Below are 101,062 nucleotides of genomic sequence, written 5' to 3' on the forward strand. Positions count from 1 at the left end.
CCCAGGCGTAGTTGTGCCGGTACACCTCGCGCCTGCTGCCGCCGCCGGTCTCGGTGATGTCGAGCCACCGGCTGATCACATCGGTGTTGTAGGCGTGCCCGGTGTTGCGCTCGGCGTTGGCGTAGTGCACCGACAGCACGTACTCCCCCTGGCCGAAGTGGGCCGGCCGGTTGAGGGTGAGGGTGTTGCCCGCGCCCGCGCCGAGCCCGCTGACGTAGCCGCCGCCGGTGGCGTTGGAGCCGCTGCCCGCCGGCAGGCCGGTCACCTTGGCGGTCCCGCCCAGCTTCGCCTGCTCGGCTTCCACCACGTGCACCTGGCTGTCCGCGCTCGCCGCGCGCGTGGTGCTGAGCTCGCGCAGGTTCAGCCCGGCGGCCGCGGTGACCTCGCCCCGGGAGATGCCTGCCGGGAGATACACCAAGCCGGACTTCGGCGTCCAGTCGGCTTCCAGCACCTCCGGCACCTCGATGCCCGCGCTCTCCAGGGCCGCCCGCCAGCCCGCGGTCCGCCCGGTCCAGCGCTCCGCGCGCGGCACGGCCACGTGGTGCACCACCTCGTGGCCCAGGTCCAGCAGGTACCGGGTGGCGCGCTCGGCGGCGACCCGGTCGTCCATCACCACGCGCGGCAGGTCGCCGTGCCGGGACAGCGCGGGCGCCGCGGCGACCACCGGCAGCGAGGCCGGCATGGCGGCCAGCGCGGCCGCGCCCGCCGCGTCGTACTCCAGCACGATCGCCCCGGCCACCGGCTGGTTGAGGCTGAGCGCGAGCGCGCCGCCGACCACCGCGCTGCCTGGCGACTCCACCACCGTGATGACGACCAGGTACCCGGCCTGCCGGGCGGCCTCCTCGATGCCCTGGATGGTGCTGGCGTAGCCGTACCTGGTGGTGTTCCCGGCGACCACGGCGATCATCGACTGGCGGCCCCGCACCAGCGCCCTGGCCGCGCCGTTGGGGATGTAGCCGAGCGTGCGGACCGCGGCGAGCACCCGGTCCCGCTTGTCCGCGGCCACCGGCACCTCGCCGTTGAGCACCCGCGACACCGTGGACACCGACACCCCGGCGGCACGGGCCACATCGGCGATGACCGGCGGCCGGGCCCGCTCGTTGGACTTCACGCCGCCCAGCGTAGGCCAGCGGGCCCGTCTTCGATCATGACTGCCACGCCCGCACGGCAAAGCCGCCGGTGACCAGGGCCACCGGCGGCTGCGTTCTCGTCCCGATCACACGAAGGCGCTCTGCCCGGTGATCGACTTGCCCACGATCAGGGTGTTCATCTCGCGGGTGCCCTCGAAGGAGTAGATGGCCTCGGCGTCGGTGAAGAACCGGGCGATGTCGTGCTCCAGCAGGATCCCGTTGCCGCCGAAGATCTCCCGGCTCCAGGCCACCACCTCCCGCATCCGCGCGGTGACGAAGGCCTTGGCCAGCGCGGAGTGCTCGTCGCGGAAGATCCCGGCGTCCTGCAGCCTGGCCAGCTGCACCAGCATGCCCCAGCTGGCGGTGATGTTGCCCAGGCTCTTCACCAGCAGGTCCTGCACCAGCTGGAAGCGGGCGATCGGGCGGCCGAACTGCTTGCGCTCCTTGGCGTAGTCCAGGGCCAGCTCGTAGGCCCCGATCATCACGCCCAGCGCCTGCCAGGCCACCCCGCCGCGGGTGGCGCGCAGGATCTCGGCCACATCGCGGAAGGAGTTGATCCGCTGCAGGCGGTTGGCCTCCGGCACCCGGACCTCGGTCAGGGTGATCTCGGCGTTCTCCACGATCCGGAAGGCGATCTTGCCCTCGATCTTCGCCGGGCTGAACCCGGGCGTGCCCTTCTCCACCACGAATCCCTTGACGTGGTTGTCGTCCACGTCGCGCGCCCAGACCACCACGTAGTCGGCGAAGGTGGCGTTGCCGATCCACTTCTTGGCGCCGTTGAGGATCCAGGTGTCGCCATCCCGCTTGGCCGTGGTGCGCATGCCGCCGGCGACGTCGGAACCGCCGAGCGGCTCGGTCATCGCGAACGCGCCGATCTTGTCCATGGCCGCCATCGCGGGCAGCCAGCGGTCGCGCTGCTCCTGGTCGCCGCCGGCGTGGATGGAGTACATGGCCAGTCCATTGTGGACACCGAAGAAGGTGGCCACCGAGGCGTCCACGCGGGTCATCTCCATGGCCAGCATGCCGTTGAGCAGGTTGCTGCCGGCGGCCGGGTGCTCGCCGTAGCCCTCATAGGGCAGTCCGGCCAGCCCGCTGCCGCGGAAGATTTCGATGAGCTCGCGGGGGAACTCGCCCTTGGCCCAGTTCTCGTTCACCAGCGGCTTGACCTGCTCGCGCATCAGGTCGCGGGCCTGCAGGAGGATCTTGCGCTCCTCGTCGGGCAGCAGCGTCTCGTAGTTGTAGAAGTCGGCGGTCAGCTGGTCTTCCAGTGCTTCCATGCTCATCTCAGTTCTCCTCCTTGCTGGCACTGTCCAAAGCGGACAGCACGGCGAGCTGCTTGCGGTCGCGCGCCTCGGCGAGTGCCGAGTACGTGGAGGAGCCGTAAGCCTTCTCAACGGCTTCGATGAGCCGTTCCTGCTCTGCTTCGTCCTGCGAGGGCTGGCCGAGGCCCGCCCACATCTTCTTCATCGACTTGCCGATGTGCTCGGCCATGTGCCGGTAGCCACCGGGCCCGCCGCCCAGGTGTGCGCCGAGGAACGGCCCGACCGTGGCCCAGCGGATGCCGAGCGAGTTCGTCATCACCTTGTCGAGATCCTCCGGGGTCACCACGCCCTGCTCCACGAGGTAGATCGCCTCGCGGCTGAGCGCGTTCTGCAGCCGGTTGCCGACGAACCCCGGGATCTCCTTGCGCTCCACCACCGGGGTGCGGCCGAGGAAGGTGTAGAAGTCCACCGCGGCGCGCACCGACTCCGCGCTGGTGCGCTCGCCGGGCACGACCTCGACCAGCGGGATGAGGTGCGGCGGGTTGAAAGGGTGGCCGATCAGGATCCGGTCCGCCGCCGCCAGCTCGCCGGTGAAGGCCGAGGACGGGATGGCCGAGGAGGAGCTCAGCAGCAGCGCGTACTTCGGTGCTTCCCGGACCAGGGTAGCGAACAGGTCCTTTTTGAACTCGACGTTCTCGGGTCCGTTCTCCTGCACCACATCCGCGTCCCGGACCGCCTCGGTGACATCGGCGGCCAGCTGGACGCGCTCGGCCAGGCCGGTGACATCCAGGCCTTGGGCGGCCAGGTGCGGGGTGAACTCGGTGAGCGCGCCGGCGACGGCCTCGGCGAGGTCCGGCCGGGGGTCGCTGACCCGGACGGTCAAGCCGTGCCCGGCGAACAGGGCCGTCCAGGACAGGCCGATGGTGCCCGCGCCGATCACCGCGGCGGTGCGGAACTGCTGGCTCATGACCGTGCTCCCTTCAGGTAGTCGAAGACCGGCTTGACCGGGGCGAGCGTCAGGTCGGTGAGGATGTGGCTGGCGGCGACGACCTCCAGCACCGGCAGGTCGGCCAGCGGGGCGAGCACGTGCTGGAACAGCTGCAGGCGCGCGGGCCCGGTGTAGGCCGCCTTGACCACCAGGTCGGTGATCTGTGTGCGCACCAGCTCCTGCACCCGGGGCGTGCCGTCGTAGCCGGGGATGGTCTTGAGCATGAAGGTGGGCACGGTGATCTGTTCCTCGGCCGTGCGCGGGTCCAGCTCGTGGTGCTTGTAGCCCATGGTCGCGGTGGCCACCCGCAGCGTGCCGTAGTCCAGGGTGCCGACCAGTACGCCGCTGTCGACGTAGAGTCGTGGCGCGCCAATGGTTTTCGGGTAGGCGCTGACCTCGCGCCCGGAGGCGGTGGCCGGGAAGTTGTCCAGGTGCATCGCGTGCAGGTACTCGCCGCGCTCACCGTCGAAGGTCACCGGGATCGCCTGGCCCGCCTCGGTGTAGGGGCCGTACCCGCTGACATCGCCCATCTTCATCACCTCGAACCGGACCAGCGGCTCGTCGATCTCCAGGGGCTCCGGCACGACGGCCCGCAGTGCCTCGGGGTCGGTGCGGTAGACGATGTTGAGGTACTCGCGGTCGGTGAACCTCGGCACGACCGGCGGGAAGGCCGGGCTGGTCAGCGGGGTGGTCACCCGCTGCCGGACATCGTTGATCTTCATCTCACTCCCCCGTCCACTGCGGCGCGCGGCGCTCGGCGAAGGCGGTCATGCCCTCGCGGACGTCGGCCGAGGCCATCAGCTGGGTCAGGTGCGCACGTTGCGCGGCGAAGGCCGCCGCCTCGGGCACGCCCTGCGCGGCGCGCACGATGGTCTTCACCGCGGCCAGCGCGAGCGGGGCGTTGAGCGCGAGCTGCTCGGCCAGCTGCAGGGCGACCGCGGTGGCCTCGCCGGGGGCGGTGACCCGGTTGGCCAGACCCAGCTCGCCCGCGCGGCGGCCGGTGACCGGCTCGCCGGTCAGCAGCAGCTCCATGGCCAAGTGGTGCGGGATGCGCTGGGGCAGCCGGATCACTCCGCCGCCCGCGGCGACCAGGCCGCGCTTGACCTCGGGCAGGCCGAACCGCGCGTCCTCGGCGGCCACGATGAGGTCGCAGGCCAGCGCCAGCTCGAACCCGCCGCCCATGGCGAAGCCCTCCACCGCGGCGATCAGCGGCTTGGTCAGCTCGGCCTCGGTCAGGCCGCCGAACCCGCGGCCGGGGATCTCCGGCGACTCGCCGCGCAGGGCGGCCTTGAGGTCCATGCCCGCGCTGAAGGTGCCCTCCGCGCCGGTGAGGACGCCGGCCCGGAGCCCGGGATCGGATTCCAGCTCGTCCAGTGCGGCGGCCAGTCCGGTGGCGACCGCGGCGTTGACGGCGTTGCGAGCCTGCGGGCGGTCCAGGGTGATCAGCAGTGTGCTGCCGATCCGTTCGACGCGTACTTCGGTGGTGCTCATGACGTTCTTCCTTCTGCTGCCCGGGATGGCCGGGGTCAGCGGGTGGCTAGCTCGGCGAGGACCTCCGCGGTGTCCTGGCCGGGCACCGGGGCCAAGCGGCGGATCGAACCGGGCGTGGCGGCGAAGCGGACCGGGATGCCGATGGCGCGGATGGGGCCCTCGGTGGGGTGTTCGACGGTGTCGAGCAGGTGGCCGTCGCGGACGTAGGGGTCCTCGTGCGCGCGGTCCAGCTCCAGCACCGGCGCCATCGGGATGCTGTGCTTGGCGCAGACCTCGGCCCACTCGGCGGTGGTCAGCGCGGGTGCGCACTCCTCGATCAGCGCGGCGAGGGCCTCGTGGTCGGCGCTGTCCACGGCCTGCCCGTTCACCCGGGGGTCGGCGGCCAGCTCGGGACGGCCGGCGGCGGCGAAGAAGTCGCGGAAGTTCTGCGGGTTGTACGGGATCACGCAGGCGAAGCCGTCCTGGGTGCGCACCGCCTGATGGCCCTTGGTCATCGACAGCGCGAACCCGGTCTCGCCCTGCGGGGGCTCGAAGACGTGCCCGGCCAGGTGCTCGACCAGGTTGAAGGCCAGCAGCGTGTCGGTCATCGGGACCTCGATCCGCTGGCCCTGCCGGGTGCGGTCGCGGTGCACCAGCGCGGCGAGCACGCTGTAGACGATGGTCAGCGAGGAGACCTTGTCGGCCAGGATGGTCGGCAGGTAGACCGGCTTGCCCAGCGCGCGGTTGGCGATGTCGACCAGGCCGGAGGCGGCCTGCACGGTCTCGTCGTAGGCGGCGTGGCCGGCCAGGTCGGAGTCGCCGCGGAAGCCCTGGGCGTGTGCGTAGATCAGGCCGGGGTTGGCCTCGGCGAGGGCCTCGTAGTTCATGCCGAGCCTGCTCAGCGCGCCGGGCCGCATATTGGTGATCACCACGTCCGCGGTGCCGATCAGCGCCAGGGCGGTGGCCCGCTCGGTCTCGTCCTTGAGGTTGAGCGCGACGCTGCGCTTGTTGCGGTTGACGTTGAGGTGCAGCGGGGTCATGCCGGGCGTGGTGCGGTAGTGCCCCACCCGCGCGGTGTCCGCGGGCGACTCGATCTTGATCACGTCGGCGCCCAGGTCACCCATGATCTGGGCCGCGTACGGGCCCATCACCACGGTGGAGAGGTCGATCACGCGCACACCGTCCAGGGGGCCGGTGGCGCCGGTGAGCTCCGTCATTGCTCGTCCTTTCGCGCCGGTTCAGTTGTTCTACAAACGAACCTAGGCGCGAACGGAAAGAATGGGAATGTTCATATCGCGAACAATGGTATGACCACAGCGGTCATACCATTTGTCAGGCTTCGAGCGGTTCGGCGAAGACCTCACGAGCAGCGGAAACGAGTTCATCGAGGTCACCGCCGTGGGCGCGGTCGTGCCGCCAGAGCAGGCCGGTGTCCAGGCGCGGGTGGAAGTCGGCGAACGGCAGCACCGTCACGTTCGCCAGCTTGTAGCCGTGCATGGGACTACGCGAATCGAGCATGGAAATACTGAAAGCAAGCCCCTCGGAAATGAGCTCAGAAACTCCGCCATATCCGGCGCCGGTCAGCCGAATGCGTTTTTTCACCCCGAGCTCGGCCAACTGGCCGTCGAGCCGCTCGAAGTAGCCGGGCATCTCCCCGGCCGGACCGGCCACGTAGGAGAGGTCGGCCAGCTCGGCCAGCGTGACCGAGTCCCGCCCGGCGAAGGCGTCCGCGGGCACCACCGCGCCGAGCCGTTCGGACATCGCCGGCAGCTGCTCCAGCGCCGGATCGGCCACCGGCAACCTGACCAGTGCCAGCGCCAGCTTGCCCTCGCGCACCGCGGTGACCAGGTCGGGGGTCGCGCCCGGCCACCGCTTGAGCTCGAAGCGCTCGCGGACCCGCCCGGCCAGCTCGTTGATCCGCTCGCGCAGGTCGGGGTGCACGCCGGAGGGCAGGCCGAGGAACACGGTGCCGCGGCCCTGCCCGGTCGCCTCCCGCAGCCGCCACGGGATGGAGTTGACCCGCTCCAGCACCTCGCGCGCCATCGGCAGCAGCGCAGCCCCGGCCGGGGTGAGCGCGACGTGGTGGGTGTCCCGGTCGAAGAGCCGCTGCCCCAGCTCGTGCTCCAGGTCCTTGATCCGCTGGCTCAGCGGGGAGGCCGCCATGTGCAGCCTGCGCGCGGCGGCCGCGAAGTTGAGCTCCTCGGCCACCGCGAGGAAGTAGCGCAGGTGCAGCATCTCCACGGTCGCCAACCCTATAAAGCCGACCGGCAGTCCACAATGGATGCCGATGCCGGTCAGCATCCCGCTCGACTCAGCCCTTGCCCCAGAAAGCGTCCTCGGCCTCCGGGTCAGGGGAGAACAGCCACGCCTCGGCGATCCGGTCGCCTTCAATCCGCAGCAGGTCGAGCCCGTGCTGGGACATGGTCGCGCCCTCGCGCCGGCCGGTGAAGTGCACCGGCGCCGCGACCACCGACCCGTTGACCATGGGGGCCGCGGTCAGCGAGAGCGCGAAGGTGCCTTCGCTGACGGCCATCATGGCGCCGATCATCTCGCCGACCGCGGCACTGCCGTGATGGACGCCGGAGAACTGGTTGCCGCCCGGCTGGTGCCAGACGATGTCGTCGGCGAACATGCCGGCGACGGTGGCGAAGTCCTTGGCGGACAACGCGTCGAAGTACTTGGCGGCAACGGCGAGCGGGTCGGTCGACTTGGCCATCGGAGATCTCCTTGGGGTGAGTTCCAGGTACCGGCCAATAGTGACTATTCGTAACCAGTCACCTCAACGTAACTAACACGAGTATGTGACCGGCGTCACCCGAAGAAGTGTCCACTCTGGACTGGAGTTCGCAGGCCTCGCGGGCGGTGAGCACCTCGGCGGCGTGCTCCTCGGCCCATCGCCCCAGCGCGTGCAGCGGCTCGTGCAGCGGCTCGCCCAGCGCGGTCAGCTCGTACTCGACCCTCGGCGGGATCTCGGCGCAGGCGTGGCGGCTGACCAGCCCGTCGCATCAACCGCCCCGGCCGTGTCACGGTTTCGCGCTCAGGCGGGTTTGTGCCCCTCCCCCATAGCCCGGCCTGCCGCCCGCAGCTTGCCCAGGGTCACGGAGAACTGCTTGAGGGAGCGCTCGGGGACCACCGACCCGAGCCGGACTTCCAGCTCAGCCTCGAAGACCCCGGTGGCCTTGGCGAGCAGGCGGCTCCCGGCGGCGGTGAGCTCGACGATCGAGGATCGGCGGTCGTCCGGGTTGGCCCGGCGCTTGCAGTGCCGGGCCGCCTCGACCCGGTCGACCACCTTGCTCACCCCGCCGACTGTGATCCCCAGATCCGCGGCGATGTCCTGCACCCGGCAGCCCGGGTGCCGCGCGATGACCCGCATCACCTCAAACCAGGTCACCTGCAGGTCGCACTCCGCGCGCAGCCGCCGGTCGACGGCGTCCCACAGCTCCATCTCGTAGTGGATCAGGTCGTGGTACAGCGACTTCAGGTCGACCATCGTGCTTCTTCCAGAGAACCATCTTCCGCGGACACCTCATTCTACGTAGCCAAGGCGGATCGGGTTGATGCCGGTCAGGGTGGGCACCACCGGCTGGATGCTGCCGTCGCGGTTGAAGCGCATCCGGTCGATGGCGGTCTCCCGGTGCGTGCCGTCCCCGCCGGGGATGGCGAAGCGGTGGTAGGCGATGTACCAACTGTCCGAACCGGGCACGCGCAGCACCGAGTGGTGCCCGGTGCCCTTGATACCTTGGTCCAGCCGCTTGCTCAGGATGACTCCGCGCTTGGTCCACGGGCCGACCGGGGACGGGCCGGTGGCGTAGGCGACCCGGTAGTCCTCGCTGCGGGTGTCCCCCTCCGACCACATGAAGTAGTAGGTGCCCCTGCGTTTGAACACGAACGAGCCCTCGTTGTAGTCCTGGGGTTTGTGCGTGCGCACCTTCGCCGGGTCGAAGGAGACCATGTCCGGGTTGAGCGGCACCTGGTGGGAACCGCCCTGGCCCCAGTACAGGTAGCTGCGGCCGTCGTCATCGGTGAAGACCATCGGGTCGATCATCTGACCGCCGTAGGTCCCGGCGCTCACGAGGGGTTTGCCCAGCGCGTCCTTGAACGGGCCGGTCGGTGAGTCCGAGACGGCGACACCGAGGTGCTTGCCGGTGTCGCCGGTGGCCTTGCCGCCGCTGAAGTAGAAGTAGTACTTGCCGTTCTTCTGCGCCATCGCCGGGGCCCAGGCGAACTTGTCCGCCCAGGAGATGTCCTTGTCCAGGTCCAGGATGACGCCGTGGTTCCGCCAGTGCACCAGGTCGGTGCTGGAGTAGGCGGAGAAGGTGCTGCCGCCCCAGCCGGGGAAGCCGTCGGTGGTCGGGTACAGGTAGAACCGGCCACCGGCGGCGGTGAGGTGCGGGTCGGCGGTCAGGCCGGGCAGCGCGGGATTGCCCATGGCCGTCCCGCTTTCGGCCGCCGCGGGCAGTGCGCCGCTGAGCAGGGACAGCCCAGTGACGGTCGCGCTCAGGCTGAGGAACGCGCGTCGTGGCAAGGTCATGACGGACTCCGTAGGTGCGGGGGCGGGCGTCACGGGTTGAGGAAGCTGGCGTGCGGCGGCTGGTTGTAGGCGGTGTTCTGCCAGGCAACGGCCAGCCGGTACTGACGGTCCTGCATCAACGACGCGCGGCTGATCGTGGTCGGAGTGGTGGTGGAGTAGATGCGCAGCGCTCGGTTGTCACTGGTGCGCCAGATGACCTCCTCCCGCCAGTCGCCCAGGATGTCGGCCTGTAGCACCGGGGTGGACTTGGTGCCGTTGTTGGACGAGACCCCCGAACCGGTCAACAAACGCGTGTCGCCGCCGGTGCCGTACTTGCTGATCTGCGTGCCATCCAGCAACTCCCGCTGAGCGTCGCCGTCCCACCAGATCACGAAGTTCTGCGAGCCCGGCTTACGCGCGGCCACCTGGTTGCCGTTGGCCGCACTGCGCAACCCGCCCACCGCCCCGGACCAGATCTCGGCACCAGGACTACCCGCCCACACATCCGCGGCCACCCCTCGGCCGTTGTCGCAGTTGCACGCCGGAGCCCGGTAGATCACCTGACCGGTGCGCGCGTCGTGCACATCCATCGCGGGCTGGCTGCCCGACTCATGCACGGTGAACACCTCCTGCCCCGGCCGGCCCGGCACCAAGTCGCTGACATGCAGCGCGTCACCGTGACCGAAACCGGTGCGATACATCAACGCGCCGTTGTCATCGATGGTGGCCGAACCGTAAATGATCTCATCCCGGCCGTCGCCATCCACATCGGCTACTGACAGGTTGTGGTTGCCCTGCCCGTAAGCCCCGCCGCTGCGACCGGAGTCATAGGTCCAGCGCCGGGTCAGCTGCCCGCCCCGGAAGTCCCACGCCGAGACCACCGCGCGGGTGTAGTAGCCGCGCGCCATGATGATGCTGGGCCGCGCACCGTCCACAAAGGCCGTGCCGGCCAGGAACCGGTCGGAGCGGTTGCCGTAGTTGTCACCCCAGTCGGAGACGTTGCCGCGCGGCGGGATGTAGTTCTCGGTGTCCAGGATCGCACCGTCGGTGCCGCGGAAGACGGTCAGGAACTCCGGTCCGGCCAGCACATAGCCGCTGGAGTTGCGGTGGTCGGCGTTGGCGTTACCGATCACCTGACCGGTGCCCGACCGCGTGCCGTCGGCGGTCTTGACCGCGAGCTCGGCCTTGCCGTCGCCGTCGTAGTCAAAGACCTGGAACTGGGTGTAGTGCGCGCCGGAGCGGATGTTGCGGCCCAGGTCGATCCGCCACAATCGTTTGCCGTCGAGCTTGTAGGCATCCAGGATCGTGTTGCCGGTGTGGCCGGCGTGGGCGTTGTCCTTGGCGTTGGTGGGGTTCCACTTCAGCACGATCTCGTACTGCCCGTCACCGTCGAGGTCGCCGACACTGGCGTCGTTGGCCTCATAGGTGTAGGCGCCTGAGGAGGTCGAGCCACCGGGCGGGATCTGCAACGGCACATCCCGCGTGCTGGCGGTGACCCCGAGTTCTCCCTCGGTGTGGGCGGCCATCCGCAGCGGCGGCGTGGTGGGGCCGGTGCTGCGCTGCTCGACGCCGTTGACCACCGGGCGTACCTCGTAGCTCGCCTCGGCCGGGGCTCCGGTGTCCTGGAAGTTGGTGGCAGAGACGGGTTTCGCGGTCACCTTCACACCGTCGCGGTAGACGAGGAACTCGGTGGCGGGGGCTTCCCCTGCGGCGAGCCGCCAGCTGAGGAAGTTGCCGGTGCCGGTGTGCACACTGATCAGGCCGCGGTCGAGCTTCTCCGCCTGCGCGGCGGCGGGTGCGGCGGCGGTGGCGGGGTACACCGCGGCGGTGGCCACCAGGGCCGAGGACGTTGTGATGAGCAGTGCACGCATCACCGTTGACTTGTGCATGGCAGGGTCCGTTCGTCGAAGTGGTTACTGAAGGGTTCCTGGTGCGGGTGGCGTCTGGTCGGTCACCCGCCACCGCTGGCTCGGCGCGGAGGAGGGGTCGGCGGTGGTCACCGAGGCGCCGTCGGCGGTGGACTGCCCGGCCACGTCGAGCACCCGGCCGGTGGCCGCGTTGACGAAGGTCCAGCTGCCGTCGCCGGTGGTCGACATGATCCACTGCGCGGCCGGACTCGCCGGGGTGCCCGTCCGTTCCAGCACGGCGGCGTTGCCCCTGGCCGCGATCCGGGTGCCGCTGCTCAGGTGGACTATCTCGTGCCGTTCGCGGTTTCCGTTGGCGCCACCCAGTTTCCGCACCGACCACTGCTGCGCCGCGCGGCCGGCGTCGCTGGTGCGGATGACCACCTCGGTCCCGCTCGCGGCGGGCGTCATCGACTTGCCGCTGGCCACCCCCGGCAGCTGGTACCGGTGGCCGGGCTGGATCAGGGCGGCACCCTTGGCCACGCCGGAGACGCCGTCCACGAGGAAGGTGGTGACCGACTTCGCGGGCACGGTCAGCTTCGCCGACCCGCCGGAGACGCGCACCGGGTTGCCGCGCACGAGCGCGCCCGCCGTGCTGGTGACCACCGGGGTCACCGAGGCCTGCGGCGAGATCTGCCCGAACCGGGACAGGTCAAGGGTCACCGTGCGGGTGGCGGCGCCGTTGTTGACGTGCACCACCTTCGCCTGCGCGCCGGAGCGCGGCACCGCGGCCACGGTGGCGGGCTGGTCGGTCTTGACGAAGCGGTCGCCGGGCCGGATGTGGTGGGTGAAGTTGCGGATGGTGTGGAACTTGGTGTTGGTCCGGATCGGGCAGGTCTGCAAGGTGTCCTTGGCCGTGCAGGTGAACGGCACGTGGATGCTGCCCCAGTTCTTGCCCGCGCTCACCTGCGGGCCGGCGTCCTCGATCGGCTGCCACAGCACCCAGGCCGTGGGTTCCAGCTCGCGGATGTCCTCCACCATGCGGGTGGCGATGCCCAGTCCGGGTTCCATGCCGGTGTAGTCGGTGCCGGTGCCCCAGGTGCCTTCGATCTCGCTCATCCACAGGTCGCGGTGCGCGCCCTTGGCGATGTCACGGGCGCTGGTGCGCTGGCCGGTGCCGTAGGTGTGCACGTTGAGCTGGCCGATCACGTCGCGGGCCGGGCCGTAGCCCTGCCAGTTGCGCGCGAAGATGCCGGGGTTGGTCTCGTCCATCGCGGAGACCTCGGTGCGCGAGCTGAGCCGGTCCAGGGCACGCCGCGCGGCCAGCAGCACCTGCTGTTGCAGGCCGGGCCCGGCGTGCGCGCCCTCCTGCCGCCCGCCGGTCGGCTGGCCGTCCGGGCCGAGCTGGGTGCCCCAGTAGTTGGTGTTCGGCTCGTTGAGCGGGGCGAGGGTGCCGAACTTGATGCCGTGCGCGCGTTCCAGGTGGGCGCTCACCCGCGCCAGGTAGGTGGCGAAGTCCTCGACCCGGTCCGGGCGGATCTGGTCGGTGTTCGGGTTGAAGCCGCCGGAGACGTAGCCGCTGACGGTCTGGAACCAGGGCGGGGAGTTGCTGAATGCCTCCCAGTGGGTCACCTTTCGCTTGATCGCCTCGACCCACCAGCGCTGGTTGGCGTCGGCGTCGAGGTTCCAGTGCGCGGGGTTGTCCGGCCGCCACCAGTCCTTGTCCTTCTGGGTGGTGCCTGGAGGGGCTTTCCAGAAGCCCTCCATGGTCGCGCCCTTCTTCATGTAGTCCTTGCGGACGTCCGGGGCGTTGCCGCCGCCGATGTTGTAGCGGGCGATGTTCAGGCGCAGACCGTCCTCGCCGAAGAGCAGGTCCACCAGCTTGCGGCGGATCGGCTCCGGGTAGCCGCCGGTGGCGTTGGCGAACCAGACCAGGCTGGTGCCCCAGCCCTCGAACTCCTGCTGCTGGTAGGAGGGATCGACGCGCACGGTGACCGCGTCGCTCGGCGCCGCGGCGGCCGGGAGGACCGCGCCGGCCACCAGGCTGGCGGTGAGCGCGAGTGCGCGGAACAGACGGCCTCTGCTGGTCATGGGCATCCTTGGTGGTGTGCTCAGCCGAGACGGAAGTCGGCGACCCGGATCGGTGAAGGCGTGCTGCCACTGGAGGTCTGCTGGTACTGCACGGAGAGAATCCCTTGCGTGGTAAGGCGGGAGGCGTCCACGTTGACCTCGCCGAAGGCGCGCAGCCCTGCCCCGTCGAACACCAGCCGCCAGTCCGTCCACCCGCTCGCCTTGCTGGCAGACACGATCCGGCCGCCCGGCATAACGAGGTAAGCGCTTTCCATCCGGTCAAGAACGATCTTGCTGCGCTGGGTGTGGTTCGGTGCGATCGGCACTTCCCGCTTGGTCCAGCCGCCGCCGGCGCCGCGGACGAGGTGGAAGGCGCGGCCGTGCTGGGCGCGCTGCCGCGCGTAGTCGGTGACGCACTGGGTGAACCGGCCGGGCACGTAGCTGATCACCACGTGCGGCGTGCCCGCCGCGTCGACCGCCTGGCTCTCCTGGTTCATCAGCCCGTGGTTGGGGCCAAGCGGATCGGCCACCAGGCCGGGTGAGCCGACGCTCACCCTGGTGCCGCCGGTGGTGCCCACCACCGCGCCCGCGCCGTTGCGCCAGGTGCGGCCGCGGTCGTCGCTGTAGACGTAGCCGGTGTCGTGGTTGGTCAGCCCGCCCAGCGCGCACAGCACGCCGGCGTTGCCCTCGCGCCAGGTGAACGCAGCGTGCAGCCGTCCGTTCCGGTCGTAGGTCAGGCCGTGCAGGTACATGTTCCTGGTGCCGGAGACCACGCCGTTGGGGCCGGTGTAGGAGCCGGTCGCCGAGGTCCAGGCGCCGAGCTTGCGCCAGGTCCCGCCGGAGTACTCGGCCAGCTCGTTGACGCCGTTGCCGGAACCGCCGGTGCGGTAGCTGAACTGGAGCCTGCCCTCGGGCGTGACCAGGAACCTCGGGTAGGTCATCGCGCCCAGCTCGACCTCGCCGAGGGTGCGCCGCACCGAGCCGAAGGCGGCCGCCCGCCAGGGCTGCCCGCCAGCGGCCAGGCCGGGGGCGGACCGCAGGTAGTGCAGGCGGGTGTTGTGCGTGTCCAGCGCGACGTGCACGGTGTCGTCCTGCGGCGAGATGCCGAGGGAGATCACGTTGTGCGAGTCGTCGACGCTGAGCCGGTGCGGCAGCGTCACCGTCTCCCACTGGGTGCCGCCCACCGGCCGCCGGGCGATCACCGCGTGGCGGCTCGCGGTGTACCAGGTGGCGTACTGGTGACCCTTGTGGGTCAGGATCGCCTCCTGCTGGAAGGAGTTGTTGTTCACCACGCCGTCGTAGGAGACGAAGTACAGCGCCGAGGAGTCCAGCAGCGTGTCCGAGACCAGCCGCGCCTGCGGCTGCGCCACCGCGGTGCCCGGCACGGCCAGCGATCCCGCCAGCAGCGCCGCGCTCAGCACGACGGCCCGCACCACCCGCCGCCCGCTCATGCCCTGGTCCGTCCGATGTAGACGTTGCGGGCGCGGTACACCGTGTCCCCGCCGGGTCCCGGACTGCCCGAGGAGCCTTCCATCTGCAGGTTGAGGATCACCCACAGTGGCTGGCCGACGAAGTTCCGGCCGGTGTGCTTGGCGATCCACTTCCCGTCCAGGTAGTAGTGGATCTCCACGTCGGTGCCGTTCACCTTGGTGATCCAGGCCCGGTAGGTGTGCCAGGAACCGGGCGAGGACACCCCGACGGTCGTGGTGGAGACGTCACTGGCGGAGCGGAAGGTGTTGAACCAGTTGCGGTTGTCGCCCTTGAACTCCAGGATGTCGCTCTCCGGCGGCCAGCTGCGCACGCCGGTCAGCCAGAACGCCGGCCAGGTCCCGCGCGTCGACGGGGCCTGGAACTCGCCCCTGACCTCGTAGTTCGGGAACGCCTCGGTGACCAGCACCTGGTCCTTGGCGTGGATCGCGCCGGAGTGGTAGCGGATGGGCAGGTGCGGGGAGGCCGAGCTGTTGCCCTCGTTCCAGGAGATCCGCGAGGCGCGCAGCGTCAGCACGCCACCGGAGAGCGAGACGTGGTTGTGGTCGCTGGCGCTGGCGTACATCCGCGCCGAGCCGTTGTGGTCCGAACCCCAGGGGTAGCGGTAGTTCCACTCCGACTCCAGCGCGCCGTAGCCGCCGAAGGAGCTGGGCGTGACGACGTCCTCCCAGGTCGCCGCCCGGCCGAGCCCTGGACTGGCCAGGCTCGCCGTGACCAGCAGGGCCAGTGTCGCTGCTGTGATGCGCATGGTGGTGCCACCCTTCACTTCGGCGGCGGAACTGGGGACAGCGTGCCGGATCGTGAGCCGAATTGTCCAGGGCAAACTGTTGCGCCACAACGGTTTCGTCGAATCGACACCACATTCGACGACGGATTCGACACTTCGGGGGTCAGCGTTCGACGGCGAGTTCCGCGATCCGCAGGAAGCCGTGCGCGGTGCCCGGAGCGCGACTGGTGAGGTCCAGCCGGATGCGGCTGGTGCGCACCGGGCCGAAGGTGATCCTGGTCGGCTGCCCGGACTCAGTCGCCCAGGTGATCTTCGCATCGCGCACCGGGACGAACGCGCGCCCGTCCCAATAGGACACTCCGATGCTCGCGGGCAGGGCGTGCGCGGCGTCGGTGATGAACGAGGCCGCCACCGAGCCGACCGGCCCGGCGTCCAGCCCGGACACCGACACCCAGGCCGCCGGGTGCGCCCGGCTCACCTCGGGCAGCAGGGCGGTGGCGCGCTTGCGGTAGCGGTTCGACCAGCCGGTGGCCGGGTCACCGTCGAGCATCGCGGCCGGCACCGTGTCCACCGCGCCCGAGTAGCTCGCATCCGCCGCCGCGACCGGGGCCTCCGGTGGCGCTGCTGGGGGTTCGGGTTCGGCGGTTCCCGCCCGGCCGCCGGTGGCCGGGACGATCGCGATCCCGGTCCGCAGGCCCGGCGCGCTCGCGGTGATGGCCACGCCCGGTGTGCCGCGGCCGGACCGGACGATGGCCAGTGCCTTGCCGTTGAACGCGGTTCGCGAGCCCGCCTGGTAGTTCTCCGCGCTTTCCTGACGCCCGTTGTCCAGCCCCGCCAGGCTGCCACCGTTGACCCGGAAGGAGATCAGGTTGTCCGCCCCCGGCACGACCACCCCGGCCGCGTCGACGACCTCGGCGGTGACGAAGGTGTGTGCTTTGCCGTCGGCCTTGGTGGCCTTGCGGTCGGGGGTCAGCTTGATCGCGTGTGGTGCGCCCGCGGTGCGGACCTCATCCCTGGCGACCTCAGTACCGCCACGCTTGGCGACAGCGACCAGCCGACCGGGCTGGAAGGGCACCGACCACGTGAGGTGTAGCTTGCCCGCGCTGCCGTTCGGGCTGGTGTAGCTGCCCGGGAAACGGCCAGTGGTGACGGTCTTGTCGTCTCCGGTCGCTTCGGTGGTCTCCAGGTAGCGGGTGCCGCCGGTGGTGGTCTTGGTGTCGAACTTGCGTTCCCCCAACGATTTGCCGTTGAGGAACAGCTCCACGGTGTCGGCGTTGCTGTAGGCCCAGACCGAGACCTGGTCGCCGGGTTTGTGGTCGGTCCAGTTCATCGGCAGCAGGTGCACCATCGGTTCGGTGGACCACTGGCTGCGGAACAGGTGGTAGAAGTCCTTGGCGAACCCGGCGGTGTCCACCGCGCCGAAGAACGAGGCCTTCACCGGGAACACGTCATACGGCGTGGGCTCGCCGAGGTAGTCGATGCCGGTCCACAGGAACTGCCCGGCGAACCACTTGCGGTCCCGGTCCTTCTTCAGCCCGTACTCACCGCTGTAGGTCCAGTACTCCAGGTTGTTGTCGTACGAGGACGTGTTCCGCTTGCCGGGCGTGTAGTTCTCCCCGGTGTTGAGCTGGTCCGGGTCCTGGTAGTAGCCGCGGGTGGAGGTCGAGGAGGAGGACTCGCTCTCGAAGAAGAACTTGGTGGGATAGCGGGCGTGCAGCGCATCGGTGGAGACCGCGGTGTTGTAGTTCAGGCCCATGCCGTCGAGCAGCTTCAGGATCTCGTCCTGCGGAGATCCGGCCGTGGGCACCCGGTGGTACTTGTTCGAGCCCATCACGATCGGCCGGGTGGGGTCGACCGCCCGCACGTCCTCGATGAGCCGTTGGGCGATCGGGATGCCGATCGCCAGCGTGGTGTCGTGGATCTCGTTGCCGATGGACCACATCACGACAGACGGGGAGTTCTTGGCCGCGTGCACCATCTCCCGGATGTCGGCGCTGCTGTGCGCGTCGAAGAAGCGGCCGTAGTCGAACTGGGTCTTCGGCGTGCGCCAGGTGTCGAATGCCTCGATCTGCAACAGCAGACCCAGTTCCTCGCAGGCCTGGGTGAACTCCGGGGCGGGTGGGTTGTGCGAGGTGCGCACGGCGTTGACGCCCATGCTCTTCATGATCTGCAACTGCCGGACGATCGCGTCCTTGCTGGTCGCGGAGCCGAGAGCGCCGAGGTCGTGGTGCAGGTTGACGCCCTTGAGCTTGGTCTCCTTGCCGTTGAGGGAGAAGCCGTTGTCCGGGTGGAAGGCGAAGTACCGGATGCCGGTGCGGGTGGACACCCGGTCCACCACCTTGCCAGCCACCACAACCTCGGTGTCCACTGTGTACAGATGTGGCCGCTCGGCCGACCACAGCACCGGCTGGTCGATCCGCACATCGGTGCTCGCGGTGCCCGGCTCCGGGCCGAGGTCGGCCCGTGCGCTCCCCCGGCCCACCACCTTGCCGGTCGCATCCTTGACCGTGGCGGTGATGTCGGCCTGGACCGGGGAGTTCTCGCTGACCGCGCCGGTCTGCACGCGCATGGTGGCGAAACCGGAACCGATGGTGTTCGCCAGGTCGGGGGTGGTCACGGTCACGCCGTGGCGGGTGACGTGCACAGGGTCGGTGACGACGAGGCGGACGTCGCGGTAGATGCCGCTGCCGGAGTACCAGCGGCTGCTGGGGATCTGGTTGCGGGCCCGGACGCTGAGCACGTCCGGGGTGCCGTTGGTGTGGGCGTGCGGGGTGAGATCGAGGGCGAAGCCGGTGTAGCCGTAGGGGTGGCGGCCGATCAGCTTGCCGTTGAGGTAGACCTCGGCGTCCATGTAGACACCGTCAAACTCCACCGCCACCTTCTTGCCCGCGACCGTGGGTGGCAGGGTGAAGGTCTTGCGGTACCAGCCCAGTCCGCCGGGCAGGAACGCGGTGCCGGCGATGGTGTGCGCGTTCTGCACCGGATTGAGTCCGATGCTCCAGTCGTGCGGCAGCCGCGCGTCGGTCCACAATGGACTGCGTGGGTCCGGCTGGGGCGCCTCCGCGCCGGTGGTGTTGACCAGGGCGAAGCGCCAGCCCTCGGTGAAGTCCACCGCCCGGTCGACCGGCCGGACCTGTTCGCCCGGTTCGGCTTGCGCCGCCACGGGCGCGCCGCACATCCCCACGGCGACCACACCGCCGAGGAGCAGTGCCCACCATTGCCTTGTCCGTCGCCGCAATGACATCGCAACCGTCCCGTGAGTCGAAGAAGAACCCGTGCTAGCGAGGCGAAGCCGAGGACCTGGCGCGGTGGCTCTCCGGCGGCCCGAGGTAGCTTTCGGCCAGCCCGCCGGTGTCCACCACCAGCTTCTGCACCACCACGGTCGGGTCCACCATCCAGAACTTGACCGTGTGCGCGCCCGGCTTGTCCACGGTGAACGTGGTCGCGCTGCGGTTGACCGCGTCGGCGGTGTGCAGGCCCCACAACGCGTTCATGGTCGTGTCGTCCACGCCCGCGGTGGTGTTCACGATCTTCGCGGGCTGGTCGTCGATGGAGACCGCGTACCGGATCCCGTTGCCGTACAGCACGTTGTTCCGCGGCGAGAGGTAGGACCACACGGTGACCGGTCCCGCGGCGCGCAGGTTGATCCGGTACTCCAGCCGGGGACCCGTCCCCGGGGTCTGCGCGGCCGCGGTGGGCGGGTCCGGGGTCATGCCCGAACCGGTGCGGCCCAGATCGGGCACCCGCAGCCAGGACACGCCGTTGCCGCCGACCGCCGCGGAGTGGTGGTCCGCCTCCATCGAGACATACCCGTTGGCCTCGACAAAACCGGTTGCAGGCGCGGGGCCCGCCGGATTGTCCAGCACGGCCTCGACCGTGACGGTGCGCCCAGCCCCGGTCACCGTGATCGGCACCCGGAACGTCCCCCACGGCGCTCGGGCCCAGTCCACCCGGATCGTTGCCCGCACCTGCTTGCCAACGGCGCCCTCGGCCGGGGTCGCGGTCAGCCACGGCACCGAGGTGCTGATGCGGTAGTCGAACGCGGTGGCGCCCCGGTTGAACACCTCGATGTGCTGCTCCGGCTGGGTCTGGTGCGGGCTGAACGCGGGCAGCACCGGCGCGGCGGCCGAGTTCGGCCACCAGTCCCGCGAACCCACGATCGCCACGCCCAGCTCGGCCGCGGCCGGCACGGAGACCCGTTGTGGCCGTGGGTAGATCTCATCCGGCGCGGGCGGGGACTGCCAGCTGGCGTCCTTGCCGTAGCGCTCCTTGTCCCCGTAGCCGAACTTGGTCTGGGTCTGCCAGCCGCGCCACTTACCGCCGGCCAGGGTGTTGTTGTAGTGCTCCGACATGGCCTTGTCCTCGGCCAGCCGGGCCGCGGCCAGGTCGGCCATGTCGTTGGCGGCCGCGCGGCCCTGGGTCCAGTACCGGCGGTTGAGGAACTGCGCCTGGCGCAACGCGTAGAGGTTCGCGGTGGCCTTGATCGGGTAGAAGGCGAGCTGGTAATAGGCGTCCTGGTCGGCGCGCGGCAGGGTGGCCCTGACCGACTCGGCCCTGGCGGCCAGCGACTGCCACTCGGCGGTGACCCGTTCCAGCTCCGCGTAGTTCTCGATGCTGAACGGGGTGGTGGTGTCGTCGGTGGTGACCGCGCCGGTGGCGGTGCGGGTCATCTTCCGGTTGGTGGACTCGGGTTTGCGGCGTGCTTGCAGCTGCCCGTAGGTGTGCAGCAGCCCGGCCACCGCCGGGGCCGCGGCGGTGGCGAAGTTCTGCGCCGCGAACTCCCGCTCCCAGTCGTCGATCCGGTCGGCGGTCAGCGCGGCCGGGTTCCAGGCGTAGTCGAGGAAGAACTGGGTCGGCCGCTCCATGTTCTTCAGGTCGCCGACGTTGGCCACCCAGAGCCGGTCCACCCCGTAGGCGTGCGAGGTGCGCAGCTGCTCCCAGGTGCCGGCCAGGTTGACCGTGTCCGCCCACTTGTAGTTGCGGCTGCCGCCCACGTAGTCGAAGTGGTAGTACAGGCCGTAGCCCCCGGCGTGCGGCGGCAGGTTCTGCTGGGGCAGCTTGCGCATGTTGCCCCAGTTGTCGTCGGCGAAGACCACGGTGACGTCGTCTGGCGCGCGCAAACCCTTGTCCCAGTAGCGCTGGACCTCCTTGTAGAGGGTCCAGACCTGCGGCACCTCCGCGACCGGGCGGCCCGCCTCCTCGGTGAGGATCTGGCGCTGGGTCGCGATGATCTTCTCCATCAGCTCGATCGCGTCGCCGTCGGGCAGCTTGGTGTCGCCGTTGCCGCGCATACCCAGGGTGACCACGCCCTCGAAGTCCTGGGCGCGCATGCGGCGGATGCCTTCCCGCCAGTACGCCTTGACCGCCTCGGGGTTGCGCACGAAGCTCCACTCGCCGGTGCCGCCGTGCGCGCGCGGGTTCCGGTTCCACTCCTCGATGCCGCGCATCATCGGCGCCTCGTGCGAGCTGCCCATGACCACTCCGTAGCGGGTCGCGGTGGCGTGGTTGGCCGGATCGTCCTCGGCGAAGGCCCTGCCCCAGACCGCCGGCCACAGGTAGTTGGCCTTCAGCCGCAGCATGACCTCGAAGACCTTCTCGTAGTACCGGCTGTTGAGGCCGTTGGGGTGGCCAGGGGCCTTGCCCGGACCGAACTGCCCCGGTGCCCAGGTCCCGGTCTGCGGGTCCTCGTCGTTGACGAAGAAGCCGCGGTAGCGCACCGCGGGCGTGCCCTGGCTGTGCCTGCCCGGCCGCACGTACAGGGCGCTGTGCTGCCGGGCCGGCACGTCGTTCCACCAGTGCCATGGCGAGACGCCGATCCGCCTGGACACGTCGTAGACCCCGTAGATGGTGCCCCGCTGGTCGCTGCCCGCGATCACCAGCGCTCTGTCCACAGTGGGCAGTGGGTTGGCCACCACCTGTTGCAGCGAGGTCTCCCACTTCCCGGCGATGCCACTGACGTCCAGCTTCCCGGCGGCGACCAGGCCGTCGATCAGCGGGCTCTTGCCGATGGTGCCGATCAGCACGACCTGGCTCTGCCGCGGCACCTGGTCCACCGACACGGCGGGCCGGACCCCGGTGACCCGGCCGACGTCCTCGCGCAGGTCGCCGACCACCCTGACCACGCCGGGGTGGTCCGCGGCGCTGACCACCAGCGGCGCGGCCCGGCCCGCCGCGGCGAGGGTGAACCCGTCGCGCACCGGGGTGTGGCTGAGGTAGCCGTCACCCGGCGCCTGTGCCTGGGCGGCCGGCACCGGCTGGGCCAGCGGCAGCACGAGCACGGCAGCGGCCAGCCAGAGCGCCGGCCGCGCCCGGAGAACCCGCGAAGACCTCGGTCGATACCGCATGCTGCTACCTCGCAGTCAGGAAGTCCCCGGGCGTAAGCGTTTTCGACCGTATGGGCGTCGGTTTTGCCTGGTCAAGAATTCCGCGCCGGAAAAGGAGTTCGACGCGGAATTCGACGGTTCATTTCGACTGCCTGACCGCCGTCCAGCGCTGGTTGTCCTTGGAGGTCGGCTGGTACAGGCCGATCCGCGCGCCGTCGGCCTGCGACTCGCCGGTCACGTCGAGCACCGCGCCGGTGCCCGCGTTGACGAAGGTCCAGCTGCCGTCGCCGGTGGAGGAGGGAATCCACCGGGCCTCCGGGCCGTCGGCCGCGCCGGGCCGCAGCACCACCGCGCCCCCGGCCGCGGCCAGACGCTGCCCGGTGGCGGCGTTGACCACCGCGAACTGGGCCCGGTTGCCGTAGCCACCGGACTTGCGCTCCAGCCGCCACACCTGGTCCGCGGCCGCCGGGTCGGTGGTGCGCTGCACCAGGTCCGGGCCGGCGGGTGCGAGCGACTTGCCGCTCTGCGCGCCGGTCAGGCGGTACTCGCCGCCCAGCGCGGCCGCACCGCGCACACCGCTCACCCCGCGCACCTGGAACGTGGTGACCGAGCGGGCGGGCACGGTCAGCGTGGCCTTGCCCTCGCGCACCCGCACCGCGGCCCCTTCGACCAGCGCGCCGCGTGCGTCGGTGACCACCGGCCGTACGCTGGCGTATGGCGACACCGAGGCGAACCGGGACAGGTCGAGGTTCACCGTCTGCGCCTGGTCGGTCTTGTTCAGGTGCACCACCGAGGTCAGCTCCGCGCCGGGCCCGCGCACCGCGGCCACGTCGGTGGTGGTGTCCACCGCGACCAGCCGGTCGCCGGGCCTGATGTGGTGGGTGAAGTTGCGCAGGGTGTGGAACTTGGTGTTCACCCTGGGCGCGCAGGTGGCGAGGGTGTCCTTGGGCCCGCAGTTGAACGGGATCTGCACCACGCCCCAGTTCATGCCGGCCGGCGACTCGCCGCCGGGCTTCATGTTGTCGTAGTCCTCGATCGCCTGCCACAGCTGCCAGCTGCGCGGCTCCAGCTCACGCAGGTCGTCGATCACCCGCTCGGCGATGCCCAGGCCGGGGTCCATGCTGGTGAAGCTCTGCCCCGATCCCCAGGAGCCGTCCACCTCGCTCATCCACAGCGGCTTGTCCGCGCCCTTGGCGATGTCCCGGGCCGAGGTGCGGCGGCCGGTGCCATAGGTGTGCACGTTCAGCTGCCCCACCTTGGCGCGCACCTCGGCCGGGTAGCCCGCCCAGTTCTCGGCGAAGATGCCGGGGTTGGTCTCATCCGGCGCCGAGACGGCCGCCCGCAACGACTTCGCCCGCAGCGCCGCGGCCACCGGCGGGATGACCTTGGCCTGCAAGCCGGGGCTCATGTGCGCGCCCTCCTGGCGACCGCCGGTCGGGTCGCCGTTGGGGCCCAGGGTGGTGCGCCAGTACGGGGTGTTGGGCTCGTTGAACGGGTCCAGGGTGCCGAACCGGATGCCGTGCGCGCGTTCCAGCTCGACCATCGCCTGGGTCAGGTAGGCGGCGAAGTCCTCGATCCGGTCCACGCGCAGCTGGTCGGCCGAGGGGTCGAAGCCGCCGGAGACGTAGCCGCTGACGGTCTGGAACCAGGGCGGGGAGTTGCTGAAGGCCTCCCAGTGGGTCACCTTTGACTTGATCCGGTCCACCCACCAGCGCTGCCTGGGGTCGGCCGAGGGGTCGAACAGGCGCGGGTCGCCGGGCCGCCACCAGTCGGTGTCCTTGCGCGTGGTGCCCGCCGGCGCCCGCCACCAGCCGGGCACGGCCGCGCCGGGGCGGAGGTAGGGCGGCACGTCGGGGGCGTTGCCGCCGCCGATGTTGTAGCGCGCCATGTTCAGCCGCAGCCCCTGCTCGCTGAAGAGCAGCTCGGCCAGCCGGTCGCGGATCTCCGCGGGGTAGCCCCCGGTGGCGTTGGCGAACCAGATCAGGCTGGTGCCCCAGCCCTGGAACGGCTGCTGCTGGTAGGTCGGATCGGGCCGGACGGTGGTCGAGGGCACCGCCGCCGCGGCCGGTGTCACCACGGCGGCGAAGGCCACTGCCGACGCGGCAAGGATGCTGATCAGTCTGGTCATCGGGTCCCCGTCGGCCGTGTGATGTTTACGTAAACATCTAGCCCCCCAAGTGACCCCCGTCAAGTGGGGGGTTGGCAGCACACCCGGTATGCTGGGATGATTGACGAACCATTCGGCACGCAACGGCGCGCGTCTCAGAATGCGGAAATTCTTCAGAAATTCACGGCGCTGAACTCGACTTCGCCGAATCGCTGCTGGACAGTATGATCAAGGACGAGTCCGAGAGGGGAGGACAGTGCGCGCGGTCTTGCTCGCGATTGTGCTGAGCCTGCTGGGTGTGCTCACCCCGGCCTGTGCACCCCTCGTCGACAACGCCGCCGTGCTGCCATTGTCCGGCCCGCACAACCCCGAGCCGTCGAAGGAAAGCCACCACCCGGCGAAGGAAAGCCACAAGCCCGCCAAGGAAAGCCCGAAAGAGGAATTCCCGCGCAAGGCCGCCAGGGAGGCGCCCGCCCGCCTGGTCGCCCGCCGGCCCCGCCCGGCCACTGAACTCCTTGCCGCACAACGGCCCGCGCACGACATCCGGCCGGACGCGCACCGTCCGCCGCACCGGGTGCGACCGGCCGAGCACCTGCGCGAACTGACCTCACCTCCGGCATTACAGGTGTTCCGGAACTGATCAGCACGGATGTCGCTGAACAGTTGAACACACACAATGCACAGTGAGGGATCCCATGGATATCCGTCGCCTGATCGAACGTGCCCGCGAACACCCCGTCCGGCGTCCGGAGAACGCGGGCCGCAGCCTCGCGGCCGGTCAGCAGCCCACCGCCTTGTTCATCACCTGCGCGGACTCGCGCATCGTCCCCTCGGCCATCACCGGCGCCGAAGCGGGCAACCTGTTCGAACTGCGCACCGCCGGGAACGTCATTCCCGAATACCGCGAAGACGCCCCCACCAGCGAGATGGCGACGATCGAGTTCGCCGTGGTCGGGCTCCGGGTGCCCGAGGTGATCGTGTGCGGGCACTCGCACTGCGGCGCGGTCAGCGCGCTGCACGGCGCCGCGATCGACCACCTGCCCACCATGCGCGGCTGGCTCGCCCAACACCGCCTGCCCGCCGCGGCCACCGCGGCGGACCCGGCGCTGCGTGCGGAGGGACAGCGGCACCTGCTCGCGCAGCTGCGCACGCTGGAGGCGTACCCGTTCGTCCGCGAGCGGGTCGAGGCCGGTGAGCTGCGGGTGCACGGCTGGTTCTACGACATCGAGACCGGTGCCGTGCTGACCCCCGCCGCGGCCTCGACCTTCCAGCCCCTGTGAGGCCGACCGTGACCAGGACGATGGAACCCACTCAGCAACACACTCCCCCGCTGCGCCGCCCCGGCTGGCGGCAGACCATCGGCCAGGACCTCGGCGCCTCGCTGGTGGTGTTCCTGGTGGCCCTGCCGCTGTGCGTCGGCGTGGCGGTGGCCTCCGGCGTGCCCGCCGAGCTGGGCATCGTGACCGGCATCGTCGGCGGCATCGTGGTCGGCCTGTTGCCGGGCAGCAGCTTGCAGGTCAGCGGCCCGGCGGCCGGGCTCACCGTGCTGGTGGCCGACGCGGTGGCCAAGCACGGCCTCGGCGCGCTCGGCCTGATCGTGCTCGGCGCCGGGCTGTTGCAGGTGCTGCTCGGCGCGCTGCGCTGCGGCACCTGGTTCCGCGCCATCTCCCCCGCCGTCGTGCAGGGCATGCTGGCCGGCATCGGGCTGGTGCTCATCCTCGGCCAGCTCTACCCGTTAGCCGGCGCCGCCCAGCCGGCGAGCACCTGGGCGAAGGCGGCCGGGCTGCCGGGACTGGTGGAGTCGGCGCTGACCACCCCGGCCGGGCTGAGCGCCCTGGGGGTGGGCGTGCTCACCGTCGTGGTGATGACGCTGTGGCAGCGCGCGCCGCGGCGCCTGCGCACCGTGCCGGGGGTGCTGGTCGGCGTGGTCGTCGCGGCCGCTGTCGCGCTGGCCGCCGGGCTGGACGTGCAGCGCATCCAGGTGGGCAACCTGCTGGAGCAGGTCCAGCTGCCGAACTTCTCGCTGCTGGATGCCGGGGTGCTGGGCTCGGCGCTGGTGTTCGCGCTGGTGTCCTCGGCGGAGAGCCTGTTCAGCGCCGCCGCGGTGGACCGCATGCACAGCGGGCCGCGCACCCAGTACAACCAGGAGCTGGTCGCGCAGGGCGTGGGCAACACGGTGTGCGGCCTGCTGGGCGCGCTGCCGATGACCGCGGTGATCGTGCGCAGCGCGGCCAACGTCAACGCGGGCGCCCAGACCAAGGCCTCCCGGGTGCTGCACGGGGTGTGGCTGCTGCTGTTCGCGGCGCTGCTGCCGGGCCTGCTGACCTACCTGCCGGCCGCGGTGCTGGCCGCGCTGCTGGTGCACGCGGGCTGGAAGCTGCTGGGTCTGCGCGCGGTGGCGGAGATGCTGCGCACCGACCGGGCCGAGGGCGCCATCCTGGTGCTCACCGCGGGCTTGATCGTGAGCACCGACCTGCTCACCGGCACCCTGGCCGGGCTGCTGGCCGCGGTGCTCAAGACCGCGTGGGACGTCTCGCACCTGTCCGTGACGGTCACCCCGCAAGGCCCGGAGGACGAGGTGGTCGTGCTCCGCGGCAACGCGACCTTCCTGCGGCTGCCCAGGCTGCTCGCGGTGCTGGAAGGCCTGCCGCTGACCAAGCACGTGCGGCTGGACCTCACCGGCCTGCGACACCTCGACCAGGCCTGCGGCCAGGCCATCGACCACTGGGTGGCCCGGCACCGCGAGGCCGGGCTGGACGTGCACGTGGTCAAGGCGGACTGAGGCCCCGCGCCTGGGCCCGGTCACCGCGACCGGGCCCAGGCGACCCCCAGTCAACTTGGCAGGTAGATCACGCCCAGCTGGTCGACCTCCACGCCGGCCCGGCCGGTGAACCCGGCGATGCGCCAGCCCGGTGGCGCGGTGAACGTCACCGCGTCACCGGTCGGCCGCCCCGCGCTGGCCACCCGCCCCCGGTCGGTGGCCAGCTGCGCGGAGAAGACCCTGGTGCGGCCGGAGTGCTGGCCCTTGGTCAGGGTCAGCCGGACCAGGCGCTCACCGGGGTCCAGGGTCAACGTGCTGGCGCTGCCGCCGGAACCGCCGTGCCGCAGGGTGGTCCCGTCCGCGCGGGTCAGCTCCACCGCGTCCAGGCGTTCCGCGCCGCGCAGCACCACCGCGCGTTCGGCCAACGGGCCGCTGACCCGGTCCAGGTCGGTGAACGGCGTGCCGTGCGGGCCGCCGAAGTGGTCGCTGAGCCGGATGCCCTCGGCCAGGGTGAACTCGAACCTGGTCAGGTGCGGGTAGTGGTCGGAGAGCGGTTTTCCCTTGGCGTCCAAGAACTTGGCGTGCTCGTTGTGGTAGGAGCGCGCGGCGAGCCGGAGCAGCCGGTTGCCCCGGTAGAAGATCTTGTCCACCACCTCGCACTCAGTGGTGACCGCGGCCGGGCCGCACACCAGCGCCGGTGCGCCCGCGGCCGGCGGCTGCCCGCCGCGGACCAGCTCGACCCAGGGATCGGTCAGGCCGGCGCCCGCGACCAGCTCGCGGATGTTGTCGCCGGCGCGGGTGTAGCGGGTGTTGGTGTCGCCGGTGACCAGCACCGCGTTGCCCGCCGAGTGGGTGGCGATGAACCGGGTCAGCTGAGTGATGTTCGCCCGGCGGGCGGCCAGGTCGGCCTCGGTGACGCCCGCGTTGGCGTGCAGGTTGTAGTGGTCCAGGTGCACGCCCTCGGCCACGCGCAGCCGGGAGACGGTGAAACCCTTGGGGGTCAGGCAGTCCGTGCCGTTGCACGCGGCCCACTTGACCCTGGTGAAGTCCTGCACCGGGAACGCGGACAGGGTGTTGAGCCCGTCCCCGATCCCGGCCCCGCCGCTGGTGGCGGTGCGGTGCGGGTGGTTGTCCCCGGCGTAGAGGGCGGCGTGGTAGTTGAAGTCCTCCTGCACGGCCACCACGTCATAGGGCGCCAGCCGGGGACTGATCAGCGGGGTGTTGACCGCCGGGTTGCCCGAGGAGATGCCCTCGGGCAGTCCGGCGATGTTGTAGGTGAGCACCGAGAAACCGCCGCCTGCGGCCGGGGCGGCCGCGGCGGGGGTGATGGGCAGGGTGAGCGAGAGGGCCAGTGTCAGCCCCGCCGCGGTGAGCCTCGTTCGCATGGCCGGACCCCTTGTCAGCGCAGGGAAAGGGAGCTGATCCGCAGGTCGCCGCCGAAGACCAGGTACACGTCCCGGCGGCCGTGCGCGCCGGTCAGCGGCGCGGTGATCGTGGTGTAGCGGTAGGCGTCCCCGGTGCTGGGCACCGTCGCGGTGCCGATCACCGGACCGCGCACCGGGTCGTCCAGCCGCAGCTGCACGGTGGTCTCCCCGGGCGCCGCCCTGGCCACCGCGGCGGTGAGGGACTTGGCGTTGAGCCGCACGTCGCTGAACTTGATCCAGTCGCCCGCGGTGGCGCCGACCGCGTCGCCGCGGGCCTTGCTCTCATCGACCAGGTCCACGCCCCGGTAGTCGTCGAAGTCGACGGCGCGGGCCGGGCCGGTCAGCTCGCGCGCCGGGATGGTCTCCCCGCGCACGAACAACGTTCCCTGCTGGCGGATGTCGGTGGCGGAGCGGCCGACCATGATGTCCTGCGGGCTGGTCTCCACCACCCAGCGGTTGCGGGTGACGTCCCAGTGCGCGAGGTCGGCGGCGCGCAGGGTCAGCCGCACCGTCTTGGTCTCACCGGGGTTCAGGCGCACCCGGTCGAACCCGCGCAGCTGCCGCAGCGGCTGCTTGTCCCGGGAGGCGCGCTGGTGGGTGTAGAGCTGCACGACCTCCTCCCCCGCCCGCGCACCGGTGTTGGTGACCTCAACGCTGACCGTCACCTCGCCGTCGGCGGCCACCACCGGCCTGCTCAGCCGCAGGTTCCGGTAGCCGAACTCGGTGTAGGACAGGCCGTGGCCGAACGGGTAGAGCGGGTTGCCGCGGAAGTACTGGTAGGTGCGGTCGTTCTTGATGATGTCGTAGTCCAGCAGGCTGGGCAGGTCCTTCTCGGAGCGGTACCAGGTCTGGGTGAGCCGCCCGGTCGGGTTGTGCGCGCCGAAGAGCACGTCGGCCAGCGCGTGGCCGGTCTCCGCGCCGGCGTGCGAGGTCCACAGCACCGAGGGCACGTGCTGCTGGATCCAGTTGATCGTGGTCGGGTAGCTGTTCTCCAGCACCACGATGGTGTTCGGGTTGGCCGCGCGCACCGCCTCGACCAGTTTCTGTTGTCCCGCCGCGAGGTTGAGGTCCGCGCGGTCGTCGTCCTCGCGGCCGCTGATGAACGGCATGCTGCCCACCACGACCACCGCGGCGTCCGCACCGCGCACCGCCCGCACCGCCTGCTCGACCCCGCTGCTGACGGTCTCCCTGGTGAAAGTGGTCGCCGCGGCCGGGGTCGCCGCGCTCACCGTGAGCTTGCCGTCCGCCCCGGCCACCACGTACTTCTTGTCGCCGAACCAGCCTTCGTCGGTCTCGTTGCCCGCGTACTCCAGCACGTGGCCCGCGCCGTGCGGGGTGAGCTTGAACTGCTGCTGGACGTACCAGCCGTTGGGCTGCTCGGCGTTGCTGACCAGTGTTCCGCCGGATCCGTAGGAGACGTAACGGTTGTTGGCCGCCGCGCGCAGCGCGAGCACGCCCTCGCCCCAGTCGAAGGAGTCGAAGTGCTGCCCGGCGCCCGCGCCGGTCACGGTCAGCGCGGACCCGTCGGCCGGGGCGGTGACGTAGCGGCCGTCCGGGGTGCGCAGCGCGATCCGGTCCACGCCCTCGTCGAAGGCGACCGAGCCGCCCGCGCCGAGCCGCTCGGTGATGCCCTGGCGCGGGGTGACCCGGTAGGGCAGCGAGCCGGAGTACCAGTCGGTGTAGAGGGTGTCGGCCAGCGGCCCGACCACCGCGACCTTCTTGGCCCGCGCCGGATCCAGCGGCAGCGTGCCGCGCTCGTTCTTCAGCAGCACCATGGCCTCGGCGGCGGCCTTGCGGTTGAGCCGCTGGTGTTCGGGGCTGTTCACCACGCCCTTGGTGATGTGGCCGTAGGGCCCGCCGCCCGGGTCGAACTCGCCGAGCCGGAACCGCACGCTCAGCATCCGCCGCACCGCGGTGTCCACATCGGACTCCGCGATCAGCCCCCTGCTCAGCGCCGTGTTCACCGCGTTGACCGTCTTGCTGGAGTCGGTGTCGTCGACGGTGAAGCTCTCCACCCCGGCCTTGAGCGTGGCCGCGTCGGCCTCGGCCCGGTCGGCGTAGTACCGCTGCGACTGCACCAGGTTGTTCGGCCCCGCGGCGTCGGTGACGTTGAACAGCTCCCGCTTGGTCCAGGAGCGGATCACCTCGTTGGCGTCGGCGTGCGCGGTGGCCGGGCGGCCGTTGATGAGGTTGTAGGCCATCATCACGCCGGTGGCCGCGTCCGCGGAGATCGCGGCCTTGAACGCGGCCTCCTCGTACTCCTTCTTCACCCTCGGCGGCAGGTTCGAGGAGGTGGTGGTGCGCCGGGTCTCGTTGTTGTTGGCCAGGTAGTGCTTGAGCACCGGGGCCGCGCGCAGCCGGTCCGGGTCCGGGCCCTGCACGCCCTTGCCGTAGGCGGTGGAGAGCACGCCGGTGAGGTGCGCGTCCTCGGAGTAGCCCTCCTCGTTGCGGCCCCAGCGCGGGTCGCGCAGCAGGTTGACCACCGGCGCCCACAGCTGAAGTCCCCACACGTCCGGGTTCTCCGCGTGGTAGCCGCGGGCCTCGGTGCCCACCACCGCGCCGACCTGCCGGACGAGCTCCGGGTTCCAGGTGCTGGCCAGCCCGATCGCCTGCGGGAACACGGTGCCGGCCGCGGTGACCACCGAGCCGCCGGTGGACCTGTCGGTGGACCAGCCGATGCCGTGCAGGGCCTCGGTGCCGGTCTTGAACGAGCGCACGCCCAGCCGGGGGATGGCCGGTTGGTACTGGTGCAGCAGGGAGACCTTCTCCGGCAGGGTCAGCCGCCGGAGCAGGTCATCGACCCTGGTCGGCAAGGGCAGTCGGGGATCGCGGAAGCGGTGGTCCGCCTCGGCCTGGGCGGTGGGGGCGAGCACACTGGCGCAGGCCAGCACCGCGAGCAGCGCGGCGAGCCCGCGGCCGGTGCGGCGTCTCCTCGGTCGGGACAGGGCAGCCACGCTGGTTCTCCTTGTTCTGGCAGGGTTTCAGGCGCGGTCCTGGCAGGGTTTCAGGCGCGCGGGGGCGCGGTGCTGGCCCGCTCGGTCAGCCGGGGCGGCAGCAGCGCGGTCCTGGGTGGTTCGTGGCCGTCCAGCTTGGCCACCAGCAGCTCCACGGCCCGCTCGCCCAGCTCCTCGGCTGGTATGGCGACCGAGGTGAGCGGGACGGCAGCGCGCTCGGCCTGCTCGTCGGGGCACAGCGCCAGCACCGAGATGTCCCTGGGCACCAGCACGCCCGACCTGCCGAGCTCGGCGAGCAGCGCGTCCAGCACGAACTCGTTGTGCACCACCACCGAGGTGGCCTCTGGCCGTTCCCGCAGCACCGCCCTGGCCAGCGCGCGGGCCGCCTCGGGGTCGGCCGCGCAGGGGTAGACCGTGGTGCGCACGCCCAGGTGGCGGGCGGTCCGCTGCAGGCCGTCCCGGACCCTGGCGGCGAACCCGGTCTCCCTGGCGTAGACCTCCGGCGGGGAGCCGATCAGCACGATCTCCCGGTGCCCCAGCCCGGCCAGGTGCCGCACGCAGCGCTCCCCCGCCGCGGCGAAGTCCAGGTCGACACAGGTGAAGCCGTAGTCCTCGGCGGGCAGGCCGATGAGCACCGCGGGCCGGTCCAGCTCCCGCAGCACCGGCAGCCGCTCGTCGTGCAGCTGCACGTCCATCAGCACAAAAGCGTCCGCCAGCGCGGAGCGGGCGACCCGGCGCAGCCCCTCGGCGCCCTCCTCCTGGGTCAGCAGCAGCACGTCGTGGTCGTGCCGCCGGGCCGCGGTGGCCACTGCGGCCACAAAACGCATCATCACCGGCACGTGCACCCCGCTGCGCAACGGGATCACCAGCGCGAAGACCTTGGCCCGGCTGCTGGCCAGCGACCTGGCCCCGGCGTGCGGACGGTAGCCCAGCACCCGGATGCTCTCCTCCACCCGGCGCGCGGTCTCCTCCGAGATCGACCGCTTGCCGCTGAGCACGTAGGACACCGTGCTCGGTGACACCCCGGCATGCCGGGCCACGTCAGTGATCTTGATCATCGTCGCTCCCCTGGACCACCGTGACCACCGGGCTCTCCGCCTCGACCAGCGTGCCGTGCGGATGCGCGGTGATCCGGCCGCCGTCGACCGAGCGCACCGAGCGCACCCCGACCAGCAGCACCCGCCAGCCGGTGACCTCCCGGTCGGCCTGCACCATGACCGTGCGCCCCATCCGCGCGGTGTCGAAGACCACCGCGGTCGCGCCGGTGAGCTCCGGCACCCTGGTGCGCACCCGCGTCCCGTCGGCGAGCTGGTGCACGTGCAGGGTCACGCCCTCGGCGTAGTCGTAGTCCGGCCGGTCATCCACCGCGCCGAACGGGATCACCGAGCCGGGCCTGGCCAGCAGCGGCAGCGACTGGAAGTCGAACCGCCGCCGCAACCACCGGCCGCCCGGCACCGCCTCGCCGGTCAGCACATCGGTCCAGGTGCCCTCGGGCAGGTAGTAGGAGACCTCGCCGTCAGCGCTGAACACCGGGGCCACCAGCAGGTCGTCGCCGAGCAGGTACTGCCGTTCCAGGTGGGCGCAGGCCGGGTCGCCGGGGAACTCCAGCGCCATCGCCCGCAGCACCGGCACGCCTTCGGTGTGCGCCTGCACCGCCGCGCCGAACAGGTACGGCATCAGGCGGGCCTTGAGGCGGGTGAAGAACCTCAGCACCGGGGTGGACTCCTCGTCGAAGAGCCAGGGCACCCGATAGGAGGAGCTGCCGTGCAGGCGGCTGTGCGAGGACAGCAGCCCGAAGGCGATCCAGCGCTTGAACAGCGCCGGGTCCGGGGTGCCCTCGAAGCCGCCGATGTCGTGGCTCCAGAAGCCGAAGCCGGACAGGCCCAGGGACAGCCCGCCGCGCAGGCTCTCCGCCATCGCCTCGAAGGTGGACTCGCAGTCCCCGCCCCAGTGCACTGGGAACTGCTGGCAGCCCACGGTGGCCGAGCGGGCGAAGACCACCGCCTCGCCCTCGCCGCGCCGCTCGCGCAGCAGGTCGAAGACGGTGCGGTTGTAGAGGTAGGTGTAGTAGTTGTGCATCCGCTCGGGGTCGGCGCGGTCGTAGTAGACCACGTCGGTGGGCACCCGCTCGCCGAAGTCGGTCTTGAAGCAGTCCACGCCCTGGTCCAGCAGCGCGCCCAGCTTCTCGGCGTACCAGCGGCGCGCGGCCGGGTTGGTGAAGTCCACCAGCGCCATGCCCGGCTGCCACAGGTCCCACTGCCAGACATCGCCGTTGGGCCTGCGCAGCAGGTAGCCCTTGGCCTGGCCCTCGGCGAACAGCGCCGAGCGCTGGGCGATGTAGGGGTTAATCCACACGCACACCTTCAGCCCGCGCGCCTTGAGCCTGGCCAGCATGCCCTCGGGATCGGGGAAGGTGCGCGGGTCCCACTGGAAGTCGCACCAGTGCAGCTCGCGCATCCAGAAGCAGTCGAAGTGCACCACGCTCAGCGGGATGTCCCGCTCGCGCATGCCGTCCAGGAAACCGGTGACGGTCTGCTCGTCGTAGGAGGTGGTGAAGGAGGTGGACAGCCACAGCCCGAAGGACCAGGCCGGTGGCAGCGCGGGCCGCCCGGTCAGCGCGGTGTAGCGGCGCAACACGTCCTTGGGCGCAGGGCCGTGGATGAGGAAATAGCGCAGCGACTGGCCTTCGACGCTGAACTGCACCTTGGACACCGCCTCCGAGCCCACCTCGAAGGAGACCAGCCCCGGGTGGTCGACCAGCACGCCGTAGCCCGCGCTGCTCAGGTAGAACGGCACGTTCTTGTAGGCCTGCTCGCTGGCGGTGCCGCCGTCAGCGTTCCAGATGTCGACCACCTGGCCGTTCTTCACCAGCGGCCCGAACCGCTCCCCCAGCCCGTAGACCAGCTCGCCCACCGCCAGCCGCAGCTGCTCGCGCACGTGGTGCCCGCCGTCGCCGGTGGTCATGAACCCCATGCCGTTGTCACCGCTGGAGGTCAGCACCCTGCCCTCGGCGATGAAGTCCAGGGACCACGGCCTGCCGCGGGCCACCCGCACCGACAGCTCGCCGGAGCTGAGCACCGCCTCATCGTCCACAATGGACACCGAGTCCCAGTCGTCCGGCCCGGCCGAGCGGTCGGCCACGGCCAGCTCGAACCTCGGCTGTCTCGGCTGCTCCCCGGCGAAGTGGGTGATGGTGACGCCGATGACCCCCGGCATCGGCGCGGTCAGGCCGACCGTGACCACCGGGCCCTTCAACAGGTCGCCGCGGTGGCGCACCCGCCTGGTGGGCGCGTGCACGGTGAGCGAGCCGGGCCCCGGCGTCACGTCGTGGGCCTGCACCGGGTGCTCGGCGCGCACGCCCTCGCGCAGCAGCCAGTAGCCGTCGCTGAACTTCATCGGCCCATTCCCGCGGTCAGTCCCCTGGTCAGGGTCCGTTGGAAGATGAGGAAGAACGCCACCGCCGGGATGAGGCCCAGCAGCGCGGAGGCGCTGGTGGTGGTCGCGTCCATCATGCGTTGCCCTTGCAGCACACCGAGTGCCACCGGCACGGTCTGGGTCTCGTTGGAGACCAGCAGCACCAGCGGCAGGAAGAACTCGTTCCAGGTCCAGATGAAGAAGAACACGAACAGCACACCCAGCGTCGGCCTGCTGACCGGCACCACCACCCTGGTCAGCACCTGCCAGGAGTTGGCGCCGTCGATCCGGGCCGCCTCCAGGATCTCGCGCGGGAACTCCCCGAGGATCGAGGACAGCAGGTAGGTGCCGAAGGCCGCCTGGATCACGGTGAAGACGATGATCACGCCGAGCTGGGTGTCGTACAGGCCGACTTCCTTGAACAGGTAGTACAGCGGGTAGACCAGCGCCTCCTGCGGCATGGTGTTGGCGATCAGGAACAGCACCACGATCCACACCCGCCCGCGCACCCGGCCGATGCCCAGCGCGTAGGCGTTGCACACCGAGACCAGCACGGCCAGCACCGCGACCGCGCCGCTGATGAGGAAGCTGTTGAGCAGCTTGCCGCCGAAGTCCACCCGCTGCCAGAAGTCGATGATCCCGGCCAGGTGCAGCCCGTTGGGCAGGCTCAGCGGGCCGTCGGCGGCGTACTCCGCGGGTGTCTTGACCGCGTTGAGCGCCACGATCACGAACGGCGCCAGCATGGCCACCGCGAGCACGACCAGCGACAGCAGCACCGCGGTGGCGGGCCAGCCGATCCGGCGCCGGGTCATCCGCTGGGTCATGCGCTCGCCCCCGCCCGCTCGCCGCGGTGCTGCACCCGGACGAAGACCGCGGTCAGCGCCAGGATGACCACCAGCAGCACGGTGGCGATGGCCGCGCCGTAGCCGACCTGGGTGCGCTCGAAGAAGTTCTGGAAGCTGAAGTAGGAGGGCACCGTGGTCGCCCCGCCGGGTCCGCCCCTGGTGAGCACGTAGATCGGGCCGAAGACCTTGAGCGCGGCGATGGTGCAGGTCAACAGGACCACATAGCTCTCCGGCCGGATGTGCGGCACGGTGATGTGCCAGAACCGTCGCCACCAGGACGCGCCGTCGAGGTCGGCGGCCTCGTACAGCGCGGGATCCACCCGCTGCAACCCGGACATGAAGATCACCACCGGGTAGCCCAGCTGCACCCACACCAGCACGCCCATCACGCTGTAGAGCGCCAGGTCCGGGTTGCCCAGCCAGTCCTGGGCCAGCGCGCCCAGGCCGAGGCCGGCGAGAACCTCGTTGAGCGCGCCGTTCTCCGAGGCCAGGATCCAGCTCCAGACGATGCCGGCCACCGCGATCGGCAGCACCTGCGGCAGGTAGAGGCAGGCGCGGATGACGCTCGCGGTGCGCGGGCCGAACCGCTTGCCCACGATGTCGAACAGGGTGGCCGCCAGCACCAGGCCCAGCAGGGTCGGCATGACCGCCATGGCCAGCACCAGCCCGATGTTGTGCCGGAAGGAGGCCCAGAACGTGCCGTCGGCGAACAACCGCTCGTAGTTGTCGAGTCCGGTCCACTGTGGATCGCCGACCCCCGACCAGCGGGTGAGGCTCAGGCCCAGGTTCATCACCAGCGGCACCAGGATCACCGCCAGGAACAGCAGGGCGCCGGGGATCAGGTAGAGCCAGTAGGCGCGGGTCCTCATCTGCCGACCGTGGCCAGGTTTTCCTGGTACGGCTTGGCCAGCTCGGTCAGCACCTGGTGCGGCGGCGCGGCCCCGGTGATCAGCTTCTGGGTGCCGGAGACCATGGCGTCGTAGTAGCCGGGCGCGGGCCAGTCGGGGTAGAAGGCGAGTCCGTCCCCCTGCACCAGTGCGGTGAAGTCGTCGTTGAGCACCTTGGTGCGCGCGTCGGCGGCCGGCGCGGGGTCGGCGGCCACCGCGATGGCGCCTGCCTCGGCGAGCTTGTTCTGGATGCCCTTGCGCATGGTGATGTCGATGAAGTCGTAGGCCAGCTGCTTGTTCTTCGAGCCCTGCGGGACGACCCAGTGGTTGCCCGCCGAGCCGGCGCTGAGCTTGTTGCCGGGCCAGCGGAAGGTGCTCCACTGGAAGCCGGTGACCTCCTTGGCCAGCCTGCCGTGCCACCAGCTGCCGGAGATCATGATCGGGTGCTCGCCCCTGGTGAAGGCCGCGCCCATGTCCTCGGCCTTGACCCCGGCCGCGGTGTTCTTGAGGTATCCCTTGCGCACCCACTCGGCGAAGGTCTCCGCGGCGTAGCTCCAGGCGGCGTCGTGGAAGTCGACCGGGCCGGTGTAGCGCTGGAAGCGGTCCACCCAGCCGCGGTCGGCCTTGCTCAGCGCGAGCTGGTAGAGGATGTGCTGGGCCGGGTACTCCGCGCCGCCCACCGACAGCGGGGTCACCCCAGCGGCGACGAAGGCGTCCATCGCCGCGGTGAGCTCGGCCAGGGTGGCCGGCACCGCGATCCCGCGCTGCCGGAAGGCGTCCTGGTTGTAGTAGACGGTGACGTACTCGGCGTAGTTCGGCACGCCGAACCACTTGCCGGAGCCCATCACACCGCGCTCGTCGTACTTCGCGGTGGTCTGCAGGCCGGGGGCGAGCAGCTTGTCCCAGCCGCGTTTCCCGGCTTCCTCGCTGAGGTCGGTCAGCAGGCCCTGCCGGGAGAGCAGCCCAGTGGTGGCGTTGCCCTTGTTGTACTCCAGCACATCCGGCGCCTCACGGGAGTTGAGCACCATCGGCGCGGTCTTCTGGATCTGCTCGAAGCCCTTCTCCTGGAAGCGGACCTTCACCCCGGGATGGCCGGCCTCGAACTCCTTGATCGCCTGCTGCCAGGCGATGCCCATGGCGCTGTTGGGCGCCTCGTAGTGCCAGACCTCCAGGGTGTTCGCGTCGGAGTCCCCGGAGCCACCACAACCCGCGGCCGCCAGTAGCAAGGCGCACAGCGCCACGATCCGCACTCGCTGGAACATCGATGTCCTCCAGGAAAACCGTGGTCAGCGTCGAATCGAAGCGCTTCGACCGGGAAAGCTACGGCCACCCCGGAACCACGTCAACACCACGGCGACGAGGACTTTCCGGCAACTTTGCTACCAGATTGGAGCGGATTCGGCCGGACGTCCCGGCCGAATCCGCGATTCGACGATATTCGACGATGGTCGTCGAACGGTTACTTCTCCGGCATCGCGGAGGAGTGGTGCGCGGCGATCAGCCAGCGGCCGCCGACCTTCTCGTAGACGTAGGTGTACCGGGCCTGCGCGGTGGTGCCGTCCTTGAAGGTGAACACGTAGGTGCCGTTGTCCATCGCGGTGTCGCGGTCCAGCACGTTGACATTGGAGCTGATGATCCGCCCGCTGGGGCCCTTGGCCAGGAACGACTTGAAGTAGTCCACGATGGCGGCCCGGTTGATGCGCACCTCGTTGGACAGAGTGGGCAGCAGCGCCGCGTCCGGCAGGTACAGGTCGGCCACCACCTCCGGGTCACCGGTGGCCAGCGCCGCGTTCCACTGCTGGAACAGTCCGGCGATCTGCTGCCGGCCCGGCTTGCCGCCCAGGTGCAGACCCAGGTCGATGCCCAGCTCGGCCGCCGGGACCGGCGGCGGCGTGGCGGTGCTGGTCGCCGCGGTGGCGGGGACCGCCGTGATGGCCAGCAGGGCGGTGGCCGCCGCGACGATCCGGACCCCGTTGTTGACACTCATCGTGCTCTCCTCTTCGCCCGTCAGTGGGATTGACACCACTCTCGGCGCTGCGGGGTAGCGCTCGGACAGGGCGAAGACAGCGCAGGGCAAGAAGATCACCAATTGACGCTGCGCACCGGAGCCGTCACCGCGCGGATGCCCGCCGATTCGATTCGAATTCGACCATTCGTTGCCAGACCGGGAGATCAGCGGCCATGATCGCCGGACCCGGTGACTTACCTGGTCAGCAACGGACGACTGAACCTGCGCGACAGCAACAGAAACCATGCGATCCCGGCCCCCCGAGGCGAACGGTCTTGACTCCCCTGTCAACCCGGTGCAAGTCTTGGAAAGCGTTTTCCAGCTGACCTGATCCACAGAGCGGTGAGGAGGGTTCCCAGGCCGTGAGTGCCCTCGACGAGCTGCGCCGGTTGCGCCGTGGCGCCCCCGCGCGCAAGCGGGACAACAAGGCCGCGTTCTGGTTCCTGGCGCCCTGGTTCCTCGGCCTGGCCGTGATCACGGTCGGCCCGGTGCTGGCTTCCTTCGGCCTCGGTTTCACCAAGTACAACCTGATCCAGCCGCCGAGGTTCATCGGGCTGGACAACTTCGCCCGCATCCTCACCGACGAGCGGCTGCACAACGCGCTGCGGGTGACCTTCACCTACGTGCTGGTCTCGGTGCCGCTGCAACTGGCCTTCGCACTCGGGGTGGCCATGCTGCTGGACCGGGGGATGCGCGGGCTCGCCTTCTACCGCTCGGCGTTCTACCTGCCCTCGCTACTGGGCTCCAGCGTGGCGATCGCGGTGCTGTGGACGCAGATCTTCGGCGCCGACGGCCTGGTCAACCGGGTGCTCGCGCTCGTCGGCGTGCAGGGCAAGGGCTGGATCTCCGACCCGGACACCGCGCTGTCCACGCTCATCGTGCTCAACGTGTGGACCTTCGGCGCGCCGATGATCATCTTCCTGGCCGGGCTGCGGCAGATCCCGGCCATGTACTACGAGGCCGCCGCCATCGACGGGGTGGGCAGGTGGTCCCGGTTCCGGCACATCACCTTCCCGCTGCTGTCCCCGATCGTCTTCTTCAACCTGGTGCTACAGATCATCCACGCCTTCCAGTCCTTCACCCAGGCGTTCGTGGTCTCCGGGGGCACCGGCGGTCCGTCGGACTCGACCATGTTCTACACGCTTTACCTGTACCAGCAGGGTTTCAGCCGGTTCGACATGGGCTACGCCTCGGCGCTGGCCTGGTTCCTGCTGCTGATCATCGCCGCGTTCACCTTCGTCAACTTCTGGGCCGCGAAGTACTGGGTGTTCTATGACGACTGACCTCAGGCGACGGATCTCCGCGCCCGCCAAGCACATCGGCCTGCTGCTGCTCGGGTTCGTGATGCTGTACCCGGTGCTGTGGATGGTGGTCAGCTCACTGCGGCCGGACGATGAGATCTTCCGCAGCCCCGGCCTGGTGCTGGACACCCTGCGCACCGACAACTACGTGGCCGGCTGGGGCGCGCTGGCCTCCCCGTTCGGGCACTACCTGATCAACTCCGCGATCGTGGTGCTGGGCTGCGTGATCGGCAACCTGGTGTCCTGCTCGATGGCCGCCTACGCCTTCGCCCGGCTGGAGTTCAGCGGCAAGCGGTGGTGGTTCGGCATCATGCTGGGCACGATCATGCTGCCCATCCACGTGATCATCGTGCCGCAGTACATCCTGTTCTCGCAGCTGGGCTGGGTGAACACGTTCCTGCCGCTGGTGGTGCCCAAACTCCTTGCCACGGACGCCTTCTTCGTCTTCCTGATGGTGCAGTTCATCAGGGGGCTGCCCCGTGAGCTGGACGAGGCGGCGCGCATCGACGGCTGCGGCCACCCCCGGATCTTCCTGCGGATCATGCTGCCGCTGATGACGCCCGCGCTGGCCACCACCACGATCTTCACCTTCATCTGGACCTGGAACGACTTCTTCAGTCAGCTGATCTACCTGACGGACCCGGAGATGTACACCGTGCCGGTCGCCCTGCGCACGTTCATCGACGCCACCGTCTCGACCTCATGGGGCTCGCTGTTCGCGATGAACGTGGTGTCCCTGCTGCCGATCTTCCTGGCCTTCCTGCTCGGACAGCGCTACCTCGTCCGCGGCATCGCCACGACCGGCGGCAAGTAGCCGGAAAGGACCTATCCGCCATGCTCATCAGGACAATGCGCCGTGCCACCAGGGCGGTGCTGCTGTTAGTGACCGCGACCCTGCTGGTCGCCTGCTCCGGCGGCGCCGGCGCGAGCCAGGAGCTGTCCAAGGATCCGGTGACCCTGCGCTTTACCTGGTGGGGCGCGGACGACCGGCACAAGCGGACCCAGCAGGTCATCGAGCAGTTCCAGCGCAAGCACCCGAACATCACCGTGCGCGGGGAGTTCAAGGAGTGGAACGGCTACTGGGACAGCCTGGCCACCACCATGGCCGCCAACGACTCGCCCGACATCATCCAGATGGACGAGCTGTACCTGTCCTCCTACGCCGAGCGCGGCGCGCTGCTGGACCTCAACGAGGCAGGCAAGCACCTCAGCACCGAGGGTTTCGACGCCAAGGCGCTGGCCACCGGCGCGATCGGCGGCAAGCAGTACGGACTCCCGGTCGGGCTGGCCGCGTACTGCTTCGTGGTCAACACCGACATGCTGGCCGAGCACGGCGTGCCGCTGCCCGATGACACCAAGTGGACCTGGGCGGACCTGCGCGCGGCCGGTGAGCGGATCTCCAAGGCCGCCGGCGGCAAGGCCTGGGGCGTGCAGTCCTGGGGCATCAACGACGGCGGCGGCCTCACCATCTGGGCCCGCCAGGCCGGCGCGGCGCTCTTCGACGACAAGGGCAAGGTGGTCATCCCGCCGAAGGTGCTCACCGAGTACTGGTCCTACCTGCTCGACCTGGCCCGCACCGGGGTCGCGCCGCCGCCGCCGGTCACCGTGGAGAAGGCATCGGCCGGGCTGAGCCAGTCCGCGACCGCCACCCGCACCGCGGCCTTCGGCCCCTGGTGGAACACCCAGCTGACCGCGCTGAGCGCGGCCAGCGGGGCCAAGCTCAAGCTGCTCCGGCTGCCCGGCGAGGCGGGACTGAAGGCCCCGTCCGCCTACTACAAGCCGTCGATGTTCTGGTCGGTCTCCGCCCGCTCGAAGCACCCGGCCGAGGCGGCCGCGTTCGTCAACTTCCTGGCCAACGACGAAGAGGCGGCGAAGGTGCTGCTCACCGAACGCGGGGTGCCGGCGAACCAGCGGATCCGCGCGGTGATCAAGGACAAGCTGACCGAGACCGACAAGGCCGCCGCGGAGTTCCTGGACGCGCTGCCGGTCAGCGACCCGCCGCGGATCACCCCCAACGGGGCCAGCACCCTGGACGCGATCATGAAGCGGCACACCGAGAACGTCCTGTTCGGCCGGGCCACCCCCGAGCAGACCGCGACCGCGTTCATCACCGAGCTCCAGTCCGAAGTGGACGCTGCCAGATGAGCCGCGGGCACCGCACCGCGATCGCGGGCACCGGCGGGATCGCGGCCGCGCACGCCGCCGCCCTGCAGGCCGCCGGGGACCGGGCCACCCTGGTCGCGGTGGCCGATGTGGACGCCGCCCGCGCCCGCGAGTTCGCCACCCAGTGGGGCGCGCCGCGCAGCTACGACAGCCTGGGCAGGCTGCTGGCCGAGGAGTCGGTGGACGTGCTGCACCTGTGCACCCCGCCCCGGCAGCACACCCCGCTGGCGCTGGAGGCCCTGGCCGCCGGGGTCACCGTGCTGGTGGAGAAGCCGCCCGCGCTCTCCCTCGCCGAGATGGACGCGCTGATCGCGGGCGAGGCCGAGTCCACCGCGCACGTGGCCACGGTGTTCCAGCACCGGTTCGGCCCGGCCGCGGTGCGGCTGCGGCGGATGACCGCGGCGGGCGAGCTGGGCAAGCCGCTGGTGGCCACCTGCGACACGCTGTGGTACCGCGACGACGCCTACTTCGCGGTGCCCTGGCGGGGTTCCTGGGACACCGAGGGCGGCGGGCCCACCATGGGCCACGGCATCCACCAGTTCGACCTGCTGCTCTCCGTGCTGGGCCCGTGGCAGGAGGTGCGCGCGCTGGCCGCCCGGCAGGCCCGCGACGTGCAGACCGAGGACGTCTCCATGGCGCTGGTCAGCTTCGCCAACGGCGCGGTGGCCACCGTGGTCAACTCGGTGGTCTCGCCACGACAGACCTCGGCGCTGCGCTTGGACTACGAGCGCGCCACGGTGGAGGTCAAGCACCTCTACGGCTACACCGACGCGGACTGGACGGTGACCCCGGCGCCCGGCCACGAGGAGGTCCTGCCGCGCTGGCAGCGGGAGCGCTCCGCGGTGGCCAGCGGTCACGACTGCCAGATCGAGGCCTTCCACGACGCGCTGGACCGGGGTGAGCCGCCGCCGGTCACGCTGGCCGAGGCCAGGGACACCATGGAGTTCGTCGCGGCGCTGTACGCCTCGGCCTTCACCGCGGCACCCGTGCGCCGCGGTGAGATCGGCCCGGACAACCCGTTCTACACCACCATGGAAGGGGTCGGCGCGCCATGGCGATGACACTGGCGATCACCCGGCTGGACGAGGACCGGCTCGCGGTCAGTGCGGGCGGGGCAGAGCTCTTCGAGTACGTCTTCCGGCCGTCCATGCCGCCGTTCGAGGGCCCGAAGCCGTACCTGCACCCGGTGCGCACCCTCGCCGGTGACGTGGTGACCGCCTACCGGCCGCACGACCACCGGTGGCACAAGGGCATCGCGATGACCGCGACGGATGTCTCCGGCCAGAACTTCTGGGGCGGGGTCACCTACGTGCACGGCCAGGACTACGTGGCCCTGCCCAACGTCGGCGCCATGCGGCACGAGCAGCTCACCGTCACCGAGCGCGGCCCGGATCGGGTCGGGTTCACCGAGCGGCTGTCCTGGCACACCGAGGCCGGCGAGCACTGGGTGGACGAGGTGCGCGAGCTGACGGTGCGCGACGCCGGGGACGCGGCCTGGACGCTGGAGGTGGCCACCGCGCTGACCAACACCAGGGGCGAGCCGCTGGTGCTGGGCAGCCCGACCACCCAGGGCCGGGCGATGGCCGGGTACACCGGGCTGTTCTGGCGCGGCCCCAGAGCCTTCACCGACGGGGAGATCATCGCCGCGGACGGCGGCGGCGGTCCGGAGATGATGGGGCGCCCCGCGCGCTGGCTGGCCTACCTCGGCCGCCACGACGAGGTGGACCGCTGCTCGACGCTGCTGTTCCTGGACCACCCGGACAACAAGGCCACGCACTGGTTCGTGCGCAACACCCCGTTCCCCGCGGTCAACCCCTCCTTCGCCTTCTTCGACCCGGTGGAGCTGGCCCCTGGAGCCACGCTGAGCTTGCGCTACCGGGTGGTCGTGGCCGACGGCGCCTGGCACCGGGACCAGCTGGAGTCCTATGTGGAGGGACACCCGTGGTGATGCCGTTCCCCGGGGCGACCGGCATCTCCGGGTTGCGCGTCTACGACTGGCCGACCGCCGACGGCGTGTGCGGCGGCTCCCCGCACGTGCACCTGACCTGTTCGGAGTGCTACGTCGTGGTCGGCGGCGAGGGCCGGGTGCAGACCCTGACCCGGCGCGGGTTCGCCGAGCTGCCCCTGCGCGCGGGCACGGTCACCTGGTTCACCCCCGGCACGATCCACCGCCTGGTCAACGACGCGGACCTGCGGATCGTGGTGGTCATGCAGAACGCCGGCCTGCCCGAGGCCGGTGACGCGGTGTTCACCTTCCCCGCCCCCACCCTGGCCGACCCCGAGGCCTACGCCAAGGCCGCCGCGCTCGCCGACCCCGCCCACGCCTACGCCAGCGACGAGGCCGCGGCCCGGCGGCGGCGGGACCTGGCGATCGAGGGTTTCCTGGTGCTGCGCCAGCGGATCGAGTCCGGTGACCACGAGGCCCTCGACGAGTTCTACCGGGCCGCCCTGCGCCTGAAGCAGGACCGGCTGGCCGACTGGGAGCAGCGCTGGCGGGACGGCGCGCTGGCCGCGGCCGAGCGCACCGGCGAGCAGCTGGCCGGGCTGCGGGCCGGGGACATCGGCCACCTGGCGGAGGCCGGCATCCGCACGCTGCCGCCGCGGGAAAGCCAGCGGTTCGGCATGTGCGGCAGGCTCGACGTGCACCTCCCGGCCGACGGGGTCTCGCCGCACGATTAGCGGTTGGCCCGCGCGTCAGGAAAACTGGCGCGCATGGTTTCGGTGGTGCAGAACGTGGCGATCGACTGTGCGGATGCCTATGAGCTGGCCCGGTTCTGGAGCAGGGTGACCGGCCGTCCACCGCATCCGGCGGACAAGCCGGGTGACCCGGAGACCCAGGTGCTGCTGGCCGAGGGCCCGGTGCTGTACTTCAACCAGGTGCCAGAACCCAAGCAGGTCAAGAACCGGATTCACCTGTGCCTGCGCCCGGAGACCTCGCGGGATGAGGAGGTGGCCCGGCTGCTGGAGATCGGCGCCACCTTCCTCGCCGATCACCGGCAGCCGGACGGCACCGGCTGGGTAGTCCTCGCCGACCCCGAGGGCAACGAGTTCTGTGTGCTACGGAGCGAGTCCGAACGCGGCTAGTCGCAGACGTTCATGCTGCTGTTGTTCAGGGTGATGTTGCGGAAGGTGGTGTTGACCCCGCACGGGCTCTCCCGCACGGCGGAGTTGGTCACCCGCAGGTTCTGCACGGTGATGCCGGAGTTGTTCGCGAACTCGGTGCGCGCGGCCAGCCGGATCTCGCCGCCGCCGGAGACCGTGCCGCTGACCGCGGCCAGGTTCACGTTGTGGCAGTTCTCCACCAGGATCGCGTTGTTGCCGGTGTTGGCCAGGTCGAGGCGGTCGATGACCAGGCCGCCGCTTTCCGAGACGCAGAAGACGCCCCGGCCGCCGCCGCGGGCGCGCACCGTGCCCACCCGGATGTTGGTGGGATAGCCGTTGCCGATCCGGCCGTTGCGGTTGGCCACCCGGAAGGCCGCGTAGCCGGTGCCCGCTCCCGCGTTCTCCGCGTCCACTGTGGACACCGTGGCGTTGATGGTGTCGTTGAGCAGCAGCCCGGAGTGGCCGACGTCGCGCGCGGTCACGGCGCCGATGGTGAGCCCGTCCACGCCGTAGGTCTCCACCGCGTGGCTGCCCGCGCCGGAGACGAACACGTTGTCAATCCGGATGTTCCGGCTGCGCACGCTGGTGTCGCCCCGGTTGTCGATGCGCACGCCGAGCCCGCCGGCCAGGCGCATGTCGATCTGGCCGAGCACCACGTTCTGCACGTTGCGCAGGAAGATCCCGTACAGCGGACGGCCGGTCACCTTCAGGTAGCGCACCTCGATGTCGCGGGTGCCGCGGGAGTAGATCGGCGCCTGGTCACCGGAGCCGGAGCCGGTGACGTTGATGGTGCCGCAGACGTCGAGGCCGGTGAAGCTCGGCAGGCTGATCCGCGCGCCCGCGCTCACCGTGCCCGAACCCCTTACCAGCACCCACTGTTTGGCGGTGCGGCCCGCGCTGAGGCTGTTGATCGCGGCCTGCGCCGCGGCCCGCATGTCGCCGCCGGTGTACAGGGTCCGGCCGCCGTTGCGGGCGGTCCAGGTGCTGCCGCTGAGGACGGCTTCGGCGTTGAACGCGCGGTCGCCGCAGGCCAGCACGCTCGGGCCGGGTCCGGCCGCCGCGCGCGGCGGTTCGGCCGCCGCGCCGACCGTCAGCGTCGTGATCGCGGCGGCGGCCAGCACCGTTCGGGCACGCCATTTCCTTGCCTGGTAGCTCATGTGGCCTCGGATTCGAATCGAATTCGTCGTCGAATGCGTTCGGTGACCGGCCGGAACCGGGATCTCCTTGCAAGCTAAGGGAAACCGGCGAACCCGCACAAGGTTCGACCGGACGGTTCGCGACCGCGCGGGCCGGGGTGTTGACCGGACAGCAGACCAATGTTAGCGTTAACAAGTGGTGCACAGCCAGCACCCTGCCGGAGGTCAGTCGTGTCCTGGACCAGCCGCCCCGTGTTGAACCTCCGGGGCACCAGCGCTCCCCTGACCGGCCTGGACACCCAGTCCTGGCAAGGATTGCGCTACTTCAACGGCGCGGGGAGCAGCCTGCTGGCGCTGAGCGAGCCCGGCGGGACCACCACCGTGCCCGCGATCGCGCAGGCCGACGCGCCGCTGTTCCGGGACCCGATCCACGGCGGCGCCACCGATCCGGTGGTCGTCTACCACCGCGCGGCCGGCGAGTGGTGCGTGCTCTACTCCGCGGCCACCTCACCGCGCGGGGCCACCATCGGCATCGCGACCAGCTCGACCGGCGGCCGCAGCTGGGAGTACCGCGGCGCGCCCAAGGGCCTGGACACCGTCCACTCCGGACGCAACAGCTTCTGGGCGCCGGAGGTGATCTGGCACGGCGGGACCTACCACCTCTACGTCAGCCACGTGGCGGGCGCGCGGGCCGCCCGCGCCACCCGCAGCCACATCCTGCACTACACCTCGCAGGACCTGCTGAACTGGCGCTTCGACCGCGAGCTGGAGCTCTCCGGCGAAGGCTGCGCGGACGCGGCGGTCTGGCCGCTGCCCGACGGCCAGACCTGGCGCATGTGGTACACGGTGCCCGACGGCAGTGTGCACGCGGCCGACTCCACCGACCTGAGCACCTGGCTTCCGGTCAGCCGGTCGGTGTGCCCGCCGGGCCAGGGCGCGCCCAGCGTGTTCCGCTTCGGCGGCCACTACTGGATGATCACCAGCGGCGACCGCGGCCTGCCGGTGTACCGCTCCCACGACCTGCGGACCTGGTTCCCGCAGTCCGAACCACTGCTGGCCCAACCGGGAATCCGGCTGGGGGACAACGCTCCCGGCCACCACGGCTCGGTGCTCACCCAGGGCGAGCGGGCGCACATCCTCTACTCCTGCCGGTTCGGCCAGTCCTCCTGCCTGCAACTGGCCCCGCTGGCGGTGGTGGACGGCAAGCTCATCGCCGACCGCGACACACCGTCCGAAGTGGACTGGCGACCACAGTCCACAGTGGAGCTTCGCGGCGGCCAGCGCGCGACCTAGACCGCCCAGCGGGGAGCCACCCGCCGGGTGAGATAACGCCGGATGCGCGCCGGATCCCAGTGCCCGTCCGCGATGACCACGTGGTGGGTCAGGTCGAGCCGGGCCTCCGGCTCGATCAGCAGCCGCTTCCGGCGGTTGCCGGGGTGCTCGACGAACACCAGGGTGGAGCGCCGCCCGCTTTCCTCGTGCGCACCGGTGAGAACCCGCCACGGCGCGCGGGTGCCGACGGCGCTTTCCGCGGCCGGGCCGGTGGCGGTGAAGGCAGCGTCGGGATTCAGCGAGCGGAGGCCCGGCCAGCGCCGGCCACCCCACCGCAGTCGGCGTCCACTCGTGTTGTGCAGCCGGGTTTTCCAGGTGAGCAGCCAGGAACCGTCGGCCGGGTCCACCTGGTCCACCTCGATGGCGCGGTCCTCGGCCAGCCAGCACTGCCCCGACCGGGTCCGCCACTCCAGCCAGTGCCGCAGCTCGGCCCGGCCGCCGTGGCAGCGGACCCGCTGCCAGCGCACGTGCCGCGTCGTGCCGTTGCCCAGGGGCGGGATGCGGCCGCCCCACACGTTCTCGCCGGAGACCTCGGCCGCGGTGAACCGCAGGCCACCCGGTCCGGTGACCAGCTCGCCCGCGGTGGTGCGCAACGGATGCAGGTACGGCTCGGCCGGGCCGAGCACGTAGTCCGCCAGCGCGATCCGCCCGGCGTGCACCCGCACCCACCCGTCGTCGGCCATCAGCCACGGTTCCCCGGCCGCGGGGCAGGCGCGCACGAGTCGGTCAGCGACTTCCCGCATCGTGCGCGCCACCCCCGGCTCAGCCGGTGAAGTTGACGTCGCTGCAGAAGTAGTAGGACTGGTCCAGGTGGCTGGCCTGCCAGATGGTGTAGACGATGTGCCGTCCGGTCCGGTTGCCCGCGTCTACCCCGACCTGGTAGGTGCCGTTGGGCGCGATGCGGCCGGTCTGGGCGACCTGTTCCAGGTTGTCCCAGCCCAATGCCTGGGTGGCGGGGTTGAAGCCCTGCTTGGTGATGTACACCTGCAGGTAGTCCGCGCCGTGGCGGGCCTGGTCGGTGATGGTCAGGGTGAACCGCCGTGGCTTGTTCACCGTCTGCCACGCGCCGACGGTGTCCATGGAGTTGTACCGGCCGCCCTCGGCGTGACCGCCGCTGCACAGCTGCCCGTTCGGGATGTTGCCGCGGTGGTTGCCCTTGAGGTTCTCCCGGTACAGGCCGTTCCAGTTCCACATCGCGTTCGGGTTGGCTCGCCAGGCCTGCCAGCACATGGGATCGCGGGTGGCCATGGCCGGGTTCTGGAAGTCGCTGCCCCAGCGCTGCCAGCAGCCGTAGTTGCGCGAGGGCGGGTCGGTGGCCGAGCCGTGCGCCTGGGCGACGCCGGTCAGGGCCCCGGCTAGCAGCGCGCCGACCGCGCTCAGCACCACGAGCGCTCTGGCGATCAGGGGGCGGGCGGAACTGTTGTGCGCCATGCTGTCCTCCTCCTTGAGGATCGAGCATCAGGGATTCTGGGAGCGCTCCCAGTTCGGAGGGTAGCCAGTCCGGCACGTATTGGGAACCCATAGACCGGACCACTGCCCCCAAACGTTGGTAGCAGCGGAAAAGCCCCGGCCACGGGCCATACTGGTGCGAGCCGCCGCCCCCACTTCTCTGGAGACCGCATGCAGCTGCTCGGCCGAACGGCGTCCTTCCTGCTCGCCGCCGCGCTGCCACTGGGCGGGCTGACCGCCCCGGCCCAGGCCGCACCGGCTGCCGCCCCGCTCCCCCAGGTTTCCCCCGCGCCACAACACATCCAGCGCAGCGGACCGGACCTCCCGGTCGGCAACCGGGTGCGGCTGGTGGTGGACGAGCGCACCGACCCGGCTGCCCGCGCCCTGCTGGAGCGGACCCTGCGCGAGCACGGCGTCCGGCACATCGACACCGCGGGGCGCGCGCCGCTGACCTTCCACCTGGGACCGGCCGACCGGCCCGATGTCGCCGCCGCCCTCGGCTCGACCCCGGTCCCCGGCCGGGCGGAGGGCAGCGCGCTCACCGTCACCGCGCGGCGCGGTTCGGTCGCCCTTGGCGGGGTGGACGCGGCAGGCCAGTACTACGCCGTGCAGACCCTGCGGCAGCTGTTCACCGGCCACCGGCACCGCCCGCGCATCGCGGGCGCCGCGGTCAGCGACTTCCCCGCGATGGCCCTGCGCGGCACCATCGAGGGCTTCTACGGTTCGCCGTGGACGCACCAGGAACGCCTCGACCAGCTCGCCTTCTACGGCCAGGTCAAGGCCAACACCTACATCTACGCGCCCAAGGACGACCCGTACCACCGCGACCGCTGGCGCGAGCCCTACCCCGCCGACCGGCTGGCCCAGCTGGGCGAGCTGGTCAAGGCCGCCGCGGCGCAGCACGTCCGGTTCACCTACGCGCTCTCCCCCGGCACCTCGATCTGCTACTCCAGCGCCGAGGACCGCGCCGCGCTCACCACGAAGCTGCAAGCCATGTACGACCTCGGGGTGCGCGCCTTCTCCATTCCGCTGGACGACATCAGCTACACCCGGTGGAACTGCGCTGCCGACCGGACGGCCTACGGCGAACCGGGCCGCCGCGCCGCTGGAGTGGCCCAGGCCGGGCTGCTCAACGACCTCCAGCGCGGTTTCCTGGCCACCCACCCCGGCACGCACCCGCTGCAGATGGTGCCGACCGAGTACGGCGACCTCACCGACACCGAGTACAAGCAGGTGCTCCGCTCGACCCTGGACCCGGCGGTGCTGGTGATGTGGACCGGCACCGACGTGGTGCCGCCCAGCATCACCGTGGACCAGGCTCGCCGCGCCTCGGAACTGTTCGGCCGCAAGGTCTTCGCCTGGGACAACTACCCGGTCAACGACTTCGGCCAGGCCGCGGGGCGGCTGCTGCTCGCGCCCTACGACCACCGTGAGCCCGGCCTGTCCGGCCACCTCGCCGGCATCGTGGCCAACCCGATGAACCAGGCCGCCGCGAGCAAGGTCGCCGTGTTCACCATGGCCGACTTCTCCTGGCACGACCGCGGCTACGACCGGGACCGCAGCTGGCGGGCGGCCGCGGCGCACCTGGCGGGCGGCGACCCGGCCGGGGTCAGGGCGCTGCTGGACTTCTTCGACCTCAACCACCTCGCCCCGACCTTCGGCCCGCGACCGTGGCAGCCCCAGGCGCCCGCGCTCCAGGCCAGGGTGGACGCGTTCTGGGCAGGCGCTCCCGGCGCGGGGAGCGCGCTGCGCGGGCACGTCCGGCGGATCACCGCGGCGCCCTCGGTGATCAGGGCCACCGTCGCGGACCGGGCGTTCCTGGACGACGCGGCGAACTGGCTGGCCGCCACCGAGCTGTGGGCCGGGGCCATGGGCGCGGGCCTGGACACCCTGGAGGCGATCGGCGCCGGTGACCGCCGGGCCGCCGCCGCGGCACGGGAGCGGCTGGACGCCTTGGCCGCCAAGGCGAACCGGATCCGCTCGGTGCCTGGGGAGAACCGGGTCGAGGGCGTGGTGCGGATCGGCGACGGCGTGCTGGACGTCTTCCTGGACCGGGTGCGCGCCCGGCACGACGAGTTCCTCGGCCTGCCGCCGCTGCGCAACCTCTCGGCAGGCCGACCGGCCAGCCAGATCTCGGACTACTCGGCCGACTACGCCGCTGGGAAGTCCGTGGACGGCGACCTGTTCAGCTTCTCCACCACCTCCGGCGCCGAGCCGCGACCGTGGTGGCAGGTCGACCTGGGTGTGGCGGCCGACATCGAGTCGGTCCGGGTGCACAACCGGGTGGACTGCTGCGCCGAACGCCTGGCCGACTACCACGTGCTGGTCTCCGCGCAGCCCTTCCCGGACACCCTCGCCGAGGCGCTGCGCGCGCCGGGGGTGACCAGCCGCCACGAGCTGGCGCAGGCAGGCAGGCCGACCGAGGTCAGCCTGCCCGCGCGCGGGCGCTACGTGCGCGTGTGGCTGGCCACCGACCGGCCGCAGGAGCTGAACATGGCCGAGGCGGAGGTCTTCGGGCGCGTGCGGGGCTGAGCGGGCGCGCTCACTCCCGCAGCGTCCAGACCGCGGTGTCGGTGTGCGGGCGGCCGTTCGTGAACCCGGAGACCTCCACGGTGTTCGGGCCGGGCCGCAGCAGCACCTCCGGCCACTCCGCCACCCGGCTGGCACCGCTGATCGGGCCGCCGACCTGCCTGCCGTTGACCCGCAGGGTGACCGTCTCGGCGTTGGTGTAGGCCCGGACCGTGGTGCTTGCCGCGGTCCGGCTGGTCCACCGCTTGCTGTTGAGGTGCACCACCGGTGTGTCCGTCCAGTTCGCCTGGTACCAGTAGAAGGCGTCCTTGCGGATGCCCCGGTCGTAGGTCACCAGGCCCTTGTCGTTGCGGCCGGGGGTGTCGCCCTCGTCGCGGCTGTCGGAGGCGAAGTCGAACATGGCCCACACGAACGAACCCCACAGCCAGCGCCGCCGCGCCAGCTGCGACCAGTAGGCCTCGTGGTAGGCGGACTGGTACTGCTCGGGGTGCCAGCGCGAGGCGGGCACCGGGTTCGGCGGGTTCTCCTGGTGCTGGAAGGCGCTGGCCCCCGCGCCGTACTCGCTGAGCGCGAGCGGCCGGGCCGGGTCGGCGGCGCGCAACTGGTCGGCCCACGGCCCCAGCTCGGCGAAGGTCCCGGTGTACCAGCCGAAGTACTTGTTGTAACCGATCCCGTTGGTGTGCTTGGTGATCCCGGCCCGGTCCGGCACGCAGCAGCTCGCGTACGCCGAGGGCCGCGAAGGGTCTTCCGCGCCCACCACCTCGGCCAGCCGGTCCAGCAGGGCGTTGTTGGCCGGGGAGTCGTGCCACAGCTCGTTGCCCAGGCCCCACCAGACCACCGAGGGGTGGTTGAAGTTCTGCCGGATCATCTCCCGCAGCTGGGTCTCGATGTTGGCCCGGAACGCCGGGCTGTCCGTGGTCAGGTTGATCAACGGGATCTCCGTCCACACCAGGAAACCGTGCCGGTCGGCCAGCTCGTAGACGGTCTCGCCGTGCTGGTAGTGCGCGGTGCGGATGGCGTTGACCCCCATCTCGCGCATGATCCGGAAGTCCTCGGCGTGCTGCGCCGGGGTGACCGCCCAGCCCACGTCGGGCCGGTCCTGGTGCAGGTTCACCCCGTGCACCGGCAGCCGCTGGCCGTTGAGGGCGAACCCGTCGGTGGCCGAGATTTCCGCGGTGCGCAGGCCCAGCGGCTGGCTGACCCGGTCCAGCACGCGGCCGAAGGTGTCCACCACCTCCACGGTGGCTTGATAGCGGAACGGGTCCGCGCGGCCCTGCCACCGCCTCGGGCGGGCGATGGTGAGCGGCAGCGCCAGCTCCACCGCCTGACCGCCGCCGACCGCGCGCACGCTGGACTGCTCGCGTGCCACCACTTCGCCGAACGCGCCGGTGACCGTGGCGCGCAGCCGCACCCTGGCGGTGGACCGGCTGTCGTTGACCAGCTTGGTGCTCGCCGCCACGGTCGCCGACTCCAGCGTCACGCGCTGTTGCCGGAGGTAGAGGCCGGGGCCGCCGTGGTCGAGCAGGTCCAGGTGCACCGCGTCGGTCAGCACCAGGCTGACCTCCCGATAGAGCCCGCCGTGCATGGTGAAGTCGCCGCTCAGCGGTGCCACATCCGGGTCGGGGGCGTTGCTGACCCGGACCGCGAGCACGTTGGACTGGCCGGGGCGCAGCGCCTCAGTGGCGTCGAAGCGGAAGCGCGCGTAGCCACCCTTGTGCTCGCCGAGCAGGCGGCCGTTGACCCACACCGTGGTGGTGGTGTTGGCGCCGTCGAACTGCAGCCACACCCGGCCACCGGCAGGCGCGGGCAGGCCGCGCCGGTACCAGCCGGGGCCGCGGTAGTAGTCGTTGCCGCCGTCCTGGCCGTCCCGCCCGTTCCAGCTGTGCGGCACCGTGACCCGGTCCCAGCCGGAGTCGTCGAAGCCGGGCTCGGCCGCGCCTGGCGCCTCGCCGCGGTGGAAGCTCCACCCGGTGTGCAGGCCGACCACCGACCGGCCGTGGGCGGTGCCCGGCCCGGCCTGGGCGGGGACCGGCGCGGTCAGCGCGAGCGCGGTGACCACCATTAGCAGAAGCAGCCGCACCGCTTTCCTCATCGCTCCGCCCAGGCGATCAGCTTGGCCATGTTGGCCACGTAGGCGCCGGTGCTGATCACCAGGGGCCGTTCAGCGGGCGGGCAGGGCGAGGTGTCGTAGCGGTCGCCGACGTGAGTGCTCATGAAGTCCTTGCCGTGGAACGGGTCCGAAGGCGGTCGCCCCCGGTACGGGTTGGTCAGCGCCTCGGCCGGGGTGAGCCAGTGGTCCTTGGTCCCCAGGTCGCGCACCAGGGCCTCGGCCTCGGCGTCGGGCACCGTGGGCGGGGCGGGCTGGGCGTCCCGGAACAGGTCGGTCAGCTCCAGCTCGCGCACGGAGAAGTGCCGTGGCAGCGGGATCGGCGGGCCGGGGGTCAGCGGGGAGCGGGCGCGCAGCTCGGCGATCTCCTTGCCGCTCAACGAGCTCAGCTCCGCGTAGGTGCGCCGCAGGCCGTCCAGGTCGATGGCCCGCCCGGCGGAGTAGTGGCCGAGGGTGTCCCGGTGGTCGTGGTCGGTGTAGTAGGCGCCGTTGCGGATGTTGCTGCCGAAGCGGTGCACGAACAGCGCCCGGTTGGTGCCCAGCTCCACGAACGTCGGGTGCGTGCGCTTGGCCAGCAGCGGGTTCTCCGCCAGCTGTTGCGCGGTGAGCGGGCAGCCGGCCAGCCAGTCGATCGCCTCAGGCACCCTGGCCAGGTAGGAGCGGTCGCCGGTGAGCCGGAAGTAGTGGAACAGCTGGCGGATGTTGGTCTGCGTGGTGTGCGTGGCCAGCGCCCTCGGCTCGTAGGACCGCGCGCCCGCCGGTGCGCCCGCCGGACGGCCGCCGGCGGCCCTGGACAGGTGTTGCAGGGCCCAGCCGGCCTGCGGTCCGGGCTGCTGCATCCGTTGCAGGCAGCGCATCGCGCGGTGCACCGGCTCCAGCAGGTCCGGGCGGCGCAGCGGGCCGGCGCACAGCAGCAGGAACTTGATGTTCTCGCCGAGCACGTCGTCGTTGAAGGTGACGTGCCGGGTGTACTCGCCGTCCTCCATGCCGTGCCGCACGTCATCAGGCAGCCACGGCGGCCGTTCGGCGGGCCAGTGCGTGCGGGAGACCGAGCCGGCGAAGGCGGGGAACCGCTGTGGCCAGCCGCCGTCGGCCACGCCACCGCGGAACTGCGCGGCCAGCACGAACCGGATCGCCCGCGCCAGCGCCGCCTTGAACCGGGGGTCGCGGCGTGCCAGGTACAGCCGCAGGATCAGCTGCGCCGCGGCCGAGGTGCCCGCGTCGTCGAAGGTGGCGTTGCCGTAGTGGTGCTGGAACTCCTCCAGCCGCCAGCCGTTCCCGCCGACGGTCTCGTACCAGCGGCGCAGCGCGGCGGTCCCGGCGAAGTCGTGCACGTAGTTCCAGCCGCCCACCGGCAGCTGCGCGGCCACCAGCGCCAGCCCGGTGCGTTCAGCGGCGCGGTAGAACTCCTCCGCGCCGGTGGCGTGGTAGGCGTCGAGCATGCTGTGCCCGACCGAGGGCGTGCCGGGCGGCTGCACCCAGCACATGCTCCGCCGCGCCGCCAGCTCACCCCAGGAGGTGGACAGGTCGGGCAGGTAGCTCCACAGGTAGCCGCCGCGGTAGGAGACGTTGCGGTCCAGGAAGACCGCGGCCCGGCCCATCGCGCGCAGCACCGCGCCACGTGCCGGGCCCGGGGCGGTGGCCGCGTGCGCCGCGCCGCCGCCGAGCAGGGTGAGGGCGGCCGGGGCGAGGGTGAGCCTGGCGAAGGCGCGGCGGCTCAGGGGTGTGCTCATGGCTCCTCCGGCGCGTGGTCGGCGATGGACGCGGTGGCGCTCCGGGGACGGCGGGCGACGGCCGCGCCGGCCCCGGAGCGCACGGGCAGGCGCTCAGATGCGCCCTGGGCCTGCCCCGTTCCGGACGATCGTCTTCACGTCACTGGCGCGGTCCAGCTGATACGAATAGGGAATGCTCTTCACACTGCCGCCGGCCTGCCCGGAGCCGGAGCTGACAAAATGGTTGTTCCGGGCCACCAGCGTGCCCGCGGGAGAACTGCCCTCACCCAGGTGGAACGGGTCCTCGGTGTTCTCGAAGAAATTGCCTTCGACCAGCACGCCGCCTTCCTTGGTGGACGCCACGCCGTAACTGGTGACGCCGCCGTAGTAGTTGTTGTAGACGTGCACCGGGTTGCCGAAGCGCACCCTGGGGTGCCGCTGCCCGGTGCCGTCGAAGAAGTTGTGGTGGTAGGTCACCCGGAGCTTGCCCCGGTCCTCGCCGCCGTTGTCGTCGCTGTGCCCGAGCAGCATCGTCTTGTCGTGGCTGGAGAACTTGTTCCAGGACACGGTGACCAGGTCGGAGGCGCGCTTGATGTCGACCGCGCCGTCCTTGCCACTGGCGAAGCTGTTGTGGTCGATCCACACCCGGGTGGAGTACTGCACGTTGATCGCGTCGTCCGCCCAGTTCCGGAAGTTCAGGTTGCGTACGATCACGTTGGCGGACCTGGAGATGTTGAGTCCGTGCCCGGTGATGGCGGCGCCGGAGCCGACGCCGATGATGGTCTTGTCCGAACTGACCGCGGCCATGCCGGACAGCGCGATGGTGCCGGTGACGCGGACCACCGCGGGACCGCTGGCCTTGACCGCGGCGGTGAAGGCGGCCGCGGTGCTGACGGTGACCGGGGTGGCGCCGCCACCGCCGGTGGTGCCGCCGCCCTGGGTGGCCCAGCCCGCCAGGTCGAACGGCGCGGCCGAGGCGGCGGGCGCGGCGGCTGCCACGCCGGTGACGGCCAGCGCGACGACCAGCGCGGCAGACCAGGGAGCCCGCCGGTTCGGTAAGGATGTCCGGGACATCTGCTTCCTCTCGTGAACGGTGGCCGCCGCAGCGGAAAAAGACAGCGGCCACTGCGGTGAATGAGAATCAGCGGCGGTAAATGATAATGACAAAAAATGCTGCAACCGGCAGCGTAATGAGACGTTTACCCCCTGTCAACATGCCGATTCGCCGAATTCTCTCATCACGTATATGACCCATTTCGATTGCCTTCGAATCGAATTGTCGAAACAACTCCACCCGGCTGGAAACCGTCTTGCCGGAGGGCCTTCGCAAGACGGTTGGCCCTAGCCGGACCCCCTGCCCGGCCGTACCGTCCCAGAGCACCAACGGCGGTGACGAGGAGGGCGGGTTGGCCACCATCGCGGACGTGGCTCGGCGGGCCGGCGTCGCCCCGAGCACGGTGTCCTACGTGCTCTCCGGCAAGCGCGCGATCAGCCCGGCCACCAAGGCCAAGGTCGAGGAGAGCGCCCGCGCCCTCGGCTACCTCACCCAGCAGCCGCCTCGGGGCGCGGCGCGCCGGACCGGGGTGCTCGGCCTGGTCGCGCCGCTGCGCGCGGGCACCCACCTGCCGGTGCTGATGCGCTTCGTCAGCGCGGTCACCACCGCCGCGCACCGGCACGGCAACGACGTGCTGCTGCTCACCGCGGACACCGGCGCGGAGGGCCTGCGCCAGGCGGTGCAGCGCAGCGGCGTGGACGGCCTGGTGGTGATGGACGTGGAGCTGCGCGATGCCAGGGCGCCGGTGCTGCGCGCGCTGGACCGGCCCTCGGTGCTGATCGGCTTCCCGGTCGACCCCACCGGACTGACCTGTGTGGACCTGGACTTCACCGAGGCGGGCGCGCTGTGCCTGGACCACCTGGCCGACCTCGGGCACCACAGCGTGGCCCTGCTCGGCTCGCCCCAGCTGGTCTACCACCGCGACGCCGGTTACGCGCACCGCACCATGGCCGGCTTCACCGCGGCCGCGATCCGCCGCGGCGTCTCGGTGCTGACCAGGGCGACCGACGAGCAGCTGCCGTCGGTGCGGCGCACGGTCGCCGCCCTGCTGCAGGAGCAGCCCCGGCTGACCGCGCTGGTGGTGCACAACGAGGGCGCCCTGCCCTCGGTGCTGACCTGCCTGCGCGAGCTCGGCCGCGACGTGCCGGCCGACCTTTCCGTGGTGGCCATCTGTCCCGACGAGCTGGCCGAGCGGGCCTCGCCGCGGCTGACCTCGGTGCACCTGCCCGCCGAGGAGCTGGGCGTCAGGGCCGTGGACCTGCTCACCGCCCGGCTCGCCGGGGTCCGGCCGCCCGCGCTGACCCTGCTGCCGCCGCAGCTGACCGAGCGGGCCAGCGCGCACCGCCGCCGCCCCGGCTCCTGAGTCACCCTGGAGTCCATTGTGGACTCTGCTGTTCGACGCGCGTTCGACACCGCGTTCGACCACGACCGGGTCCACTTCCAAGCCGGGCAACGTTTTCCTGAGATTTAGTTGAACATTCACCCGACCTGTCTCGTTCAGACGGGGTGACCACCGGCCTGGCGAAAGGATCCGGAGTGACCCCGATCGTCGAATCCCCTGCCCTGCGCGGCCTGCCCCCGCACGAGCGCGTGCTCTTCGACCGCTTCGGCTGGGGGCCACGCACACCAGTCCCGTTCACCCACGTCCACCACGCGGTCCAGGCGCGGGCCGCGGCCTGCCCGCAGGCCCCGGCCGTGGAGCACCTCGGCGAGTCGGTGACCTACGCCGAGCTGGACCGCAGGGCCACCGCGCTGGCCCGGCTGCTCGTCGAGCACGGGGTGCGCCCCGGCGCGCACGTCGGGCTGTTCCTGACCAGGTCGGTGGCCATGGTGGTGGGCATGCTCGCGGTGCTGAAAGCCGGTGCGGCCTATGTGCCGCAGGACATCCGGCTCACCCCGCCGCCGCACCTGCGGCACATCGCCGCGGTGGCGGGCATCGAGGTCGTGCTCACCACCACGGCACACCGGGGACTCCTGCCAGCGGGCCTGGGCACGGTGATCGCGATCGACGACCACCCCGCCGCGACCGCGGCCCTGCCTGCCGAATGCGGCGAGACCGCGGTGGTGATCTTCACCTCGGGCACCACCGGCAGGCCCAACGGGGTCAGGGTCACGCACGCGAACCTGTGCAACGTCCTGCTCACCGCACCGGGTTCGCTCGGTGTCGGCCCCGGCGACCGGGTGCCGCAGCTGCTCAACATCGCCTTCGACATGGCCGTGTGGGAGGTGCTGGGCACGCTGGCCAACGGCGGCTGCGTGCTGGTGCGCGGCGGCGACCCCACCGCGGCGGCCCGCACCGCGACCGCGCTGATCGCCACCCCAGGTGTGCTGTCCACTGTGGACCCGAGGGAGTGCCCGCAGGTGCGGGTGGTCGCGGTGGCCGGTGAGCGCTGCCCGCCCGCGCTGGCCCGCGCCTGGTCGCGCACCGCGGTCTTCCACAACGCCTGCGGCCCCACCGAGGTCACCATCGTCAACACCGTGCAGCGCTACGACCCGGCCACCGGCAGGCTGACCATCGGCCGCCCGGTGCCCAACACCACCGTCTACGTGCTCGACGAGACGCTCAACCCGTGCCGGATCGGCGAGGTCGGCGAGATGTGGGCCGGTGGCGCCTGCGTCACCGGCGGCTACCTCGGCAACGCCGACCTCACCGCGCAGCGCTACCGCCCCGACCCGTTCCTGGGCGGTGGCCTGATGTTCCGCACCCGCGACCTGGTCCGCTGGACCACCGACGGCCAGCTGGAACACCACGGGCGCACCGACGACCAGGTGAAGGTCAAGGGTTTCCGGGTCGAGCTGGACGCGGTCACCGCGGCGCTGGAACGCGCGCCCGGCTGCCGGCGGGCCAGCACGGTGCTGCACCAGGGCGGGCTGGTCGGGTTCGTCAGCCCGGCCACCGCCGTGCCGGAGGCGGTCCGCCGCGCGGTGGCCGCCCAGCTGCCCTACTACTGCGTGCCCTCGCTGATCGTGCCGGTGGACCGGCTGCCGCTGACCGAGCGCGGCAAGGTGGACCGCGGGGCGCTGCTGTCCCGGCTGCCCGGCCAGCGGGCGGAGACCGTCGCGTGAGCGCCGCCCCGGTCCTGGCCCCCGCCCCGGCGAGCTGGCGCTCCCGGTTGCGGCGCAGGCCCTTCACCCACCACAACCGGCTGCTGGCCGCGGTGCTGCTGGCGAACCTGGTGCTGGCCCTGGCCACCGACTGGCGCGCCGACCTCGATGTCCTGGTGTGGCTGGTGCTCGGCAACGTGCTGCTGGCCGTGCTGATCCGCCAGCAGCACGTGATCAACCTGCTGTTCCGGCTGGCCACCAGCGCGCCGAAGCACTGGCCGCTGCGGGTGCGGTGGACGCTGGGCAAGGTCTACCACTTCGGCGGCCTGCACGTCGGCGCCGCGATCGCCGGCACGGCCTGGTTCGCCGTGCTGGCCTGGGTGCTCACCGCCCGCGGCGGCCCGGCCGCGCTGCTGGCCTGCACCTGGGCCATCGCGGTGCTGCTGGTGGCCATGGTGGTGCTCGCGCTGCCGAAGCTGCGCGCCGCCCGGCACGACCTGTTCGAGCGCTGCCACCGCTTCGGCGGCTGGGCGCTGCTGGTGCTCTTCACCGCGCACGCCGCCGCGCTGGCCGAGGCGCAGGGCCGGGTCTTCCTCGGCTCCGCGCCGTTCTGGGCCCTGCTGGCGGTGGTGACCAGCGTCGCGCTGCCCTGGCTGCGGCTGCGCCGGGTGCCGGTGCGGATCAGCACGCCGTCCCCGCACGTGGCCGTGGTGGCCTTCGACTACGGCGTCACCCCGTTCGCCGGCTCGTCGACCTCGGTGAGCCGGAACCCGTTGCTGGAGTGGCATTCCTTCGCCAACGTGCCCGCGCCCGGCCGCTCCGGCTTCCGGCTCACCATCTCCCGCGCGGGCGACTGGACCGGCGCGCTGGTGGACGACAAACCTGCGCACCTGTGGGTCAAGGGCATCCCGACCGCGGGCGTCGGCAACATCGACCGGCTCTTCCGCGGCGTGGTGTGGGTGGCCACCGGCAGCGGGATCGGGCCGTGCCTGCCGCATCTGCTCGCCGGGGACACCCCGGCCCGCCTGGTGTGGTCGACCAGGAACCCGGTGCGCACCTACGGCGAGGCGCTGGTGGCCGAGATCGAGTCCGGGCAGCCGGAGGCGGTCATCTGGGACACCGACCGCGACGGCAAGCCCGACCTGGTCGAGCTGGCGCTGCGCGCGCACCGGGAGTCCGGCGCGGAGGCCGTCATCTGCATCTCCAACCGGAAGACCACCTGGCACGTGGTCGAGTCCCTTGAGGCACAAGGGATTCCGGCCTACGGCGCGATCTGGGACTCCTGAGGTGAGCACCACGGCGGCGGAGCTGCTCCGCCTGGTGCACGACCGCCACGCGCCCGCGCTGTGGCGCTTCGCGCTGCGGATGACCGGCGACGAACAGCTCTCCCAGGACGTCGTGCAGGAGAGCCTGCTGCGGCTGTGGCGCAGCCCCGCGGTACTGGACCAGGGCGAGTCCGCGGCCCGGGCCTGGCTGTTCCGGGTGGCGCGCAACGTGGTCATCGACGAACGCCGCAGCGCGCGCTCCCGGCGTGAGGTGGGCGCGGCCAGGGTGCCCGACCCGCCGCGCCCCGACCAGACCGACTCGGTGCTGGACGCCTGGGTGATCACCGAGGTGCTGACCCAGCTGACCACCGAACACCGCACGGTCATCATCCGCGCGTTCTACCTCGGGCAGTCGGTGGCCGAGCTCGCGGTGGACCTGGCGGTGCCGCAGGGCACCGTGCGCTCCCGCCTGCACTACGGCCTGCGCGCGCTGCGCCGCGCCCTCCGGGAGAAGGGGCTGACCAGCCGGTGACGCCACCAGCCGACCCCTACCAGGACTGGGACGCCGCCTACCTGCTGGGCGCGCTCTCGCACGCCGAGCGCCGGGACTACGAAGGACACCTGCACGCCTGCCGGCCGTGCGCCCGCGCGGTCGCCGGGTTCGCCGGGCTGCCCGGCCTGCTCGCCACGGTGGCCAGGGAACAGGCGGCCGAACTGCTCGACCCAGCGGGTCCCGCTCCCCCGGAAGCCCGGCACGCCGGGCTGGTCCGCGCGGGGCGCAAGGCCAGGCGGCGGGCCAGGTTCGGCACCGCCGCCGGGGTCCTGGCCGCAGTGCTCGCCGGGGCGCTGGTGGCCACCTGGCTCGCGGCCCCGCGCCCACCACGCCAATTTAAGTCAGTTGATTGACTTATTTCGGACCCGGGGCCATGCTGGCGACATGACCCAGCTGCCCCGCTTCCCGTTCGAGACCGACGCCGCCCTGGAGCCGCCCGCCGAGTGGGCCGACTACCAGAAGGGCTGCCCGGTGGCCAAGGTGCAACTGGCCAGTGGGGACGAGGCCACGCTGATCACCCGCTACGAGGACGTCAAGAGCGTGCTGGCCGACCCCAGGTTCACCAGGCCGACCGCGGCGGACAACGCGGCCCGGGTCGCCGACACCGAGTCCGGCGGGCTGTTCAACAGCGAGATGTCCACCGTGCTCCCCCAGCACGGCGAGGCGCACCTGCGCTGGCGGCGGATGGTCGGCAAGTGGTTCACCGCCAAGCGGATGAACGCGCTGCGCCCCGCCATCGAGGCGATGGCCGAGCAGCTGGTGGACGACATGATGACCAAGGGCTCGCCCGCGGATCTCAAGGCGGCACTGGGCTTCCCGCTGCCGGTGTGGGTGATCTGCGACCTGCTCGGCGTGCCGGATGCCGACCGGGACCGCTTCGCGCACTGGTCGGACGCGCTGCTGAGCATGACCCGCTACACCCAGGCCGAGATGGACCTGGCCCAGGCGGAGTTCGCCGGGTACATGGCCACGCACATCGCGGCCAAGCGCACCGAGCCCGGCGAGGACCTGCTCAGCGCCCTCATCGGCGAGACCGGCCCGGACGGCGAGCCGATGTCCGACCCGGCGCTGATCGCCACCGGCATGGGCCTGCTGATCGCCGGGCACGAGACCACCGCGAACATGATCACCAAGATGACCGCGATGCTGCTGGCCGACCGGCGGCACTGGGAGCGGCTGCTGGCCGAGCCCGCGCTGGTGCGCACCGCGGTGGAGGAGACGCTGCGGCTGGACGCCAACGCCGGCTTCGGCATGGCGCGCTACCTCACCGAGGACATCGAGATCGCCGGCACCACCCTGCCCAGCGGCACCACCGCGGTGTGCAGCATGGCCGCGGCCAACCGGGACGAGCGCGCCTTCACCGCCGCCGCCGAGCTGGACCTGGGCCGCAGCCCCAACCCGCACCTGGCCTTCGGCGCCGGCGCGCACGCCTGCCTCGGCCAGCCGCTGGCCCGCACCGAGCTGCAGGTGACCCTGGAGGTGCTGCTGCGCAGGCTGCCCACCCTCGAGCTGGCCGTGCCGGTGGCCGAGCTGCGCAAGGTCGAGGGACTCGCGGTGGGCGGACTGCGGGAGCTTCCGGTTCGATGGCGGCTATGACCACCAGCAGAGCGGCGCGGGCCCAGGCCACCAGGGAACAGATCCTCACCGCCGCGGAACGGCTCTTCGCCGAGCACGGCGTGTTCGCGGTGTCCAACCGGCAGGTCGCCGAGGCCGCGGGGCAGGGCAACAACACCGTGGTCGGCTACCACTTCGGCACCAAGGCCGACCTGGTGCGGGCGGTCATCCGCAGGCACGCCACCGCGATGGAGCAGCGGCGCGGCCCCATGGTCGCCGAGGTCGCCGGGAGCACGGAGGTCCGGGACTGGGTCACCTGCCTGGTCCGCCCGCTCACCGACCACCTGGCCTCGCTGGGCAGCCCGACCTGGTTCGCCCGCTTCGCCGCTCAGGTGATGACCGACCCGTCGCTGCGCCCGATCATGGAGGAGGAGGCGCTGTCCTCTCTCAGCCTCAACCGGATCGTCGACGGTCTGCACCGCAGCCTGCCCGACCTGCCCGGCGAGGTCAGGGACGAACGCGGCGGCATGCTCCGCCATCTGATGGTGCACATGATGGCCGAACGCGAGCTCGCCCTCGCCGAGCACACCCACACCCCCAGGTCCAGCTGGCAGGACGCCGGCACCGGCCTGATCGACGCACTGGTCGGACTGTGGCTGGCCCCGGTCACGACCATCGACGAGAAGGAAGAACCATGAAGATCACCGTGGACCAGGACCGTTGCTGCGGCGCGGGCACCTGTGTGCTGCTCGCGCCGGAGGTGTTCGACCAGCGCGAGGAGGACGGCATCGTCGTGCTGCTGGCTGAGGAGCCGCCCGCCGAGCTGCACGAGACGATCCGCGAGGCCGCCGCGGTGTGCCCGGCCGCGGCGATCGTGGTGAACGAGTGATGTGCGCACCAGCGGGTACCTGACGATTGACAGAACCGATCTTCAGGCGTGACAGTGCGGGAACGCCTTGTGAGCCAAGGGAGTTCCGATGTCGGCTGGCCGGGTTGGCCGGGTTGCGGTGATCCTCCTCACGCTCGGCCTGGTGATCGCCGTGGCCTGGGTGCTGCCACCGGCCCAGGTCCGGATCATGCCGCTGGGCGACTCGATCACCGGTGGTCCGGGATGCTGGCGCGCCGTCCTCTGGCACCGGCTCCGGTCGGGCGGGCGCTCGGACGTCGACTTCGTGGGCCCCAGGACCGGCGGCGGTTGCCCGCTGACCTATGACCGCGATCACGCGGGGTACAGCGGCTACCAGGCTGCCAGGATCGCGCGGGAGGACCTGCTGCCGTCCTGGCTGGCCGTGGCCAGACCGCACATCGTGCTGATGCACCTGGGCACCAACGACCTGTGGCACGGGGCCGGGACCGACGCGGTGCTGGCGGCGTACGCGAAGCTGGTCGGGCAGCTCCGGGCGCGCGACCCGGACGTGCGGATCCTGCTCGCGCAGATCATCCCGATGCGGGCGATCGGCTGCGACCCCTGCGCGCAGCGGGTGCTGGCGCTCAACGGCGCGATCCCGCGCTGGGCGGCGCAGCGGTCCACCGCGCGCTCGCCGATCACCGTGGTGGACCAGTGGACCGGCTTCGACGCGGCCACCGACACCATCGACGGGGTGCACCCGAACGACGCCGGATTCCGGAAGATGGCCGACCGCTGGCTGCCTGCCGTGACCGAGGCCCTCAACCAGCGGCGTCCGCCCGGTCCACGACCACCGGGGTCACCAGCACCCGGTCCGGGCCGGGATGGCGCGCTGCCCCGGTGAGCTCGACGGTGGCCTGCCACCGGATGTCGGTGCTGGAGGAGCCCAGCAGCAGGTGCAGCTCGCCGGGTTCGACCACCCGGCGGCCGTCGCGGCCGGTGAAGGAGGTCCGGTCGGCGTGCAGCCGGAAGCGAACCCGCGCCGACTCGCCGGGATCCAGCCGCACCCTGGCGAACCCGGCCAGCTGGCGCAGCGGGCGGGTCACCGAGGCCACCGGGTCGTGCAGGTAGAGCTGGACGACCTCCGCGCCGGACCGGTCACCGGTGTTGCGCACCAGGCAGGACACCTCGATCTCGCCGTCGGCGGGCAGTTCGGCCGGCGCGTGGCCCTCCAGGTAGTCGAAGCTGGTGTAGGACAGGCCGTGGCCGAACGGGAACCGCGGAGCCGGGTCCACCGAGCTGACCGGCCCCGGTCCGCCGAGCCGCGGGTGCAGGTAGGTCGCGGGCTGTCCGCCGGGGCCGTGCGGGACCTGTGCGGGCAGCTTGCCCGAGGGGTTCACCCGGCCGCTGAGCACGCCCGCGACCGCGCCCGCGCCCTCCTGCCCTGGGAAGAACGCCTGCACCACGGCCGCGGCCCGCTCGGCGTCCCCGCCGAGGGCGTAGGGGCGGCCGGCCAGCAGGACCAGCACCACCGGCGTCCCGGTGTCCAGCACCGCGGCCAGCAGCTCGGCCTGCGCCCCCGGCAAGGCGAGGTCGGCGGCGTCGCAGCCCTCGCCGGAGGTGCCGCGGCCGAACAGGCCGGAGCGGTCGCCGAGGGCCAGCACGCACACCTCGGCGGTGTCGGCGAGCGCGGCCGCGGCCGGGATGCCGGCGCGGTCCTCGCCGGTGACCGCACAGCCTGGGGCGTAACGGATCTCGCTGTCCGGGAACTCCGTGCGCAGCGCGGCCAGCAGGGTGGGCGCCTCGATGCCCAGTCCGACCTCGGGGTGCTGGGTGCCGACGTGGCTGGGGAAGGAGTAGCAGCCCAGCAGGGCGAGCACCTCCTCCGCGCACGGCCCGACCACCGCCAGGCGGCCAGGTTCGCGCAGCGGCAGCAGGCCGGAGTCGTTGGCCAGCAACACGATCGAGCGCTCGGCCAGAGTGCGGGCCAGCGTGCGCAGCTCCGGCGGGTCCAGGTCCACCGGCCGGCCCTGGCGCAGCGCGGGCGGCTCGGGGTCCCAGTCATCGTCCAACAGGCCCAGCTCGCACTTCTGCCGCAGCACCCTGGTCACCGCGCGGTCCACCAGTTCCTCCGGCACCACGCCGGAGCGCACCAGCTCGGCCAGCGGCTCGCCGTAGCAGCGCACGCTCGGCAGCTCCACGTCCACCCCCGCGGCCAGCGCGAGCGCCGCCGCCTCGCCTGGGGAACCGGCCACGCCGTGCGCGGTCTCCAGGAAGGAGATGCCGAAGTAGTCGGCCACCACCACGCCCTGGAAGCCCCAGGTCTCCCGCAGCAGCCCGGTCAGCAACGCCGGATCGGCCGCCGGGGGCACGCCGTCGACCTCGGCGTAGGAGTGCATCACCGAGCGCGCCCCGCCCTCGCGCAGGGCCAGCTCGAACGGCGGCAGCACCACGTCGGCGAACTCGCGCGGCCCCATGCCTGCCGGGGCGTGGTTGCGGCCCGCGCGGGAGGCGGAGTACCCGGCGAAGTGCTTGAGCGTGGCCACGATCCCGGCCGACTCCAGGCCGCCGGTGTAGGCCGCGCCGAGCACGCCGACCAGGTACGGGTCCTCCCCCAGCGTCTCCTCGGCCCGGCCCCAGCGCGGATCGCGCAGCACGTCCAGCACCGGGGCCAGGCCCTGGTGCACGCCGACCTCGGCCAGCGAGCGGCCCACCGCCTCGGCCATCCACCGCACCGTGCCGGGGTCGAAGGCGGCCGCCCAGGCCAGCGGCGCCGGGAACACGGTGGCCTGCCAGGCGGTGAAGCCGGAGAGGCACTCCTCGTGCGCCATCGCCGGGATGCCCAGCCGGGTGTTCGCGACCAAACGGCGCTGGGTCTGGGCCAGCGCCCTGGCCGCGTGCGCCGGATCGACGGGGGCGGTGCCGAAGACGCGGGTCAGCTGGCCCAGCCCGGACTTGGTCAGCTCGTCCCACGCAGGAAGGGACTCGGCGAACTCGTGCTGGGCCGGGGCGACCTCGGCCGCCACCTCGGACACCCCCACCCACACGCCGACGAGCTGGGCCAGCTTCTCCGCCAGGGTCATCTCAGCGAGCAGCGTGGCTACCCGCTCCGCCACTGGACGACCCGGCATCCCCCAGACACGATCCATGACGCCGATACTATCGGTAAGATTGCGAAACACAACCCGCCAAGAATGAGCTGCCAAAATGGGCCTCTGTTTGGCCTATAGCCACTCTTGACACCACTGGAGCCGCGTCCCTAGGGTCGGCCGCACTCGCGATATTTCCGAAACATTTCGGAAAGGTGGCTCCATGTTACGGCGTTCCCGACCGCGCGTTCTCCGCCTCTGCGCGCTCGCCCTGGCCGCGGGCGCGCTCGCCGCCTGCGGCACCTCCGGCCCGGCGGGCCAGGCAGGGGTCACGGTGTGGGCCTTGCAGGACAACGTGCTCAACCCGATCGAACAGCAGTCGGTGGACCGCTTCAACCGCGCGGGCGGCACCGCCAAGCTGGAGACCTTCGCCAACGACCCGTACAAGCAGAAGCTGCGGGTCGCCCTCGGCTCGCCGAACCCGCCCTCGGCGTTCTTCAACTGGGGCGGCGGCAACCTCAAAGAGTACGTCGACGCGGGCAAGGTCGCCGACCTGACCCCGCTGCTGGCCGAGAATCCCGGCCTTGGCGAGGCGTTCCTGCCGAACGTGCTGGACGCGGCCCGCCTGGACGGCAAGCTCTACGGCCTGCCGATGCGCGGCATGCAGCCGGTGGTCCTGTTCTACAACAAGGAGGTCTTCGCCGCCGCGGGCGCGCGGCCGCCGGGCACCTGGGACGAGCTGCTGGCGCTGGTGGAGACCTTCAAGGCCAGGAACGTGCAGCCGATCGCGCTGGCCGGCTCGCAGGCCTGGACCGAGCTGATGTGGGCGGAGTACCTGCTCGACCGGATCGGCGGCACCGAGGTCTTCCGCGCGGTGAAGGGCAAACCCGAGGGCTGGCGGCACCCGGCCGTGCTGGAGTCGATGACCCGGCTCAAGGAGCTCATCGACCGCGGCGGCTTCGGCCGGGACTTCGCCGGGGTGGGCTACGACCTCGGCGGCGCCTCCACCATCCTGGCCCAGGGCAGGGCCGCGATGCACCTGATGGGCTCCTGGGAGTACGTCAACCAGCTCGGCCAGAGCCCGGAGTTCGTCAAGCGGGACGCGCTCGGCTGGGTCCCCTTCCCCGCGCTGCCCGGCGGCAAGGGCGACCCGCGCAACCTGGTCGGCAACCCGGCCAACTTCTACTCGGTGTCCGCCGGATCGTCCACAGTGGACCAGGCCAAGAAGTTCGTGGCCACCCAGCTGCACGATCCCGGCTACGTGCAGGCGCTCATCGACGCCGGCGACGTGCCCGCGGTGAGCGGGCTGACGGAGAAGCTGGCCAAGGCGCCCAACGCTTCCTACACCACCTGGCTCTACGAGCAGGTGCGCGCCGCCCCGCACTTCCAGCTGTCCTGGGACCAGGACCTGCCTGCCGAGCAGGCCACCTTCCTGCTCACCCAGCTGCAGGAGTTCTTCCTGGGCAAGCTCTCCCCGCAGCAGTTCGTCGACGCGCTGGCCAGCCGCGGATGACCCAGCGGCCGTCGGCTCTCTACGCCCTGCCCGCGCTGGCCTTCTTCACCCTGTTCGCGGTGCTGCCGATGGTGCTGGTCTTCGGCCTGAGCTTCACCGCCTGGGACGGCCTCGGCGCGCCACGGGTCACCGGCGCGGACAACTGGGCCCGGCTCTACGCCGACGAACAGGCGCATGCCGCGCTCGGCCGGACCCTGCTGATCATGGTGCTGTCCTGGCTGGTGCAGACCCCGCTGGCGCTGCTGACCGGGGTGTGGGCGGCGGGCAGGCAGCGCGGCAGGGCGGTGCTCAGCGCGCTGTTCTTCCTGCCGCTGCTGCTCTCCACCGCCGCCATCGCCCTGCTGTGGCAGGCGTTGCTGGACCCCAACTTCGGGCTCACCGCCGGGGTGCTGGCCCCGCTTGGCGACCCCGAGCTGGCGCTCTACACGGTGGTGCTGGTGATCACCTGGCAGTACGTGCCCTTCCACACCCTGCTCTACCAGGGCGCGGCGCGGGCGGTGCCGCCCGCGCTGTACGAGGCCGCGGTGCTGGACGGGGCCGGGCGGCTGGCCCGCTTCCGGCACATCACGCTGCCCCAGTTGCGGCACACCGTGATCAGCTCCTCGGTGCTGATGCTGGTCGGCTCGCTGACCACCTTCGACACCGTGCTGATCCTCACCGGCGGCGGACCGGGCACCGCGACCCGGATCCTGCCGCTGCACATGTACATCACCGGCTTCACCGGCTTCGAGCTGGGCTACGCCAGCACGATCGGCGTGCTGCTCATGGTGCTGGGCGCCGCGCTGTCGCTGATCGTGTTGCGGGCCACCGGTTTCCGCGCCATGTCCAGTCAACAGGAGGGCGTATGAGGATCACGCCGAACCGCATCGGCGGCGCCTTCGCCGGACTCTGGCTGCTGGTGGTGCTGCTGCCGCTGTACTACATGCTGGCCGCGAGCCTGCGCGGGCGGGCCGACTACCTCGGCGGCCATCCCCTTGCCCCGCCGGCGAACCCGACGCTGGCGAACTACCTCACCGTGCTGGCGGGCGGGTTCGGCCGGTACCTGCTCAACAACGTGGTGGTCACCGTGGCCACCGTGCTCATCGTGCTGCTGCTGGCCGTGCCCGCGGCCTACGCGGTCACCAGGAGCACCAGCCCGTGGGTGCGGCGCGGGTTCAGCCTGTTGCTGGCCGGGCTGGCGATTCCCGCGCAGGCCACCATCATCCCGGTCTACCTGCTGATCACCCGGCTGCACCTCTACGACAGCCTCACCGGGATCATCCTGCCCACCGCGGCCTTCGCGCTGCCGGTGGCCACCCTGGTGCTGACCACCAGCCTGCGCGATGTGCCGCGCGAGCTGTACGAGGCGCAGGCCATCGACGGGGCCGGGCCGCTGCGCACGCTGTTCGACCTGGTGCTGCCGCTGGCCAAACCGGCCATCGTCACCGTGGCCATCTACACCGCGCTCAGCGCCTGGAACGGTTTCCTGTTCCCGCTGGTGCTCACCCAGTCCGCGGAGAACCGGGTGCTCACCCTGGGACTGTGGAACTTCCAGGGCCAGTTCGGGGTGAACGTGCCCGGCCTGCTGGCCGCGGTGACGCTGTCCGTGCTGCCGATCTTCGTGGTCTACCTGATCGGGCGGCGGTTCCTGCTGGCCGGCCTCACCGCCGGGTTCGGCAAGTGAGGCCGGCCCGCCGGGTCAGGGGTTGATCGCGCGGTAGGCCGGTTTCGGTTGCAGGGAGCGATCGAACAGGCAGGCGTCCCCGGTGCCGGGGAAGGTGCCCGGCACCCAGGAGTGCCGGTCGGTGAAGCCCCAGGTGGTGAACTCCACGCAGCGGCTCACCGCGTGGCAGCCGTCCCACAGCTGCTTGTAGTAGTTCGCCTGGGCGGCCAGCTTGCCGCCGTCGCTGGGCAGCTGGATGCGCACGTCGGCCTCGGTGATCGCCACGTCCAGGCCGAGCGCGGCCAGCCGCCGCAGGTTGTCCTGGTAGCCGCCGGGGAAGCCGTACTGGGTGGCCAGGTGCGCCTGGATACCCACCCCGTCGATCGGCACGCCCTGCTGCTTGAGCTGGCGCACCAGCGCGTACATCGCGTTGGCCTTGGCGCTGTTGCCCTCGGTGTTGTAGTCGTTGATGTAGAGCTTGGCCGAGGGGTCGATCTGGCGGGCCAGCCGGAAGGCGTCGGCGATCCAGCTGTCGCCCAGCTTGGTCTGGAAGATCGAGGAGCGGCGCCTGCCGTCCTCCTCGAACACCTCGTTGACCACGTCCCAGGCCCGGATCTTGCCCTTGTACCGGGTCATCGTGGTGCGGATCCGCTGCTGCACCGCAGCCCGCAGGTCGTTGGCGGAGAGGTTGTTGAGCCAGTTCGGGTACTGGCTGTGCCAGACCAGGGTGTGCCCGCGCACGGTCTTGCCGTTCTGCTGGGCGTAGTTGACGATCGCGTCCGCCCCGCCCCAGTTGTACTGGCCGCGGCCGGGCTCGGTGACCGCCCACTTCATCTCGTTCTCCGGCGTCACGCTGTCGAACTCGCGGGTCAGGGTCCCGCGGTAGTCCTGCTCGCCGGCCAGGGGGCCCGCGGCCACCGCGCTGCCGACCCAGCGGTTGGTGCTGCCGTGCAGCGGGCCGGCGGCCGAGGCGGGTAGCGCGCCCGCGCCCACACCGGCCACGAGCAGGCCCAGCACCAGCAGCTGTCTGCGCAACTTCATTGTCGCTCCAGGGGTTGTCGATACTTTCTATGTGAAAACCGACACTTTCGAAGCTAGGCTCCTTCGTGTCGCCCCGGCAATAGCCCCGTTGGGGCAACCCGGCTGTCGTAGACTCCGGCCATGGCACCGGGCAAGGTCACCATCGCGGACATCGCCGCCGAGGCGGGCGTTTCGATCCCGACAGTTTCGAAGGTGATGAACGGCAGACCCGATGTCGCGCCGGAAACCCGCGAGCGGGTGGAGACGATCATCCGGCAGCACGGCTACCAGCGCAGGGGCGATGAGCGGTCCCGCCGCTCGACCCTGGTGGAGCTGATGTTCCACGAGCTGGAGAGCGCCTGGGCGCTGGAGATCATCCGCGGCGCCGAGCAGGTGGCCGCCGAGCAGGGTCTCGCGCTGGTGCTCTCGGAGTCACAGGGCAGGCTGACCCCCGGCCAGCGCTGGGTGGACGGCGTGATCACCCGCAAGCCGCTGGCCGTGGTCGCGGTGTTCTCCGATCTCAGCGCCGCACAGCTGGCCAAGCTGCGGGCCAGGGACATCCCGGTCGTGGTGGTGGACCCGATCGGCGAGCCGGGCGTGCACACCCCCTCGATCGGCGCGACCAACTGGAACGGCGGCCTGACCGCCACCCGGCACCTGATCGAGCTGGGGCATGAGCGCATCGCGGTGATCGGCGGCCCGGAACGGGTGCTGTGCAGCCGGGCCAGGGTGGACGGCTACCGCGCCGCGCTGGAGACCGCCGGACTGGTGGTGGACCCGGATCTGGTGCGCTACGGCGACTTCCACGTCGAGTCCGGCCGCGCGCAGTTCGAGGCGCTGCTCACGCTGCCCCAGCGGCCCACCGCGGTCTTCGCCGGCAGCGACCTGCAGGCGCTGGGCGTCTACGAGGCCGCGCGCACTGCGGGCCTGCGCATCCCGGAGGACCTGAGCGTGGTCGGCTTCGACGACCTGCCGGTGGCGCAGTGGGTCGGCCCACCACTGACCACGGTCCGCCAGCCGTTGCAGGACATGGCCGCCGCCGCCACCCGCCTGGCGGTGTCGCTGGCCCGCGGCACCGAACCGGAGCACCGCAGGGTCGAGCTGGCCACCACGCTGATCGTGCGCCGCAGTACCGCGCCGCCCGCGGGCTGACCCAAGCCGCGGCGCGGGTCCCGGGTGGAGGAAGGGACCCGCGCCGCGGGGGCGCCATCAGGGACTGGCGCAGGTGAGTGGACTCGCCGGTTTGTGGTCACCGGTCGACTCCACGTTGAACGAGAACGCCGCCTGCCCGCCCGCGGGCACACTCGCGTTCCAGGACGCGTTCTTCACCGTCACCACGGAATCGGTGACGGAGTGCGTGGCGTCCCACAGGCTGGATATCCGCTGACCCGCCTGGGCGGTCCAGCGCACGGTCCAGCCCCGCACCGGCGTGCTGCCGGGGTTGCGCACGGTCACCGTCACCTGGGCGCCACCGGCCCAGCTGTTGGTGACCGCGTACTCGGCGGTGCAAGCCCCTGGCGGGACCGCGGTGGTGCTGGTCGGGCTGGTGGTGCCGGTCGGGCCGGGGCCCGGGTCGGCGCCGATGCCGGTGACCTCGCCGTTGCCGCCGTCGAAGACCACGTCGGAGCAGCCGTAGAAGGTCTCCTTGCTGTCCGAGCGCTTCCACACCGAGTAGATGATGTGCTTGCCGCTCTTGCCCTGCGGCAGCTTGCCGCTCCAGGAGTAGTGGCCCTCGACCGTGCCGACCGAACCGGTCAGCGGGGGGTGGTCGACGGTCAGGAACGGCTGCTCCTCGATGTCGTTCCAGGTCAGTGGCCGGGTCGGGCTCCAGCTGTCCTTGGTGACGTAAAGGTAGAACCAGCCGGGGTGGGCAGCCCAGGCGTTGTAGGACCAGCGCATGTTGGCGCCGGCGGTCAGGTGGGTGAGCGGCCAGTCGTTCCTGGCCAGGTTCCAGCCGGAGAAGGTGCTGTTGCCGCCGCTGCACAGCTGGCCGTCCGGCACGAAGCCGCGGGTGCGCCCCTCGCCGTCGGAGCGCAGCACGCTGAACCAGTTGTACAGCGGGTTGGTGCCGCTCTGCGCCACCGCGGCGGCGCAGGCCGGGTTCTTCGGCTTGATCTCACCGGTGGAGCTGAGGCCGTCCTTCCAGCAGAAGAAAGTGCGGCTGCCCGGCTGCATCATGGCGCCGTGCGCCTGAGCCGGGCGTTGATCCAGTAGGACGAGGACCATCGAACACAGCGCGACGACCACTGCCGCCAACGCCGCGAGCCTGCTTCGCAGTGTCATGGTCAGTTCCTCAGGGCAGGGAATCTGGGAGCGCTTCCAGACTCGGGGTACCACAACTCCTTGTCAACCACGCAAAGGTTTGACTACGGTACTGGGAACGCTCCCAGACAGGAGGCGTCATGATCGTGCCCAGAATCGCCGCGGCCGTCGCGCTGACCCTTGCCCTGCTCGCCGGTTGCGCCGCCGAACCCGTTGCGCCCCTTGCGGATCGCGGCGCCGGCGCACTCGGACCGCCGGTCACCACGATGCGCGGACTGGTGGACCTGGTCAGCGAGAAGACCTCGGGCTGCACCGACGCCAGGGCCGGCACGCCCGAGGAGCTGGGCAGGCTGGTCGGCGCCGAGCTCCGCGAGCTGTACGAGCCCTACATCGCGGAGTGGTCCACCTGCGCGGTGCCGCCCTCCTACCCCAAGGTCGGACTGCTGTTGTTCGCCCCTGGCAAGCAGATCGAGTTCCAGCGCACCTGGCGGGACGCGATGGCCAAGGGCACCATCGGCGACGGGCCGACCCTGGCCTTCGGCAACGGTTTCGCGGTCACTTCAGGCTTCCTCGGCGTCTACCAGCTGGACCTGTACTACCTGCGCTGCGCCTACACCGACGACAAGGTCCGGCAGATCCCGGCCGACGTGGACAACTGCGTCTTCGCCCAGCCGCCCGCCCACGAGCACTAGTACCGCAACGGGTCTCACCGCTCGCGCCGCTGGACCTGGCCTGGATCGCCGGCACGCGCTTACCGGGCCCGGCAGGTCCTGAGGTAGCTCAGGAACGATGCCTGCAGGCCAGTCACGTGCGTCTCGCGCAGGACCGCGCTGGTGACGGCCGCACCGCGGGAGGTGAGGCGGTGCAGGACGGTGGCCGTGTTCTTCGCGAGGTTTTGGTAGATGGCCAGGTCTCCGAGCAGTTCTCCCTCGTTGAAGGTCAGGTGCAGCTTGGCGGCGTGCTGCCGGTCACCCAGCTCGTGGAGCTGGGCGAAGATCTGACTGCCTGCACCGGTGACGCCGGGGCTGCCCGCTCCGATGCTCGCGAAGAGCGTGTTGCCGGTGAGCCAGGTGTAGAGACTGAAAAGGCCGCCGTAGGAGTAGCCGAAAAGGCCGTGCCCGCTCGCGGCTGTGCCGTAGTCGCGTTCGATCCGCGGGTGCAGTTCCGCGGTGAGGAAGCTCAGGAACGCATCGGCGTGGGTGTCGCGCAGTTCGGCGAGGTAGGCGTCGGCTTCCTCGCGTGTCCTCGCGCCCGCTTGGACTCCCATCTCCACGGCCTCGATGAGCTCCTTGGCGATGGGCTCGCCGGGCGGCACGAGGTCTCTGTTGCGCAGCCGATCCCAATGCTGTGCTTCCTCGCCCGCGTAGCCGACGCTGACCTGGATGTAGGGCTGGATCCGCTGCATGGGATCCGCCTGGGTGACGATGAGCGGAGCCGTCATGCCCACGGCCCAGTTGCCGTCGAGCACGTACACGGCAGGCGCTTGCGTCGTGGCGGGGTCGTAGCCCGGTGGCGTGGTGACCCAGACGCCGTAGTCGTGCCCACCGCTGGAGCGCATCTCGAAGTAGTCGGTGTCGGCGAGGCAGCCGTGCCACATGGTGCTCATCGGAGATCCTTCACAACACACGTCGTCGGTCTTTTCCAATGGATAAACTGTGGGAGTGACCCTGTCAAGCACCGAACGCACCGGCGACGCACGCGAGCGCCTCCTGGCTCGGCTTCTCGACGCCTTCGACGAGGCCCTTCCCGCACCGGAGGTGTCACTCCGTGAGATCGCCGCCCGGACCGGGACCAGCCACGCCCTCCTGCGATACCACTTCGGGTCGCTCCCGGGCGTCCTGGCGGCCATGCTCAAGGCGCAGCGATCCCGTGACAACGAGGCGCTTTTCCAGGCCGCCCGGCAAGGCACCTTCGACGACCTCGTCGTGGCGATCTGGCGGACCTACACCCGCCCGGAGCAACTGTCGCGTGTCCGCGGCTTCTTCCACGTCGTAGGTCTGGCCGCGTACAGCCCAGACAACTTCCGTGAGTTCATCGACTCACTCGACGACCTGACCAAGAGCCTGGCCTCGCTCGCGGAACGCGAAGGGCTCGACGCCAAGGAAGCGCTGACCCTGGCCACCGTCACCATCGCCGCGATTCGTGGCCTGCTCCTCCAGGCGATCCTGACTCCGGCAGCCCACTCGGCGGACGCGGTCGCCCTGATCCTGCGCATGAGCAAGGGCCAATCCGTTCCACGGACGCATCCGGGGCCTTGACGGACGCGGTACCGGGCGCGGGGATCGCCGCAGTCGACGGCGTGCGCGTGCGCGGCCTGCTCCGGCGCGGCGCTGCCGTCCGCCCGGTGGAAGAAGGCGACTCAGGACACTAGGCCGAGGCCCGGCGCACCAGGCCGACCGGCAGCACCTGCCTGCGCGGCGGCGGGTTCTCCCCCTCGATGAGCCGCTGCAGGGTGAGCACCATCTGCCGGACCTGCTCGCGCGGGTCCTGGTGCACCGTGGTCAGCGGCGGGTTGGTCGCCTCGGCCAGCCCCCGGTGGTCGTCGAAGCCCACCACGGCCACGTCCTCCGGCACCCGCCGTCCCGCGGCGCGCAGCGCGCGCAGGGCGCCCGCGGCCATGGGGTCGTTGGCGGCGAAGACCGCGTCCAGCTTCGGGTTGCGCGCCAGCAGCCTGGCCACCGCCCGCTCGCCGCTCTCGGTGGTGAAGTCGCCTTCCTCGCACAGCCGGGCCGCGGCGCGGTCGTCCAGGCCAACGGTGGTCCGCCAGCCGGCCAGCCGGTCCACCGCAGAGCGCTGGTCCAGCGGTCCGGTGATGGTGCCGATCCGCTTGCGCCCCAACGACAGCAGGTGTTCCACCGCCAGCTTCGCGCCGCCCACGTTGTCGAAGTCGACCATGTGCAGGCCGCGGATGGCGCCGCCGGGACTGCCGCCACCGAAGACCATCGGCAGCCGGAGCAGCCGCAGCGCGGTCGGCAGCGGATCACCCCGGTGCGCGGCGAAGACCAGCGCGCCGTCGACGTGCCCGCCCTCCAGGAAGCGCACCGTGCCCGGCACGTCCTCGCGACTGTCCACCAGCATCATCAGCATCTGGCTGCCCACTGAGGACAGCTGCCGGAACGCGCCGCGGACGATCTCGGCGAAGTACGGGTCCTCCAGGACCTTGGTCTCCGGCTCCGAGAGCACCAGCGCGATCGCGTTGGTGCGCCTGGTGACCAGCGAGCGCGCCGCCTGGTTGGGCGAGTAGCCCAGCTCGCGCGCGGCGTCGAGGACCTTCTCCCTGGCCCGGGAACTGACGTAGGCGTCCTCGTTGAGCGCCCGCGAGGCGGTCGACCGGGACACGCCGGCGTAGGCGGCGACGTCTTCCAGCGTCGGCCGCGTGGCACCTCGGGTCACACCCACCACCTCCGATGATCAGCTTAGCCCGCCCGGCGGCGAAGGCGGGACCGAACGGGTGCAATGTCGCCGATGGTCCCCGCCCGTGCGCGGCCGAGGGTTCACAGCGGGTTTCGGCGCGGTTACAGTCCGCGCTGGGAGCGCTCCCAGAATCCACCGCCCTCACCCCTGTGTGTCCGGAGGAGGACCCTGCATGAGATCCCGTGCGCTATCCCGGCGATGGCGAGCCGGGCCATTGCCCGCCGCACTCGCCACCGCGCTGGCCGGGGCGGTGACGCTCCCGCTGGGCGCGCTGCCCGCCGCGGCCGCCCCCTCGGTGGCCTGCACCGTGGTGTACCAGGTGACCAACGAGTGGAGCACCGGCTTCAGCGCCGCCGCGACCATCCGCAACGACGGCGAGGCCCTCAACGGCTGGCAGCTCACCTGGACCTTCCCCGACGGCCAGAAGGTCAGCAACGGCTGGAACGGCGTGTTCAGCCAGCAGGGCGCCGCGGTCACCGTGGCCAACCCGGACTGGGCCCGGGTACTGCCCGCCGGCGGCAGCACCCAGGTCAACTTCAACGCCGACAAGGGCGCGGCGAACCGGCCGCCGACCGACTTCGCGGTCAACGGCGTCCGCTGCACCGGCGCGAACCGGGCCCCCTCGGTCGCACTGACCAGCCCGGCCGACGGCAGCACCTTCACCGCCCCGGCCAGCATCGCGCTGGCCGCCGATGCCGCCGACACCGACGGCACGGTCAGCAAGGTCGAGTTCTTCGCCGGCACCACCCCCGTCGGCATCGCCACCGCGGCGCCGTGGCGGGTCAACTGGACCGGCGCCACCGCCGGTGAGTACTCGGTGACCGCCCGCGCCACCGACGACAAGGGCGCCACCACCGTCTCCAACCCGGTCGCGGTGCGCGTGCTCGGCGCGCCCGCCGTGCTGGCCACCCCCGGCGCGGTCAGCGTGCGCCAGGGCGACTCGGTCAAGGTCGGGGTCAAGCTGGCCTCCGCGCCGGCCGGTGAGGTCACCGCGACGGTGACCCGCACCGGCAGCGCGGACCTGACCGCGACCCCGGCCACCCTGCGGTTCACCCCGCAGAACTGGAACACCGCGCAGCAGCTCACCATCGCCGCGGCCGACAACGGCGGCGCGCTGGGCGAGGCCAGGTTCACCGTGGCCGCGGCGGGCCACACCGCGGCCACCATCACCGCGAGGGAGCTGGGCAAGGACACCTCCAGCTACGCCGCGGCCTTCCTGGCCCAGTACAACAAGATCAAGGACCCGGCGGCTGGCTACTTCCGCCGCTTCGGCGAACTGCTGGTGCCCTACCACTCGGTGGAGACCCTGGTGGTGGAGGCGCCCGACCACGGGCATCAGACCACCTCGGAGGCATTCAGCTACTACCTGTGGCTGGAGGCCAGCTACGGCCGGGTGACCAAGGACTGGGCGCCGCTGGCCAAGGCCTGGGAGTCGATGGAGAAGTTCATCATCCCAGGCAGCAAGGACCAGCCGACCAACTCCTTCTACAACCCGGCCAAACCGGCCACCTACGCCCCGGAGCACCCGCACCCCAGGGGCTACCCCTCGCAGCTGGACCCGGGCGTCGCGGTTGGCCAGGACCCGCTGGCCGCTGAGCTGCGCTCGGCCTACGGCAACAACGACATCTACGGCATGCACTGGCTGCTGGATGTCGACAACACCTACGGCTACGGGCACTGCGGGGACGGCACCAACAACGCGCCCGCCTACGTCAACACCTTCCAGCGCGGTGAGCAGGAGTCGGTCTGGGAGACCGTGACCCACCCCTCCTGCGACACGTTCAAGCACGGCGGCCGCAACGGGTTCCTGGACCTGTTCACCAAGGACGCCAGCTACTCCAAGCAGTGGCGCTACACCAACGCGCCGGATGCCGACGCGCGCGCGGTGCAGGTGGCCTACTGGGCCAAGACCTGGGCGCAGGCGCAGGGCAAGGGCGCGGAGGTGGCGCCGATCCTGGCCAAGGCGGCCAAGATGGGCGACTACCTGCGCTACGCCATGTTCGACAAGTACTTCAAGAAGATCGGCAACTGCGTCGGTCCGGCCAGCTGTCCGGCGGGCACCGGCAAGAACAGCGCGCACTACCTGATGGGCTGGTACTACTCCTGGGGCGGCGCGACCGACACCTCGGCCGGGTGGGCCTGGCGGATCGGCTCCAGCGCACCGCACCAGGGCTACCAGAACCCACTGGCCGCCTGGGCGCTGGCCAACGACCCGGCGCTCAAGCCGAAGTCGGCCACCGGGCAGCAGGACTGGGACACCAGCTACGACCGGCAGCTGGAGTTCCTGCAGTGGTTGCAGGCCGCCAACGGCGGCATCGCCGGTGGCGCCAGCAACAGCTGGGGCGGCTCCTACCAGCCGCCGCCCGCCGGATCGGCGAAGTTCCACGGCATGGCGTATGACTTCCAGCCGGTGTGGCACGACCCGCCGAGCAACCGGTGGTTCGGCTTCCAGGTCTGGGGCGTGGAACGCATCGCCCAGCTCTACCACGTGACCAAGGACGCCCGCGCCAAGGCGATCCTGGACAAGTGGGTGCCCTGGGCCATCGCCAACACCACCGCGGGCAACGGCTCCTTCCGGGTGCCCTCGGACCTGGAGTGGACCGGCAAGCCCGACGACTGGACCGGCACCCCCACCGGCAACGCGGGGCTGACGGTCAAGGTGCTCAACCACAGCCAGGACGTCGGCGTGGCGGCCGCGCTGTCCAAGACGCTGCTCTACTACGCGGCGGCCTCGGGCAACACCGCGGCGCGCACCACCGGTGAGCGCCTGCTCGACGCGCTGCTGGCGCACCAGGACGGCAAGGGCATCGCCATCCCGGAGACCCGCGCCGACTACAGCCGCTTCGACGACAAGCTCACCACCGCCAACGGCGACGGCCTGTACATCCCGCCGGGCTGGACCGGCACGATGGCCAACGGCGACCGCATCGACGCCAACTCCACCTTCCTGTCCATCCGCTCCTTCTACCAGAACGACCCCGACTGGCCCAAGGTCCAGGCCTACCTGGACGGCGGCCCAGCGCCGACCCTGACCGTCCACCGGTTCTGGTCACAGGCGGAGATCGCCACCGCCTTCGCGGCGCACAGCGAGCTCTTCGGCGGCTGAGGCAGACGGGCGCGGACTGGGAGCGATTCCAGTTCGCGCCCGATCTGACAACCCTTCGACAGTCTTTTTCCTTGATCCCCTTGACACCCCGAACACCTCGGGGCAACACTCAACTCGATTTCTGGGAGCGCTCCCAGCACGGTCCAGAACGGCGAAAGGGTTGACGTGCGCCATCTCTTACCTCGCTCACTCGCACTCGGGCTCGCGGTCTCGGCGGTGGCCGCGGTGACCGCCTGCGGTTCCGGCGCCGGCTCGGACGGCAAGCTGGAGCTCACCATCGCCACCTTCACCGAGTTCGGGTACGAGGACCTGCTCAAGGAGTACGAGGCGGCGCACCCGAACATCCGCATCACCCACCGCAAGACCGGGCAGGCCGCGCCCCACCACCAGAACCTCTACACCAAGCTCGGCGCGGGCTCCGGCCTGGCCGACGTGGAGGCGGTGGAGGAGGGTCATCGCGCCAAGGTGATGGAACGCGCGGACAAGTTCGCCAACCTGCGCGAGATCGGCCCGGCCGACGTCACCCCGGAGCGCTGGCTGCCCTGGAAGTCCGAGGCGGTCACCACCAAGGACGGCCGCCTGATCGGCTACGGCACCGACATCGGCCCGCTGGCCATGTGCTACCGCAAGGACCTCTTCGCCGAGGCCGGGCTGCCCAGCGACCCCGAGGGGGTCAAGCCGCTGTTCGCCACCTGGGACAGCTTCTTCGCCGCGGGCGAGAAGTTCGCGGACAAGGTCAAGGGCAAGGCCTGGTTCGACTCGGCCGCACAGATCTTCAACGCCATGCAGAACCAGCTGCCCCAGGGTTACTACAACACCGAGGACAAGCTGATCATCGAGTCCAACACGGCCATCAAGGCCAACTGGGACAAGCTGACCGCCGCGGTGGCCAAGGGCCAGTCGGCCAAGCTGACCGCGTTCGGCCCGGAGTGGAACAGCGCCTTCCGCACCGGCGCCTTCGCCACCAAGACCTGCCCGTCCTGGATGCTCGGCGTGGTCGAACAGCACGCTGGCCCGGAGAACCAGGGCAAGTGGGCGGTCACCGACGCCTTCCCCGAGGGCGGCGGCAACTGGGGCGGCTCGTACCTGACCGTGCCCAAGCAGAGCAAGCACCCGAAGGAGGCCGCGGAGCTGGCCGCCTGGCTGTCCGCGCCCGCGCAGCAGCTGAAGGCCTTCGCCGCCAAGGGTCCCTTCCCCAGCCAGGTTGAGGCGCTGAGCAGCGAGCAGCTGCTGAACAGCCACAACAAGTACTTCGACGTCAAGGCGGGCGCGCTGTACGCCGCGCAGGCCCGCAAGGTGACCAAGGCCCAGTACAAGGGCCCCGCCGACGGTGAGCTCCAGGACGTCGTCGGCGTCGCCGCGCTGCAGAAGGTCGAGCAGGGCGGCTCCTCGGCGGAGGGCTGGCAGCAACTCGTCGACGGTGCGAAGAAGCTGGCCAAGTGAGTCTGGACCTCCACCCGCAGACCCGCCGTGACCGCGGTGCTCCCGTTCCGCCGCGGTCACGGCGTCCCATTCGCGACCGGCTCGGCGAGTGGGACCTCCGGTTCTCGCCCTACCTCTACATCGCGCCGTTCTTCCTGATCTTCGGCCTCACTGGCCTGTTCCCGTTGCTCTACACCGCCTACGTGGCCCTGTTCGACTGGGAGCTGGGCGGCGCGGAGCCGACGTTCGTCGGGCTGGACAACTTCACCAACCTGCTCGCCGACGAGCAGTTCTGGACCACGCTGACCAACACGATCAGCATCTTCCTGCTCTCCAGCGGACCGCAGCTGGTGATCGCGGTGCTGCTGGCCGCGCTGCTCAACACCAGGGTCCGCCCGGCCACCGGCTGGCGGGTCGGCGTGCTGCTGCCCTACGCGGCCAGCCTGGTGGCCATCGGCATCATCTTCGCCAACCTGTTCGGCCGCGACTTCGGCTTGGTCAACACCCTGCTGGAATGGTTCGGGCTGGACCGGATCGACTGGCAGGCCAACCGCTTCGCCAGCCACCTGGCCATCGCCTTCATGGTGAACTGGCGCTGGACCGGCTACAACGCGCTGATCGTGCTGGCCGCGATGCAGGCCATCCCCAAGGACGTCTACGAGGCCGCGGTGGTCGACGGGGCCGGTGCGGTGCGCCGGTTCTTCAGCATCACCCTGCCGCTGCTGCGCCCGACGCTGATCTTCGTGGTGATCACCTCGACCATCGGCGGGCTGCAGATCTTCACCGAGCCCAAGCTGTTCGACACCAGGCCCGGCTCCAACAACGGCGGCTCCTCCAACCAGTTCCAGACCATCACCCTCTACCTGTACCAGTCCGCCTTCGAGAACCAGAACTTCGGCTACGCCTCGGCGATCGCCTGGGTGCTGTTCCTGGTGATCATCGTCTTCGCCGGGATCAACTTCCTGCTGACCCGGCGGCTGGCGGGGGTGGGGCGATGAGCGTCGGCAAGCCCAATGCCACGGTGTACGGACTGTTGCTGGCCTTCGTGCTCGGCTCGGCCTTTCCGTTCTACTGGTCCTTCGTGGTGGCCAGCAGGGACAGCGCCACCGTCAGCCAACGGGTGCCGCCGCTGCTGCCCGGTGGCAACTTCTTCGCCAACGCGGCCAAGGTGTTCGACTCGGTGCCGTTCTGGAAAGCGCTGGCCAACAGCATGATCGTGGCGGGCACGGTGACGGTGTCCACCGTGCTGCTGTCCACACTGGCCGGTTTCGCCTTCGCCAAGCTGCGTTTCCGCGGCCGGGGGGTGCTCTTCGTCGCGGTGGTGGCCACCCTGGCGGTGCCCACCCAGCTGGGCATCGTGCCGCTGTACATGCTGATGGCCGAGTTCGGCTGGGCCAACAGCCTGGAGGCGGTGATCGTGCCGAACCTGGTCACCGCGCTCGGTGTGTTCTGGATGCGCCAGTACATCCTGGAGGCGGTGCCCTTCGAGCTGATCGAGGCCGCCCGGATGGACGGGTGCAGCCTGATCCGCACCTTCTGGCACGTGTGCCTGCCCGCGGTCCGCCCGGCCGCGGCCTTCCTCGGCATGTTCACCTTCATGACCTCCTGGAACGACTTCCTGTGGCCGTTGGTCGCTCTCGACGCGGGCAACCCCACCATCCAGGTGGCCCTGGAGAAACTCCAGAGCGGCTTCTACATCGACTACTCGCTCGTGCTGGCCGGCACGACCATGGCGACGGTCCCGGTTCTGCTGATCTTCGTCCTGCTCGGCCGACAGATCGTCGCCGGCATCATGCAGGGCGCCGTGAAGGGATGACGAGTGCACGTATCTGACCACGCCGTCGAGCTGGCGTTCCCACCGGGATTCCTGTGGGGCGCGGCCACCGCGGCCTTCCAGATCGAAGGATCGACCACTGTGGACGGTCGAACCGACTCGATCTGGGACGCCTTCTGCCGTACCCCCGGCAAGGTGCACAACGGCGACACCGGCGAACCGGCCACCGACCACTACCGACGGATGCGCGAGGACGTCGCGCTGATGGCCGACCTCGGCCTGCGCGCCTACCGGTTCTCCGTGGCCTGGCCCCGGATCCGACCGGACGGCGGCCCGGTCAACCCGGCAGGCCTGGACTTCTACCAGCGCCTGGTGGACGAGCTGCTGGCCAGGCAGATCACCCCGTGGATCACCCTCTACCACTGGGACCTGCCGCAGGCGCTGGAGGAGCGCGGCGGTTGGGCGAACCGGGACACCGCCTACCGCTTCGGCGAGTACGCCCAGACCGTGGCCGGCGCGCTCGGCGACCGGGTGCCGTTCTGGACCACGCTCAACGAGCCCTACTGCTCCTCCTTCGTCGGCTACGCCTCGGGCAGGCACGCCCCCGGCCGCACCGACCCGCACGCCACCGTGGCCGCCGTGCACCACCTGCACCTGGCGCACGGCCTCGGTGTGCAGGCGATCAGGGACGCGGCTCCCCAGGCCAAGGCCGGGATCACGCTCAACCTGTACCCGGTGCACCCCGCCGACCCCGCTTCCGAAGCCGACGTGGAGGCGGTCCGCAGGGTCGACGGCCTGCAGAACCGGATCTTCCTCGACCCGGTGCTGCGCGGGGAGTACCCCGAGGACGTGCTCGCCGACCTGGCACCGTTCGGGTTGTCCAGCCACATCCAGGACGGCGACCTGGACCTGATCGGCGCACCGCTGGACCTGTTGGGCGTCAACTACTACAGCAGCCTGCACGTCTCCGGCGCGGCCACCGAGCCCGCCGACGGCCCCACCACCTGGATCGGCGCCGAACACGTGCGCTTCCCCAGCAGGGGCCTGCCGCGCACGGACATGAACTGGGAGATCCAGGCCTCCGGGCTCACCGAGGTGCTCACCCGGCTGCACACCGAGTACCCGCCGCTGCCGCTCTACATCACCGAGAACGGCTCGGCCTGGCCGGACAAGCCCAACGGCGACGGCCAGATCGAGGACACCGACCGGGTGTCCTATCTGGACGGTCACCTGCGCGCGGCGCACGAGGCCATCCAGGCAGGGGCCGACCTGCGCGGGTACTTCAGCTGGTCGCTGCTGGACAACTTCGAGTGGGCCGAAGGCTACGCCAAGCGGTTCGGCCTGGTGCACGTGGACTACCAGACCCAGGTCCGCACCCCGAAGCGCAGCGCGCACTTCTACTCGCAGGTGATCAGGCAGAACGGGCTGACCGCCGAACAACCGTGATTGCTCCAGGTAACTGACCCGACCGCCAGCCTGCCGACGTCACCAGCGAGTGAATGGGACGCCGGTGGGCTGGCGGTTGTCGCACGTCGATCGCATGGTGGCAGCGGGGAGTCCACGAGCGAGCGGAGTCGGTCATGCCTGCGGAACCAGTGTCACGACGGCAGTTCATCCGGGTCGGCGGGGTCGGCGTGGCCGGGATGGTGGTCGGGCTGCCCGCGTCCGCGCCCTCGGCTGAAGCCGCGCAGGCCGTCACCCAGTGCAAGGGTTTCGATCCGGTGCTCGTCGGGGGCGAGACCGGCATGGCCAACGGCATTGCGCGGACTCCCCGGGGCACGCTGAAGTTGTTCGTGGACAACCACAGCAGCCAGCCGACCAAGGACCCGCTCAGCCTGAAGTTCGTCACCCCCTACTTCGTCAACGTCAACCGTGCGGGCGAGCTGCCGCCCGGCGCGAAAATGTTGCTCCAGGACGCGCGGCCCAACGTGCCGGAGATCCTGGAGGTGGTGCTGCCTGCCGGGCTCAAGCCGGGCAGGCACGACGTGTCCATCCCGGTCATCCGGGTCGACGGCGGCCCGAGTCTGCTGGGCCACGGCCAGCTGCTGGTCTCCCCGGTGCGCCCGGCCAGGGATGAGCCGCCCTGCCTGTCGTTCGACGCGACGGACATCCAGATCAAGACCCCCGGCGCCAGCAACGGCCCCGCGCGCACGGGGCAGGCGGGCAACCAGGTCAACCTGTACGTCAGCTACGAGTTCTGCGCGCTGACCAGGGGCAAGGGCCGGCTGGTCACCGTCCGCGCGGGCAACGCCGGACCGAACCGCACCACCGCGGACGCGCTGATCACCTTGCGCACGCCGTTCTACGTCAACGTCGACCGGTCGGGGCAGCTGCCGCCAGGGGCGAAGTTCATCTACCAGAACACCGATCCCACCGTCCCCGAGGTACTGGGCATCACCGTGCCCAAGGGCCTGCGGCCGGGCGAGGAACGCTCGTTCGCGGTCCCGCTGGTCGCCGTGCCCGGCACCCAGCCCGGGTACCGGGCGGGCGGCGCGATGGTGCTGGCCGGGAAGTCCGACGAGGACGTGGACCTGCGGCCCAACGCGGTCCAGTTCGCGGTGACCGTGCTGGCCACCTAGGCCTGGCACAGCGGAATGCCGCCCCCGCGACACTGCGGGGACGGCATTCCGGATTCACCTCAGGCGATCACAGCGCCGGGTAGGCGTTGCGCATGAGCTCCTGCAGCTGTGCGGGGAACCAGTGCCCCGACAGCGGCGCGTTGCCCAGTGCGCCGGACATGCTGTGGCCGTTGCGCGGGTTGCCGGTGTAGGTCGGGTCGCACATCCGGTCGAAGCCCTTGCCCTCGTTGTTCTGGATGTACTTGCTGGAGCCGTCGGACTCGCCGGGCGGCTTCATCCACACGTAGGCGTCGATCCCGGCGGGACCGGGGTTGGCCTTCGGCCGCTCGCCGAGGCCGGCGCCGGACTGGTTGCACCAGTTGCCGAGGTGGATGCGCCGGTCGACGCGGGACTGGTTGACGAAGGTGTTCGGATCGGTGGAGGTGCTCACCGAGGTCGGCCGGTTGGGGCCGCCCCAGCCGTTGCGCGCGGTGTCGATGAGCATGCCGATGTCCTGGCCGAAGCAGGCCGCGGCGGCCCTGGACCGGAAGTCCTGGGCGTAGGTGAGCTCGTCGACGTAGCGGTTCCAGTCCACCCACTTGGTGGTCTCGCGCACCGGCCTGCCGTTGACCACGGTGTCGGCCTTGAAGAACGGTTCGGACAGCGCGCTGAAGTTGGCCGTGTTGACGATGAAGCCCGCCACGTCGGCCGGGGTGGCGCCGGAGGCGTTGGCGGCCTGGCACATCAACTGCACGGTCGGGGCGAAGTTGTCGTCCCAGCCGAGCCAGCCGTGGTGCCCGGCGTCGATGTAGTTGTACACGTTCGGCACGTCGCCGAGCTTGTTCAGCGCGTAGCCGACGCCGTTGACGTAGTTGCCGTTGGCCTTCATCGTGTCGCACTGCGGCGTGGCGGTGGGCCGGCCGCTGACGTTGGTGATCAGGTTCGGCAGCGAGTCGACCTCGATCACGGTCGCGATGCGCAGCTTGGCGTAGGCGGGCCTGGCCAGGATCGCGGCGATCGGATCGATGTACTCGGTGCGGTAGCGGCCGATCTCATCGGCCTTGAGCTCGCCGTTGGAGGCTAGCGCCGCGCAGTCCCGGCCCGGCAGGTTGTAGATCACCAGCTGCACCACCAGGGGCGCCGCCCCGTTGGCCGCGTCCTGTCGCACCGCTTCATCGAGGTGACTGACCAGGCCCCTGGCGCCGGGGGTGCCGTTGATCGCGGCGATGCGGTCCATCCAGACCCCGGTGGGCTGGTTGGCGATACGGCTGCCACCGGGCTCGGCACGCACCCTGGCCGCCCAGTCCGGGTTCACGTACACATCCGCGCCGGTGTAGGGGTTGTTCTCCCGGGCGCCACCGGGCGGCGGATCGGTCGGCTTGCCGGTGCAGGCGGTGCCGTTGAGCGTGAAGCTGGTCGGGGCGGGGTTGCTGCCGGAGTAGGTGGCGTTGAAGCCGATCTCCACCGAGGCCCCGGTGCCCAGGGACCCGTTACCCGTCGCGATCACGTTGGGGCTGTCGGTGGCCTGGGACCAGTTGGCGCTCCAGCCCTGGGAAAGCCGCTGGTTGCCGGGGAAGGCGAAGCCCAGCGTCCAGCTGGAGACCGCGTCACCCAGATTGTTGATCTTGACTCGGGCGGTGAAGCCACTGCCCCAGTCATTCACGCTGTAGTCGACCCGGCAGGCGGGCGCGGCGCTGGCCGAGGGGGCGGCGAGCACCGTGCCGAAGGTCGTGGCGGTCAGCACCGCCGCCAGACCCGCGGCCGAGCCGCGTAGACCGCGGCCCGTTCGTAAGTTCGTCAACAGGGATTTGAACCTCATTGCGGTTCCTCCGCTCGTCGCTGAGCGATCACAGGGGGCGATTTCTGGGAGCGCTCCCAGTTTCGGATACTAACCCGGGTGCCAACGTGTGTACAGACATTCACCCTGGCGGCTGCTCCGGCACTCAGGCCGCCCGGCCGAACACCGTGGCTCGTTTGGCGGTCTGCTTGATCCCGTTGGGGCCGTGGAAGATCCGCTGTCCCCAGCTGGTCAGCTGGGCCGGGTCGAAGGCGGTGGCCATGTCGAGATAGCCCACGTCAGCGCTGTTGCCGCTCCACGACCAGCCCAGGTAGCCGATCCGGTTGGCCTGGCTGAAGGCGAGGATCGCGTTCTCGTCCGGGTCGCCGTCGGAGTGGAAGTGGCCGAACTCGCCCACCACGATCGGCAGCCGGGCGGCCAGGAACCGGCCGAGGTAGTCCGAGACCTTGGCCGCGGTGTTGTACACCCCGTACATGTGCACGCTGAACACGGTGTTGCGCAACGGGTCCGCGGCGAAGACCGCGGCCGCGCCGTCCCGCATGGTGAAGGACCAGTCCTGGCCCCAGTTCGGCGCGTCCACCATGATCGTGTGCCGCAGTCCGGCGCCGCGCAGCTTGGCGATCGCGCCCCGGGTGTCCGCACTCCAGCGCTGGTAGCCGTTGTTGCCGTGCGGCTCGTTGCCGATGTTGATGATGACGAAGGCCTCCTGGCCGCGCAGCGCCTCCCGGATGCTCAGCCAGTAGTCGGCGGCCCGGTCCAGGGTGACCGCGCCGGCCTGCTCGCCGTAGCCGGTGGTGTCGTGCACCTCCAGCACGCACACCAGCTTCTGCCGCCTGCACTCCGCGACCACCCTGGTCACGTCGGCGGTGTCGTTGCGGGTCCAGCGGTCGCCGCTGCTGAGCACGACCCGCGCCGAGTTGGCGCCGAGCGTGGAAATGTGCGCGAGCGAGCTGAACCGCTGCGGGTACCAGGTGTGCGCGTGGTTCACCCCGCGCAGCACGAACTCCACACCGTTGGCGTCGTGCAGCCTGCCCTCGCGCACGGTGAAGCCGGTGGCCGCGTGCGCGGGCCCGGTCAGGAACAGGGAAGCGAGCAAACTCAACAGCACGGTGCTCACCAGGGATTGTGCTAATCGCATGATCCACCTCACTAGTCCGATCGGGTCTGCCGGCCTGGATTCTCGTTACCCGGCATTCACATCCGGCGGCAGACGCCGTTACAGTCGGCTGGAACTGGAAGCGCTCCCAGAATAGCCACACCCCTGCCACTCCTGGAGCATCCCGTTGCGAAAACTAGCCTTGGCACTGGCCGCGGCCCTGGCCGTGACCACTCCGGTCGCGGCTGAGGCCACCCCGGCCTGGCCGCATGCCGACAACCCGTTCGCGGGCGCCACCAGCTACCGCAACCCGGACTACGCGGCACTGGTGGACACCTCGATCGCCAAGACCACCGACCCGGCGCTCAGGGCCAAGATGGCCACCGTCAAGACCTATCCGACCGCGGTGTGGCTGGACCGGATCGCGGCCATCCACGGCGGCAAGCCCAACGGCGACCGCCGCAGCCTCAAGGGCCACCTGGACGCCGCGCTGGCGCAGAAGAAGCCGGGCAGGCCGATCACCGCCACTTTCGTGATCTACGACCTGCCCGGCAGGGACTGCGCCGCGCTGGCCTCCAGCGGCGAGCTGCCGCTGACCGCCGCCGGGCTGGCCCGATACCAGCGCGAGTACATCGACGTCATCGCCCGCACCTTCGGCAACCCCAAGTACGCGGTCATCCGGATCGTCGCGGTGATCGAGCCGGACGGCCTGCCCAACCTGGCGACCAACCAGGCCGACCCGGAGTGCGCGCAGGCCAAGGCCAGCGGCATCTACGTGGACGCGGTCCGCTACGCGGTGAACAAGCTGCACGCGATCCCCAACGTCTACAATTACCTGGACATCGCGCACTCCGGCTGGCTCGGCTGGGACACCAACCTGCGCGACACCGTGGCGCTCTACACCGACACCATCCGCGGCACCACCGCCGGACTGTCCAGTGTGGACGGATTCGTGACCAACGTGTCGAACTACACCCCGTTGGCCGAGCCGCACCTGCCCGATCCGAACCTGCCCGTCGGCGGCCAGCCGGTGCGCTCGTCGAAGTACTACGAGTGGAACCCGAACTTCGACGAGGCCGACTTCACCGCGGCCCTGCACACCGCCTTCCGCGCCCAGGGCTGGCCCGAGGGCATCGGCATGCTGGTGGACACCGGCCGCAACGGCTGGGGCGGCCCGAACCGCCCGAGCGGCCCCAGCACCAGCACCGACCTCGACACCTACACCGCTGAGTCCAAAGTAGACAGACGAGCGCACCGCGGTCTGTGGTGCAACGTCAGCGCCACCGGCCTGGGCCTGCCCCCGCAGGCGAAACCCCAGGGCCACCCGCACCTGGACGCGCTGGTCTGGATCAAGCCGCCGGGCGAGTCCGACGGCGCGAGCAAGTACATCCAGAACCCAGAGGGCAAGAAGCCGGACCCGATGTGCGACCCGGAGTTCGTGCCGCCGAACGCGGGCGGCCACAAGACCGGGGCCTTGCCGGACTCGCCGCTGGCCGGGCACTGGTTCCACGACCAGTTCACCATGCTGGTCCGCAACGCCCATCCCGCAGTGCCTGCCTGAGAAGAGGGGGTCGGGGTGGTGGCCGCTCGCGGCCGGCCACCACCCTCCCCGGTCAGGGGACGGCGTCGACGCCGAGGCTCCTGCCGTGCGCGAAAGCCGTGCGGTACAAGTCTTCCGACAGCCCGGCGCGGGCGCTGGCGGTGATCCGCCGCACGTCGCCCGCCTCGGCGTCGGGCGGGAGCGCGCCGGTCGACTCGCGCGCGCCCGCCGCCGCACCCAGCAGGCAGGCCGCCTGCTCGTGGTCACCGGCGAGCGCGAGCGCGCCCGCCAGCCCTGCCAGCGCCAGCGCGACGGCTCTGGGGTCCTGGCCCGACCTGGCCGCGACGAGCCCAGCCCGGTGCAGTGTCAAGGCGCCTTCCCGGTCACCGCGCTGCCCGGCGAGGAAGCCCAGCTCGGCCAGGATCAGCGCCGCACCGGCCTCGAAGCCGACCTGCCGGTCTCGGCGGCCTCGAGCTCGCCCGCCCGGCGCGCCACCAGGTGCACGGATCTTGTGGTCGGTGCGGCCCCGCGGGCGAAGGCCGGTTCGGCGGCCTCGATCTCGGAGACCAGCACCGACCTCGGTGTCGCGCTGGGCGTGGCGGTGCTGGGCAGTGCCGGTGCGGCGGTGTACGAGTCTCGGATGACCGGCGCGGTGCCCCGCCGGTGTCCAGCCGAGTGCGGCGCGCGCGATCGGTGACTCCCTGGACCAGGCGGTTGCCGAGGCGGCCCGGCTGCCGGGCGAGCTGGCCGAGGCGGTCCTCGTCTCCGCGCGTGCCGCGTTCACCGACGCGATGCACGTGGTGGGTCGGTGTCCCGGGAAGGAGGAAGCGGCCGAGGCCGACTCGGATTCGACCGCACCGCACTACCTCGCGTAGGTGGCCGCCGCGGCCGTGTCCACCACCCTCTTGGCGGCGGCCGCGGTGAGCAGCCCGGCGGCGCGCCAGCTCTCCGCGGTGGCGCGCACGTGCTGGACCAGCTTTTCCTTGTCCGCGAAGGGCGCGGCCGCCCAGATCTCGTCCAGCAGCGTGCGCCCGTCGGGCCGGGCCGGGTTGGCGATGCCGGAGCCGGTGCCGCCGAAGACGACCTCCGGTTCGGCCCGCTGGAAGTACACGTGGGCCGGATCCTCGGTGCCCTCGAAGAACGGCGCCAGCTCCACCCCGTCGAGCCGGAAGTGCAACGCCTTGCCCGGCACCGGGGTGAGGCTGGGCAGCAGGTCGCCGGAGAGGCCGCAGTCGCGGTAGAGCCCGAACCGCAGCCAGCTCTGCCGGGCGTCCCTGGCCACCAGGTTCACCGGTCCGTAGAACAGGGTCTGCACCGACGGGTCGTCGAGGGCCTGCTCGACCCGCAACCGGAACGGGATCTCGATCCGGACGGTGTCGCCGTTGGTCCAGGACCGGGACACCGAGAAGTACGTGCCGGGCACCGGGTTCTGCCGCACCGCTCGGTTGTTGACCGTGACCCGGAACCCGTCCGTGGCCCAGGCGGGCACCCGCAGCCGCAGGTCGAACTTCCCGCTGCCGCCAATGGTGATCGTCGAGCCCTGCTCGGCCGGGTAGCCGGTGCGCTGGGTGACGGTGATGCCCTTGGCCGCCCAGGTGAGCGTGGACGCGCTGTAGAGGTTGACGTACAGGGCGGTGTTCTCGGCGTTGGCGAGGTACACCGTGTCCTGGTACTTGGTGGCGCTTTCCAGCCCGGTGCCCTCGCAGCAGGTGGTGCCCGCCTTCGGCGTGTAGTCGCGGACTTGACCGGGCAGCAGGCCGATGAAGTAGGTCACCAACGGCTTTTCCGCGTCTGCTCTGTCCTGTTTGGACCCGAGCACCTGGTTGCAGAGCGCGCGCTCGTAGTAGTCCATATAACGCGGATCCTGCTCGTGGCAGAACAGCATCCGGCTGAGCTTGAGCAGGTTGTAGGCGCAGCAGGTCTCGGCGGTGCTGCCGCTGAGCGTGCCCGCGATCAGACCTGGCGCGCGCCAGAACTCCGCGGTGCTGGTGCCGCCGATGCTGTACATCCGCGTCGGCACCACCATGCCCCAGAAGTTCTTCGCCGCGGCGAGATAGCGCCCTTCCCCGGTGCTGTCGTAGAGCCGGAGCGCCCCGGTGAGGATCGGGATGTGCTGGTTGGCGTGCAGCCCGTCCAGGATGTCGGTGCCCGCGGCGCAGGAGTCGATCAGGCGGTTCAGGTCGAAGAGCTTGGCCAGCGCCAGGTGCTCGGCCCGGCCGGTGATCGCGTGCAGGTCGACGATCGACTCCACCAGACCGCCGAACTCGCCGCTGGAGAAGATGCCCCACATCCGCTGCAGGGTGCTCGCCGGCAGCTTGGACAGCCGGGAGTGCATCCAGTCGGCCATCCCCTCGGCCAGGTCCAGCGCGCGGCGGTCGCCGGTCTCCCGGTGGGCGTCCAGCAGACCCTGCATGATCTTGTGCGCGGTGTAGTAGGGCGCCCACACCACGGAGTAGTCGCCCCGGGTCATCGACTCCAGCGTGATGAACTGCGTTTCCGGGTAGGCGGCGAGAAAACCGGGGTGGCTCGGCCCGCCCCAGGTGCGGCGCAGGGTGGCGTGCCGTGCCCGCCCGGAGGCGTCGGCGAAGACCCCGCCCTCGGTCTCCTCGAAGTCGTAGGAGGCCAGATCACCCACGCCCGCGGGTGACTCGGCGGCCCGGATGTGTTGCAGGCGCTCGATCTCGGCCTCGCTCAGCGCCCGCGAGTAGATGTTGACCTCGTCGAAAGCCGCCGCCAGCACCGGATCCGGGTACTGCGACCGGCCGAGCCAGTTGTTCCGCAGTGGACCGAGCACCGCGGGGTTGAGGGTCAGGCCGGTGTTCCTGCCCACCGCGATCCCGTTGACGTACAAGGTCGCGGTGCCGCCCGCGATGGTCACGGCCAGGTGGCTCCACTGGTTCAGCGGCAGTGGCGCGGTGCCGTTGACCGTCTGCTCACCGCTCGCGCCAGTAGTGGTGATGGCGAAGCGCGGCACCCCGTCGGCGTTGCGCGCGGCCAGGTAGAGGTAGCGGTCGGTGCCGTTGCCGAAGTCGAACACCCTGGCCCAGTTGGTCTGATGGGTCAGCCGCACCCAGACCGAGAGCGTGATGTCGGAGGTGCCGCCGAGCACGGTGGCCGGGAGGTCGAGGTACTGGTGCGAACCGCGGGCGTTCTCCGCGGCCCGGCCGAACCGGCCCGGCACACTGAGCACCGCCGGATCCCGCCGCAGCGCCGCGCGCACCTCGGTCAGCGCGCCGAGCACCTCGGCGATCTTCTCCGCGTAGACCGCCTCGCCGGTGCTGCCGTAGGCCTGGCTGAGCATGCTGAGGAAGTGCCCGGTGTAGTGCCCACGCAGATTCCCGTTGGCCTCCCCGTCCAGGCCCTCCCAGCCGCCAGGGGCCACCGCGCCGCGGGTGTCCAGCCCGGCGTTGGCGCGGAAGACCTGGAGCAGCCGGTCGAGGTCGTAGCCGCGGCCGTAGTCCAGCACAAGCCGACGCTTGGCCGCGAAGATCCCCTCTCCCAGCGCGACGTCCTTGAGCGCGAACGGCCGCACCCGCCACACGGCAGGCGGCGCAGGCGCGGGCGCGGCGGCCGCGACCGAGGGCAGCAGCACCGGGCTCGTGGCGGCCAGTGCGGAGGCGCGCAGGAAGGACCGGCGGTCAACGGGACTCATGAGCCACTCCACTCGAACGGGGAATGCATTGGAGATTAAGGGAAACCACATATCGCGGACAACGAATGTCGAACTCGTGGTCGAGTTCCCGTCGAATTCCGGCCCTGCCACGCCGAGAGCCGACCCGCATTCGCGCGCACGGCGTGCGACGATGCGCGCGTGCGAGTGCTGCTGGTTGAGGACGACGAACCGATCGCCGAGTCGCTGCGCCGCGGCCTGCGCCGCTACGGCTTCGAGGTCGACTGGGTGCGCACCGGCGCGGCCGCGCTGACCGCGGCCGAGGCGGACCTGGTGCTGCTCGACCTCGGCCTGCCGGACACCGACGGCCTGGACGTCTGCCGGGAGCTGCGGGCCCGCGGTGACGTGCCGATCATCGTGATCAGCGCGCGCAGCGACGAGGTGGACCGGGTGGTCGGCCTGGAGATCGGCGCGGACGACTACGTCACCAAACCCTTCGGCGTGCGCGAGGTGATCGCCCGGATGCGCGCCGTGCTGCGCCGGGTCCGCCCGGCCGACCAACCGGCGCCGGCGCGGCCGGACAGCTACGGACGGCTCAGCCTCGACCGCCGCGGCCGACGGTCCTTTATGGACGAGGCCGAGGTGTTGCTGACGCCCAAGGAGTTCGACCTGCTGGCCTTCCTCACCGAGGAGCCCGGCGCGGTGTTCACCAGGGAACAGATCATGGAAGCGGTGTGGGACGCCAACTGGTTCGGCCCCACCAAGACCCTGGACGTGCACATCGGCTCGCTGCGCCGGAAGTTCCCCGGCGCCTTCACCATCGAGACCGTGCGCGGCGTCGGCTTCCGGCTGGTGGTCACCCCATGATCCGCCAGCTGGTGGCCAGCTACGTGCTGCTGGTCGCGGTGGCCATCGCCGCCTTCACCGTACCGGTCGCCTTCAGCCTGACCACACAGCTGGAGGAGGACCTGGAGCAGACCGTCCGCCGCGAGGCCGACACCGTGGCCCTGCTGCTCACCGGCCAGGACGAGCCCTCCCGGCAGGCACTGGACCGGCTGGTGCGCGCCTACCAGCAGCAGACCCCCGGCCGGATCGAGCTGCTGCCTGCCGACTCGCCGGAAGCCCGCGGCGCGGGCACCACCAGCTGGACCCACTCCCCCGTGTTCGACGCGGACGCCCTGGTGCTCACCGTGCCCGCCCACCGTCCTGATGGGACGGTCGCGGGCGCGGTGCGCTTCAGCTACCCGGAGGAGCCGCTCAACCGGCGACTGTGGCAGATCTGGGGTTTCCGCGCCGCACTGGCCGTCGGCGTGCTCATCGTGGCCGCCGCGGCCGGGGTGCTCTTCGCCCGCAGGCTGACCCGCCCGCTGCGCGAGCTGACCGCGATGGCCGCCCGTTTCAGCGACGGCGACCTCACCGCCCGCTCCGCCGAGACCGGCCCCCCGGAAACCCGCGCCCTGGCCCGCACCCTCAACTCCGGCGCCCAGCGCCTGGGCACCCTGGTCGACGCCCAGCGCGCCTTCGTCGCCGACGCCTCCCACCAGCTGCGCACCCCGCTGACCGCGCTGCGGCTGTCCCTGGACAACATCGGCGAGGAGGTCACCGACGAGCTCACCCGCGAGGACGTGGACACCGCCACCGCCGAGGTGGTGCGGATGAGCAGGCTGGTCAACGGTCTGCTCGCGCTGGCCCGGGCCGAGGGCGCGGTGAGCACCCCCGAACCCGTGGCACTGGCCGAGGTCCTGGCCGACCGGCTCGAACTGTGGTCCCCGGTGGCGGCCGAACGACGCGTGCGGCTGGCCGCCGAACTGCCGAAGGAGGACCTGCGCGTGCTGTCCAGTCCCGGCCACCTGGAACAGGTGCTGGACAACGTGCTGTCCAACGCCGTCGAGGTCTCCCCGCCCGACGGTGTGATCACCCTGCGCGCCCACGGCGAGGACGACCGGGTCACCATCGAGGTCCTCGACCAGGGGCCGGGACTGTCCGAACAGGAACGACAGCGCGCCTTCGACCGGTTCTGGCGCGGTCAGGGCCACACCGGTCGCGGCGGCTCCGGACTCGGCCTGGCCATCGTCCGCCAGCTGGTGGCCGATGACGCGGGCAGCGTATCGCTGGCCCCGGCCCCCGGCGGTGGCCTCGCGGTGCGCGTCCGGCTGCGGGCGGCCGGACGCGTCAGCACGTCCTGATCATGTCGCCGTCGAACCAGACGGCCCGCTGGTCGTTGCGGCAGCCGGCCCGGTGGCGGCCCCTGCCTCCGCCAGGATCTCCCGGAGGTCGCGCACCGCGGCGGGCAGGCCCTCGGTCACGTGCACGCCCGCGACGTTGAGCACCACCTCGTCCACCCCGGCCCGGTGGTAGGCGAGCAGCCCGGCGGCGATCTCCACCGCGGTTCCGGTCAGGAAGACCCCGGAGTCCACCAGCGCGCGGGCGCCAAGCACCGGCTGCACGGGATGCACGTCCAGTCCCGCGCCGCGCAGCATGGCGGTGTAGTGCGGGGCGGCCAGGTGCTCCCTGGTCGCGTTCAGCGCCACCTGATAGGGGTTGCGGCCGTCCCGGCGCATCGCGACCTGGACCACCGCGACCACCCGGGGCGCCGGCCGGCCCGCCTCGGCCGCACCCGCCCGCACCGCCGGGACCAGCACCTCCCGCAGGTAGTCGGGCGGGGTCAGCCATGTGATCGCGCAGTCGGCCAGCGCGCCGGCCAGCCGGGCGGCGGCGGGCCGCAGCACGCCGAGCCCGAGCTCCACCGGCGGATGCGTCAACGGCGGCAGCTCGCCGTGCATGCCGTGGTGACGCCCGGCATGCGCGACGGGCCTGCCGTCCAACAGTCCGCGCAGGATGGTGAGGTAGTCCCCGGCCGCGGTCAGCGGACTGGCGTATGCCTTGCCGTGCAGGGACTTCACCAGTTCCGGCGTGCCGGTGCCGATACCCAGCACCATGCCGTGACCGCTGAGTCTGGCCAGCGAACGCGCCTGCACCGCTGCCTCGTACGGGTGCCGCAACGCGGTCAGCGTGACGCTGGTGCCGACCGGGACCTGAAACCCTTGGCCTGCCAGGTAGGCGAAGGCCTGGTGGGTTTCCAGGCCGAGGGACTGGCCCTGCCAGAGACGGTCTGCGGGGGTGTCGCGGACCAGTTCGGCGAAGGGGGTGAGGTCGGCGGGGTGTTCCGGCATCACCGGCAGGATGATGGAGGTTTTCACGTGTGCTCCGGCTGGTATCCGGCGGCCTGGAGGTTGAACAGGTAGGCGTAGTGGCCGCCCTGGCGCATCAGCTCGGTGTGCGTGCCCTGTTCGACGAGTTTGCCGCCCTCGATGACGATGATCTTGTCGGCGATCCGGACGGTGGAGAAGCGGTGGGCCACCAGCAGGCTGGTGGAGGTGTCGGCGATGCTGCGGAAGCGTTGGAAGATCTCGGTTTCGGCCTCCGCGTCGATGGCGGCGGTGGGCTCGTCCAGCACCACGATCGGCGCGGCCCGCATGAACGCCCTGGCCAGTGCGACCTTCTGCCACTGGCCGCCGGAGAGCTGGTGGCCGTTCTCGAAGTGGCGGCCCAGCATGGCGTCGTAACCATCAGGGAGACTGTCCACAACAGACTCCGCACCGCCTGCGGTGGCAGCGTGACGGATCCGCTCGGTGTCGCCGCGCAGGGCCAGGTTGCCAAAGCCGATGTTGTCCCGGACGGTCAGCTCGTACTTGATGAAGTCCTGGAAGATCACGCCCATGTTGCGCCGCAGCTCGTCCAGGTCGTACTCCTCGATCGGCACCCCGTCCACCAGGATCTGCCCGCCGGTCGGTTCGTAGAGCCGGGTGAGCAGTTTGACCAGGGTGGTCTTGCCCGCGCCGTTCTGGCCGACCAGGGCCACGCAGTTGCCGGCAGGCATGGTGAAGCTGACCCGGTCCAGGACCTGTTCGCTGGTGCCGGGGTAGGTGAAGCTGACCTCGCGGAACTCGATGCCCTGGCGCAGCCGCTCCGGGAACTTCCGCTGCCCGCCCCGGATCTGCCGCTCGGGCAGGTCGAGCAGCTCGAACAGGTTGTTCACGAACAGCTTGTTCTCGAACAGCATCGCCAGGCCCACCAACAGGGTGTGGCCGGAGACCTGCACCACGCCGATCGCCTGCAGGTAGCCCGCCAGCTCACCGATCTGGCCAGTGCGCACCGTGGCCAGCATCGCGTACACCAGCGCCCCGGCGGAGATCAGCACGCTCAGCAGGCCGAAGACGCCCAGCGAGACCGACTGGCGGCGGGTGAGCTCGCGGTCCACCCGCAGGAACCGGCGCACCAGCTCGCGGTACGCGCCGATGAAGTGGTCGCCGAGCTGGAAGAGGCGGACCTCCTTGAAGGAGTGGTCGGTGGTGGTCAGGTACTGGTAGTACACCAGGCGGCGGCGATCGGCCGCCCGGTCGTACTCGATCTCGTACATCCTTTTGCCGTACCACATCTGCGCGATCGCCGAGGGGATCGGCGAGAGCAGAATGAGCACCGCGATCCAGGCGTTCCAGGAGAACAGCACGGCGGAGACGGACAGGATGGTGATCAGTTCGCGGGCGAAGGCCAGGGTGTCGGTGAACAGCTGGTGGATGCGGGATCCGCTGCTTTCCTGGAAGGCGCGCTGGAGCTTGTCGTAGGAGTCGGCGTCCTCGTAGTCCTGGAGCTCCATCCTGGTGCCCTTGCGCATCACCTCCTCGCCGACCGCGGTGGACAGGTGCAGGCGCAGCACCGAGTCCAGGTAGCTGTGCCAGACCCCGAGCAGGTGCACCAGCACCGAGGCGGCCAGCACCAGCAGGCCCACCGTGACCACCGGTCCGCTCAGATCCTGCTGACCGCGCAAGGTGATCGCGTCGGCCACGGTCTGCACCGCGGTCGCGGTCAGCTGGAGCTGCACCGCGGGCATCACCGACACCGCGACGGTCACCAGGACCAGGGCGAGCACCCGCAGCGGGCTCAGCTCCCACAGCATCCTGGCGATCCGCCACCAGTGGCTCTTCGCGCTCATCGCACTCCTCCGGTGGCCGACGGGGCGGCGGGCCGGCCGCCGATGGCGCGCAACGCCTGCCGCCACAGCGCGTAGCAGTGCGACTCGCGGTGCAGGTCGACCGGCAGCAACCGGTTGACCTGCATGTGCGCCAGGCTGCCCAGCACCCCGGCCTCGGCGCCCCACAACTCGCCCTCGGCCGCGGCGGCCCGGACCACCCGCGCCGCCTCGGCCACCGCTTCCTGTTGCGGGGCAAGGATCTCGTTGACCATCTCGTGGTGCTTCCGGCCCTGTTCGTGCGGCCGGAAGTCCCACGGTACGAGCAGCTCGGTCAGGTAGGCGCGGTGCTGCCCGAAGTCCGCCCGCACGAGCTCGAGGTCCTGCTCGCCCGGCGGTGGCAGCGACTCCACCAGCGCACTGGATTCCAGCCCCCACTGCCGGTAGAGCCGGTCGACCGCGGCCACCGCCACGAACTCCGGGCGCAGCTTGTGCTCACCGCTGTGCAGCAGGGCGACCAGGTCGGCGGTGACCGCGCTGTTGGCGGCGAAGACCCGCTCCACCGCGTCGAAGGTGCGCGGGCCGCCGTAGCGCTCGGTCTCGGGGCTGTAGCTGGCCACGGCGGTGTCGACCGCGGTCCCGGCACCGACCAGGCCGCCGCCCCAGGAGGTGAGCCGCGCCAGCACCTGGTGCGCCGCCTCGGTGTCCGCCGCGCGGAAGCGCAGGCGCAGATGGGGTTCGGGGTCCAGGTAGCGGATGTAGAACCACCGGTCGATGAGCGCCTGCTCGCGCAGCTGCGCCACCAGCTCGCGCAGCGGTCCGGCGATGACCTCGTCCTGCCGCCGCACGCCCCCGTAGAGCTTGAGGAAGCTCCACCGCCCGCCCGGCAGGTGCCGTCGCTGTCCGCCGTCGACCGGCTCGACGCGTCCGGACAGGGTCACCGCACTGCGCGCGGTCTGCTTGCCGTCCCGGGCGATGAGCGGGATGACGACCTCCTCCAGGTAGGCCGCGCCGTCGGTGTCGCGCAGCCACTGCTGGCCGAAGCCGGGCAGCATCTCCTGCACGGTCACCGGGCCGCGGTTGAGCTCGGCGGCCAGCTCGTCCAGGCACACCGGGTGCTCCAGGTCGAGCAGCAGCCGGTTGTCGTCATCGAGCAGGTACACGTGCCGGGGCACCCGCCACCGCTCCCGCCAGGCCCGTGCCGCCGCGGCGAAGTCCTTGCCCGGCAACGAGGTCAGCCGCCACCGGGCCGGGCTCAGCACCACCTTGCCGCGGGTGACCCTGGGCAGGAAGGGCATCGTGTCCAGTGGTCCCCAGCGGAAGCCGAAGGGCATGGCGTAGCCGTCGTTGGAGACCTCCAGCAGGAACCGGGCCACGTTGGGCGCCACGTGCGGGCTGAGCATGTGGTTCTGCGAGACCACCACCTGTCGGCCCAGTCGCTTGGACCACAGGAAGAAGCGGTCCTCGGTGGCGCCGACGTAGAGGTCAGCCGGGTTGATCACCCGGTCCGGCGGGACCGACGGGGCGGCGTTGAGCAGCACCTCGTAGCCGCGTAGCTGCGGCCGGATCGCCACGTTGGCCGCGCGCGCATTGGCGGGCAGGTAGCACAGCTCGGCGTAGACCGTCTCCGGGCTGAGCGCCTCCTCCCGCTGGGCGTAGCCGCGCAGCCGGTCCACGGCCTCCTCACCGAGCAGGTCGAAGAACCGGCCGGAGGTGCGGCCGCCGAAGGCCAGGCTTTCTTCCCGCAGCACCGCCCGCCACTGCCCTGACCGGTCGGTGGCGAGCTGGATGTAGGCGTCCAGCACCGGGTACAGCGCCAGTGGCGGCGCCTGGCCGGCCGGCGCCAGGCGGTCCAGCCACTCGTCGGTCAGCTCGACCTCGGTTTCGCCGGACCACCACGCCTGCACGGCGAACTCGGTCAGCAGCCGGTCGTAGTCCTCCTGCTTCGGCTCGGGCATGGTGTGCGGCAACGGAAACTCGCGCGCGGGCTCGGTGTAGGTGGGTGGCGCGTCCAGGCCGGTTTCCGGGCTGAGCAGCTCCAGCACCGGCACCAGCGCCAGCAGCCCGTAGCGTTCGGTGAAGGCGTCCCGGTACTGGGCGAGGTGATGGTTGTGCCCCGGCAGCGCGGCCGCGAGCCGCACCAGGCAGTCCACTGCCCCGGCCACCGCGGTGCCGACCTCGGCGGAGATCCGCGGCTCGCGCAGGTCCAGGGTGGCGTCGAGCTGGTAGGTGGAGCCGGTGTGGCCCGGCACCAGCGCGCGCTGGGCCGCGGTCAGCTCGGCCAGTGCCGCGGCCCCGCCGCCCGCGGCCGCGCGGTGGGACAGCTCGATGATCTCCCGCAGTGCGGTCGCGGTGCCCCCGGCCTGCTCGATCCCGGCGAGCTGTTTGAGCACCAGCGCTTCCGGCTGCGCCACGGTCAGCGGCGGGCGCAGGTCGCTGGTGAGGAAGTTGAGCGTGCGCAGCTCCTCGACCAGCCCGGCGACCCGGCCGCGGTCGACCTCGGGGAACTGCTCGGCGAGCCCGTCGACGACCTGGTCGTAGGGCGTCGGGGTGGCGGCCAGCCTGGTCACCGCCAGCGCCGCCGTGGTGGCCCGCACCCGTACCGCGCGGTTGTCGCTGCGCCCGTAGATGTCGGCGTACGGGAGTACCAGGCGGTCGCCGCTGTGGTGCACGCTGGAGTTGAGCACCACCCGCAGGTGCGGGCGCAGCGCCTGGTCCTCCTCCAGCTGCTTGATCAGGGTCAGCAGCCAGGCCATGTCGGCGCGGATCCGGTTGTCCCGCAAGGCCGGGACACCCAGCCGCGCGGTGGTCTCCGCCCCGAACTCCCCGACCGCGACACCGGAGAACGCGCCGAAGGGGGTGGGCCGGGTGGCCATCCTGGTGAGGTA

The 101,062-nt window shown here is 71.0% G+C and carries 81 protein-coding genes (1 of these 81 running past the window's edge); 37 read left to right on the forward strand and 44 right to left on the reverse strand.

Features of this window, described 5'->3' with window-relative positions; all coding sequences use genetic code 11:
* The 18 genes from ACWDY5_RS17810 to ACWDY5_RS17895 all read right to left on the reverse strand — a co-directional run.
* Positions 1–1,111: the 5' portion of a LacI family DNA-binding transcriptional regulator gene (locus ACWDY5_RS17810; RefSeq protein ID WP_449723274.1), read on the reverse strand. The gene continues 143 nt to the left of window position 1, outside the view; 1,111 of the gene's 1,254 nt are visible here — the first part of the coding sequence; its start codon is at positions 1,109–1,111; its stop codon lies beyond the left edge, outside the window.
* A gap of 105 nt (positions 1,112–1,216) precedes the next feature.
* Complete coding sequence (locus tag ACWDY5_RS17815; RefSeq protein WP_449723275.1) at positions 1,217–2,413, reverse strand: acyl-CoA dehydrogenase family protein; 1,197 nt, start codon at positions 2,411–2,413, stop codon at positions 1,217–1,219.
* A gap of 1 nt (position 2,414) precedes the next feature.
* Complete coding sequence (locus ACWDY5_RS17820) at positions 2,415–3,359, reverse strand: 3-hydroxyacyl-CoA dehydrogenase NAD-binding domain-containing protein (protein WP_449723276.1); 945 nt, start codon at positions 3,357–3,359, stop codon at positions 2,415–2,417.
* Positions 3,356–4,102, reverse strand: coding sequence for an acetoacetate decarboxylase (locus ACWDY5_RS17825; protein ID WP_449723277.1), 747 nt, complete (start codon positions 4,100–4,102; stop codon positions 3,356–3,358). Before ACWDY5_RS17825 ends, ACWDY5_RS17820 begins: the two co-directional genes overlap by 4 nt.
* A 1-nt stretch (position 4,103) precedes the next feature.
* Positions 4,104–4,871, reverse strand: a complete 768-nt coding sequence (locus tag ACWDY5_RS17830; RefSeq protein WP_449723278.1) for a crotonase/enoyl-CoA hydratase family protein — start codon at positions 4,869–4,871, stop codon at positions 4,104–4,106.
* A gap of 35 nt (positions 4,872–4,906) precedes the next feature.
* Positions 4,907–6,067 carry a CaiB/BaiF CoA transferase family protein gene (locus tag ACWDY5_RS17835; protein WP_449723279.1) on the reverse strand — a complete coding sequence of 387 codons (1,161 nt, stop codon included), beginning with the start codon at positions 6,065–6,067 and terminating at the stop codon, positions 4,907–4,909.
* Positions 6,068–6,182: 115 nt separating this feature from the next.
* Positions 6,183–7,091: a LysR family transcriptional regulator gene (locus ACWDY5_RS17840; RefSeq protein WP_449723280.1), complete on the reverse strand. Its 909-nt coding sequence runs from the start codon at positions 7,089–7,091 to the stop codon at positions 6,183–6,185.
* 70 nt (positions 7,092–7,161) lie between these two features.
* Positions 7,162–7,566, reverse strand: a complete 405-nt coding sequence (locus ACWDY5_RS17845) for a nuclear transport factor 2 family protein (RefSeq protein WP_449723281.1) — start codon at positions 7,564–7,566, stop codon at positions 7,162–7,164.
* A 58-nt stretch (positions 7,567–7,624) separates the two neighbouring features.
* Positions 7,625–7,846 carry a winged helix-turn-helix transcriptional regulator gene (locus ACWDY5_RS17850; RefSeq protein WP_449723352.1) on the reverse strand — a complete coding sequence of 74 codons (222 nt, stop codon included), beginning with the start codon at positions 7,844–7,846 and terminating at the stop codon, positions 7,625–7,627.
* A 41-nt stretch (positions 7,847–7,887) separates the two neighbouring features.
* Complete coding sequence (locus ACWDY5_RS17855; RefSeq protein ID WP_449723282.1) at positions 7,888–8,340, reverse strand: MarR family winged helix-turn-helix transcriptional regulator; 453 nt, start codon at positions 8,338–8,340, stop codon at positions 7,888–7,890.
* Between the two features lie 36 nt (positions 8,341–8,376).
* Entirely contained in the window at positions 8,377–9,381 is a 1,005-nt protein-coding gene (locus ACWDY5_RS17860; protein ID WP_449723283.1) for a family 43 glycosylhydrolase, read from the reverse strand.
* A gap of 29 nt (positions 9,382–9,410) precedes the next feature.
* Positions 9,411–11,249, reverse strand: coding sequence for a rhamnogalacturonan lyase (locus ACWDY5_RS17865; RefSeq protein ID WP_449723284.1), 1,839 nt, complete (start codon positions 11,247–11,249; stop codon positions 9,411–9,413).
* A 24-nt stretch (positions 11,250–11,273) separates the two neighbouring features.
* Positions 11,274–13,295, reverse strand: a complete 2,022-nt coding sequence (locus ACWDY5_RS17870) for an RICIN domain-containing protein (protein WP_449723285.1) — start codon at positions 13,293–13,295, stop codon at positions 11,274–11,276.
* A gap of 20 nt (positions 13,296–13,315) precedes the next feature.
* Positions 13,316–14,725, reverse strand: coding sequence for a BNR repeat-containing protein (locus ACWDY5_RS17875; protein WP_449723286.1), 1,410 nt, complete (start codon positions 14,723–14,725; stop codon positions 13,316–13,318).
* Positions 14,722–15,510, reverse strand: a complete 789-nt coding sequence (locus tag ACWDY5_RS17880) for a glycoside hydrolase family 16 protein (protein WP_449723287.1) — start codon at positions 15,508–15,510, stop codon at positions 14,722–14,724. The genes ACWDY5_RS17875 and ACWDY5_RS17880 overlap by 4 nt, the downstream gene beginning before the upstream one ends.
* A gap of 142 nt (positions 15,511–15,652) precedes the next feature.
* Positions 15,653–18,652 (reverse strand): glycoside hydrolase family 2 TIM barrel-domain containing protein, encoded by a 3,000-nt coding sequence (locus ACWDY5_RS17885; protein ID WP_449723288.1) that lies wholly within the window; start codon positions 18,650–18,652, stop codon positions 15,653–15,655.
* 115 nt (positions 18,653–18,767) lie between these two features.
* Complete coding sequence (locus tag ACWDY5_RS17890) at positions 18,768–21,833, reverse strand: glycosyl hydrolase 115 family protein (RefSeq protein ID WP_449723289.1); 3,066 nt, start codon at positions 21,831–21,833, stop codon at positions 18,768–18,770.
* A gap of 118 nt (positions 21,834–21,951) precedes the next feature.
* Positions 21,952–23,940 (reverse strand): RICIN domain-containing protein, encoded by a 1,989-nt coding sequence (locus ACWDY5_RS17895; RefSeq protein ID WP_449723290.1) that lies wholly within the window; start codon positions 23,938–23,940, stop codon positions 21,952–21,954.
* Positions 23,941–24,175: 235 nt separating this feature from the next.
* On the opposite strand from ACWDY5_RS17895, the gene ACWDY5_RS17900 reads away from it, so the two are divergent.
* The 3 genes from ACWDY5_RS17900 to ACWDY5_RS17910 are packed head-to-tail and all read left to right on the forward strand — an operon-like array spanning position 24,176 to position 26,701.
* A complete protein-coding gene (locus ACWDY5_RS17900) occupies positions 24,176–24,559 on the forward strand; it encodes a hypothetical protein (protein ID WP_449723291.1) in 384 nt (127 codons plus the stop codon).
* Positions 24,560–24,614: 55 nt separating this feature from the next.
* Positions 24,615–25,199 carry a carbonic anhydrase gene (locus ACWDY5_RS17905; protein WP_449723292.1) on the forward strand — a complete coding sequence of 195 codons (585 nt, stop codon included), beginning with the start codon at positions 24,615–24,617 and terminating at the stop codon, positions 25,197–25,199.
* Positions 25,200–25,219: 20 nt separating this feature from the next.
* Entirely contained in the window at positions 25,220–26,701 is a 1,482-nt protein-coding gene (locus tag ACWDY5_RS17910; protein WP_449723293.1) for a SulP family inorganic anion transporter, read from the forward strand.
* A 50-nt stretch (positions 26,702–26,751) separates the two neighbouring features.
* On the opposite strand, the gene ACWDY5_RS17915 is transcribed toward ACWDY5_RS17910, so the two are convergent.
* The 8 genes from ACWDY5_RS17915 to ACWDY5_RS17950 all read right to left on the reverse strand — a co-directional run bounded on the left by ACWDY5_RS17915 (position 26,752) and on the right by ACWDY5_RS17950 (position 38,191).
* Positions 26,752–28,065 carry a jacalin-like lectin gene (locus ACWDY5_RS17915; RefSeq protein ID WP_449723294.1) on the reverse strand — a complete coding sequence of 438 codons (1,314 nt, stop codon included), beginning with the start codon at positions 28,063–28,065 and terminating at the stop codon, positions 26,752–26,754.
* A gap of 14 nt (positions 28,066–28,079) precedes the next feature.
* On the reverse strand, positions 28,080–31,058 hold the full coding sequence (locus ACWDY5_RS17920; RefSeq protein ID WP_449723295.1) for a glycoside hydrolase family 3 C-terminal domain-containing protein: 2,979 nt from the start codon (positions 31,056–31,058) through the stop codon (positions 28,080–28,082).
* Between the two features lie 50 nt (positions 31,059–31,108).
* The gene (locus ACWDY5_RS17925) at positions 31,109–32,116 is read right to left on the reverse strand and encodes a LacI family DNA-binding transcriptional regulator (RefSeq protein ID WP_449723296.1); all 1,008 of its coding nucleotides are present in this window, start codon (positions 32,114–32,116) and stop codon (positions 31,109–31,111) included.
* A complete protein-coding gene (gene yicI / locus ACWDY5_RS17930; protein WP_449723297.1) occupies positions 32,100–34,454 on the reverse strand; it encodes an alpha-xylosidase in 2,355 nt (784 codons plus the stop codon). Before yicI ends, ACWDY5_RS17925 begins: the two co-directional genes overlap by 17 nt.
* The gene (locus ACWDY5_RS17935; RefSeq protein ID WP_449723298.1) at positions 34,451–35,296 is read right to left on the reverse strand and encodes a carbohydrate ABC transporter permease; all 846 of its coding nucleotides are present in this window, start codon (positions 35,294–35,296) and stop codon (positions 34,451–34,453) included. Before ACWDY5_RS17935 ends, yicI begins: the two co-directional genes overlap by 4 nt.
* A complete protein-coding gene (locus ACWDY5_RS17940) occupies positions 35,293–36,186 on the reverse strand; it encodes a carbohydrate ABC transporter permease (protein ID WP_449723299.1) in 894 nt (297 codons plus the stop codon). The genes ACWDY5_RS17935 and ACWDY5_RS17940 overlap by 4 nt, the downstream gene beginning before the upstream one ends.
* Positions 36,183–37,466, reverse strand: a complete 1,284-nt coding sequence (locus tag ACWDY5_RS17945; RefSeq protein ID WP_449723300.1) for an ABC transporter substrate-binding protein — start codon at positions 37,464–37,466, stop codon at positions 36,183–36,185. The genes ACWDY5_RS17940 and ACWDY5_RS17945 overlap by 4 nt, the downstream gene beginning before the upstream one ends.
* Before the next feature lie 197 nt (positions 37,467–37,663).
* Complete coding sequence (locus ACWDY5_RS17950; protein WP_449723301.1) at positions 37,664–38,191, reverse strand: SgcJ/EcaC family oxidoreductase; 528 nt, start codon at positions 38,189–38,191, stop codon at positions 37,664–37,666.
* A 383-nt stretch (positions 38,192–38,574) separates the two neighbouring features.
* Between ACWDY5_RS17950 and ACWDY5_RS17955 the strand changes: the two genes are divergently transcribed.
* Genes ACWDY5_RS17955 through ACWDY5_RS17985 form a run of 7 tightly spaced genes read left to right on the forward strand, consistent with a single transcriptional unit; the run spans position 38,575 to position 44,760 of the window.
* Positions 38,575–39,495 carry a carbohydrate ABC transporter permease gene (locus tag ACWDY5_RS17955; protein WP_449723302.1) on the forward strand — a complete coding sequence of 307 codons (921 nt, stop codon included), beginning with the start codon at positions 38,575–38,577 and terminating at the stop codon, positions 39,493–39,495.
* Complete coding sequence (locus ACWDY5_RS17960; RefSeq protein ID WP_449723303.1) at positions 39,485–40,327, forward strand: carbohydrate ABC transporter permease; 843 nt, start codon at positions 39,485–39,487, stop codon at positions 40,325–40,327. Before ACWDY5_RS17955 ends, ACWDY5_RS17960 begins: the two co-directional genes overlap by 11 nt.
* Before the next feature lie 20 nt (positions 40,328–40,347).
* Positions 40,348–41,658 carry an ABC transporter substrate-binding protein gene (locus tag ACWDY5_RS17965; protein WP_449723304.1) on the forward strand — a complete coding sequence of 437 codons (1,311 nt, stop codon included), beginning with the start codon at positions 40,348–40,350 and terminating at the stop codon, positions 41,656–41,658.
* Positions 41,655–42,737, forward strand: coding sequence for a Gfo/Idh/MocA family protein (locus tag ACWDY5_RS17970; RefSeq protein ID WP_449723305.1), 1,083 nt, complete (start codon positions 41,655–41,657; stop codon positions 42,735–42,737). The genes ACWDY5_RS17965 and ACWDY5_RS17970 overlap by 4 nt, the downstream gene beginning before the upstream one ends.
* Positions 42,728–43,624, forward strand: a complete 897-nt coding sequence (locus tag ACWDY5_RS17975) for a DUF6807 domain-containing protein (RefSeq protein ID WP_449723306.1) — start codon at positions 42,728–42,730, stop codon at positions 43,622–43,624. Before ACWDY5_RS17970 ends, ACWDY5_RS17975 begins: the two co-directional genes overlap by 10 nt.
* A complete protein-coding gene (locus ACWDY5_RS17980; RefSeq protein ID WP_449723353.1) occupies positions 43,624–44,355 on the forward strand; it encodes a cupin domain-containing protein in 732 nt (243 codons plus the stop codon). Before ACWDY5_RS17975 ends, ACWDY5_RS17980 begins: the two co-directional genes overlap by 1 nt.
* A gap of 33 nt (positions 44,356–44,388) precedes the next feature.
* A complete protein-coding gene (locus tag ACWDY5_RS17985; RefSeq protein ID WP_449723307.1) occupies positions 44,389–44,760 on the forward strand; it encodes a VOC family protein in 372 nt (123 codons plus the stop codon).
* On the opposite strand, the gene ACWDY5_RS17990 is transcribed toward ACWDY5_RS17985, so the two are convergent.
* Positions 44,757–45,935 (reverse strand): hypothetical protein, encoded by a 1,179-nt coding sequence (locus ACWDY5_RS17990; RefSeq protein ID WP_449723308.1) that lies wholly within the window; start codon positions 45,933–45,935, stop codon positions 44,757–44,759. The genes ACWDY5_RS17985 and ACWDY5_RS17990 overlap by 4 nt on opposite strands.
* A gap of 231 nt (positions 45,936–46,166) precedes the next feature.
* Between ACWDY5_RS17990 and ACWDY5_RS17995 the strand changes: the two genes are divergently transcribed.
* Complete coding sequence (locus ACWDY5_RS17995) at positions 46,167–47,207, forward strand: glycosyl hydrolase (protein WP_449723309.1); 1,041 nt, start codon at positions 46,167–46,169, stop codon at positions 47,205–47,207.
* On the opposite strand, the gene ACWDY5_RS18000 is transcribed toward ACWDY5_RS17995, so the two are convergent.
* A complete protein-coding gene (locus ACWDY5_RS18000; RefSeq protein ID WP_449723310.1) occupies positions 47,204–47,989 on the reverse strand; it encodes a DUF6807 family protein in 786 nt (261 codons plus the stop codon). The two genes, ACWDY5_RS17995 and ACWDY5_RS18000, sit on opposite strands and share 4 nt — an antisense overlap.
* A gap of 19 nt (positions 47,990–48,008) precedes the next feature.
* The gene (locus tag ACWDY5_RS18005) at positions 48,009–48,677 is read right to left on the reverse strand and encodes a lytic polysaccharide monooxygenase auxiliary activity family 9 protein (RefSeq protein ID WP_449723311.1); all 669 of its coding nucleotides are present in this window, start codon (positions 48,675–48,677) and stop codon (positions 48,009–48,011) included.
* Between the two features lie 189 nt (positions 48,678–48,866).
* Here ACWDY5_RS18005 and ACWDY5_RS18010 point away from each other — a divergent pair, with 189 nt between their 5' ends.
* A complete protein-coding gene (locus ACWDY5_RS18010) occupies positions 48,867–51,227 on the forward strand; it encodes a beta-N-acetylglucosaminidase domain-containing protein (protein WP_449723312.1) in 2,361 nt (786 codons plus the stop codon).
* A gap of 10 nt (positions 51,228–51,237) precedes the next feature.
* Here the strand turns inward: ACWDY5_RS18010 and ACWDY5_RS18015 are convergent, their stop codons facing one another.
* The 3 genes from ACWDY5_RS18015 to ACWDY5_RS18025 form a co-directional block, all read right to left on the reverse strand.
* Complete coding sequence (locus tag ACWDY5_RS18015) at positions 51,238–53,304, reverse strand: glycoside hydrolase family 2 TIM barrel-domain containing protein (RefSeq protein WP_449723313.1); 2,067 nt, start codon at positions 53,302–53,304, stop codon at positions 51,238–51,240.
* Positions 53,305–53,312: 8 nt separating this feature from the next.
* Positions 53,313–55,064 carry a pectate lyase gene (locus tag ACWDY5_RS18020; protein ID WP_449723314.1) on the reverse strand — a complete coding sequence of 584 codons (1,752 nt, stop codon included), beginning with the start codon at positions 55,062–55,064 and terminating at the stop codon, positions 53,313–53,315.
* A gap of 93 nt (positions 55,065–55,157) precedes the next feature.
* Positions 55,158–56,117, reverse strand: a complete 960-nt coding sequence (locus ACWDY5_RS18025; protein ID WP_449723315.1) for a pectate lyase family protein — start codon at positions 56,115–56,117, stop codon at positions 55,158–55,160.
* Positions 56,118–56,449: 332 nt separating this feature from the next.
* Here ACWDY5_RS18025 and ACWDY5_RS18030 point away from each other — a divergent pair, with 332 nt between their 5' ends.
* From ACWDY5_RS18030 to ACWDY5_RS18070, 9 genes are all read left to right on the forward strand, one after another.
* Positions 56,450–57,460, forward strand: coding sequence for a LacI family DNA-binding transcriptional regulator (locus tag ACWDY5_RS18030; protein WP_449723316.1), 1,011 nt, complete (start codon positions 56,450–56,452; stop codon positions 57,458–57,460).
* 173 nt (positions 57,461–57,633) lie between these two features.
* Entirely contained in the window at positions 57,634–59,163 is a 1,530-nt protein-coding gene (locus ACWDY5_RS18035) for an amino acid adenylation domain-containing protein (RefSeq protein WP_449723317.1), read from the forward strand.
* A complete protein-coding gene (locus ACWDY5_RS18040; RefSeq protein WP_449723318.1) occupies positions 59,160–60,428 on the forward strand; it encodes a hypothetical protein in 1,269 nt (422 codons plus the stop codon). The genes ACWDY5_RS18035 and ACWDY5_RS18040 overlap by 4 nt, the downstream gene beginning before the upstream one ends.
* 1 nt (position 60,429) lies before the next feature.
* The gene (locus ACWDY5_RS18045; RefSeq protein WP_449723319.1) at positions 60,430–60,939 is read left to right on the forward strand and encodes a sigma-70 family RNA polymerase sigma factor; all 510 of its coding nucleotides are present in this window, start codon (positions 60,430–60,432) and stop codon (positions 60,937–60,939) included.
* On the forward strand, positions 60,936–61,313 hold the full coding sequence (locus tag ACWDY5_RS18050; RefSeq protein ID WP_449723320.1) for a hypothetical protein: 378 nt from the start codon (positions 60,936–60,938) through the stop codon (positions 61,311–61,313). Before ACWDY5_RS18045 ends, ACWDY5_RS18050 begins: the two co-directional genes overlap by 4 nt.
* A 31-nt stretch (positions 61,314–61,344) precedes the next feature.
* A complete protein-coding gene (locus ACWDY5_RS18055; protein WP_449723321.1) occupies positions 61,345–62,556 on the forward strand; it encodes a cytochrome P450 in 1,212 nt (403 codons plus the stop codon).
* Positions 62,553–63,212 (forward strand): TetR family transcriptional regulator, encoded by a 660-nt coding sequence (locus ACWDY5_RS18060; RefSeq protein ID WP_449723322.1) that lies wholly within the window; start codon positions 62,553–62,555, stop codon positions 63,210–63,212. The genes ACWDY5_RS18055 and ACWDY5_RS18060 overlap by 4 nt, the downstream gene beginning before the upstream one ends.
* On the forward strand, positions 63,209–63,403 hold the full coding sequence (locus ACWDY5_RS18065) for a ferredoxin (protein WP_449723323.1): 195 nt from the start codon (positions 63,209–63,211) through the stop codon (positions 63,401–63,403). The genes ACWDY5_RS18060 and ACWDY5_RS18065 overlap by 4 nt, the downstream gene beginning before the upstream one ends.
* Positions 63,404–63,491: 88 nt before the next feature.
* Positions 63,492–64,265, forward strand: coding sequence for an SGNH/GDSL hydrolase family protein (locus ACWDY5_RS18070; RefSeq protein WP_449723324.1), 774 nt, complete (start codon positions 63,492–63,494; stop codon positions 64,263–64,265).
* Here the strand turns inward: ACWDY5_RS18070 and ACWDY5_RS18075 are convergent.
* Positions 64,183–66,510, reverse strand: coding sequence for a beta-xylosidase/alpha-l-arabinosidase (locus tag ACWDY5_RS18075; RefSeq protein ID WP_449723325.1), 2,328 nt, complete (start codon positions 66,508–66,510; stop codon positions 64,183–64,185). The two genes, ACWDY5_RS18070 and ACWDY5_RS18075, sit on opposite strands and share 83 nt — an antisense overlap.
* A gap of 163 nt (positions 66,511–66,673) precedes the next feature.
* On the opposite strand from ACWDY5_RS18075, the gene ACWDY5_RS18080 reads away from it, so the two are divergent.
* Genes ACWDY5_RS18080 through ACWDY5_RS18090 form a run of 3 tightly spaced genes read left to right on the forward strand, consistent with a single transcriptional unit; the run spans position 66,674 to position 69,626 of the window.
* Positions 66,674–67,963 carry an ABC transporter substrate-binding protein gene (locus ACWDY5_RS18080; protein WP_449723326.1) on the forward strand — a complete coding sequence of 430 codons (1,290 nt, stop codon included), beginning with the start codon at positions 66,674–66,676 and terminating at the stop codon, positions 67,961–67,963.
* Positions 67,960–68,811 carry a carbohydrate ABC transporter permease gene (locus ACWDY5_RS18085; RefSeq protein ID WP_449723327.1) on the forward strand — a complete coding sequence of 284 codons (852 nt, stop codon included), beginning with the start codon at positions 67,960–67,962 and terminating at the stop codon, positions 68,809–68,811. Before ACWDY5_RS18080 ends, ACWDY5_RS18085 begins: the two co-directional genes overlap by 4 nt.
* The gene (locus ACWDY5_RS18090) at positions 68,808–69,626 is read left to right on the forward strand and encodes a carbohydrate ABC transporter permease (RefSeq protein WP_449723328.1); all 819 of its coding nucleotides are present in this window, start codon (positions 68,808–68,810) and stop codon (positions 69,624–69,626) included. The genes ACWDY5_RS18085 and ACWDY5_RS18090 overlap by 4 nt, the downstream gene beginning before the upstream one ends.
* 15 nt (positions 69,627–69,641) lie before the next feature.
* On the opposite strand, the gene ACWDY5_RS18095 is transcribed toward ACWDY5_RS18090, so the two are convergent.
* Positions 69,642–70,646 carry an endo-1,4-beta-xylanase gene (locus ACWDY5_RS18095; RefSeq protein WP_449723329.1) on the reverse strand — a complete coding sequence of 335 codons (1,005 nt, stop codon included), beginning with the start codon at positions 70,644–70,646 and terminating at the stop codon, positions 69,642–69,644.
* Positions 70,647–70,766: 120 nt separating this feature from the next.
* Between ACWDY5_RS18095 and ACWDY5_RS18100 the strand changes: the two genes are divergently transcribed.
* Positions 70,767–71,777, forward strand: a complete 1,011-nt coding sequence (locus tag ACWDY5_RS18100; protein ID WP_449723330.1) for a LacI family DNA-binding transcriptional regulator — start codon at positions 70,767–70,769, stop codon at positions 71,775–71,777.
* Positions 71,778–71,834: 57 nt separating this feature from the next.
* On the opposite strand, the gene ACWDY5_RS18105 is transcribed toward ACWDY5_RS18100, so the two are convergent.
* Complete coding sequence (locus ACWDY5_RS18105) at positions 71,835–72,908, reverse strand: lytic polysaccharide monooxygenase (RefSeq protein WP_449723331.1); 1,074 nt, start codon at positions 72,906–72,908, stop codon at positions 71,835–71,837.
* Between the two features lie 119 nt (positions 72,909–73,027).
* Here ACWDY5_RS18105 and ACWDY5_RS18110 point away from each other — a divergent pair, with 119 nt between their 5' ends.
* Positions 73,028–73,579: a hypothetical protein gene (locus ACWDY5_RS18110; RefSeq protein WP_449723332.1), complete on the forward strand. Its 552-nt coding sequence runs from the start codon at positions 73,028–73,030 to the stop codon at positions 73,577–73,579.
* Between the two features lie 59 nt (positions 73,580–73,638).
* Here ACWDY5_RS18110 and ACWDY5_RS18115 read toward each other — a convergent pair whose 3' ends face one another.
* Positions 73,639–74,493 (reverse strand): alpha/beta hydrolase, encoded by an 855-nt coding sequence (locus ACWDY5_RS18115; protein ID WP_449723333.1) that lies wholly within the window; start codon positions 74,491–74,493, stop codon positions 73,639–73,641.
* Positions 74,494–74,548: 55 nt separating this feature from the next.
* Between ACWDY5_RS18115 and ACWDY5_RS18120 the strand changes: the two genes are divergently transcribed.
* Positions 74,549–75,145 carry a TetR/AcrR family transcriptional regulator gene (locus ACWDY5_RS18120; protein WP_449723334.1) on the forward strand — a complete coding sequence of 199 codons (597 nt, stop codon included), beginning with the start codon at positions 74,549–74,551 and terminating at the stop codon, positions 75,143–75,145.
* Between the two features lie 109 nt (positions 75,146–75,254).
* Here the strand turns inward: ACWDY5_RS18120 and ACWDY5_RS18125 are convergent, their stop codons facing one another.
* Positions 75,255–76,280 carry a LacI family DNA-binding transcriptional regulator gene (locus ACWDY5_RS18125; protein ID WP_449723335.1) on the reverse strand — a complete coding sequence of 342 codons (1,026 nt, stop codon included), beginning with the start codon at positions 76,278–76,280 and terminating at the stop codon, positions 75,255–75,257.
* A 235-nt stretch (positions 76,281–76,515) separates the two neighbouring features.
* On the opposite strand from ACWDY5_RS18125, the gene ACWDY5_RS18130 reads away from it, so the two are divergent.
* The 6 genes from ACWDY5_RS18130 (at position 76,516) to ACWDY5_RS18155 (ending at position 85,182) form a co-directional block, all read left to right on the forward strand.
* The gene (locus ACWDY5_RS18130; RefSeq protein WP_449723336.1) at positions 76,516–79,407 is read left to right on the forward strand and encodes a glycoside hydrolase family 48 protein; all 2,892 of its coding nucleotides are present in this window, start codon (positions 76,516–76,518) and stop codon (positions 79,405–79,407) included.
* A 165-nt stretch (positions 79,408–79,572) separates the two neighbouring features.
* Positions 79,573–80,850, forward strand: coding sequence for an ABC transporter substrate-binding protein (locus tag ACWDY5_RS18135; protein WP_449723337.1), 1,278 nt, complete (start codon positions 79,573–79,575; stop codon positions 80,848–80,850).
* 68 nt (positions 80,851–80,918) lie between these two features.
* Positions 80,919–81,827, forward strand: a complete 909-nt coding sequence (locus tag ACWDY5_RS18140; protein ID WP_449723354.1) for a carbohydrate ABC transporter permease — start codon at positions 80,919–80,921, stop codon at positions 81,825–81,827.
* Positions 81,824–82,645 carry a carbohydrate ABC transporter permease gene (locus tag ACWDY5_RS18145; protein WP_449723338.1) on the forward strand — a complete coding sequence of 274 codons (822 nt, stop codon included), beginning with the start codon at positions 81,824–81,826 and terminating at the stop codon, positions 82,643–82,645. Before ACWDY5_RS18140 ends, ACWDY5_RS18145 begins: the two co-directional genes overlap by 4 nt.
* Positions 82,646–82,648: 3 nt before the next feature.
* Positions 82,649–84,049 (forward strand): GH1 family beta-glucosidase, encoded by a 1,401-nt coding sequence (locus ACWDY5_RS18150; protein ID WP_449723339.1) that lies wholly within the window; start codon positions 82,649–82,651, stop codon positions 84,047–84,049.
* Between the two features lie 134 nt (positions 84,050–84,183).
* Positions 84,184–85,182 (forward strand): twin-arginine translocation signal domain-containing protein, encoded by a 999-nt coding sequence (locus ACWDY5_RS18155; RefSeq protein WP_449723340.1) that lies wholly within the window; start codon positions 84,184–84,186, stop codon positions 85,180–85,182.
* Between the two features lie 67 nt (positions 85,183–85,249).
* On the opposite strand, the gene ACWDY5_RS18160 is transcribed toward ACWDY5_RS18155, so the two are convergent.
* Both ACWDY5_RS18160 and ACWDY5_RS18165 read right to left on the reverse strand, forming a co-directional pair.
* On the reverse strand, positions 85,250–86,980 hold the full coding sequence (locus tag ACWDY5_RS18160; protein ID WP_449723341.1) for a glycoside hydrolase family 6 protein: 1,731 nt from the start codon (positions 86,978–86,980) through the stop codon (positions 85,250–85,252).
* 124 nt (positions 86,981–87,104) lie between these two features.
* Positions 87,105–88,097, reverse strand: a complete 993-nt coding sequence (locus ACWDY5_RS18165) for a glycoside hydrolase family 5 protein (protein WP_449723342.1) — start codon at positions 88,095–88,097, stop codon at positions 87,105–87,107.
* A 145-nt stretch (positions 88,098–88,242) separates the two neighbouring features.
* On the opposite strand from ACWDY5_RS18165, the gene ACWDY5_RS18170 reads away from it, so the two are divergent.
* A complete protein-coding gene (locus ACWDY5_RS18170) occupies positions 88,243–89,616 on the forward strand; it encodes a glycoside hydrolase family 6 protein (RefSeq protein ID WP_449723343.1) in 1,374 nt (457 codons plus the stop codon).
* Positions 89,617–89,668: 52 nt separating this feature from the next.
* On the opposite strand, the gene ACWDY5_RS18175 is transcribed toward ACWDY5_RS18170, so the two are convergent.
* Positions 89,669–89,965, reverse strand: a complete 297-nt coding sequence (locus tag ACWDY5_RS18175) for a hypothetical protein (protein WP_449723344.1) — start codon at positions 89,963–89,965, stop codon at positions 89,669–89,671.
* On the opposite strand from ACWDY5_RS18175, the gene ACWDY5_RS18180 reads away from it, so the two are divergent.
* Complete coding sequence (locus tag ACWDY5_RS18180) at positions 89,954–90,292, forward strand: hypothetical protein (RefSeq protein ID WP_449723345.1); 339 nt, start codon at positions 89,954–89,956, stop codon at positions 90,290–90,292. The genes ACWDY5_RS18175 and ACWDY5_RS18180 overlap by 12 nt on opposite strands.
* Positions 90,293–90,457: 165 nt before the next feature.
* Here ACWDY5_RS18180 and ACWDY5_RS18185 read toward each other — a convergent pair whose 3' ends face one another.
* Positions 90,458–93,247 carry a beta-L-arabinofuranosidase domain-containing protein gene (locus ACWDY5_RS18185; RefSeq protein ID WP_449723346.1) on the reverse strand — a complete coding sequence of 930 codons (2,790 nt, stop codon included), beginning with the start codon at positions 93,245–93,247 and terminating at the stop codon, positions 90,458–90,460.
* A gap of 159 nt (positions 93,248–93,406) precedes the next feature.
* Between ACWDY5_RS18185 and ACWDY5_RS18190 the strand changes: the two genes are divergently transcribed.
* A complete protein-coding gene (locus tag ACWDY5_RS18190; RefSeq protein ID WP_449723347.1) occupies positions 93,407–94,072 on the forward strand; it encodes a response regulator transcription factor in 666 nt (221 codons plus the stop codon).
* Complete coding sequence (locus ACWDY5_RS18195; RefSeq protein WP_449723348.1) at positions 94,069–95,391, forward strand: sensor histidine kinase; 1,323 nt, start codon at positions 94,069–94,071, stop codon at positions 95,389–95,391. The genes ACWDY5_RS18190 and ACWDY5_RS18195 overlap by 4 nt, the downstream gene beginning before the upstream one ends.
* Here ACWDY5_RS18195 and ACWDY5_RS18200 read toward each other — a convergent pair whose 3' ends face one another.
* From ACWDY5_RS18200 to ACWDY5_RS18210, 3 genes are all read right to left on the reverse strand, one after another.
* Entirely contained in the window at positions 95,392–96,405 is a 1,014-nt protein-coding gene (locus tag ACWDY5_RS18200; protein ID WP_449723349.1) for an LLM class flavin-dependent oxidoreductase, read from the reverse strand.
* The gene (locus tag ACWDY5_RS18205; protein WP_449723350.1) at positions 96,402–98,198 is read right to left on the reverse strand and encodes an ABC transporter ATP-binding protein; all 1,797 of its coding nucleotides are present in this window, start codon (positions 98,196–98,198) and stop codon (positions 96,402–96,404) included. The genes ACWDY5_RS18200 and ACWDY5_RS18205 overlap by 4 nt, the downstream gene beginning before the upstream one ends.
* Positions 98,195–101,062: lantibiotic dehydratase (locus tag ACWDY5_RS18210; RefSeq protein ID WP_449723351.1), on the reverse strand; the 2,868-nt coding region annotated here is incomplete at its 5' end. The genes ACWDY5_RS18205 and ACWDY5_RS18210, both read right to left, overlap by 4 nt.

It is taken from the genome of Crossiella sp. NPDC003009 (assembly GCF_053591555.1).

Coding starts and splice junctions, on each gene's coding strand:
- ACWDY5_RS17815 (WP_449723275.1), bottom strand. CDS start 2,413: ATGAGCATGGAAGCACTGGAAGACCAGCTGACCGCCGACTTCTACAAC.
- ACWDY5_RS17820 (WP_449723276.1), bottom strand. CDS start 3,359: ATGAGCCAGCAGTTCCGCACCGCCGCGGTGATCGGCGCGGGCACCATC.
- ACWDY5_RS17825 (WP_449723277.1), bottom strand. CDS start 4,102: ATGAAGATCAACGATGTCCGGCAGCGGGTGACCACCCCGCTGACCAGC.
- ACWDY5_RS17830 (WP_449723278.1), bottom strand. CDS start 4,871: ATGAGCACCACCGAAGTACGCGTCGAACGGATCGGCAGCACACTGCTG.
- ACWDY5_RS17835 (WP_449723279.1), bottom strand. CDS start 6,067: ATGACGGAGCTCACCGGCGCCACCGGCCCCCTGGACGGTGTGCGCGTG.
- ACWDY5_RS17845 (WP_449723281.1), bottom strand. CDS start 7,566: ATGGCCAAGTCGACCGACCCGCTCGCCGTTGCCGCCAAGTACTTCGAC.
- ACWDY5_RS17855 (WP_449723282.1), bottom strand. CDS start 8,340: ATGGTCGACCTGAAGTCGCTGTACCACGACCTGATCCACTACGAGATG.
- ACWDY5_RS17860 (WP_449723283.1), bottom strand. CDS start 9,381: ATGACCTTGCCACGACGCGCGTTCCTCAGCCTGAGCGCGACCGTCACT.
- ACWDY5_RS17865 (WP_449723284.1), bottom strand. CDS start 11,249: ATGCACAAGTCAACGGTGATGCGTGCACTGCTCATCACAACGTCCTCG.
- ACWDY5_RS17870 (WP_449723285.1), bottom strand. CDS start 13,295: ATGACCAGCAGAGGCCGTCTGTTCCGCGCACTCGCGCTCACCGCCAGC.
- ACWDY5_RS17875 (WP_449723286.1), bottom strand. CDS start 14,725: ATGAGCGGGCGGCGGGTGGTGCGGGCCGTCGTGCTGAGCGCGGCGCTG.
- ACWDY5_RS17880 (WP_449723287.1), bottom strand. CDS start 15,510: ATGCGCATCACAGCAGCGACACTGGCCCTGCTGGTCACGGCGAGCCTG.
- ACWDY5_RS17890 (WP_449723289.1), bottom strand. CDS start 21,833: ATGCGGTATCGACCGAGGTCTTCGCGGGTTCTCCGGGCGCGGCCGGCG.
- ACWDY5_RS17895 (WP_449723290.1), bottom strand. CDS start 23,940: ATGACCAGACTGATCAGCATCCTTGCCGCGTCGGCAGTGGCCTTCGCC.
- ACWDY5_RS17905 (WP_449723292.1), top strand. CDS start 24,615: ATGGATATCCGTCGCCTGATCGAACGTGCCCGCGAACACCCCGTCCGG.
- ACWDY5_RS17910 (WP_449723293.1), top strand. CDS start 25,220: ATGGAACCCACTCAGCAACACACTCCCCCGCTGCGCCGCCCCGGCTGG.
- ACWDY5_RS17915 (WP_449723294.1), bottom strand. CDS start 28,065: ATGCGAACGAGGCTCACCGCGGCGGGGCTGACACTGGCCCTCTCGCTC.
- ACWDY5_RS17925 (WP_449723296.1), bottom strand. CDS start 32,116: ATGATCAAGATCACTGACGTGGCCCGGCATGCCGGGGTGTCACCGAGC.
- yicI (WP_449723297.1), bottom strand. CDS start 34,454: ATGAAGTTCAGCGACGGCTACTGGCTGCTGCGCGAGGGCGTGCGCGCC.
- ACWDY5_RS17935 (WP_449723298.1), bottom strand. CDS start 35,296: ATGACCCAGCGGATGACCCGGCGCCGGATCGGCTGGCCCGCCACCGCG.
- ACWDY5_RS17940 (WP_449723299.1), bottom strand. CDS start 36,186: ATGAGGACCCGCGCCTACTGGCTCTACCTGATCCCCGGCGCCCTGCTG.
- ACWDY5_RS17945 (WP_449723300.1), bottom strand. CDS start 37,466: ATGTTCCAGCGAGTGCGGATCGTGGCGCTGTGCGCCTTGCTACTGGCG.
- ACWDY5_RS17950 (WP_449723301.1), bottom strand. CDS start 38,191: ATGAGTGTCAACAACGGGGTCCGGATCGTCGCGGCGGCCACCGCCCTG.
- ACWDY5_RS17960 (WP_449723303.1), top strand. CDS start 39,485: ATGACGACTGACCTCAGGCGACGGATCTCCGCGCCCGCCAAGCACATC.
- ACWDY5_RS17965 (WP_449723304.1), top strand. CDS start 40,348: ATGCTCATCAGGACAATGCGCCGTGCCACCAGGGCGGTGCTGCTGTTA.
- ACWDY5_RS17970 (WP_449723305.1), top strand. CDS start 41,655: ATGAGCCGCGGGCACCGCACCGCGATCGCGGGCACCGGCGGGATCGCG.
- ACWDY5_RS17975 (WP_449723306.1), top strand. CDS start 42,728: ATGGCGATGACACTGGCGATCACCCGGCTGGACGAGGACCGGCTCGCG.
- ACWDY5_RS17980 (WP_449723353.1), top strand. CDS start 43,624: ATGCCGTTCCCCGGGGCGACCGGCATCTCCGGGTTGCGCGTCTACGAC.
- ACWDY5_RS17985 (WP_449723307.1), top strand. CDS start 44,389: ATGGTTTCGGTGGTGCAGAACGTGGCGATCGACTGTGCGGATGCCTAT.
- ACWDY5_RS17990 (WP_449723308.1), bottom strand. CDS start 45,935: ATGAGCTACCAGGCAAGGAAATGGCGTGCCCGAACGGTGCTGGCCGCC.
- ACWDY5_RS18000 (WP_449723310.1), bottom strand. CDS start 47,989: ATGCGGGAAGTCGCTGACCGACTCGTGCGCGCCTGCCCCGCGGCCGGG.
- ACWDY5_RS18005 (WP_449723311.1), bottom strand. CDS start 48,677: ATGGCGCACAACAGTTCCGCCCGCCCCCTGATCGCCAGAGCGCTCGTG.
- ACWDY5_RS18010 (WP_449723312.1), top strand. CDS start 48,867: ATGCAGCTGCTCGGCCGAACGGCGTCCTTCCTGCTCGCCGCCGCGCTG.
- ACWDY5_RS18020 (WP_449723314.1), bottom strand. CDS start 55,064: ATGAGCACACCCCTGAGCCGCCGCGCCTTCGCCAGGCTCACCCTCGCC.
- ACWDY5_RS18025 (WP_449723315.1), bottom strand. CDS start 56,117: ATGTCCCGGACATCCTTACCGAACCGGCGGGCTCCCTGGTCTGCCGCG.
- ACWDY5_RS18055 (WP_449723321.1), top strand. CDS start 61,345: ATGACCCAGCTGCCCCGCTTCCCGTTCGAGACCGACGCCGCCCTGGAG.
- ACWDY5_RS18060 (WP_449723322.1), top strand. CDS start 62,553: ATGACCACCAGCAGAGCGGCGCGGGCCCAGGCCACCAGGGAACAGATC.
- ACWDY5_RS18065 (WP_449723323.1), top strand. CDS start 63,209: ATGAAGATCACCGTGGACCAGGACCGTTGCTGCGGCGCGGGCACCTGT.
- ACWDY5_RS18070 (WP_449723324.1), top strand. CDS start 63,492: ATGTCGGCTGGCCGGGTTGGCCGGGTTGCGGTGATCCTCCTCACGCTC.
- ACWDY5_RS18075 (WP_449723325.1), bottom strand. CDS start 66,510: ATGGATCGTGTCTGGGGGATGCCGGGTCGTCCAGTGGCGGAGCGGGTA.
- ACWDY5_RS18080 (WP_449723326.1), top strand. CDS start 66,674: ATGTTACGGCGTTCCCGACCGCGCGTTCTCCGCCTCTGCGCGCTCGCC.
- ACWDY5_RS18085 (WP_449723327.1), top strand. CDS start 67,960: ATGACCCAGCGGCCGTCGGCTCTCTACGCCCTGCCCGCGCTGGCCTTC.
- ACWDY5_RS18090 (WP_449723328.1), top strand. CDS start 68,808: ATGAGGATCACGCCGAACCGCATCGGCGGCGCCTTCGCCGGACTCTGG.
- ACWDY5_RS18095 (WP_449723329.1), bottom strand. CDS start 70,646: ATGAAGTTGCGCAGACAGCTGCTGGTGCTGGGCCTGCTCGTGGCCGGT.
- ACWDY5_RS18100 (WP_449723330.1), top strand. CDS start 70,767: ATGGCACCGGGCAAGGTCACCATCGCGGACATCGCCGCCGAGGCGGGC.
- ACWDY5_RS18105 (WP_449723331.1), bottom strand. CDS start 72,908: ATGACACTGCGAAGCAGGCTCGCGGCGTTGGCGGCAGTGGTCGTCGCG.
- ACWDY5_RS18110 (WP_449723332.1), top strand. CDS start 73,028: ATGATCGTGCCCAGAATCGCCGCGGCCGTCGCGCTGACCCTTGCCCTG.
- ACWDY5_RS18115 (WP_449723333.1), bottom strand. CDS start 74,493: ATGAGCACCATGTGGCACGGCTGCCTCGCCGACACCGACTACTTCGAG.
- ACWDY5_RS18145 (WP_449723338.1), top strand. CDS start 81,824: ATGAGCGTCGGCAAGCCCAATGCCACGGTGTACGGACTGTTGCTGGCC.
- ACWDY5_RS18155 (WP_449723340.1), top strand. CDS start 84,184: ATGCCTGCGGAACCAGTGTCACGACGGCAGTTCATCCGGGTCGGCGGG.
- ACWDY5_RS18160 (WP_449723341.1), bottom strand. CDS start 86,980: ATGAGGTTCAAATCCCTGTTGACGAACTTACGAACGGGCCGCGGTCTA.
- ACWDY5_RS18165 (WP_449723342.1), bottom strand. CDS start 88,097: ATGCGATTAGCACAATCCCTGGTGAGCACCGTGCTGTTGAGTTTGCTC.
- ACWDY5_RS18185 (WP_449723346.1), bottom strand. CDS start 93,247: ATGAGTCCCGTTGACCGCCGGTCCTTCCTGCGCGCCTCCGCACTGGCC.
- ACWDY5_RS18195 (WP_449723348.1), top strand. CDS start 94,069: ATGATCCGCCAGCTGGTGGCCAGCTACGTGCTGCTGGTCGCGGTGGCC.
- ACWDY5_RS18205 (WP_449723350.1), bottom strand. CDS start 98,198: ATGAGCGCGAAGAGCCACTGGTGGCGGATCGCCAGGATGCTGTGGGAG.